Raw genomic sequence first — 111286 nt, forward strand, 5'->3', positions numbered from 1 at the left:
TGCCGCTGCACGAGGTTGGGGGCAATATGATCAATATGGAAATAATATAACTGATAGTTTCGGTGGAGGTTCATCAGGAGGCACTTATGCTGGTGGTTCAGTTGCTTTTGGTCTGGGAGCAAATGGATATTCATCTGGCGGCGGACAAAATGATTCAGGGCGCGGTGGCGCAGTGATAGGGATGGGTGGCTCTTTCACTATTGGGCAAGCTGATAATACGGATGATGCGGTAGTGGCTGCTCAAGAATCAGCTCAACTTTGCTGGAGTGTTTGTGTAAATTCTTTAGGAAATGGACAGGTTACTATTGGTGCGGGTATCATTATCCCTATTGATGGAGTCTCAGGTGGTAAAACCCCAACAGGCGAATAATTTCTATACATCGATATGGATGCTTTTAAATGCTGTCAGTATTTAGTAAATTTAACTTTATTTCATTGATAGCTCTTCTGTTGGTCTCATGCGGCCAACAGAACAAAACTCTTAGGGTTGAAGCCAGAATTGACTCCGAACTATTAAAGTCCATTAAATCTAATTATTATTTAGAGCCTTACGATTTACTTGTTATTTCTAGCTATGGTGGCGACGAACTTGCAGCTATTGAAATTAGAAAATTTTTAAGTGAAAATAAAATTAGAGTTGCTGCGGACAAATACTGTTTATCGAGTTGTGCAATGCATATTTTACTGCCACTTACTAACTCTACTATAAACAATGATACTTTAGTTGCGCTCCACCCTAGCGCGGCATCATTTGATAACGAACACTTTTTGACTAAAATTGAACCCAGTTTTGCAAAAAAAATACGCAAAATATCAAATAGTGTAAATAATTATGATAATTTTGACGCAAGAGGTTTGTATAATTACTCTTTAGGAGCAATGATGCCGACTTGTACAAAAGATGCTAACAATCCAGTTTCTTTTAATTCTAGATATAATTTTTGGATACCTAATGAAGATGTCTTGCGTAAGTATGGTGTCCGGATAAATGGTTACTGGCCTTCCGATTTTGAAACAGCACAGAAATTAGTTTTAAAGTACATGCAGCCAAATTTAGCTTGGGCGTATGGGCTTTCAGAGCTTGAGTTTTTGAGCGATGATAGCGTGTCTAATTATCTTAGCAGGATCCCAAAGTGTTAGTACTACTAGTCTTCTCCGTGGCTTTGAGTGTTTGGTTTTGTATTCGGAATTATAGCTCTAATCGACGCCTACCTACACTATTTCATTGTGTAGCAGTTTCACTTCTATTGTTGAGTTGGATAAAAAAAAATAGCGACTTAAACTATTCGAGCATAACGGAGATAGTAACAATAACTCTTGTTACTAATCTTTTGTTCTTCCAGTGGATCACTAAGATTGAATCTTTTTTAACAAGGATAATGATGAGTATTCTTTATTTGGCAGCAGCATTTCTCATTTTTCGTCAGACGTTACAAGATTCAGGAATCTAAAGCTCTGTGACGTTTTTCCGAAAAGAATCCTTAGAGCATAAACGTCGCAAGCTTCACGGCGAGGTTATTCTCGTGCAGCCTATTGGTTTCTTCGTGATGACAGCTTTGTTTTTTACCGTCACGGCAGCTCTTGTTTTCTTCCTGATGAATGGAGAGTACAAGCGAAAGGAGACTGTTATTGGCTATATAAATCCATCTAATGGACTATCCGTTATCAGAGCGGATCAAGGTGGGCGGTTGACCCAAGTGTTTGTGAATGAAGGCGACTTCATTCAAGCTGGCGCCCCTCTTTTCGAAAGCCGAATAGATGTCGATACGCAAGAGGGGTTTGTCGGAGAACGTCGCCTTGAAAGTACGGATGTTCGTCTTTCTGAGCTGCGGGAGCAAGAAGCTGCTATTCAAGACCGGTATCGCCAAGACGGGGCCCGCTTTCGCGATCAAATCAATAATATAGAACGTGAAATTACCGGATTGAAGAAACGACGCGGTCTTCAACAACAGGCGGTAGATTTGGCGGAATCGCAACTGTTGAAATTTGAACGCCTCTTGAAGGACGACACTGTCTCTCAACTGGAATTCAATCAAACGAAGACGAACGACATTAATCAACGTCTGTCTTTAGAAGCAATTGACCAGCAAATTGTTTCCCGAGAGGGAAGTTTAGTCGAAGCGCGATACACTCTTCGCGGCTTGGGTAATGCGGAAGAGAGGGAACTTTCTCAATTGAGGCAGCAAATCGCGCAATTGGAAGAAAGCCGGACAAGCCTGGAAGCGTCTAGCCGGTATATTGTGCGCAGTCCCATATCCGGCCGAATTTCCGCGTTGCAGGGATCAGTTGGACAAAGCGTTCAACCCAGCGCGCCTATCGTCATGATCATCCCCGACGCTTCCGAGATGATTGCCACGCTTTTAGCCCCTACTCGCGCCGCCGCCTTCTTAGCCGAGGGACAGGATGTCAATCTTTTGATAGATGCATTCCCCTATCAAAAATTCGGGGTTCAATTGGGAGTCATATCAGAAATTTCCCAAACGCCCTTCCGCCCCGGCGAGCTAAATGCCCCAATTGCTTTCGAGCAGTCTGTTTACCGCATCAAAGTCGCTCTCGATAAACAGACCGTCACTGCGTATGGCAAAGAAGTAGAGCTTAAACCCGGCATGACATTGCAGGGAGATCTGATTACAGATAGCCGAACGTTGCTTGAATGGATGCTAGATCCGTTGTTCACGTTAAAACGCGGGTAAACCTAATTTCGTAGCAATGAGGTGGTTCGATTATGGGTGTCTTAATTTCAAATTTCATGCTCACCTAGATATCTAAGTCAGAATGGCTACTTGTTTTTGATTGCAGATTTTACAAACAACAAAAATAAGTGTCTAAGCGGCTTTCGTGAATCGAGCCTTGTACCAAGTCTCGACCAGTCGGCATCAATCCCTGACGCAAAGACTTAGGGGCGCTGCCCCATCACCGCACTTCAAGTAAAATAGACACGGACCGAGGCTCGGCTTAGCCTGCGCCCGCACCATCACGCGCGATTTTCCTTTTCCGTTTGCACACCCCGCCTTCGCCAGTGGGCAAGGGTTCATGACGAACCCAAACTCAAAAAAGGTGAAGAGAATGAAAAAGGAAATAACTGAAATTAGAATCTATGTGGCGTGTATAGCCTCATACAATAACGGAATACTACATGGGCGTTGGATAGATGCGACCTGTGGCGCAGACCATATCTTCCTAGAGATAGCTGACATGCTAAAAAACTCGCCAGCCTATATGGCAGAGGAATTTTCTATTCATGATTATGAGGGGTTTAAAGATATTCGCCTATCAGAATATGAATGTATCAACCAAGTTTGCGACTATGCAGAATTTATAGAGGAGCATGGCGAACTAGGCGCAAAACTCTTTGAGCATTTAGGTGATTTAGATGATGCAAAAAGCTACCTCGAAAACAACTATTTTGGTGAATATAAATCCGTTGCTGATTATGCGCAAATCCTAACCGAAGAGACAACAGAAATCCCTGAGAGCTTGCGCTATTACATCGACTATAAAGCAATGGCGCACGACATGGAAATCAATGACGTTCTCGCTATCGAGCTTCGTTATGATGAAGTCCATATCTTTGGGAGGTTTTAAAATGACCTACCAAACTCACAGACTGATATGGCAGGGCATCGAAATCGAAGCCAGATACGACCCGCAATATTGTGAAAGCATTGTTGCCCACCTTGAAATACAAGCCATCAAACCAGAGAGAACACGCCTACCCGTAACAGAGACAGGCTACCGCTCGCATTTTCACAATATTGGTATGATAGAGCGCGATTATGGGGGCGATGTGATAGCGTGTGTCGAAGATTGGCTGGATGAAGCTTCAAAAGATAAATCTTGGCAGGATTATGTTGAAGCGTCCCGACAAGGGAGCTTGTTTTAACTATCTAAAAATCAGGCGGGCGTGAGCCCGTCTTTGATTTTCAGAGCAGTTTTTACGGATTTAATTTGAGTCGCGACGTGTGTGTCGCGACGGTCAAATCGCAAAAGCGATTTATAACGGCGTAAAAGAGTTTGAAGTTCAGATTTTGTAAGTCTCGATAATGAAGCGATGTTGAAATGCTCGTGCATAATTGCCTCCCTTTTTTTAGAAGGCTGCGCCAGTCGCAACCTTTTCATGGGGAAAGAGGCAGGAGGGCATTTTTCAGAGACGCATCACCTACGCAAAGCAACAGGTCGCAACGCTCCGAAGGGGGAGAGAAGAAGCGTTTACGCTTGAGGCTAGTCACTTAAAAGTGACAGATATGACTTTTGAAAAGGTTTGAGATTTGACGCGCTAAATAGCGGAGGGCAATGAAAGCATTTAGACTGCGCGATAGATCGTTCTTACCGTAACCCCAAACCGCTTGGCGATAATGTTCTTGTGAATGCCATCCGTATTTAGACGGCGCACCGTAACAATCTGTTTTGGATTAAGGGCGCGGGGTCGCCCAAGTTTAACGCCTCGTTCCTTTGCAGCTTGCAAACCCGCTTTTGTGCGCTCAGAAATCAAATTCTTCTCTAGCTCCGCAAACGCGTTTTGGATTTGATAGAAGCATCTGCCCATAGGCGTGCTCGTATCAATCCCTTCCATAATCACCACAAAGTCGATTTTGTGTTTCTCGAAATGGTCAAGAATATCCATAGCATGACGTAGAGAGCGAAAGGCGCGATCAAGTCGCCATAGAACAAGAGAGTCGTGAGGGCGCAGAGCCTCTAATACCTGTTCAAAGCCTGGTCGGGATTTAGCCGTGGCGGAAATGCCTTTATCTGTGAATATTTTATCGCAACGTGCCGAATTAAGTGCGTTCAGTTGTAAATCAAGCGTTTGCTCGCATGTTGAGATTCGCGCATATCCCAAGCGTCTTGGCGTAGTGTCCATAATGAAAAAAATGTAGGTTTTCTGTTGGTTTGAACGTCAGATGTCTTTGACAAAAAGGATCGTTTTTGTCGAAAGCCTTTTTAGTCCTATATCTGCCGCGTTTTTGACTGATCTTTTCAGCACTACACGTTGCGTATCATACTCAAATCGCTTCATTTTTTCAAGCTTTATCGACTCTGGGCTTAAATTCGATACGCGACTGCCAAAACACATTGACCCAAACCATCCTTTTTGTCCGCAACAAAAAAGAGATGAACATGAGCATTCTAAGAGACAAATTTGTAGGACTAGCTGCGCCGGTCATGGCTGCAACACTCGCTTTTTCATCTCCGGCTTGGGCAGAGGACAATCCTGCCAACAGCAACGTGCCTGTTACGAATGCAAGTGTTTCGACATCGATTCCGGTTAAAATGACCAAGCCCCAATATGTCGGGGCAGCTAACGAAACAGCTAATGACGCTCGAATACTAGCAGCAGCAGCTTCGCGAGACAAAGTTGCAATCGTTGTTTGGGGTGGCACTAAAGGTTTACAGTTTGAAGCCTACAAAGCGGCTCAAGACCTTATTAACGAGGGTATTCCCGTAGCCTTTGTCTCGGCACCTGACACGAATTCTTTAGAGGGCGACGCAATCTTTCAGATTTATGCTAAAAGCGCCCCACAAGGAAAAGATGGTCACTTTGGGAACGATCACGCAGATAAAGTTCGTGCGAATATGTATGAAACGGCGAAAGCAACGTATCAAAGAGTTTTTCCTCAAAAAATTGCCAGCCTGGATATCCAATAATTTAAATTGAGGCTTCAAGTGTTGGTGTTTTGCTAACTTGATTAAGGTCATGCGTAATTTCAGCTAGTTGAACATTGCCCTCTGCCATAGAGTTAAATTCACCAGATGCCGCCATCGTATCTGCAAATGGGTCGGGCTCACCAACATCCACCTGAGATTCAGCGGCTTTTGCTTTGGCTACTACGTTATGATTATCAACGAGTTCGGTTCTGCCTTGGGTTCGGACAGCCTGATTTGAATCTAGTGAAACTGACTTCAATTCACTTTGAGAGCTGTTTAATTCTCTTTTGTGAGTAGCGTTGGCTTCGTCTTTTGCAGCATTAGCAGCCGCTTTAACTGCGGATTTCATGCGAGGATCATTTTCTACGTCATTTGCTTTGGCAACATCTTGTGGCGCTGGTTCAAGACCGTTGGCTTTCGCGTGAGCTATACGAGTCATCGCTTCCAAAGCCACAAGAGCTTGAGCTGCTTCTTGCTCTGAATAGCCCTGTGCCATTATTCTTTCCATGACGGCATCGCGGCCTTCTGGGTCTTTCAAGACTTCTGCAATGTCTTCCCATTCTCCGACTGTGAATGTAAAACTTCCAACACTAACAGGTGTCTGCAATCTTTGGATTTCAGCTCGTTGTGCATCCGACATTCCCGCGATTGCATGTTCAACATTTTCTTTTCTCTGCTCTTCTTGCTCTTGAAGCTCTGCATTAAGTCGAATTTCCGTGGCTATATCGGACACAGCCGATCCAAGCTCCATGGTATCATTTCCACGATTGGCATCAAAAGCATTTGACCCGCGAAAATCATTCATATTGATAACATCTGTAGGAATCATTGATGGACTTATAGCCAAATGCGCCGCAATCCCTGATTCTAATAAAGCTTGTTCTGTTACTTTCGTTAAAGACATATCCCCAATTCCATTAATTTAATTATTATTCTTTTAGGATAGAGAAGAAATCTTAAGACCGATTATATTTACCATAAAATTTGAGACTAATTTATTTCAAATTTTATGTAGTTTGCTATAGGGCTGATATAGCTAGAAAATAGATTTAAGTCGGGTATGAAATTCTGCAAAAGACCTTATCAGATATTCAAGTTTATGAGATTTTTGGGTTCTTTAATGCTAAAATAGTTTTCACTTCGTCTGTAGGGTAAGACCAAAGATAATTGAAAAAATCACGTTCAATATATTGATTTGCCGTTGGAGGCGGACCGGGGTTGTGAGCCGTTACGCCATTATCAGTTACATCAAAAACCAATATGGAATGATCACCCGGAGTATCGAGTCCAATAAGTTGATTCTGATCTATATGACATATCGATAAGTATCCGTCGCTATGCAGTTGCTTTAAGTTTGAATAATCAGGCACAACTATGTTTAGCTTCACATCAGATTCGAGTAAATTTTTAGTGTCTTTTACTGCACCCTCAACATCACTCTTTTCGTAATAGAGTTTAGTCAAATCTTCACCAAACGCTTCTGTCATGTATTCTTTGGGGGAGGTGGCAAACCGCTCAAAATCCATTGGATCGTAAACAACGACATCCAACCCTAATTTTGAGAGCTCAAGGTAAGACTTCATCGGCCACGTCATTTTTGACGGTTGAAAGCCGACCAGTTTCTCAACGCGCTCGCCACTCCATTTTTCTTCTGGTAGTAAGTGGGATACTGCTGACCGAACACATGCAGGCATACATCTAACGTTATCCGTACCATTTTCAAAAAAGGGTATTTTGTCGGATTTTAACCTTCCCATTTTAATACAACTCCGTGACCAGGCATAAGCCAATCGTTTATCCAGTAATTGACTTTTCCTTTTTTATTATCATCTTTAGCAATATTTTCGTTCCATAAACATTCTATTGTTCGCACATTTTTTATTTCCGAGGATAAAGCAGTGTAGTCTATCATAATATCCCGCACAAAGGCAGGGCGGTCAGGCGTCCAATAACAATATCCATCAGAAATAGTTTCAATGGAATTGAACTCAAAAATGACTCTATTTTTTTCTTTATCTTTTGAAAGCGCCACTTTCATTATCCGAAACTCTGAATAGTCGGCGCATTTTACACCAATATCGGAAAGATAATTTTTGGATTGAGCTTCTGATAAAAGTGATACTTCAAAATCACTGACGACACCATCTCCAGACCTTAGATTAACGATGTCGGTTGCTGCCTTGTCGTCGTAAATACTGACTTGATTAGGCAACACATAAATTTTATCTATATCCAAGCTATAATTCGATACGGCTTGAATCGAATGGATGTTGTTTAATAAAACGATAATAACTTCATCCCATGTAGTCGGGATTATACAATCTTCTCTTATCGACAATGCGTATTGACCTTGCGACACAGGTCTAAAGGACAACGTTACTCTGGATTCCCAAATAAGTCTGTCGGATGACAAAGTTCGATTGAAAATTTTGAGTAGTGAAGAGGCGCTTTCCTCACTACCACACCTCGAATTTAATGAAGAGCCTAGCATTTTTGCGGCCAATTCAGCATCTAGAGTTGAAGAAATTACATGCTTCACTGTTGCGGCAGGGAGGCTGGATGCGATACTTTCAATCTTTTTCTCAAGAGCTTCAGTTCTCTTATTAACAAGTAGATCGACAATTATACCGAATACCGCCGACACGATAATTGCGGCGATAAGATTGTCGATAAATCCGGAACCTGTCTGTGATATTCTGTCCCAATCAGCGTAAATCAGTAAGAAAATTATTACAAGGGCACCGATGAATACCGCTAAACGTCTCCACATTCTTTTCAAGCTCCGTATCTGAAAATGCTTCATAAAAGCATTCGGTTACTTTATACGAAATTGAGGCATTAGAAATAGTGTCCCATGTACCATGCGGGTTAATATCTATTATTCCGTACGTACCAGAATCTACGAGGACATCTACAGCCGCATAAAGCAATCCAACATCGTTCAAAAAACAACGAATTTGATCCGATAGCTTTTGATGTTCTTGCGTTACTTCTAACGTATCAAGACACTCTTGTGAAAAACGTATGTCAATAATTTCGCCTACTTTCTCATATTCCGTGACTATGGTGCGGTGAGGAAAAGAGTAAATCCTTAGTTCCTTAGCCGTTTTAATATAAGGTTGAATAATTATTGGGACTTCACTTAGTGTTTCATCTAAATCATCCTTCTCGACGACTGACGTTGGGATGAATTCTCCTGACGATACTTCATTATGATAGCCTGCCGATTTGATAATTAGCTTGTCACCAAAGGATTTCGGAATATTCTTGGCTGTATTTGTGCAAATCCAAGGCACAACTTCCAACCCATGAGCCACTGCCAAACGTAAGGATATCAGATTATTTGACATGGCTTTTGCACACTTCGGACAATTAAAGGTAGGCCCATTTGCTAAAATTTCAGATAAGTAGTCGTTTATTGGCTCCCATGATGCATGGATATAACTTTCATCTCTTGCAGTCGAATATAGACCACACCAAGACGAAGAATAGTTTCTTGGGAAATACAAAATAAGGTCGAAGGAAGAGATTGTATGGGTGTTTATGGATATATCTTTTCGTAAGAAATGTGTCTTAATTTCATTTCGATTACTTGATGTGTCAATCCAGCTGACCGCGCAGTCTAGTCGTTTACCTATCTTTTCAAAATATTGCTCACCTTTTAAGAAGGTTGGGCCGATGATCGCTATTTTGTTAAGCATCACCGACCCACACTAGTTCAAGCTGTAGGGCCGCCTGAGCTGAACTTAGCTTTTGCTTCTACTTTTGTAGAAAGAATCAATCCACTCATAGTTCTTCTCCTCTTCGAATAGTGACCAAATTGACAACAACAGCCAATTCCTTATATGTGGGAACTAATTTCGGATTTTCAAGCTAATTTTTTATAATAATGAACTATTCTAAATCGAACGATATATTTCGATAACAGAATTTCAATGCTCTTTTTTCGCAGATTTTGCCGTTCCGAATTCTCAAGATTGTATAATGTTTTTTGGTCAATCCATCTCGCAAGGGCTTGGGCATGTGACGCATGATGTTAATTGTGCCAAGTCCCGTGCGTTCTTTTTCGGACTTGAGATGCTGACGCATACTTTCTGCGATCGAAATACGATCCGATTTTGATTTAATCTTGGTGTTGGGTTGATAGTCTTGGTACCGCTCCAGCACCCAATTTAAATGCACAGGAGAAGCCGTAGATATCTCGCCAGACATCCACCCCTCAATCATGCTGACCGTGATTCCTTCTGGTCGTTCTTTTCGTGTCCCGCGTAAAAGCTTTAATACGCCAACCTTTGTGCGCTCCTTTTCAGATATGAGTTTGTCAAGTTGATTTCTTGTAAGCGCCACGCGCTTAGAATTATTCATAATTTATTTTGTCATAACCGATGGTTAAAACTCAAAGATGCGTCGGATTTTTCTCCTTATATGTTATCGCCCACGATCTTTGTTATCACGGTCATTATTCTTTATCTGCTGGCGTAAATATTTTAACTTTTCTTCCTTTTTATCTTTGGACTTTGAAAGGATCCGTTCTGATATTGCACCTTCAATTACGGCACCCATTTCACGATGTGCGCCCATGACAGGCTGTTTATATGAATCGATTGAAGCTTCTATCCAGGAAGATTTTCTGAGTTTGTTATAATTCAGCGAGAAATCTGAGCGTTCTGCTAAATTTTGCAAGAATAACCGTTGAATCCGTCCATTACCCTCAGGAAAAGGATGGATAAAATTCAGATCGGCTAGGTAAACAGAGGCGCGGTGTGCAAACTGTTTTTTATCCTTCGTTTTGAAGCCGTCAGTCGATTTGAGGTCGTGACTAAGTTCGCCGCATAAACGCTCCATAGAGGTTTTGACAAAAACACCTTTCTCAAAATGAATGCGTTTATCGCCCTCGATATGTTTCGCCATATCCACATTTCGAAAGTCGCCCGCCCAGGGATAGACGCCTCCAAAAATTTGCCCGTGGAGCTTTTTGAACCCTTCTGGGCTAAATTTCATTTTGTTTGTTGGGGTTTCAAATGCCGCTTGTTCAGTTATGGCAGTCTCAATTTGAGCTAAGACCATAGAGTCTTTTATCCCAAAGTGATTGATGAAAGTGTTTGTACCCGGATAGAAATACCGCTCGTTATATGACGTCATTCTGCAACTAGGCTGGAGCTTTCATCATAATCGTTTGGGATCAGACCCTTCTTCTGAAAATATTCAATCAGAAGTCTTATAGACTCGCCTTTGCGCAAATCGCGGTTTTGTAAGTCATCCAAGAAGGCGCGGTCATCTGGATGGGTAATAAGGCCCTCGATGGCATTATTTGCAACCATATCTTTTGCTCGTTGGAGAGCTTGTTGTTTTTCGGCATTCGTCCGTTTCATAGAAATATTATATCATATTTGAATGTGGTTTGGCGAATGGTTTATGCCATCGTTTCTCACCTGTTTCCTGCCGATTGCGTAGTAATTTAGCATAGTCTCAAGTCAGCCTATCCTTTCAATTTATGAAAGGACAAGAAAATGAATTTGCCAAAAAATACTCAAATGTTTGGCTTTCCAAGAGGCGAAGCTAGAAACAAGGAGATAGACAATCGCAATAAGCTACTCGCGACCGCTTCATGGCAGATATTTCCTAAGCCCTTTAAAAAAGGCGACATCTGGCTTGGACGTGATGCGCAAGGAACGCCCATCGGCGTCAATGATGATCGCCATGTCTTTACATCAGCCTCAAACCGTGGCGGTAAAGGCTCCGGTCTTATTATTCCAAATCTCTGTCTTTGGGAGGGAAGCACGGTCGTCATTGACCCCAAAGGTGAGAACGCGGCAATAACTGCACGACACCGCGCCAAACGGCGCGGGCATAAAGTCGTTGCCATTGACCCCTATAATGAAGCCAAATTGCCACAAGAGCTTTTAGGCTTCTTCAACCCGCTAGACCTCATCGACATCACATCTGATGAGGCGATTGATATTGCGGGCATGATTGCAGACGCGCTTATCGTCAAAGCCAATGCCAAAGACGCGCATTGGGACGAAAGTGCACGGGATATAATTTCAGGGTTAATCCTCCATGTCTGCGATACCGAACCCCCTGAAACAAGCAATCTAGGGCGCGTGCACCAGCTTTTAATTAAGGGCGACCCAGACTTCCGGCACATCATGGAAATCACCGCTGAAGAAGAGGACGAGTCAGATGAATAATTTCGATGCACTTTGGGCTCACATGGCATCATGTGAAACAGAAAACGAAAATGTGCGTGATGTCATTGCGGGCGCGGCTTACTCCATCATGGCGACAGGCCAAAATGAGAGAGGCGGAATATTAAGTACCGCAAGGCGCAACACGCGCTTTTTATCAACTCCTCGAATTCGAGACGCGCTCGCCAAAACCAACTTTGATATAGACGCACTCAAAACCTCAAAAGGCGGCTTATCCATATATCTTTGTTTACCGGCGCGGATGTTTCCAACACATGCACGGTTCTTGCGCCTGATCATCAGTTTGCTTCTATTTCGCATGGGTGAGATCGGACTTGATAAACCAAAATTCGGCCACCCCGTTCTTTTTATCTTGGACGAGTTTGCCAGCCTTGGTCATATGGACATGCTCGAGAAGGCAGCGGGTCTCATGGCAGGGTATGGGGTTAAGCTCTGGACAATCACCCAAGATTTAACGCAAATTAAACACAACTATAAAGAGAGCTGGGAAACTTTCGTCGCGAATGCAGGCGTTAGCATCTTTTTTGCCAATTATGATCTGACCACTCTTGATTGGCTCTCACGGCGTATGGGCGAAACAGAGATTATCCGAGAGACATCAGGACGTTCAAACTCTAAATCAAAAGGAGGGTCAAGGACAGAAGGAATCAGTCAAAGCGAAGGGCAAAGCCAATCCAGCAGTCAGTCTCAATCGGAATCTGATATGGCTCCGCTGTCTAAAGCGGCCACTATTCAGGGCGGGCAATCCATCATGGACGTGTTCTCGCGCCGCTTTAAAAGCCCGTTAGCGCATAGTCGATCAGCGTCGTGCACGAATGGTGGCTCGACGCAGAGCACGACATCAAATTCAGACACGACAAATTCATCTGAAAGCGAAACGGAATCACGCACAGAGCAAATCCTTAAAACCCGTCTTATGAATCCAGATGAGGTCGCGTCATTCTTTGATCGCGAGACGGGCATGTCAGTTGCCTTTATTGGGGGTGTTGGGCCATTTGCAATAAAGCGCACGCCTTACTTTGAAGACCCAATGTTTAAGGGGCTCTATAAAGATATATAAGACGTTTCTAACGACCTTTTGAAAGGTCGTTAGTCTTTGTGGGATTAAAATCTTTTGAGGCGGTGCGGTTTATCTTCACCGCCTTTTTTGCTTTTTGTAATCGCGCTAAATGCGCGTTCCAATTTACCCCGTGCTCACCCATGCCTTTGGGTTGAAGCTTGGGTTCAGGGCGCAATGACGCTTGAGGGGTAATTGCAGCATTGGCCCGTTTAGCTTTACTCTGCATAGCCTTTGAAACACCTTTCCGAAAATCAGGACGAGCCGACTGAGGTGATTTAGCTTGCTTTGGGGCAGCGCGTTTTGCGTTTGGCTTTTTATCGAGCGTGTTGGCGTAAGTGATTGGAGGTCGTGATTTGCGAGAGGACATTTTAGCTTCCATTAAACAAAAGACCCCGCAACTGGTAGGTCGCGGGGCAAGAGAAAGAATTAATCTTTTAGTTTAGTTTCCGTTTGGCATGAGGCGAGAGCGCAGTTGAGCCGGGTCTTGAATGCCTTGCAGATAATCGCGCGACACTTCCCCAGAGCGATAACGGCTGATATCGACTAAATCATTTGCGATTTTTTGCCGTCCCTCTTGGGCAAGACGGCATGCCTCTGGTGAAGAAAGAGCACAGCCAACATCACCAAGCATCGTCATGAGGTTCCACCCGCCATGCGTTTTTGTCATGGCTTCCTGTTTCACATTCATAAGCGAGGCTTCCATTTGGTAAGCGACCTGCTGGATCATATTTGTGCGCTGATAAAGCATGTCATAAGCTTTGAGCGAGTCTTGGAGATTGGCCTGCACGATGGCGATATTTCTTTGAAACTCAAATTCAATGTCTTTTAGACCTTTTTGATATCGAAGCTCTACATCTTTCAAATCTGTTTGAAACAGGATTTCAGCATTGCGCTGCCCTTCGGCTCTGGCTTCCTCAATCATGAGTTCAGCTTCAGCTTTTGGGATGACCGTTTCACGGATCATGATTTTTTCAAAGTTTGAAGCGGCAAGCGCTCCGATACTGGATGGGTGATAATCTTGCGGAGCTGCGACTTCGGCGAGTAAGACTCCTGCTGTAATGACAGCGCTTGAAACGGACGCCGTGGCAATGACGCGAAGCCAGAGTGCAGGCTTTGCTCTTTGGCTTGAGACCGCAAGTTGAGGGTCACGCGCTGTAGATTGTAGAGGTGGGGTTTGGGATTGTTGTGTCATGTCCAAGTCTCCTTTTGTTGAGGACGCTTAGATAGTGATTGAAAGCGGCAGACCGCTTCCAATCCTTATGTAAGTAATCAGTGCGCAAACTTATGTTTGTTCATCTGCATTTGTTCTGCGCTGATATTCGACAATCGCTAGATAGGCGATAATCGGATAAAGTTTTGCAAGGGTAGTACGCCGCCCAGACACAAAGTTTTGAAGGTCGCGAGCTGTGACACCACCTCCGTAGATCAGTTTCCCGTCTTCCATCAAAACTCGGCCACGGTAAATGCTAAGTTTTCTCGCTATGAAAAACTGCAATTTATACATGCCAACATCAAGCTCTGCTTTTCTTCGTAGTAAAGCATCGCGGGCTTGCTCCCGCTGCTCAATCGTTATTTCGTAATCAATCAAAGAAATAATTATTTTATCAGGCATTTTTTTCTCCAAATTGGAGAACATCGATGTTCAGTTACATCGGTTAGCTAATCCGATGACATCCCGCAAAATGCGTTATGCCAGACAAAATTCACTGATGAGGGCAAGGTGGGTAAAGGTTGGAAAATAAAAAATGTATAAAATACATATAAATAGAGGGTGTGCAGAGGTGGTTTCTTACAATGATTGGTTTGAACGGTAGACCTCAATAACTTTACCACGAACGTAAAAAATTTGTAATTATGTCCAATAATGTGATATTATAACTTTTTTAATTAAAAAGACGCGTAGCGCACATCGAGGACAGAATGAATGAAAAGAGCTTTTTAGGAATTGATACTATTGAAAATGGATTCCATCGAGATTGGGGCGTTGATATGTCTGATTGGGAGACACCACGCTTACAACGCAAAACATGGTTTAACGAGAAGGGACAAGTCCATTGCAAAGATGGACCTGCAAGGCAATATTTTGACCATTCCTTTGAAACAAAGCCACTAATTATGGAAGAATGGTATATTGAAGGTAGGCGTCACCGGTTGGATGGACCAGCTACAACATTTTACCACGGAGAGCAGATAGGCTTTGAGGAGTGGTGGGTGAATGGAGCACTGCACAGAGACGGAGCTCCTGCAATACTAGAATACGATTCAGATAAGAATGTTGATCAGGAGTGGTGGTATCAAAATGGTTTGTTGCACAGAGAATATGGACCAGCAGAAACATCATATGACGGAGAAACTGGGTTTCCTCTTGTTGAACAGTGGTACTTTGAAGGCAGTTTACACAGGGTAAATAACCCAGCTGTTATAGAAAGAGATGACCGAAATGGAGCGGTTACCAGAGTAGAATACTGGACTCACGGAAGGAAAATTGACGCGCCTCAATCCCAATTCGGACCTAGTGTTCCATAGGAGCTAATACTTTTATCTTTGACACTCATGCCGGTGGGTTGCAAGAAAAAGCTATGAACTATGAAGACTATGTTTCTGATAAAGAATTTCTTTATGATCGCGTAAAGAATAACTACAAAAGCTACCCTCTTTTAAAGGAATTGGTCGCGCTTATACGAAACTGTCGAAAAGGTGATAACAGGGATCTTTATCGTGATGTATTTCCATTTGTCCAAGAATGGTCGTCGTTGAATGGAAAAAATAATCCACTTCCAAATTCTGTAGAGGTGGGTTTTAACAAACTCAAAAATTCTTTGACGCAAGTCCAAAATGGTGCGGCGCCTGGTTATATTCCTCCCCTGCTGGCGTGGCTTTGGTATCGACATGAGCAACATGCCAAAAGGTTTTACGATAAACATAAAATCCAACACCATCCTTACATTGGTCACCCTGACTTATCGGAGTGTCCGTTAGAAATTGCGGATAATTTTGAATATCGTAGCGGTTCACCGTCCGTTGAAACTTCTTCTACACAGATGCTCGACAAGCCAGCAACAACAGACGCTGAGAAAGAGGGCATCAAAAATATAACCATAAGCGAAGGTGAGAAAGAATCTAAGCGATCTTGGCAGAAATATATCCTTTTGGTGAGTATTGTTATCGCCACCATTATTTTCATTCTTTTGTTAAGAGGATTTGAAAGCTTTCAGTCTCATCAAGTTGTAGAGCGATCAGAATCTAAAGGAGCCAGTAGTCCCGTCGCTTCTGCATGGGGCGAAATTTCTAAAACTGATTGGTCGAACAAACATCTGAAGTATTTTTACAAATACATCCAATCTTCTGACCAAAGCGCCCTGCTTTCTGCGGCAGAAAACGGAAACTCCAATGCGATGACTTTATATGCAATTGGAAAGCACTCAGGACTAATTCTGCCCAGAGACCACGGGGTTGAACTCTCACAATTTTTGCGCCCTGCTTGTGAAGATGGGCATGGCAGAGCATGTTCTTTAATTGGCGTTCATTATCGAAGAGGATGGGGTGTAAAAAAGAGTGATGAACAAGCTGTTACTTATTTCGATAAAAGCTGCACTCTCGGAAATGGACTTGGATGTAATTATTTAGGTTCAAGGTACTTAATGGGAGAGGGCGTGCCTCAAGATATTGAAAAGGCATTGGCAATTTTCAAAGAGCAATGCGGTTTAGACACAAGCTCTTCTTGCTCCAACTTAGCATGGTTTTTTTATAAAAGTGGTCTGGTATCTCGTGACCTTGAAAAGGCTCAACATTATTATAACCGCTATTGTGACATTATACTTCCAGAAAGATGCAATTCTATCGAAACTGCATTTAGGGATCAGTGACACGTTTTGACCCTCTGTAACACCTCAGAGAAATTCGTAATTAGTAAATAAGGCAGAACGCAAGATGTAGTTAGTATTACAAAATAAATGTAATTTTATAACACTAACATCTTGAGAAGGGAGACGCTGCGCTCTCCCGTTCTATCCCTCTCGCCCATGGCGCAATTCAAACCCTGTTACAGAACTGGCGTTGCCAGATGAGCAGGGTGTTCTTGTGCCAATCAAACCGTATCGCCGTTTTACCACTCGCATTTCATGCAGAGCAAAGAGAGCCTTCGCGCTCCCTTATGCAATCCCATCGACAATTTCATTGAGACGCATCAGCGGGACATAAGGGCGTTCCTGCCCCTAAGAACCCAGACCATGTTCATGGAGACGCTTTCAGCGCGACAATGCTATTGAAGCCAACCGTACGCCGATTGTATGCCGCCAATGCTTTCGCCACTGGACACGATAAAGACAAGCAATCTATGAACCTCTTTCTTTTTACGGGGCTAATTTTTAGGGAGCGGCTTCCAAATCGCCTGATAAACGCCCTAATCCCTTACCCACCAATGCCGCGATTTCGCTAGGTCGATATGAGGCAGCTAATAAACAGTTTTCTTCGTCATTTAGGCCGTTCTCATAACCATCCCAACCTTCCGCTTTGACAATCTCAACCAAGTGATTAAGGCCATCAGTTAGGCGAGCATCAAGTTCATTACCGCCTTTTATCTGCGGGAACCATTCCGCAAAATCTGGACGCAAGGCCCGAATTACATCAAGTGTTGCACCGCCAAACCCCCCAGCAAGGTAAAGTGGTTGGCGGTTCTCAATCGAGAAAAGTACTTCTTCAACTATACCCGGCATTGCTCCTTGAAAGCCTGTTTTTTTCCCGCCAATGACAATTCTAGCTTCGGTATTGCTAGTCATATAAGTTCTCAATCCAGAAAGCGAGGCGGCGTGTTCTTCTTCGGAAAATTTTGGTTTAACCGGTTCATTGGGGTGCCTATCTAGAAGCAGTCCATCGGGGTCGAGAAAATGAATTTCGCCAAAGAGTCCTAAGTATTCCTTTTGTTCTTTGATTTCATCGGCACTCATTGAGCGATGAACTGTCCATGCTAAACATACTTTGAGTGGTCTATCTCGACGCCCATAGCGTTGAAGCTCTTCAATAAGAAAGTTTGTAATACCATTAGATTGAAGGTGCCCCCCGTAATAAATGCTTCCCTCCGCTATCACTACAGTGCGTGTTATTTCGCCTAACGTCATTCTAAAATGTGTGTCGAGTAAACCTAGTCTGGCTAAATCAGGGCTGTCCGATGCTGATATACCAAGACGCATCCCTCTTAGGGAGTCAGCTGGAAGAAGTTCCATGCGATCCTTACCATCATCCATCATCATCCTCCCCTAGTTGCTAGTTGCCGTGGCGTCATTATATCAATTTCGGATGTTAACTCCGTACTTCTTGCATAATTAATAAGAACCTCTCTTTCTTCTGGGCCGAGTGGTGGGTCTGGGTGTAATATTCTGATGCCTTCATTGGGCATAGGATTGCTCAGTAAGTAATCTTTGATCCAAATAAAAAGAGTGAGCAGCTCTGGCGCGTGAGGCGCCCACCATGCAACATCTAATTCGGGCCTATCCTGAGCGAGTTCCTTTTGTCGCATCCAAAGCGCTCTTTTTAAACATTCATCTACAAGAAGGTTTAGTGCTCTATACACGTCCTTTTCCTGCCACTGATTTTCTATCTTCCGCACAGCAACTCGAGGTACGTGATCCATTAAAAATGAGCCTCGTTCTTCTCCAGAACCAATCGCATCAACCATTATCAAAGGCATTCCGCTAACCTTAGCAATTGCTACTTCTCGTTGGCACCATTCACGGCTGGAATATAAATCGGTTCTTAGCGCTAGCATCGCACTTGTTCCAGACCTGGCTCTAAGTTCTGCCTCCCAATCAGAACCTGGCTGCAGGTCACTAGCATCGAAAAATTCATTCAGGCGAGTATTCCCAATAACTCTTCGTACCAATTCTATAAGTTCATCAACATCATCATTTTCATCAACTGAATGGTGTTTGGTATGACTGATGAAGGCTGTGAGCCTATCCATCTCGTCTGGAGAAACTAATTGAGCGATCCCTTGTGTAAGATCACGACACAACATACTCGAATTACTTTCCACTGTAGCATCATGGTTTCCCGAAGCTATATATTGATATTCTCGAAAGATTTGTCCTAGCGTGGTTTTGTTATTTGCACCTTTTGAGAATAAGTATGGAAAGATTCCATAAGTCTCAGGTGTTTGTGTCTGGACTTGTTGAACCGATGTTAAAAATCTATGCCAAGCAGAATTAGTATCTTCGACAGCTGCGGCCATTTCGGTTCCAATTAGCGGAACAATTGCAACAAATTGTGCTGGGCGAAGTCCGTTGGGAGCGTCAGTTTGTGTGGAGTAGATTGGTCGTGGGGCATCGTTATCAACTCCCCAGCCAGAGCTACGCAAGGATACTTGAATGCCTCCCCCGATCACTCCTGAAAAAGTTGGTCCGTGCATGAAATGATCAAAAATGATTTTTGCTAATTCATCACCGGACGCATCATCAGGATGCCAAACTATAAAAATTTCGAGTATTGGAGGAAGCATTAGCCAACTTTCAAAAGAAAACCTCTAAACCTAGTATTGAGTGAAACGTGGTTTAGTAATACTGTATAACATGATCAGGTTGTTATTTGGAAGTAGGTTGTAGGTGAGTAGCGAAACAAAAAATGTTTTTATTAGTCATGTTCACAAGGATGATGAGAAATTAGCCGTACTCAAAAGATTTCTCAAAATCAAAGGTATGGATATAAGAGATGCATCTATAACGTCTGACAAACCAAACAATGCCAAATCGCCTGAGTACATTAAATCTGCAATACTCACACCACAAATTAAATGGGCGAGCACGATGATTGTTTACATCTCTCCAGAAACGAAGGATAGCGATTGGGTGAATTGGGAAATCAAAAAGGCTCATGAATTAGGAAAAACTATAGTCGGGGTTTGGGAAAAAGGTGCGCACGGATGTGAGGTGCCTGCGGCGCTAGATGAGTACGGAAATGCTCTCGTTGCTTGGAACGCAGATAAAATAATTGGCGCTATAAATGGTGACTATGAAAAGTTTGAGCGTCAGGATGGTACCCCTTGCCAACCTCGACCGATTCACCGTCATCCGTGCGGGTAAATTGATGATGCCAACACTTCATAGTTACATAGTTGCTTATGACAGTGGGTTTGCTCCAAATCCTTTTCATGGATTTTGCACCTTAGCGACATGTAAGCCTGAAATTAGAAAGCATGCAGCCATTGGTGACTGGATTATTGGAACAGGAAGCAACCGAGTAGGAATTCGAAGAGGTGGATTTTTAGTTCATGCTATGCGGGTGACTGAAGCCATAACTTTCTCAGAATACTGGAATGACCCTCGGTTTGAAAAGAAAAAGCCAAACCTTTGTGCAAGCTATCGTATGGCATGTGGGGACAATATTTACTGTCCGAATGAAGTTGGTGGGTGGTCTCAAAAAAACTCTTACCATAGTAGCAGCGACGGCGAACCTGTGAAAAAGCACATAGATCGAGACACATCTGTAAATCGTGTTCTTATAAGTGACGATTTCATTTATTATGGGGCGGAAGGTCCTGAGTTTCCAAATAATTTGAAAGCCGCGGGTCTTGTCTTGGCGGGTAGAGGGCGAAAGAAAATTACAGCAGAACCTGTGATTAGGTGCTTCGAAAAATGGTTGTCTGAACTCAACGATATTGGATATCAAGGACGACCTTTTGATATGCTAGAAGAAGCAAGGAACAGAAAATGACTGTGTCGGACAACTCCATGAACATTCTTCTTTCCGATTATGAGATCGCTGTCGCTCCAACTGATCGATTTAAAAAATCAGATATCACGCCAATTTTATTCGGTTTATTTGGCGAAGTTGGCAGCGTTATGAGCGCGTCTAAGAAGCGACAGCGTGAAGAGAGCGCTTTTGCAGGCTACATGCGCGATGTCGAAGAAGAGTTCGGCGACACACTCTGGTATGTCTCGGCTTTATGTAGGCGGTTCGAAATTGACCTTTCAAAACTTTTCTTAGAAGCGATAAATGGCAGCGGATACACACTAAGCGTCATAGCTAATGACGATCCCGGCAGTCCTGTTGCTAAGGCTGTAACTAAGGCCGACCTAGCACCACTAGACATCCTACTTCTTCGCCTTGGCAAGCAGTCAGCTAATCTTTTGAGTCTTGGAGACAATCCAACAAACGCAAAATCCCATTTGCTCGATTTTGTGAAGCTTTACATTGATGCGGTGCAAGCTTCAAAAGTGTCTTTTGCGGCAATAGTTAGAGGGAACATTGTTAAGGTACGCGGTAGATTTCTTAAACCATCTATTGAGAGTCTCCCAGATTTCGATTTGAATTTCTCAGAGGAAGAGCAATTGCCTCGAAAATTTAGAATTGAGATTACCCAAAGAGCTAATAGTAGAAGTTACTTAAGATGGAAAGGCGTGTTTATTGGCGACCCATTATCTGATAATATTGGCGATCCGGATGGTTACCGTTTTCATGATGTGTTCCACTTTGCTAATGCTGCAGTTCTTCACTGGTCACCAACGTTCCGTGCATTAATCAAGCACAAGCGCAAGAGCGATAAGGATGTAGATGAGGCTCAGGATAGTGGTCGAGCTATTGTAATTGAAGAGGGACTAACTGCCTATATATTCTCTTATGCTAAGACCCTAAATTTGTTTGAGGGGCAGACTTCAGTCTCATTCGATTTGCTAAAAGCCGTTGAAAACTTTGTGCGAGGATATGAGGTGGAGGATTGCCCCCTTCATCTCTGGGAAAGTGCGATACTGCAGGGATACGATGTGTTCCGTAAGGTTCATGAACACAATGGGGGGGTTATTATTGGGGATAGAGAAAAGCGAACTCTTTCTTTTGAGCCAGTGGAGGCAAAAGAAGTATGAATGCTTTAGATATTCTAGAATCCATCCAACGCATGGAGTTCAAAAATACCTTTAATCCATATTTTGATCGGTGTCCTGTTCATGACTCTGACGAAGCTCCTGAATTGAGAAGATGGTATCTTTCAGAAATGTTGGATCGTGCGTCCGAATTAGAGGTGGACGCAATATGGGTAGGACGGGACCTAGGTTATCGCGGAGGCAGAAGGACGGGGCTAGCCCTAACGGATGATGTTCATTTTTCAGATCATCTTAGCCGCTGGGGGCTCGAGCCTAAACAGCTAACATGCGGCGCACCCGTTAAAGAACGAACAGCGACTGTAATCTGGGAAGTTCTTCAGAAAGTAAGTTCTCCTATTTTTCTTTGGAATGTCTTTCCTCTTCATCCTTTTGAAGGGGGGAAACCATTTTCAAATAGAGCACACAATGCAAAAGAAAGGGATGCTGGAGTTGATATATTAATGAGCATTATTGAGCTTGTGAAGCCAACTCAGGTGATTGCGATAGGTAATGATGCATTTAACGCACTTAGCAGTAAAGTTCCTGAAGAGAAATTACATAAAGTAAGGCACCCGAGTTATGGCGGTCAAACTGATTTTTTATTAAAAATGAAGGAAATATACGGCGAAACAATAAATGAATATACTTTAGATTTATTCTCAGAAAGTTGACCTTCTCTAAGGCGACTCAATAAAATTTGGACATGTGAGCTACCTTGACGTTATCGACGGCGTACTTGCGACCAACTTCCCTGAATTCAGTTGTAAATTTTGTATTGTCCATCTCTCTAAAGATTTTTGTTGATATGTGGCTTTTCCCTAACTCCGTTAAACCATTTGAGCTTAAATCAGGGTTATAACGAATGTAGCTAAACCGTTTACCAGTATCTGTATCTTCAGAAATTGGAATGCCGTCTTGATCTCGCGGAATCATATCTCCCAACTCACGGTCAACGGAAGCGCCATACAGACATCGACCTAAGAAGCGGCAGTTTATATCTTGTTCGGCCGACAACGTAGAAATCATCTCTGTTGGTATCATAGCCGCATTCTTAAAAAACAGTCTACCTCGTCGCGAGATAGATGAATCGCCTCGAGGAACATTCCCTGTTCCTATCGACACAAGAAGTAGGTTTTGTTCACCCTCTCGCCATGAGAGATTTTCTTTGTGCATTGATACCGTTCTGTAAAGAGCTAGAGCGGGATTGTTGTGTGCCGATACTCCGCCGTCCACAAAATAGAAACTTGCATTATCTCTATTTTGAGCATTCACGTTGATCTCTTCAGGTGAAAAGAAACTAGGAGCTGCTGTACTTGCTCTAACGAGTTGCCACAGCGGTAGATTCAAGTTGCAGAATTTATGAGCCTTTTCATTGTATTTTGAATGGGGATTGTTGCTAATAAGCCATGTAGAGTTGGTTGACGCATTCTGTAGAACGACCAGTAATAAGCAAGTAAGTTCGTCACTTCCAAGGAGTTTGTTTTCTGTGACGTCTTGTAAAATCTTCTGTAAATTCTTTTCGTTATATTTCGATCTGAACCGTTTGAACCAAACATTTTTACTGAACATTTCGTCGCCAAAATCAATATAAAACTCGATAATTTCATCAACGGTCATGCCCAAGGCGAGCCCTGTCGCAATTATTGACCCAGTGCTATTGCCAGCGATGAAATCAAAAAACATTCCTAATCGAAATTTTGCGCCTTTCCCCGTAGCAAGAGAAAGTTCTGTCTCTAGTTTTTTCAATATTTCAAGGGTGATCAAGCCAAGCATGCCCCCACCATCTAAAGAGAGTAGTCTTCTGCTTTGTTTTTTATCATGATGTATCATGGGGTGAATCTTTTCTTTTTAATGGCATGGCTTCGCTCAACCAACATAGCTTTGTTGCTTTGGAAAGAACAGAGTTGACTTGGCTTGTCCGAGCGCGATTTCGTAAACCGAGCCTGTAGTTTTAACAAGGAGGCTTTAATCCTTGACGTTTTAGGAGCAATCTCCCTTTAAGCGCATTTCAAGTAAAATTGGCATGGTTGAGGCTCGCGTTGTTGCAGCAGCACCAAAACCAAGCCAATTTTAAAATCTATTTGAACACCCCGTTCTCGCCAAAGGGCAAGAAAGACTTTCGAGTACTTGACATTGGAACAAGTAAAGAACATTTTTATTTGGGCTGCATATTTTCTGAATCAAAAATTTGAGATTAAAATGTCACTTTCAACAGCGCGATCAAATATTGCTCGAACACAAAAGTCTATTGCTGATTTGCGTGCGAAAGATGCCGCAGAGTCAAAAAAAGAAGCTGATTTAAACAGTAAAATTAACCGAGCTTCTGAATCCGCATCGCGGTCCAGTAGTAGTTCAATCATACAATCTAAATTTAAAGAAATTGAACGTTATCAAAAAGCCCTAGCGGCATGCGCTAAGAAACGTGCCGAGTACGCTAAGCAAATGGCATCCAAAACTAATGAGCTTAATAGAAATAATACATCTCTGGAGCGCGAGGAAAAAAGCCAGAGAGACAACCAGGCTAAGCAAGCTAAGAAAGTTCAAGATGATTTAGAAAGACGGCAGAAATCTTTTGAACGCGGGTTATCAAGACGATTAAGTATTGCCGCTCAGATTACAGAAACACCTATTTCAAACATAGAGGAAACGTTTGATGTTTTCATCAGCCATGCATCTGAAGATAAAGAATCGTTTGTAAAAGGGTTAGCTGACGCCCTTGCAGAAGCGGGAATCAAAGTTTGGTATGACGAATTTTCTCTAACTTGGGGTGATAGCCTCAGGAAAGAAATTGATAGAGGATTGTCTAACTCAAGGTTTGGAATTGTTGTTTTGTCAGAGAGTTTTTTCTCAAAGTCTTGGCCTCAAACAGAGTTGGACGGATTGGTGTCTTTGGAGATGTCAGGTGCATCGAGAATACTACCGATATGGCATAAAATCACTAAGGATGAACTGACTCAGCATAGCCCAACCTTAGCAGGTCGTTTAGCTTTGAATTCTTCAATACATTCAGTCGAAGAGATCGTGGAGAAATTAAAAAAATTATGCGGAAGCGACTAAATTTTTTAGATGTAAATACCTCAAGGTCTCAATCTGCTATATTTCCTTTAATTTACGAGTGTTATAAAAAACACAATGTTTTGTATTTGAACGATACATACGCGCCGTACAGCAAGCCTTGAAAAACATCTATATCGGAGTTTGTTAGCTAGAAACATTTTCTGTCGAAAAAATTACCGTTCTAGACCATTTCTTACGATTTTATTTAATCTTTTGATTTCTGCTCCTAAAGCCTTGTATGATTGATTTGGCGTTTTCAATTGCTTTGACATACGCTCAGTCAGTTCGCGTTTCTGTCTAAGGTGTTTAAAAATTAAGGTGTCGCGTTGCTTTTGATCGCGCAGAACACCCTGATATGCTTGAAATTCATTTTCACGTTTGGTTTTACTGTAAGCGCCAATGATACGGTCAAACAATCCTCTAAGTCCTTTATTGAACCGTTCTTGTCTTGTCTTACTTTCAGCAATCGAGCGTTTCTCTTGCATAAATTTTTGTTCAGAGCGTTGCTTTTTATGCATACGCGTGAGTTGCGATCGCATCCGCAAATAGGAGCTATCTAGTTTTTCGATCTTGTCTGATTGTTCGTTATAAAGTTTTTTGAGATTTGGGATTATCTCTGTCGCTAGTTGCGCTTGAGCCTGTTCAACGGACGGTAGCTCTTTTCTATCTCCAAGCTTTTGCTTTAGGTTTATGGTTTTGACGTTTGCATATCGGCTTAGGGAGTACACTTCCCCGTTCATATCGGTTGCCACATAGCCGCGACTATCTCCACGCGCCAGTCTATAGCCGTATCCATTAAGCGAATTCTCAAAGGCGGGCTTTGAATCAGACTGTTTCCAACATGATTGGAGAATAGCTTTAATCTCACGGGGGTCTTTGCCCTGTCTCTTGGCTTGTTGCCATTCTTCGAGCGTAAAGTTCTTAGGATCGCGCAAGTGCGGACTGAGAAAGCCTTTAGGCAGTTCCCATCCTTTTTCGAGAAAGATGTCCTTTGCCAAGGCGTTAAGTTTTCTTTTTGGAAATGAGAGCGCGATAGCTTTCATTTTTTCGGTGTCAACACGGCTCCAAACAACATGACAGTGGCGTCTATCTTCTTTCTCATGAAAGACGATGGCGCGAGGTTGTCCTGCAAGTCCAAGCGTTTCTTCGACGCGAGCAATAGTGATTTCAAAATCTTTCGTTTCCACATTCTCCTTTGCAGGAGGGTTGAGGCTTAGCGAGTAAAGGTATTTCTGGCACTTGGTACCGCGGGAGAAGGCTTCCGCTTCCTTAAAAGCACCATGTAGATCATCACAGGCAAAACCTGATACGTCATGCACTGTAACATGTTCATTTTCTGAGCTAAGGAGGTGCCGGGCTAGGTTTTGACCGTTGCCCCTAGAATGACCGATCATAATCATGTGTCATCCTCCTTGAGGCCAAGAGCCTTAATCAAGGTCAGGCGGATGTAAGCGATATTGTAAGCGGCTTCCAAGATTGCAGCTTCTGTAACTGCGGGAAGGGCAAGCGTACCTGTATTGATAGCTTTCGCGATTTGGTTGACATTGTTGGGAAGTTTCGATTTCCCTAGTGCGCCCAAGACTTTACAAAGCGCTTCGTAATCTTTCACTGGGCGTTTGCCACGAGTGCGGTGGCGTTCAGCAGTTTTACCCACGCAACGGGAGCGCACATAAGCACTTAGTGTCAAATCTCCTGCCTTACGTTCCAGTTCAGCACGTTCATTATCCGTGAAGCGCACACAGATTGGCTTTGGGTAAACCTTTTTGGGTTTTCTTGCAGATGCTGTTTTAAAGTCTTTTTGAGCTACACCCGTCATGGCTTTTGCTCAATTGGTTTGGTGATATCAGAATGCTTGAGTTGGGTGTTCCAGTCCTCTAAAGTCTCAAAAAGCGCGTTCGAAGTTTCCCCTTCGAGGTGCGCCATTTCTTTTCTATTCTGAGCAATGTGATGAATTGATTTGCGTAAGTTAATGCTCCGGGAGTCCTATAAAGGCCGCGCGCGATACACTCCGTCTAATGTCTCAAAGATAGAGCGGGACCACGCCAGTGATCCGAATTTCGCGTCTTGTTTCAGACAGAATATTTAAGAGCTCCACCTCCGCAGACAGCTCAGCGGACGTGTTCCTTATGAGGAGGCCTTGTGGAGCCGTTGATTTGTTGAGGAGACTTTCTGAGTTAAACACCAGAATGCCTCCTCAAAACTATTTAGGCTCTTCCCTGTGAATTTTTTTGAAGACGCGTTTTTTGAAAACCCATTTGCCGTCTATTTTTACGCATTCATCTTCATAGTAACCGCGATCTCTCGTTGTGCGCCCATCCGCATCGTCAAATACTTCCGAGGTGTAGCAGCGAACTTCAGCGGTATTACCGTTAACGACGATATGGCCTGGCGTTGAAACGAATATCACCCCGGGATACTGGGCCATTGCACCGACCCACATATCGACGATCGCTTTGCGGCCGATTACATCGGGAAATTCAGGGTAGTCGGGCAAACTCCAGCTGGAGTCTTCGGCCCAACAAGCGCTCCATTCCTCGGCATTGTTTCGGCAGACGGCATCAGAATAAACGTCCAATAATTCGCGAATGGCTAGTCTATCTTCAAAAGGTCCTGAAAAGCTCATCGTCTCTCTCCTATAAATTTAAAACCCTGACGCAGAGGCGATTTCTGCGACATAGGCTTCGTCGGGAATCTCCACTTCGACCCAACCGTCTTCAATCCTGGAGTTGAAGGTTTTTACCGGAGGGTATTGGCCACCGATATTCTCTCCGTTCTCAAGTTTGAACCGGGCGCCGTGGAGCGGGCACATTATCGTGCCGCGTCTTATTCTGCCGCCTTCCAATTCAGAATTTTGGTGGCTGCACATATTCATCAGGGCAAATACTTTTTCGTTGGAGTAGATCAGCAACACTGGCCAATCATTGAGCTTCATGCAGGCGGATTTACGATCTACTAGATCGTCAAACGCGACCGCTTTAATAAATGATTGGCCCATATCCCCTGACTGTTTTTAAGTTCTTGTAGAGTGTCTTTCGTCACATAATTGGGCGCGCCCCATATGTGTAGCTATTAGATTGATTAGCTCGTTCGGGCCGCGCGGTTCCGTATAGTAAATTAAAGGCGATGCCAGAAGCGCCTGAAATCAACGTAGATCATAGGGGATGCCAGTGAGCGGTCGCTTAGCAGGTAAAACAGCCATCATAATCGGAGCGTCTAACCCCGATAGTATGGGCGCGGTAACCGCAATGCGTTTTGCACAGGAAGGCGCAAATCTGATTCTTGCAGCGCGGCGTGAGGCAGACCTTAAAACTGTTGCGGAAAGTAACTCAGCGCTTGCGATGACCGCCGATGTCACTGATGAAGAGAGCTTGGCGGCCCTCGCGGATCGGGCAATTGCTGAATTCGGGAGCGTTGATATAGCGGTAAACTATGCCGGGACAGAGGTTAGCGGTCCGATTAGCGAAATCACGCCGGAGGATTTGCGACGGTCTTCAGATGTACATTTCATGGGGCCAATCCTGTTTTTTAAACAGATGGCAGAGCGCATGTCTTCTGGAGAAACGCCTGGCGGCTCTCTGATTACGGCCTCTAGCATGACGGCGATCCTGGCTCCGCCCGGTTACGCGGGTTACGCTGGTGCGAAAAGCGGCGCGGATCATGCCGTGAAGATCGCCGCCGTTGAATATGGTCCAAAAAACATCCGGGTGAATGCGATCGCGCCCGGCTTCACCAAAACGACAATGACGGAGCAAGCTTTTGAAATGGAGAGCCTCGCACAGGCTTTTCTGAACGAAACGCCGCTTGGCCGCGCCCCCACCACACAAGACATTGCGAACGCCGCCCTGTGGCTTGCTTCGGACGAGGCATTCGTCACGGGTCAAATCATTGACGTTACGGGGGGGCAAACACTGCGGCGCATACCAACGCCGCAAGAGATGGGATTTTAAAGAGAAAGACGTTATGAAGAATATAGATTCATTTCCCGGAGGATATCACCCGGACTACGATCCCCCTGTCCGCGGCGATAACATCACCGCAGAGCGATATTTTTCCAAAGAATGGATGCAAAAAGAATGGGATCACCTCTGGACCAAGATTTGGCATGTTGGAGGACATATCTCCGACGTTGAAGAGCCGGGCGATTGGGTTCGTCACAATATCATGAACGAGTCGGTGATTATGATCCGCCAAGAGGATGGTAGCATCAAAGCCTTTTATAATGCCTGTCAGCATCGCGGAAACCGACTGGTGTTTTCTGATATTGGAGGCGGAGAAACAATCACTTGCTCTTACCACGGTTGGAAGTGGGGCAAAGACGGCGTCCTGAAACAAGCACAAAATGCTGAAGATGTCGTCGGAGGCAATCCATGCGGGAAACTTAAACTCGTGGAACTTCAATGCGAAATCTGGGCCGGCTTTATATGGTATAATATGGACCCAGAGGCTAAGCCTCTTCTCGAATGGCTAGATCCCTTGCCGGAAATGTTGGCAGGATATCAGATGGAGACTCAAACCCGGACACTTTACCTGACGACTGAGGCCCCGTGTAACTGGAAAGTAATAAGAGATAACTTTAACGAATCCTATCATTTGCCGACTTTGCATCCTGAACTCGCGACATTTGTTGAGGATGACTATAAAAACACCCATTTCCAGAGCTATCAGAGCGGACACAATGTCATGGTCATGAAGGGTCATCAGCCCTCCACGAGGGAGATACCGCAGGAATTTTGTGAGCCTCCGCTGGATGTTGTTCTTGAATATTGGGGGCTGGACCCAAAAGACTTTGAGAAAAGACCTGCTGATGCGCGTATCGCAATTCAAAAAGCCAAGAGAGAGACAGGAGCTGAAAAAGGCTATACTTTTTTCGAAACGCTCAATGACGCTCAATTGACAGATTATTATCACTGTACTCTCTGGCCGAATTTTACTTTGACCCTAAGTGCCGACGGATTCCAGGTGCTGCGAAGCGAGCCCCACCCGACAGATCCTGAAAAATGTATTTTTGACCATTGGTTCTTCAATCCAGAAGTTGAAGGCCGCGATGTGGTTGAGACACCTTGTGGACCGAAGCCCTTTGAAGACGCCGAACATGAGACTATTGTCTATGGTGAAAAGTCATTGGGTTTTGTCGCGGATCAAGACTTATCTGTGGGCTCTAGTCAGCAGCAAGGATTACACTCCAGAGGCTATACAGGTGGCGTTCTTACTGGCCAGGAAAAACGAATTCAACGTTTTCATGAACTCCTAAATGATGCTGTCGGCGTTGGACCCACATAGCTATGGCCTTGAACGAAAATAAAATGGTTCGTCTGGTGAAGCGGCCGGACGGAGCGCCTGACTCGAGCTGTTTTGAAGTCATAAGCGGTTCGGTCCCAGAGCCGGGCGAGGGCGAATTCCTGCTCGAAAATTTGATTTTTTCCATGGATGCCGGTGTTCGAGGCTTCATGGACGAAGCTGCAACGTTTGAGGGGTATATGCCTCAAATTCCGCTAGGCGAAACCGTATTCGGCATGACCCTCGGAAAGGTTCTTAAATCCAATAACCCGTCCGTCAAAGTCGGTGATTATATGAGAGGAATGGCAAAGTGGGAGAATTACTCCATTTTGAATGATGCTATTGGACTCGAAAAAGTAGAACCAAAGCAAGGTGTACCGCTGCAACATTATATGGGAGCGCTAGGCCCTGTGGGACTTACTGCGTGGGTCGGAATGTGCAAAATCGGCGGGGTAAAAAAAGGCGACACTGTAGTGGTTAATGCTGCGGCGGGAGCGACGGGCGGATTAGCGGGGCAAATCGCCAAACTTCGCGGAGCGCGCGTTATTGGCTTGACGAGCACTAAAGCGAAAATCGAGCGCCTTTATGAACTAGGATATGATGAGGCAATTAATTACAAAACGGTCAATGACCTAGGCTCTGCAATTGCCGAAAAATGCCCTGACGGTGTGAATGTGTTTTTCGATAATGTCGGCGGCGAAATGCTTGAAAGCATTTTACCCGTAATGGCGGAAAATGGCTGCGTTGTATGTTGCGGTATGATTGCGGATTATAACAATAGTGACGCTCCTTATGGGGTTAAGAGCCTCTGGAATATTGTTCTGAAACGTTTAAAATTGCAGGGCTTTCTACTTTTTGATCATTTCGACGTCATACCTAAAGCTCAGTCGGAGTTGAACGACTGGGCCGCATCTGGAGAGCTAAAGATATTTGATAATATTTACGACGGCGTAGCAGAAATACCGACCGCCTTTATTGATCTCATGACCGGGAAGACTATGGGAAAAACCTTGGTGAAAGCGTAATTATGGCAGATTCAACAATCTTAATCACGGGCGGCGCGTCAGGTATCGGCGCGGCCATTGTGCGGACGGCATTTGCAGAGTTTGAGAACGTATTTTTCTCAGATATTCAGGACGATTTGGGAGAAAAGCTCGCAGTAGAAACAGGAGCCACATATTTAAATCAGGATGTTTCGAACGAAAAACGCTGGAAAGAGGTCATGGCGGAAATTGTTAGCGCAACCGGCCGTCTTGATGCCTTAATAAACAATGCCGGTATTTTCCTGGGCGGATGTATCGAAGATACAGAAATGGATCTTTGGATGAAGATGATCGCCGTAAACCAAACGGGGACTATGCTTGGATGCCGTGAAGCTATTTCCGTGATGAAAGAAAATCCCGGTGGCCCCAAAGGATCCATCGTAAATATGTCGTCGATTACAGGTTTTATCGGCCTGGCGAATGGCGCGGCTTACGGAGCAACCAAAGGTGCGGTTCGGTTACTATCCAAATCAATCGCGGTCCACTGCGCGAAAGAATATAAGGACATTCGGTGCAATTCAGTTCACCCCGGTGCGATTGATACCCCAATGAATCAAGCAGCCTTTGAGGCCTCAGGGGATGCCGCCGGCACAAGAGCATTCTTTGAAACATTACAACCAATTGGCCGTATGGGCACATCGGAAGAAATTGCCAATGGGGTTATGTTTCTAGCCTCTGATAAATCCAGTTTTGTGACTGGTACAGAATTGTTAATTGATGGCGGTTGGCTAGCGGCCTCCGGCCCTCTTTAGGGGCTTCTGAAATAATATGACCGGACGTCTCACGGGAAAAATAGCACTAATATCTGGCGGGGCGAGTGGTATCGGCGCCGCGACCGCTAGGTTATTCGTGGAAGAAGGCGCACGATTGGTCGTGGGTGATATTAATATCGAAAAAGGGCGGAGTGTGGTTAACAAGCTCGGGGACGCAGCGAGTTTTGTTGAGCTTGACGTAACCTCCCCAGATAGTTGGGAAGAGGCCGTAAAGGCAACCAAAAACACATTTGGCGGTATTACCACGTTGATAAACTCAGCCGGGGTCAGCATTCCGGGAAGTATCGAAGACATATCTTTAGACGACTTTAGAAAAACGATCTCCATCAACTTGGAGGGGACTTTTTTAGGCACGCAGGCGGGTGTTAGGGCGCTTAAAACTGTGAAGGGGGCCGCCATCGTGAATGTCGCCTCTACTTTAGGGCACCGCGGCGGCGCCTTCATTCCCGCCTATTGCGCCTCCAAGGGGGGCGTGCGGATGTTCACACGTTCCGTAGCTCTGCACTGCGCAGAGAATCAATATGATATTCGCGTCAACACGGTCTCCCCGGGGGCAATACATACAGAAATGGTTGAGGCTTATATTGACGCCGGGGTTAAAGCAGGCTCCACAGCCGAAGACGTTATAAAGGGTTTCGCGGACGGCCATCCCATGAAGCGGCTTGGTAGCCCGGACGAACCTGCCAATGCGATTGTTTTCTTGGCATCGGACGAAGCCAGTTATTCGACTGGAATTGATATTCCTGTAGACGGAGGTTACCTCGCCTAATGGCCCGAATTGCTTTTGATATGGACGATGTCATCACCGACACTTACGCCGCTCAGAGAAAATGGCTGGAAACGACCTATCCGGAGACGACCAAGTTCGCAGACGGACGGAAATTTGAAACTTTTCTATCAGATGTACAGCACAATCACTTTTGGGAGATGCTTGGCGAAGGAGAATTTTTCGGCGAGATCCAACCCATGGAGGGCGCTGTCGAAACACTCAGGGAGCTCAATCGCCGACATGAGCTTTTTATTGTCACAGCTGCCACATTATTCCCCAAGTCATGTATTCACAAATATAACTGGGTCCAGCGGCATCTACCGTTTTTCAATGCGGACAATATTGTTTTTTGTGCAAATAAAAGCGTCGTAAATGTTGATTATTTGATTGATGATCATGCGGAAAACTTTGTGGGCCTGGAAGGGCAGGGGCTGTTGTTTGACGCCGTTCACAATAGAGATTCCCCCTATCCTGATAGGATAGAAAGCTGGGCAGCTGTTAGGAATTATAAATTTTAAATTTTAAACTAATTAACGCCGCGATTCATTTCGCCCCAATGCGTCGCCCGCAATTCCCGCTTTAAAATCTTGCCGGAGGCATTGCGCGGTAGGGCTGTCAGAAACTCAACCCTTTTTGGGCATTTGAACTTAGCGATTTTGGATCGGCAATTTTCGATTATTTGCTCTGATGTTGTCGACGCATTATCCTTGAGGACAATGTAAGCCATGACAGCTTCGCCCCATTTTTCGTCCGGCACGCCGATAACGGCAACCTGCTGAACCAATGGGTCCTCAAGCAGGGCGATTTCGACCTCGGCCGAATAGATATTTTCGCCGCCGGAAACAATCATGTCTTTAATCCGGTCCTGTATATAGAGATAGCCTTCGTCGTCTAAGAAACCCGCATCGCCCGAGCGTAACCAGCCCCCTTCAAAGAAGGTTTGCTTCGTTGCTTCTTCATTCTTCCAATATCCGCTCATATTGCTTGCGGATCGGATCACGATTTCCCCGGTTTCACCAACCGCGCAGTCCTGCCCTTCGGGATCGGTAATTCGAAGCTCAACGCCATTTAGAGGTTTGCCGACAGACTTCATTTTCGGGTTTTCTGGAATAGTGTGGTCTTCGGGCGAAAGCGCGACGCAAGTCCCGCATGTTTCTGTCATCCCATATTTCTGAACGAATTCACATCCAAACACGTCTATACATGCTTTCATCAATTCCAACGGAATAGGCGATGCGCCATATTGGATATAATTGAGCTTGGAAAAATCAGTATCGTTTACGCGGGGGTCATCAAGAATGATTTGGAGTGCGGAAGGCACAATAAATTGTTTCGAGATATCGTATTTTACCATGATATCCAATTGTGCGCCGGCATCAAAAGTAGGCATTATCACCCCCGTTGCTCCGGCGTAAAGAATTGTCAGGCCGAAGCTGGTGCCGCCAATATGGAAACAGGGCATGGATACCAAGCCGACGTCGTTACTTGTCCAGCGGTTCCAAGCCGGGCTTTCAGGATCTAAATCACGGCGTCTGTTACTGAGCATGGCCGCATTGGACATCCTCACACCTTTTGGTCGTCCTGTCGTTCCGGAGGTATAAAGCTGCAGCACATCGTCTTGATCTAAGCGGTCTGTGTTCACTTCCTTGCTGGGGTATTGATCCCGCCACTCGTCATAAGAATCCAGCGCTATTATCGTCAAATCCGAATGGGCCTTCGCTATTCGATTGGCCTTCTCGATATATTCTGGACCCACAAACAAAATTCGTGTTTCAGAGTTCGATAAGATATAGGCAATTTCAGCTTCGGATAAGCGCCAGTTGATAGGGCATGTTACCCCTCCGGCTTTTGATGTACCTATCAATAGTTCATAATAAGCGACGGTGTTTTTACCGAGGTAACACACACGTTCATCGGGTTTCAGATCTAAGGCGAGCAAGCCATTCGCTAATTGATTAGTGTGGGCATTAAATGCCTCAAAACTTAGAGGGTGATCCTCGTAAATGTAGAGTGTTTTTTCAGGATTTATCTGGGCTTGAATCCGAGCTAAATCCCCTAGCGTCACCGCGCTTTCAACAGTCCTCATGGGAGCCAATCTTCCATAAATGTCAGGGTTTCTTTCAGAGTGCTTTTACCCATCTCTTTTTTCATCTCAGGATACTTTTTGTGAGCTTTTAGAAAAGCAATCCCTTCATCGGGAGAAACGCCAACATCCCAAACATTCGTGAGCTGCAATGGGTTGTCGCGGTTCAGCATGGAGACGACGAGCGTCCAGCCGGCTTCCTTCATAATCGGGATGTAATACTGGGATATCACGCGAGAGAGACGGTCACGCTCTCCCTCGCGAATATCGATTTCGGCTTTTATATACATTGAACGGGTTTAGAATTGGACCCGTTTCGTATAGCCACCATCAATGATAATATTGGTGCCTGTCGTATAGCTGGATGCAGAACTTGCCAGGAAGACCACAGTCTTTGCGATTTCGTCCGGCGACCCAAAACGCCCCAAAGCCATAATTTCAGCCTGGCTGTCATAGAATTCTGGTTTCGCTTCTTTCACTTTTGACCAGTTTCCGCCGGGATAAGAAATGGGCCCTGGTGAAACCATATTCACGCGAATGCCCTTTGGTCCCAAGGATTGGGACAATTGCTTACCGTAAGTGATAAGGGCCGCTTTCAGAGCGTTGAAAGCCTGAGGTCGAATAAAGGTCTCAACTGCCGCCGTTGAGGACATGAAAATGACGGAGCCTTCTCCTGATTTTTCTAGGAAAGGGGTGAGCGTTTCGATGGAGGTGACAGCGCCTTTAATATCAAGGTTGTAAGTCATATCCCAATCACCGGACCCCCCGGCACCTGAGGATGACATGTTGTGAACAAAAATATCACAGCCGCCCAGCTCGTCGGCTGCTTTAGTGAGCCAAGCGCTGTAGGCGTCCATGTCGCTAACTTCGAAAGCTTCCGCGAACACTTTTCCGCCGTGGACTTTCAACTCATTCTCAGCGGCTTTAACTTGTTCCTCATTCCGAGAGAAAAAAGCGACATCTGCTCCTTCCTTGGCGAAATGCTCCAACGCGGCGCGACCGAGACCTCGGCTGCCACCGGTTAAGATTACCTTCTTGCCTTTTAAGCCCAAATCCATGTCGCTCTCCTGAAATTTATTCTCTATAAATTGAAAGACATTATATGCCATTTATAAGGGTTTAGGAAAACCTATCTATAAAGGTGGGCTTGGTTCAGCGTGAATTTGGAATATGTTTAAGTACGTTGAAAAGAAATATTACAGTTTGATCTGAGACCGGATAAAATGGATAAAAGTAAGCTAAGTACGCGGCCGGACCTTACCTATGAGGATATCATTTCGGCAGATAAATCTGGCGCGCCGGAATTTTTGCGGCATGCGGCGAAGATAGAGGCGGAACTAGAGCCTGTTTCAGTCGAGCGTTACTGGTCCCGTGATTATTTCGAGAAAGAAAACAAGTATCTTTGGACGCGCACGTGGCAGATGGCATGTATGCTCCAAGACATTCCCAAAGTTGGCGATTGTTTCCTTTATGAAATTTCGGATAAATCTCTAATCATCACTCAAACTGAAAATGGCGTGAAAGCGTTTTTTAATTCCTGTCTCCATCGCGGGCGCAAATTAATTACGGGCCATTGCAATAAAACAAAATTTGTCTGTCCGTTTCACGCAATCGCATGGAGCAATACTGGCGAATTGGTAAATAACCCAATTGCTTGGGATATGCCGCAATGGAACTCAGAGAACTCACAACTGCCGCAAGCAAAAGTTGCTGTTTGGGGCGGGTTTGTTTTTATTAATATGGATCAAGACGCGCCGGAATTTGAAGACTGGGCGGCGCCAATGATTGCTCATTTCGAGCCTTATGATTGGGATAATCGCTATTGCGAGTTCTGGTTTGAAAAACATGTTCGTGCAAATTGGAAGACCACGGCTGAACCCTTTATGGAAAGCCACCATTCTCAAACGACGCACCCGCAACTATTGCCTTCGATCGCAGATATTAATTCCCAGTATGACTCGTTAAATAATTATATTTCTAGACATATTTCTGCCGGAGCCACCGCGTCTCCCTCGCTAGATCCGCCCTTGACTGATGTAGAGCAACTCGCGCTTATGCAGAAACGCGGAGACTCGCGCACGGACGGAGTGGACATTGATGCTTTGCCTGCTGATTTTCGTACGCGAAGCTTATTGGCAGACAATACGAGAGCGCGCTTATCGGCTGAAACAGGCTATGATCATAGCGGGGCCAAGGACGCAGAAGTCCTAGATTACCTCCTTTACGGTATTTTTCCGAACATGGCGTTCTGGGCGGGGTATGGACCGAAACTGGTATATAGATGGCGTCCCGAACCCGGAAATCCCGAAGGCTCTATAATGGACGTGATGTGGATGGTGCCTCTTCCGAAAGGTGCTGAGAGACCTCCGCGAACTCAAAAAACTGTGTTGGGTTATGATGACCGTTTCTCGGACCAAGAGCCTGGGTCTTCGTCTTTAAAGATGGTTTTTGACCAAGATTTCGGAAATATTCCACATGTCCAAACAGGCATGAAATCTTCAGCGGACGGCGTCGTTCATTTCAGTGATTATACAGAGGCAAGAATCCGGTATATGCACCAGATGATTGATAAGTTTATCGCCACTGGAGAGCGCGGCGAAGCTATTCCAAAGCCTTAATTTTGAGGAGCTGTTTCCCCAAGTTTTTGCCGGAAAACAGTCTCATAAAGGTCGACGGTATATTGTCGAAGCCTTCTTGGATGTCCTCGAAATACCGAAATTTGTCTTCGGCAATCCATGATTTTATCTGGGCGCGGGCTTCGGGAAAGCGCTCTTTATAGTCCGGAGATAAGATGCCGCGCATATTGGCGCGCTTATGGACAAGTTGAAAATAATTTTTCGGACCAGGCGGCGGGTTGTCCGTCTCATAACGCGATATAGCTCCGCATATCACAACCCGTGCTCCGACAGCCATGTTCGCAAGAGCCGCGTCCAGGAAAGGACCGCCGACATTATCGAAAATAACATCAAATCCGTTTGGGGCGTGTCGTTTCATTGCTGTTTTTAGCTCTTCGGATTTATAGTCAATCGCGCCGTCTAGTTTTAAGCCGTTGATGAGATGCTCACACTTTTGAGGGCCGCCAGCGACTCCCACCACTTTACAACCGGAAATCTTTGCCATTTGCCCAACCATGGATCCTACAGCTCCGGCGGCGCCTGAAATCAAGACATTATCGCCAGACTTTGGCTTTCCAGCGTCGAAAAAGCCAAAGTAAGCTGCCATTCCGGTTGAGCCTAATGGGCCAAGATGAAGCCTGGTGAAACCATCATCAGGGAGAATGGTGAGGTCCCGACTGTCCATCACCGAATGGGTCTGCCATCCCAGATAGCCATGGACTGTCATTCCAGTCTTAAAGCTAGAGCTACAACTCTCTATCACGCGTCCTATTCCGCGGCCCCGCATGACCTGCCCCTTTTCAGTCTTGGCGGCATAAGCCAGACGATTTTCCATTTGTCCTTTTAAGGAGGGGGTGAATTCCAGATATTCGACTTCTACCATAACCTGACCATCTGTGAGATCTGGGAGAGGAGCAGATACCATTTTAAAATCCGACTTCGCCACTTTCCGGCCGGCAGGATTTCCATCTATCAGCCATTGTTTATTTTCCGCGTTGGTCATGGAATCTCTCTATCGGCTCAACTTATTCTATACCCAACCTCAACCATAAAATGGGTACTGAAATACACTGACCTTTTGGGGGGGAGATACAGCCGCGGATAAATGGTAATTCTGGCCGCATGACAGATATCATCCCTCCCAATTCTAGCTCTGGAAAACACATATCGCCTGACCTCTTTACGGATCAACCAAGCTTGATTGGATCACGTTGCAGCAATTGCGGAGAAATATATTTTCCTATCCGGTCGAGCTGTAGCCAATGTTCTAGCGAGAATTTAGAGCGCAAAAATCTCGGCAAACAGGGCGTTTTATGGTCTTGGACCATACAACATTACATGCCCAAACCGCCCTATAACTCCGGGGAGACCAAGGACACTTTTACCCCATACGGAATTGGTTTGGTTGAAATGCCCAGCGGCGTTAAAGTAAAGGCTCGCCTCAATGTGAATCAGTCGAAGGCACTCAATATTGGTGACACCTATGTTTTGGCGCTTAAACCTTTCCGTACCGATGAGAACGGTAACCCAATTCTTACATTTGTTTTCGAGCGGGAGATTAGTTCATGAGCCGCGTCGCAATTGTAGGGATGGGGCTCCACCCATTCGGTAAGTTTCCTGAAAAATCAGCTCTGGACATGGGCGTAGAGGCTACCCGCCTTGCATTGAAAGATGCGGGACTGGACTGGCGGGATATTAATATCGGGTTTGGAGGTTCTCGCGATGGGGGCTACGCTATGGCGGCAGTTAACGAACTCGGGTTAACGGGACTGCCATTTGTCAATCTTTACACCGGCTGCGCAACGGGAGGTAGTTCTTTATTCGCTGCTGCAAATGCGGTGCGCGCTGGAACTGCAAAATATGCCTTAGCGCTTGGGTTTGACAAACATGAACGCGGAGCCTTCTCCCCCAACGCAAGGAATAACGGAGTTCCTTCTTGGTTTTCCGAAACGGGCTTGATGGTGACCACGCAATTTTTCGCGCTGAAAATCCAAAGGTACATGCATGAGCACGGCATTAGCAAACAGACTTTGGCCCAAGTTGCCGAAAAAGCGTTCTATAATGGTTCGTTGAACTCGAATGCCTGGCGGAGGGATCCGGTCTCAGCAGATTATATTGCACAATCAACTATGGTCAGTGATCCGCTTACCAAATTTATGTTTTGTAGTCCGTCTCAGGGCGGCGCCGCAATCATTCTGACGAGTGAAGAAGAAGCGAAGCGAATGGGGGCGAAACCCGTGTTTCTAGACGCAATGGAAATGCGAACACGGCAATATGGTAGTTTCGAAGTTTACGAAACATCTCTCGCCAAAAACCTAGGCCCTGCAGTCACGACTGACGCTGCCAAAGCCGCGTTCGAAGCGGCCTCAATTGGTCCGGATGAGATTGATGTTCTTCAATTGCAGGATACAGAAACAGGCGCCGAGATAATGCATATGGCGGAAAACGGATTCTGCGATCATGGGGAGCAAGAAAAGCTTATCCGGGACGGGGCTACCGCAATAGGTGGCTCCATGCCGGTCAACACGGACGGCGGATGTCTAGCGAACGGAGAGCCGATCGGGGCGTCTGGTCTCAGGCAGGTTTACGAAATATGTTTGCAATTGAGAGGCGCGGCAGGAAAGCGGCAAGTGCCCAACTCGCCGAAAACCGGATACACACACGTCTATGGCGCACCCGGTATAAGCGCGGTGAATATTCTTTCAATTTAACTTGAGCACGTTAGAGCACGGCAAAAAAATTAGGCGCTTTCTAATCGGGAAAACGCCTAGTTTTTTGTAACAAATTATAATTTGCTACCTTCGCATTAAATTGTTGGCATAGGACCTTTGCGGTCATTCATGTAGTAAGCAAGACACTCATGAAAAAACTGGTTCCCGCGTTCGTTTTTGCCCAAGATAATAGATTCGTGAGCTCCGGACTCCAATCCTTTTTGAATTTGGTCGCCGGTCGCATAATCTTCATCACGAACAACATTGTGAAGAAAGTCCATCATCCCTTCTAGCGCCGCTTTATCTTCATCATCCTTAGGTGGGTCTGGTCGGAAGAATGTCAAAACGGTGCGGTTTTTGTCCGGCGTTTCGCCGGGGAAGAGCTGAGCCACCTGGGTTATTTCGGGCGCCAGGAAAACAGATACATTAGGGAAAAGAATTCGAACGAAGTCATACCCTGTGTTTTCCATCTCACCCCATTTCTCCTTAGGTGCAGCGTCGAATTTTTCTTTTATGTCCGTCTGAGCAAAACCTATGCGCATATGCGGGCCAAAAGATTCGTAATGTGTCAGGTTTGAAAGCGTACGCGGGTGAATGGTCTCCGGATGAAGCTGCGCAAAATGATACCCCTCAAGATATCCGTCAAACGCAATTTTCCAGTTTGCTCCGGTCAATTCCCGTTGACCAAGATAAGCCCAGTCTTTGAAATTCGCGTTTTCGAGATCATCCAGCATTCCGTCCAAGAAATTGTCCAGATTCATCTCTTTGCCCGGCGTGAGGATTACAAATATAAGACCGCCTTTTTCTTCACACGGAAGCTCACGTAATCCCAAAGTAGACTTGTCGACATCGCCAAAGGTATTTCCCTCTGCAACTCCCATCAAGCGTCCGTCTGCGCTATACGTCCATCCGTGATACTTACAGGCGAAACGTTTCTTGATACCGCACCCATTCTCTGCAACCGCGGCCGCGCGGTGGGAGCATACGTTCAAAAATGCCCGAACGACACCATCTTTTCCGCGGGTCATGAGGACCGGAAGGCCCGCAGCGTCCATGGCTTTATAAGAATGGGGTTCTCTAAGTTCCGCAGTCGTAGCGAGAGCCAAAGGCAACTCTTTAAATATTTTCGAAACTTCTGCTTCCCAGATGTCCTGATCTAAATAGGCAGAGGAGGGAATGGTGACAATTTTATCTGTCTGGTATGTTGTTTTATTTTCGGCGTAATCATAGATGATTTCTGCCGTTTTCTGTAGTCCTGTATCTTTGGTCATTCTATTCCCCGCTAATGTCTAAAATGAGTTTTCCTTTATTGCCCCCGCTGAACAAAAGCATAAATGCGTCGAAAGTGTTCTCGATGCCATGCTCGACGTGCTCATCAAATTTTATTTTATTGTCGGCTATCCAGCCTGCCATTACAGCTGCGCCTTCGGCAAATTTAGGCACGTAATCGCGGATAAGGAAACCTTTCATCGATGCCTGCTTAACAATAATTTGCCAGATATTCCGCGCGCCTCTCGGATCTGAATTATATTCGGAAATAAGCCCGCAAAGCACCACTCTGGCGTGTTCATTCAGAGCCATAATACCGGCATCCAATATTTCGCCGCCAACATTTTCAAATATCACGTCCACGCCGTCAGGCGCAGCGTCTTTGATAGCTTTCTCTAACTGTTCAGGTGATTTTTCTCTGTAATCAATCGCCGCGTCAAAGCCATAGTACTCCACTAGGCGTTTACACTTTTCTGGTCCACCGGCAATTCCGACGGCTCTGCAGTCTTTCAACTTAGCAATTTGTCCCACGGCCGATCCTACGGCACCGGCGGCGCCGGAGACCAAGACAGTGTTCCCAGCCTTGGGCTGTCCAGCATCCAACAAACCAAAATAAGCCGTCATTCCTACGGCCCCTAAAATCGATAGATAATTTGTCGGTGAAGCAACAATGCTGGTGTCGATTGGGGATGTAAATCCGCCTTCTTGGACTAAGGAATATTCTTCAATACCATTGAGACCCAAGACCCATTGGCCTTCCTGAAAATTCGGGTTTTTGCTCTCTTCAACGCGTCCGACCGTGGTCGCGCGAATGCTGGCTCCGATTTCGATAGGAGGCATATAAGAAGGCTGATCATCCATCCAACCACGTTGAGCGGGGTCGAGAGAGATGAAGTGATTTCGAACAAGAAATTCGCCGGAAGAGATCTTTGGTATAGGCTCTTTCACCAATTCAAAATCCCCCTCCGTTGGGGAGCCGTCGGGCCGTCGTTTCAGGATGAATTTGCGATTCATTTTAGTGGTCATAAATATCCCGATTAAAAAAAGCGGTGTTGTTCAATAATCATATGAAAACTAGGGTTTAAATCCTTATGGCTTCAACTCACTTTTTTGGGGGGTATTTTGCTGTTTTACTTGAAGTAAGGTTTCGTCGATTAAGGAGAGTTTTATGTCTGGACGTATTGACGGAAAAGTGGCGCTGGTAACCGGAGGAGCGTCCTGCCCTGGCCTGGGGTATTCGATTGCCGAACGTTTTGCACGGGAAGGGGCAACCGTCTACATATCGGATATTGATGAAAAAGGGGCAAAAGAGGCTTCGGAGAAGCTAAACGAAGCGGGTGGCACTACCTATGCCTTAAATCATGATGTGACATCTGAAGCTGATTGGGACAAAGTCTTCAACACAATTTCCAAACAGTCCGGACAGCTTGATATTCTTGTGAACAATGCGGGCGTCGCGCTCTTGGGGCCTATCGAGGCGCAAACCACCCCTAATTTCAATAAGCAAATGGATATCAATTCTAACAGCGTTTATTACGGTATGCAGCGCGCCGTGGAAGCCATGCGAAAAAGCGGAGCCGGCGGATCTATCGTCAATATTTCATCGGTATGCGGACAAATTGGCGTGCCTGGCTGCTTAGCCTATGCGGCAGCAAAGGGGGCGGTCAAAATGATGACCAAGGTGGTAGCGCTAGAAACAGCACGGCAGAATATTCGGGTAAACAGTGTTCACCCCGGTTTTATTGCGACTAATATTCAAGCTGACGCTGTTCGCGACAACCCCGATTTTTACGATGAAATTGCCGCCTCAATTCCCAATGGCCGGTATGGAGAGCCGGAAGACGTGGCGAACCTCGTCTTATTCCTAGCGTCTGATGAAGCGAGCTATATTACGGGGTCAGAACTCACAATAGACGGCGGAATGACGGCTCAATAAGGCAGAGTTGATCCCGGCAACCCAACCATTCTAGAAGTGAAGGCGGGCTTCTGCCCGCAACCTTATTTCGCAATAATAGGAAGTGATTTCAGCCCGCGTAACATGATGTTAGGCGAGTAGATTAGCTCCGATTTTGGTATAGCCAGTTCCAGAGTTTCAAAGGATTGAGACAAGTGTTCTAGAGCAACCATTATCTCCTTTCGGGCCAACATGTTGCCTAGGCAGGTGTGAATTCCCCGTCCGAACGCAAAATGGGCCTTCGCGTTTGGTCGCTCAATATCGAACTTGTCGGGGTTTTCGAAAATTTCAGGGTCGCGACTGGCGGCCGCGAAACGAACCATGACTTTAGCCCCGGCGGGAACAACGTGCCCATTCAACACAGTGTCTTGCGTGACAATTCGCCAGATGCCGGCCACAGGGCTTGCCAGCCGCAAGATCTCTTCTGTTGCATTTTTGATGAGCTCGGGCTGCTCGCGTAGCAGCTTCCACTGGTCAGGGTTCTCAATGAACAGCTTTATTCCTTCTGCCATCGTATTTGTACTGGTCTCGTTTCCTGCGACTGTAAGCTGCTGAATGACGGAGAGAATTTCTGCGTCTGACAGAGGCTCGTCTCCTTCGCTTGCCGCGCTGACCAAATCGCCGAGGAGATCGTCATAAGAACGGCTGCGACGTTCATCGATTTTCGTTTTCATGGCGTGTTGGAAATCAACTACGATCTCGGCGCATTCAACTGAGCGTTCTTCGTCAATCATTCCGCCCAAACGATCAGTGAACGCTTCGGTCCATTTCCGGACTTTTTCCGCTTCCGACGATGTAAAACCAAGCTGATTGGCAATCATCGTCACAGGGAGGGGGACGGCGTAATCGCGGATGAAATCCCAAAGACTGCCCAAAGGTTGTTTTCTTAAAAGGTTTAGAGAGATGTCGCGGATCGTATCTTCGATCGCGTTGACCCGAGGCGCTGAAAAAGCAAGGCCAACCAGTCGTCGGTAACGCGAGTGACTGGGGGGATCCGACATTAAAAGAACCTGAAGTTGCGGCCATCCTTTATCAAGAATCGACTTTACCTTCGGGCTGTCAGCGTGGGTTCCTGCGAGCAAGACAGAGATATCGCTAGAATAGATTTCAGGCTGTCTGCAAATATCATTCACATATTCGCTACCGGTGACGAGCCAAGTGTCCATACCCGGAAGGTATAAAACCGGATCACTTGAGAGTGCTTTCTGGTAGAAACCGAATGGATCTGCCCCGAATTCAGGAGCAAAGATATTCGTTTCGTTCAGGGCGGCGGACATTAAAAGTCCCGCACATAGTCTCCGTCATAAATTTTGAGGGAGTGAGATTTTAAATGTGACATATATTTTTCATTGAAAGCCTGCACCCAAGGTTGTTTTAGGTGAACATTCAGGGCGTCTTCATCTGACCAGATCTCGGTAACGCTGATCAGACCCGCCTCTTCATCTTGAACAGTCAGGGAGTAATATTCACAACCGTCCTCTTTCACTACGTCATTGATTAGAGATTGCACGTCTTCTGCATAACTGCCCATCGCTTCTTTCGCCATGGTCATTTGGCCGATAATCATAAACATAAGGGTCTCCCGGTTTTCTTCAGCTTAGTGAAGAGAGAAGGGATGCTGTAAGCTAATGTATTAATTAGGTTGCTGACGAGCCGTCGATATATAGCCTAGCTGAGTTGCCTTATAGACCGCCTGACTTCTGTTCACGGCATCAAGTTTTCTTGTTGCGTTTTGAAAGTGGAAACGAACCGTCGCTCTGCTTCTATCAATAATGATACCAATTTCGTGATCGGTTTTCCCCAGCGCCGCCCAACGCAAACACTCTACTTCGCGCTTACTTAACTTCGAGCGCAGCGGCAGAATGGGTGTTCTGTCTGACACGTTGACATAGCTTCGGATGAAGGCACGGGCATAGATTGCAAGCACGTCACCATGTTGTTCGAAGATTTCTGACAAATCAACTTTGTCCTTAGAAAGCGGATTGTAGCTTACGGCGCCAATCTGCCCGAAAGGCATGTGAACAGGCACAACAATAGCCGCATGCGTAAAAGCTCTATGCTCAAAGCGGGCCAAGTCCATTTCTTGTAAAAATTGGTTCGGTTGCCGCGTGTGTATGCCGTTCGCATTCAGCCAAAAAGGCTCGCTTTCATAACGACATGCGATCGTAATTGGGGATTTAAGAGCCATGCTCTCAGTATTCCACCATTTATTACTGTCTTCGTTCCAACCGAAAACAGTTGTTGCAAGCAACTCGCCATCAATATCCCTTAGGGTCGCATTCTTTGCGATGTTTTGACAGGCAGCGATGCGAAGATCACATAGCTCACTTACCAGGTCTCGGAAGTGAATAGCGGAAGTTTTCAATTCCTCCCGAGAGTTTACACGAATTTTTTCTAAATTTTTCGTACTAATCATGCGGCTATCTAAGCCAGCTGATTTAAAATGGCAAGCTAATCAAAAAGGGGATTGAAGCCACTTAATTCCCCGTTTTAGCAGGGTTTCAAATTCTGGAATTTCCCAGCTCCCGCGGTCAAGTTCGGGTAGAAAGTCCTTATACGGTCTTAAATCAAAATGACCTCGACAGTGACCGAGCGTGAGGTAAAGTATAGCGCCTTTCTGGTGAGACTTTTTATAGAAAACGGGGTGGCGGCCCAGGGCCTCATCCCCTTCTGCAAATCCACGCCCTTTTATCGAGCACTCGGCTTCTAAAAAGACCTCGAGCTCACCATGCAATTCCATATGGTACAATTCATCTGTGACTTCGAAATTCTGGATGTCTTTCACGAGTGGATGGGAGGGCTGCACATTTTCAACAGTATAGGGCTCAATGGGCGGATGTGATAGAAACTGCGATCCCAACAAATCCATAAAGACAGGGGCATCTCTTGGGGTGTGCCACAACCCGTCGTCCATCATTCTCAAGATAGAATTTGTTCCGTGCAAGCCAAGCCAGCGCCCTCCGGCCTCTAGCCAATCTTTTAACTGATTTTGGATGTCCTCCGACGGCAGAATATCGCAAGTATATGAAATCAGGATATCTGCCCAATCCAGCGCTTCCGAGCACTCGTAATTTTCCATGACGCGAGTGACTATACGGTTCTGAGAGCCCAACAACTTGAGAATTTCTACGCGCGCATAGTCAATATCATGATATTTTCCGCCAGCGATCAAAAGGCAGTTAATTGGCTCAAAACTCATAAATCTACTCGGCTCAACCTTGTCTTTTGTATAGCTATACAAGTCACGACGAGCATTTAAAGCTAACATAAAAATGAGTGAGGGGAAGCTATATGCGTCTTGAAAACAAAGTGGCCTTTATAACAGGCGGAACGTCAGGTATCGGAAAAGCAACTGTCTTTCGGCTGATTGATGAAGGGGCCAAAGTTGTCTTCACAGGACGAAAAGAAGAGGCTGGCAAAGCGATTGCAGAAAAATGCGGCGCAACATTTATCAAACACGAGGTTCAAGACGCCCCTGGCTATGACGCTATCGCAAAAGAAATTGAAACAAAATTTGGCCGATTAGATATTGCCTTTGCAAATGCTGGTACAGAAGCTGGCGATACAAATGTCGAAGATATATCATTGGAGACCTGGAATTCTCTGATCGCTATAAACCTCACAGGGGCAATGCTTACGGCCCAAATGGCTATGCGTCTTATGCGGAAAAACCCGGGAGGGTCCTCCGGTTCAATCATTCTCAACAGCTCAATGAACGCCCATATACCGATGGGTAACTTCGTAACATATTCGACGACCAAAGGCGCGCATATCGCTCTGGCAAAATCTGTGGCGATGCATTCTGCCAATCAAAGCCTCAACGTTCGCTGCAACGCGATACATCCCGGCGTGGTTGAGACTGAAATGATTAAAGGAGTCATCGACAGGGCCGAGGATTCAGTTGCCGCCAGAGCCCAATTCGAGGGGATGGCACCGTTGCAAAGAATGGCATCCGTCGAAGAAATTGCAGGGTTAGTGGTCTATCTTTCAAGCGATGAAGCCTCCTTTATATCGGGAGCCTCCTATAATATTGATGGAGCGACAACCGCGGGAATGATGGGCGTATGAGACTCCAAGGCAAAACCGCCCTGGTGACGGGTGGTCTGCGAGGAATTGGTCGAGCAACAGCCGATCGTTTCGCCGAAGAAGGCGCAAAGGTTTTTATAACGGACATTGATACCCCTGAATCAGCCAAAGCTCTTTTGGACGGTCAGACGCATCAATATATCCAGGCTAATGTAGCCGAGGAAGCCGAATGGGAAAGCGTTGCGGAAATAATCTCCGCAGCCGGTGTTTTGAACTGCTTGGTAAACAACGCTGGTGTGGACTGTGTCGGCCCGGTCCAAGGTACCAGCTTAGCAGACTGGCGGAGAATCATGTCGATCAACGTTGACGGGGCTTTTCTGGCCGTAAAACACTGCCATGATTTGCTTTCAAAAGGCGGGCAAGACACTAAAGTCGAATCTTCCGTAATTAATGTTTCCTCTATTATGGGGAAGGTCGGATATACTGATACCTCTGGATATAACACTTCCAAAGGGGCGATAAAGCTCTTTACAAAAGCAACCGCGATTGAGTTTGCGACGAAGAAAACGCCTATTCGCGTGAATTCGATACATCCCGGTTTCGTGTCAACGCCGCTCTTAAATGCAGGCATGGAGCGATTGGAGGAAAATGGGGCAGGGTTTAAAAGTGACTTGATGCAAATGTTGGGAGACATGACCCCAATGGGACGTGTCGCCGAACCAGCTGAAATCGCAAATGCAATTTTGTTTCTGGCATCCGACGAAAGCGCCTACATGACCGGGTCCGAAGTGATGGTCGACGGCGGTTGGACCGCGCAATGACAATATCACTCGATAATAAAATCATCCTCGTGACTGGCGCAGACGGAGGTATTGGTGGTGAAGTTTGCAAGGCGCTAAAACACGCAAATGCAACTGTAATTGCAACTGATCTCATCGAACCAGCTGAGGCAATGTCTGACTTATCCCTAGCACATGATGTGACGTCCAAAGGGGACTGGGCAAAGGTCGTTTCAGAAATAGAAAGCCGATATGGTCGTTTAGATGGACTGGTGAATAACGCCGGGTTTTCTTTCGTCGATTCAATAGAGAACACAGACGTGGAGCGTTGGCGTTCGATAATGTCGGTAAATGTCGAATCTATTTTACACAGCTATCATAGCTGTTTGAAGCTCCTAAAAATTGGCGGCAAAAAAAGCCCGAGTGGCGCGTCCGTCGTAAATATCTCTTCTGTTGGCGGACAACGCGGCGCCGCATTTAATGCCGCCTATTGTGCGACAAAGGCAGCCGTTTTGAATTTTTCAAAAAGTGCTGCTGTTGAATTTGGAATGTTGGGCTATAACATTCGAGTGAATAGTGTGCACCCGGGCGGGGTTGATACTCCGATGCTTCAGAGCATTATTCAGTCCTATGTCGATCTAGGAGCAGCGCCGAGCTATGATGAGGCACAGGCGGCAGTTGTTTCAAATCATCCGATAGGCCGTATCGCGTCCCCGTCGGAAATGGCAGGCGGCGTTGTTTATCTCTGTTCAGATGCTGCAAGCTTTATGACGGGGTCAGAGTTGGTAATTGACGGCGGATTTACGGCGAAGTGAAAATTGTTGGGTGGCCTTTTGCAACGAGCTATCTGAAAAGCTCACTATGTGACTTTAAAGCCACAAATCACTCGAAAATAATTTACCTGTCTAAAAGTGCAGTTTTTTTTCGTAGTGCTTTAGGACAATCCTATAATTAATTAAATCCCGGGCGGAAAGCTTAGGGAGCAATGAATTATAGGGGATAAATGTGTCAAAACTTATTCATCGATTGAGCCTGTCCACAGGAATCGCAACACTAATCTGTGGCGTGGTTATTTCACCTGCATACGCTCAGGATAGTCGCCAGGTCACCAGTCAAGTTGATGAAATTATTACGACGGCTCAGAAGCGGACTGAAAATGCCCAAGACGTGCCGGTCGCAGTCTCAGCGATAAACAGTGCACAACTTGAAAAAACTTTCGCTCGGGATATCCGTGATGTCGAGAGTATTTCTCCGAACCTAATTATTGATTCCGTTTTGGGGAATGGTACTGCCGCTATCTCTATACGAGGTATGCAGTTCTCCGACGTAGAGAAGTCATTTGATCCAGCGGTCGCTGTCTATACAGATGGCGTTTATCTCGCCAACAGTACCGGCGCTTTGGTCGGGATTTGGGACGCTGAATCTGTCGAAGTGTTGCGCGGTCCACAGGGCACTTTGTTTGGACGAAATACCATTGGAGGCCTAATTCATGTTAAGCGTAAGAAGCCTAGCGGTGTCGCTGGAGGTCGCGCTTCAATCACATATGGCAGCTATGACCGATTAGACCTTAATGCAGCCATCGACCTTCCTGCTTTCGCTAATGATACAGTTAAATTACGGGGCATGGTCAATCATAAATCTGGTGGCGGTTATTTCGAAGGCGGCCCTAATTCAGGAGATGCAGATTTTCTTGGATTTGACCTTTCGGCCCTTGTGGAGCCAACAGATTCCCTATCTATCCTGACAAGAGTAGAGATTATTGATGACAATGCGGACACGCCGCCTCTTTCAAACGTGGCTATTGGGGATCCTGGTGATTTTGAATATCACCGAACAAACCGTTCTCCGATCGACCAGAAAGCGTCAAGAAATGTATTTGCCGTAACGGTTACACCTACTTGGCAAATTAATGAGAACCACAGTTTGGAAGCAATTATTGCTCTTAGAGAGGGTGAAGAAACAGCAATTCAGGACTTTTTCGGTGTAGATGGCGAGACGGCCTTCGGCGTCCCAGCATTTGCGGGGCAGGGAGTATTTGTGGCGTCCCGTCCTCAAGAAGAGAGCCAGTTCAGTACAGAAGTCAGGCTCCATTCTAACTTTGGTGACCGTCTTGAAACTGTACTTGGCGGATATTACTGGAACAGCGAATACGAAATGGCTCAATCCACGGGTGGGTTGGCAATTACTTTGGCCGCTCCTTTTGTAACTCAAGAGCCTCGTCATTTTCACGAAACAGAATCATGGGCCATTTTTGGCCAATTGGATATGGACGTAACAGATCGGTTGGGTCTGTCCCTAGGAGGACGGTACCTTGAAGAGACTAAGGCCTATTGCGGTTCAAACGGCGCGGATTTCACGGGTAATGGTACGCGGACTGGTCTTTCCTTGTTCGGCCAACCAGGCCTTGGGATTTGTGATACCTCGGATCCTCTTTACAATAACAATTTCATTGACCCGGTTACAGGTAATCCAGCAGTATTTGTTCCCGAAACGACATGGACGAAGTTCACGCCGAGAGTGGGGCTGACATATGATCTTGACCAAGCAATGTTGTATGCAACCTATTCTGAAGGCTTTCGGTCCGGAGGATATAATGGTCGGGCCTACGACCCTCAAAATGCTGGGCCTTATGAGCCTGAAAGTGTTGAAAATTTCGAGTTTGGTGTGAAGTCTGATTTGATGGACAATCGACTCCGTCTCAATTTAGGAGCGTTTTTCACCAAATATGATAATAAGCAAGAGGACGTGGCCTTTGATGACCCTAACCTCGCGGGGACAACTGTTACGGTTGTTCAGAATGCGGCTAGTGCGACTATTAACGGGTTTGAAGCTGAAGCGATTTTCAAACCAATTGACGCTCTAACCTTGAACGGCTCTCTCGGAATTTTGGATGCAAGCTATGACGAGTATTTTGCTATAGACACGAACGGGAATACTGTAGATCTGTCTAGTAGCGAGCTACGTCGAGCGCCAGACCTGACGTTCTCGATGGGGGCGACCTACGAGCATCAATTAGAAAACGGTCACTTCATCATTCCAACTGTAAATTATTCTTATAGGGGTGACCATTGGGTCAGTGCTTATAGTGCAGCGAGGAGTGTCACGCCCCCACGTACAGGCATCATCGGGTTTAACGAAGCCTATGGTCTTCTGAGCGCCTCAATCAATTATGAGACAGATAACTGGCGTCTGTCCTTATTCGGCGACAACCTTCTGGATGAGGGTTACTTCAATCACGGTTTCGAGGTGGCCACCTACGAAGCGACAAGCGCTACGGATGCCTCCCCCGTATTTGTTCCGGGTTCTTTGGCCTTCGGATTGGTGAATGCGCCTGTAACTTGGGGTGTCGAATTGGACGTGAAATTCTAGCTCCTACGCAACTCAAATTATCACAACTAACCCTGCGTTGCGACGCAGGGTTTTTTTATGTGACGAACTTTCGCGGAGAAGTGGCTGCCGACTTGGTTCGAAAAGCTGTCGAAGTAGAGCCCTGTCCAGTATTTAACATACGACATACCAGTCTTTAGACTTTTCGGGCAAACCGATAGAAGCGCGTATTATTTAAATAGACATAAAAAAGCCCCCGTTGAACACAGGGGCTAAGTCGGGGAAAATATTACCTAAGGACGTTTAGGATTTGGCTGATAGGGTTTTCTTTTTAATTTTTTTAGCCAGGGACCATTTGTGGACTTCAGTCGGGCCGTCATAAATCCGAAAAGCACGAATTTCCCGGAAGAAGTGCTCAACCATGGAATCTTGCGTGACGCCCATGCCGCCCATTACTTGAATGCATTTATCAGCGACCCGGAAAAGAGCCTCTGAGACAGCGACTTTCGCCATAGAGCTTTCGACATTCGCGGTCTCGCCGCGATCCAAAGCATCTGCGACCCAGTCGATCATTAATTCACATTGCTGAAGATCGATCTGATTCTCGGCCAACATAAAACCGACCCCTTCGTGGTCGACAAGCAGTTTTCCAAATCCTTCTCTGGAGCAGGCATATTCAGTTGCGATTTCCTGAGCTCTGATTCCCATCCCCGTCCAGCGCATACAATGGGACAATCGTGCGGGCGCTAATCTGACTTGTGCAAGGCGAAATCCGTCCCCGGGATTACCGAGCATTTGATCGGCCGGCACACGAAGATTATCAATTAAGACTTGGGAATGGCCGCCGGGCATAGAGCTATCAATCGTGTCCAGAACACGTTCAATTTTAACGTCAGGATGAGGGAGTTCGGTCAGGAAGAGGCAGGCGCCTTCTTCCGCTTTCGCCATGATGATCCCGACTTCGGCGCCTTGGGCTCCCGTAATAAATGTCTTGCGGCCATTAATGACCCAATGATTTCCATCTCGAACCGCTGTTGTTTTCATCATTGAGGGATCGGACCCGGCGCCGCCCTCGCTCGACGGTTCTGTCATGAAAAAGGCCGACCGGGCATGGCCAGTTACAAGTCTTTCTAAATAGCGCGACTTTTGTTCCTCATTAGCGGCTTTACCCAAGAGGAACATATTTCCTTCATCGGGAGAGGCCGTGTTGCAGGCGATTGAGCCAAGGGCGGAAAGCCCTGTCTTTTTCAAGAGGCTGGCCGTATCGCGCTGGCTTACATGTTCTCCGCTTTTCAAAATGTGCGGGGTCATTACGCCTGCTTTTCGGGCGAGATCGCGAAGTTCGACTACTAGGTCTTCCGTGGGGCCATGATCCTCATTCCTTGGGTCGCTCTCATATGGAACAACCACGTCGCGGACAAAGGTTTCAATTTTGGAGCTTAAATCATCTATATTGGTCAAATCAGTATCCTGCTAAACGAGCGGCGTTATTGGCGTGAAAATTGTAGTCCCCAAAAATTTGTTCGGAAACAGCGACACGCTTTAAATAGAGTCCGATGTCATATTCATCTGTCATGCCGATGCCGCCATGCATCTGGATAGACTCGTTGGCTATAGCCTGAGCCGTCTTGCCGGCTTTTGCTTTGGCGAGACTTGCAAATCTTAAAAACTGTGGATCGGCCTCATCAAACATTTTTGCTGTCTTTGCAACGAGGGCTTCGGCTTGAGATAGATCTATAAATAATAAAGACGTTCGGTGTTGTAGGGCTTGAAAACTCCCAATCACTTGACCGAATTGCTTTCGTTCTTTTAAGTAAGCCAAGGTCATTTCAAAAGCGGCGCGTGCCATACCGACGAGCTCGGCGGCATAGACAAGAGCGCCGAAAGCAAGAAGTTGGTGTTTAACGTCTTCTGCGAGTGGTTTCTCGCCGAAAATGTCATCAGTTGCGACCTTCACTTCGCTGAATTTGACTTTCGCAATGTCTCGTCCGTCGATTGAGGTCAACGCGGTCCTTTCTATCCCGTCATCAGATAGGGGAATGCGGCATAAAAACTCATCGCCATTTTTTGAGGCAAGAGCCAAAATATGATCTGAAGACATACCGTCGACGAGATGCTTTATCGTCCCGGATACGCTGTAGCCTTCGGACGCTTCTGTCAGGGTCAAGGTAGACGCCTCAAGGGATGTCGCTGTCCGAGTATCTCCTTGCGCCAAAAGAGGCAGCCAGGCAGATTTTTGCTTTTCCGTAGCGGTGATCGCTATAATTTTTGGAGCGATTACCGACGATGAAAGAAAAGGGATGCTACTCAGGCTTTGGCCCACAATTTTGACAATTGTGCACGCTGCAAGCGTGCTCATATTCGAGCCGCCAAATTCTTCATCAATGATTATTCCAGGCCATCCCATCTCTGAAATACCCTGCCACATTTCCGCGGAGAAGGTTTCTTGATTGTCTCTTAATTTTCGAAATGCTGGCAGACCATAATCCTCGGTCAAGAAGCCGATAGCGGCTTCTTCCAACATCAACTCTTCTTCTGACGTAGCAAAACTCATTTAAGTCGGTAACCCTAACAGTCTTTTGGATATAATATTTAATTGAATTTCAGAGGTCCCGCCCAAAATTGTATAGGCTCTTGAATAAAGCCAGTTCTGAGCCAGGGTTGTATCGTTCAGGTCTTGATTTCCGTTTTGGACAGTGCCGCTCAAACCGGCAATTTCCATTCGAAGTTCATAGCCTTTTTTAATTGTTTGTGTTGACGAGTACTTCACCAAGGAAGACTTCGCGCCGATTTCCATTCCGTCATTGATTTGTGTGTTGAGGTGTTCAGCCAGAGCTGTGCAAGCGGCTTCATCAATTTGCGCGCTTGCGAGTTTTTCTCTGAGTATGGGGTTGTCCACTTGACCTTCGGAATTTCTCCCAAATTCTTCGATCGCCATGTCAATTAAGGATAGGGGCTCGTGACCTCGTCCATCCAGCGTATACGCGCCTAGGCTGCCCCGCTCATGCGAAAGCAAGTACATCCCAATGCGCCAGCCATTATTTATTTCGCCGACAATTGAGGAATTATCCGGACCGTAAAATTTCGGAACTTCTACATCGGTAAAGAAGGTTTCGCAGAAAGGGGACTTGCCAGAAATCAAGTCGATGGGACGCACGTGAATGCCCGGCGTATTAATATCAACCAATATAAATGAAATTCCCATTTGCTTCTTCTCGTGGGAATTGTCTGTTCGAACCATTGCGAAAATCCAGTCGCTTTTATCGGCTGTTGAGGTCCAAATCTTTTGTCCGTTTAGCAACCAGTGATCGCCCTTATCCTCACATTTCATTGAGAGGGAGGCCAGGTCAGATCCTGCATTCGGTTCTGAGTAGCCTTGGCACCAGCGAATTTCGCCCTTGGCGATAGCGGGCAAATGCATGGCTTTCTGAGCCGGAGTCCCGTATTTAAGAAGCGTGGGGCCTAACATTGTAAGGCCGTAACTATATAATGGACGGGGAATGTTTAGATGGTCCATTTCAGACTTGATAATAGCGGACTGTTCAGCGCTCAGGCCTGCGCCGCCATATTCCTTCGGCCAAGACGGTGCGGTCCAGCCCTTTTCAATGCAGCGCTCTAACCATTTCTCTTGTTCGGCGGAGTCGAAAGTCCATTGCTTTCCGCCCCAACAACGCGCTTCGCTACCATTGCGTAAATCGCGCAGTTTTTGAGGGCAATTTTCGACAAGCCATGCGCGAACTTCTTCACGAAAGTTATCTGTTTGCGAGGCATCGGGCATGTCTGAAGTCGTATTCATAATCTCTCATAAGTTAAACCTGAGGGCGTAATAACTAACCTTCCTGTGAGGTAGAGAAGTTAGCAGGCTCGAGAGACAAAATTACCCCTGTCATTTAATAGGGGTGAAAAAGGCCCGCTGCTGAAATATGACTATAGAAAAAGTGGAACCTCATATGAAAAAGCAAAAGCTGTCCAATGACGTGCTCGTCGATATCTATCGACGCACCCAAAAGATTTACCAGACCGATGTCAAATTTCGTTCAATGATTTCATCGGGAGATCTAGCGATCGTATATTACTCTGCGCGGGGCCAGGAAGTCGTGTCTGCTGCGATGATGGCGGCATTAGAAAAAAGTGATTACCTCGTTACTATTTACCGGGGAATTCACGATCAAATTGCAAAGGGAGTTCCCCTAAAACCTCTCATGGCGGAATATGCCGGAAAAGTTACCGGGACCTGCCGCGGTAAGGGCGGCCCCATGCACATTACGCATCCCGAAAGCGGCGTGATGGTTACCACAGGGATTGTTGGGTCCGGTATTCCGATCGCTAGTGGTCTTGGACTAGCGAGCCAGCTTTCAGGAGACGGCCGGGTTACAGTGACCTGCTTTGGCGATGGCGCGACAAATATCGGCGCTTTCCATGAGGGCGTAAATATGGCGTCGCTTTGGAATTTGCCCGTAATATTTCTGTGCCAGAATAATCTTTATGGAGAGCACACAAAGTTTGAATATACGTCTAATACCGAGACGGTTGCCGAACGCGGAGCCGCTTATGGAATTAGGTCGGTCCGCGTCAATGGCAATGATCCCGTTGAGATGTATCAGGCCGCGAAAGAAGCTGCGGATCATGCGCGAGCCGGAAAGGGGCCAACCCTTATTGAAGCCATGACATTCCGATTTAATGGACATGTGTTTGGAGATCCCGGCGGCTATATACCGAAAGAGGAGATGGCGGCCGCCAAAAAGGCCGACCCGGTACCACTTCTAAGGCAGCATCTGCTGGGTAGCGGTGTTGAGGAATCAATGCTCGACGAGATTGACGCCGAAATCGAAGTGGAGGTCGAAGAGGCTGCGAAGTTTGCTCTTGAGAGCGGAGACCCGGATATACGGGAAAATCAAATCGACGTGTATGATTACGAGGTATCGGCATGAGTGAACAGTTGAATTTTGGCCAAGCCCACAACCTCGCCCTTACTGAAGCCATGGAGGCGGATGAGAAGGTAATTGTGCTAGGTGAAGATGTAGGTGACGAACAAGGCGGCGGCGTCTTTAAAACAATGTACGGATTGTCCGGAAAATTCGGAACAGACCGGGTTCGTTCTACGGCGATTGCCGAGCAATCCATCATGGGGGCAGCAGTGGGCGCTGCAATTGCGGGTTACCGGCCCGTTGCGGATATCATGTTCATGAACTTTTTGACTGTGGCCATGGACCAATTGGTCAATCATGCCGCTAAGCTTCGATTTATGTCAGGCGGACAAACTGGCGTGCCGCTTCATGTTATGACGACAACCGGGACTGGCCGCCAATTTGGAGGCCAACACTCAGACTGGCTTGAATCCTGGTTTGCGCATGTCCCGGGCTTAACCATCGTCACGGCCTCGAACCCGGCCGATGCAAAGGGGCTTATCCTGTCCTGCATCGAAAGTGATAACCCCACCATCTTCATCCAGCATCTTGCCATGATGAGAGTAAAAGGCCCAATGCCTGAGCCAGGGTACCGGGTTCCACTTGGGAAAGCTGCGGTTTTAACAGAAGGGACAGATCTGACAATCGTAAGCTATGGCAGACAGGTGCTAGACTGTCTGGCTGTTGCCGATCGGCTCAAAGACGATGTCTCTATTGAAGTTATCGATCTGCGCACGATTTCGCCTTTTGATAAGGAAACAGTTTTGAATTCCGTGTCTAAAACAAAACGAGCCATCGTAATGCACGAAGCCGTAAAAGAGTTTGGCGTGGGCGCGGAGATTTCCTCCGTTATTCATGAGTCTTTATTCGATAGTTTGAAAGCTCCGGTAGAACGTGTCGGCTCTAAATTTTCACCTGTGCCGTTTAACCCGTCTCTGGAAAAAGACTGGACCGCCGGTGAGGCCGAATTAGAAATCGCTATTAAAAATGTCATGGGTAGGAGCTAACAATGGCAAAAGTAAAACTAAAACTCCCGAAGTTAGGGATGTCGATGGACGAGGCAACGATTGCTGAGTGGCACGTGAAAACGGGCGATAAAGTGACTGTCGGCCAAGAAATCTACGCCGTTGAAACAGACAAATCTACGCAAGACGTAGAGTGTCCTTTCGAAGGTACTTTGACTGTGGTTGCTGAGGTAGGACAAACCTGCCAAATCGGCGAGATTGTGGCTGAGATTGAATTAGGCGCTTAATTTGAAAGTGTATATTTCTCCGAACTTGAGAGTTTATTCCAGGCTATACTCACCCTTCGAGGGTCTCTCGCTCTCATTTTGGTAAACTTAAACTATGATGGCGATAAACATCATAGTTTTTTTGTGGCTGAAAATAGGAAAATTTTGTGCCTATGTTTGAGGGGGTAACCCGAAGACTAACCCCGCCCTGCTGCCTCAAATCCGCCGCCGATAATTTTTAATTCATTACCTAATCTCTGTTCAAGTAAACCAAGTAGTTTTTGGGACAGATCAGGCCCGGACGAATCGCCAATATCGGACATAGCAGAGAGGGTTTCGCTCGCCGCCTGATAGAGCGAATGATCATCTGATGCTTGAGATAGATTTTCAATGGCGTCTTCTAGGTCCGGAGTTGCTTTTCCTTCGGTTTGATATTCTTCGGCCAAGGCAGAAATTGCGTCTGCTTCTTCTTTGATAAAAGTGGATTGGTAATCAGCTCGCATGGCGCAGCTACCCAGCACGCCAATAATTGTATCAATTTGCCCCTTCTTCACGGGGTCCGCTAAGCCTTCTTTTAGATTTGTGTTCATTTCGTGGATAACGCCCCGCAGGACTTGAGAAATAGAAGGTGAAATAATCATTTGGCATCCTCTACGACTTTAATGGCGTTCATCCAATTCATGTGTTGATAGGTTGTGATGTTCATATAGTAGGCGGCCAGAACGGATTGTGATTGTTCAGCGCTTTCGGCCAATGCATCAGATGATTTCATCATCCCCATATGGGTTTGAATGGACGAGATTATCAAGAAGTAGGCTGTCGTCGCCGGATTTATTACGTCACGGCTTAGGCCTGTTTTGGCTCTATATTCTTCATAGAAGCCTTCGACATCCGCTTCTAATATATTGGGCGGTATAGCGCCGCAGACCATTGTAAACCACCCGAGGTCCTCTCGTGGGTCGCCGATGTGGGATAGCTCCCAATCGACAAGCACGGAATCTATCGTGTTCTTGGCTTGTATCATATTGCTGACCTGGAAGTCGCCATGGACAAGGCTCAGCGGGGCTGGCGGCGGCCGGTTGTCATCAAGCCATTGCGCCATATAACGAAGAAACGGACGGGACGTTAAAGATTCAGATTCGGTGCGCCGAAAAAAATCGATTTGCTTATCTATATATTCATCCCAGCTCGCAGGTCGGGGAAGAGATGCCGGGAGGTCTTCGATATCTTGAGAGTGCACTGCAGCGCCTGCTCGAGCTACGACTTTGTTGAGCTTGCTATAGTCTTCTTGTTTGGCTTGCCGGCAGACCTCAATAAATGTTTGTCCTTTTTCAGCTTCAAAAATGAATGTGGCGCTATCGAAAAAGGCTTCATCGACGTCACTTGCCAACATCTTAGGGGTATCGATTCCTTTTTGTTGCGACAAGAATTTCAAAACATCATTCTCGACCTTTCGATCGACCCGGACCAGCCCGGTCGCCCCTTTAGGCAAGTATTGAAGGATCAGGTCAGTAGAATTGTCGCCATAGCCAAGATTAACCCTATAGGTCAGGCGACTGTACCCGCCAGAAATCGGAGTTAAGCTTCGTACTTTCGCATCGGAATATTTAGGATCATGCGCCTTCAAACATTTGAGTGTGGCCGTTTCTAGGGACTTTGAGTCCATCATGATAGTTTCCTCCCGATATACATTTTTTATTTTATAAGTTAAAAACCCATCCCCTTGCCCTAGCTATGTTACCAGTAAACCAGACACAGCGAGACGGATTTTTTATCTTTCCGCCATCACACTTACCGGCGGATGGAAACAGCTATTAATTTTGATGGCTTTCCAGTCTCATCTGAGTGTGGGTAAGAAATAAATGACGATTAGTCATTCAGAATTTCATGTCTAGGGCATTAGAGTTTCAAGACAACTTTACCGATGTTGCCGCCAGTAAATAATTTTTTATAAGCCGAAAGCATGTTTTCTAAGCCTTGCGTCTCGTCAAACGGAATGAATATGTCGCCTGCGTCTAAAGAAGATCGAAGCTCTCTCGATAAACGGGGGCCCTGATCCATAAAGTCAGGGGAGAAAAATCCAGTCACCGTGAGGCGTTTCATTAAAATCTGATCAAATTGCTGAGGGCCTTTTGGGCCATCGGCGGTGTACTCTGCGATGAGGCCGCAAAGAGCGATACGCCCATAAAGAGCCATGTTCGGGAAGACGCTGTCCAATATCGGCCCGCCGACATTATCGAAGTAAACATTTATTCCGCCTTCAATTTCTTTAAATGCTTCCTCGAGATTTTCCGTCTTATAATTGAACGCTTTCTCAATACCTATTTCGGTTTCCAGAAAACGGCATTTCTCGTCGCTTCCGGCGAGCCCATAAACGCGGCACCCTGCATTTCTTGCGATTTGGCAAGCAAGAATTCCGGTCGAGCCAGCGGCTGCTGAAATGAGAACAGCGTCTCCAGCTTTTACCTTTGCGGTCTCGTGCAACCCCCAATAGGCCGTCCAGCCATTCATTCCCAAAACACCGAAATGTTGTCTGATGTCATCCACATTGGTATCAATCTGAACAAGACCCGTTATCTCCGGCTCCACGCAGGAATAGTCTGCCCACTGCCCGAAGGCTCTCACCATATCCCCGGTTTTGAAATCCGGATGTCGGGATTCTACAACTTTGCCTATGCACAAACCGACCATCATGGAGCCAAGCGGAAGAGGGGGTTGATAGCCGTCGGTGCGGGGCGTCATCCACATGCGGGTCCCCGCATCGAGAGAGAGGTAATCATTTTTAATCAAAACCTCTCCGTCCTTTGGCTTTGGTATTTCTGACGTTTCCAAAGAAAGCGCGGACTCGAAATCATTGCCGTTGGGATGGCTATTTAATTGCCAGAATCTGTTTTCGGTCACGATGAGGCCTTTTCATTAGAATCGAGATAGCACTAGCTAATATTAGAGGTGATAACGGGGTGAACACGCGTTAGAAACTGGTCAAAAGGATAAGGGGAACAGGATGGCAGATTTAAGCGCAATAGTTGATGAATTATATGAAGCCTCTGCAGTAGGCGATTTCGAAAAAGTGGAGGGACACCTCACCGATGACTTTTTTGTAGAAGAGGCGTCGTCTCTACCCTTCGCCGGCAAATATACTGGAAAATCAGCCCTCAGGGAGTTATTTCCGGTGATGATTGAAACTCTTGGCGTGACTGGCCTGAACCGAGAATGTGTTATGGTCGGCGAGCGCTCAGTGTCGGCCGTTGTTACTCTCAGTGTGGGGGAAGAAGAACCGATTGAGATGTTGGAGGTCTTTCATTTTAAAGGCGATAAAGTGTGTGAAATTCGTCCCTATTATTTTGATGTAAATAAGGTCAACGCGGCTGTGAAGGCGGCAAAGGGCTAAATCTATTAAATAATAATTAGCCCGACGCCAATACAAATCACCCCCCTTTTGCCTGGTGTTCTCAACGGGTAACAGGTTGGCCGCTAACTTAGTAAACGCTAAGTGATAGAGCCATCCTCGCTACGCGAATGTCTCCTCAAAATCTATAAAATTTGTCGGTCCGTGCGGTAAGTTATTATCTAATTTGTAATCTTAGAAACCCCAGAGCGAATATCACTAGCCATAAGATTAGTATCCAATTGTTCCTCGATTTGTAAAATCCAAATATAAATAATTTTACAGGGGAATATCTATGTCAGTCAAATTTGGAGCAAGTTCAGCCGTGCTCTGCGCACTAGTTTTTGGTGTAACAGATTTTGCTTACGCGCAAACAACAGCGGGCGGAGGGGTGGACGAGATTGTCGTCACCGCCCGGAAGAAAAAAGAAAACTTACAGACCACCCCTGTTGCGGTTACAGCATTGACCGAAGGTGTCCTCGAACGGAATCAGGCCCAGGAGCTTACTCAGGTTGAAAACTTTATCCCGAACGTGGAGTTAGAAAGCGTAAACTTTTCAGGTAACGCCTTAGGAGCTTCTATCCGGGGGTTGAGCTTCTCCGATTTAGAAAAGTCATTTGACCCTACAGTAGGTGTTTCCATCGACGGCGTTTTCTTGGCGTGGAACACTGGCGCGTTGTTTGATCTAGATGATGTCGAGTCAGTTGAAGTTCTTCGTGGCCCACAAGGGACACTTTACGGACGGAACACAATCGGCGGTACAATCAACGTCCGGCGGAAGCGTCCAACAGGCGAAACCAATCTCCGGACGAGCACATTGTTCGGTTCCCACAATCAATTCGACTTTAAAGCTTTCGGTGAAGCCCCTATCGTAGAGGACGTCCTGGCGGCCAAAGTGTATTATATTCATAACGAATCTGATAGCTTTACCGACAGTTTCGTCACAGGTGAAAATGATCCGGGCAAAGACTCGGACACATTCGGTGCCTCATTCCTATTCACCCCTACTGAAAATTTCGACGCCTATTTGGCCTTGGACTATCAAGACGACAATTCTTTTTATCCGCCGATCCTTAACTTAACAGAGCAAGGCGAAGGGATCTGCGCCGCGTTGGGAGGTCTGGAGCCTTCCGCTTGTCGTGAAGGATCGTTCGACATTGCAGAAGATAGCGGATTTGAAACGTCTTTCGGCGCTATCCCTTATACGGCTCCAATTGAAACATTTGCGGCAACGTTGGAAATGAATTGGGATGTCGGAAACGGTACAATCACATCTGTTACCGGGTTTCGAGATTCAGAAGAGACACTTCAGGAGGAAAACACCGGGACCCTTCCCATAGATGTTGGAGCTGGTCCTGTGCCTCTTATAGCCGCTTACCGTCCGCAAAATTCTGATCAATTTAGTCAAGAAATTAGGTACTCATCCGACTATGATGGGCCGTTCAATTTCGTGGTTGGGGCCTACTATCTTGATACTCATTATGATATTTTTCCATTCGACAATCCCTTTGGGCGCGACGATGCGGGACAAATTTTTTCACTTGGGGATGCGGTCCAAAGTTTTTACGCGGAACAAGATACACGCGTCGCTTCTGTTTTCGGAGAAGGTACCTATAATTTAACAGACACTCTACGCCTAACGGGTGGGTTGCGTTATTCATCTGAAAAGAAAGAATTCTTGCTCAATTTCTTGGATCCATCTGACCTTTCAGTCACAGCTTCGGCGCAGGACGAAGAAACTTTCAATGATCCAACTTGGCGGGTAATTATCGACAACCAATTCACGGACAATCTGTTTGGGTATGCAAGCTACTCACGAGGTATCCGCAGTGGAGGGTTTAATGGTCGAGCAGCAACCCCTGATGCGTTGGGGCCGTATCAACCAGAAACTCTTGATAGTTTCGAAATTGGTTTCCGCGCCCAGACATCTGACAATAGGCTGCGTTTCAACCCAACTTTATTTTACTCGAAATATAATGATAAGCAGGAAGAACTACTGTTCGGATTGGGCAATAACACCACTGCGACTATCGTATTCAATGCCGCATCTGCCGAAACTTACGGCGCTGAACTTGAGGGGGTCTATGTCCCGAATGAAAATCTGAATTTCAGATTTGCGGTTGGTCTATTGGATTGGAAATATAATAATTTCACAGCACTGGATACGCGCGTTGGTTCGTCCACGGAAGGCCAGGTAATTGATATCTCAGATACGGCTCAACTACGCCGTGCCCCTAAATTCACATTCGCTTTAGGCGGAGACTATATTCTCCCTATTGGTAATACTGATCTTACATTCACCGCTAACTACAAACATACAGATAGTTTCGTGGCTGGGGCTGCTCTGTTTGAACTTGATCCGCGAGCTATTAAGCCCTCCACAGATGTCGTGGATGTTTCTGTGACACTTGATACTTACAAAGAAGATACGGGCCTCCCGATTGACTTATCGGTAACAGCATTTGGTAAAGATGTGCTGGCTGATGGCGTGGGCCGAAACGGACGGCCGTTTAACGCGCTACCGGATTTTTACTTCACCAATCCCGAGATTGCGCGTCGTTGGGGTGTTGAGTTCAAGACGAGCTTTTAAATGAAGCGAGCACTCAAAATGGCAGTCAGTATGTCTTAGTAAACAATGCGGGCGTCGTGGATTTTACGTCCGTTGAAGATAGCACTCTCGAAAAATTTAGGTTCATTAATTCGGTCATGGTCGAAGGAACATTTCTGGGGTGTAAATATGCCATTCCGGAAATGGAAAAGTCCGGAGGCGGTTCCATCGTGAATGTTTCCTCAATCGCCGCCAAAAAAGGCATGGGCCCAACTGTATCTTATTCTGCCGCAAAAGGCGCTATTCTGTCTATAACACGAAGTATTGCGGCACATTGTTTAGAAGTGAAAAACAAATGTGCGATGTAATGTGATTCTTCCCGGGACACATGACACGGATATGGTGAAGTCGGCGGTGGCGGGTCTGACGGATGATCAATTGGCTGAGCCCGCAAAAGCAAATGCAATGGGAAAACCAGAGGACGTGGGAAATTTGCTGCTTTATTTGTCTTCAGATGAATCCCGTTTTCTAAACAGCTCGGACACCCTCATCGACAATGGCGAGTCAATATAAGCGATTCCAGTGTTGAGAGAAACAACCTGTTTATTATTACTAGTCGGTACATCTGGCTCTAGCATCTTAGTTGATGAATTATATTTGCCATTTCGACGTCACGATCCTGGACGGATCACTTTCGTCTGTTTGACCTAAGGCATCCTGAGGGCCGTCTATCAAGCCGCCATCATTCAGCTCTGTATCCTGTCTCCAGTCAAACACCCCATTCCTGCTCTTGAGCCACCAATCATCATTTAGCTTTTCGAACCGATCAATATACCGCGCGCCCACAGTGACAACATATCGACGTCCAATACCCGGAAAAGGCATATCGACCGGATAATCAGCAGGTAAAATGTGGGTCGCTGTGAGGTAGCTTTCGCAATGTGCAACGTCGCCGTCAAAATTAAAGAGTGTATTGCCAAGTTGGTGGTGGGTAGAAATCATTGGATCTATTATGGCTTTCGCTTGTTCAATAAATCCTCGCCAATCCCCTTCAACTTCTCCAAATAAAAAAATAGCTTTATCATGAAAAATTTTAGGCATGAGGTCCCACCGTCGCCGATCGATCGCGTGGGTGTAAAGGTGAAGTTTATCAGCAATTTTTAGCCTATCTTCGACACGTATCATAACATTCCCCTTAATTTTTTAACCTATAGTGGCGGTTCAGCTGCGAGGATTAAAGCCTCATCTATAGTATAGGTTTTCGCCAAATCCCGACTACTATCATTGTAAGGAGTTTTCTGCCGCTTTGAACTGCGTATGAAGGAAAGCGAGCAAGTCTCGTCCTAACATTGTCGTTTAAATTCTAATCTATCGAGGGGGTGGAAGTGACTGCAAATCAAACCAAGTCACTTATAAGGAAAGACCTTGATCACGTCGACGAAGAATTGCGACCGGCCTTGGATCATTTCCCTGAATTTAAATTAAATTTGGAGGGGCTCTCTGTGTTAAGAGCATTCCCACCATCCGATCCATTGCGGGATCCGCCGTACAAAGAAACCATAATTCATCACCCCGAACGCGGGGACGGTCTTCGAATGCTCATAATCGATCCGGGTACCACCGGGAAGCCGCGGCCCGCTCTGCTCTATCTACATGGCGGTGGTTTTGTCTTTGGTTCCCCCGAACAAATTCTCCCAACCATGCAGAAACTCGCGGCGGATGTAGGTTGCGTCATTTGTTTGCCGGCTTACCGCCTTGCTCCGGAAAATACATTCCCCGCCCCATTAGAAGATAACTATCTGGCTCTAAGCTGGATGTTTGAAAATGCGAAAGCTTTGGGAATTGATACCGACCGGATAGCCGTGGGGGGTGACAGCGCTGGCGGCGGGCATGCGGCTAACTTGGCAATTGCAGCGCGTGATAGGCAGTTTTACCCGATATCGTTTCAATTGCTCCTTTATCCTATGTTAGACGACCGCACAGGAAGTTCGCGACCGGTCCCTGACAAGGTTGGAGAGTTTATTTGGACCGTCGAGAGTAACAAGTTCGGATGGAGCTCTTATCTCGGCTGCCCGGCAGGAGGGCCGAATGTTCCTTCGCAAGCTGTACCTGCCCGAAGGCAGGATCTAACTAAACTTCCACCAACTCTCATCGCGACCGGGAGCCTAGATTTGTTTTGCGAAGAAAACAGTCGGTTTGCCGACCGACTTGATCAGAATGGCGTCGACGTGGATTTACAGATATTTTCCGGTGCCTATCACGGCTTTAATGTAATGGTTCCGGAAGCGAAAATCTCCAAGCGGTTTCATCAATGTTGCGTGGAAGGCCTGAAAGAGGGGCTCAAAGCCAAGCAAAATTGAGTCAAAATTAAAATACTAATTTAGCGAATGTCGGTGCTTTACTGGAAATTGGAACAAAGCTGAAAATGAAAGAACTACGAGCCTTTGTAACGATTTAAGTTTTTTAATTGATTGATAGTTTCCTGCGAAAGTCATCACTTTCCCGAATTATTCCGACAAATCCCGGACGGACGACCGATTAAAGAGTTTGTGATCCAGGATTTTTGTGATCGGTGTGGCATTGGGATTCACGATGGCTTTCAAAAGGTTTTTGGCGGCCCATTCCCCGTAAACTTGAAGGGGTTGCTGGATGGTTGTAAAGGGCGGCACGAACATCTTCGAAAGATCTGCGCCGTCAAACCCGGCGACGGATAAATCTTCTGGAACATTCAAACCCATATCTCTGGCGCAGGAAATGACGCCCGCTGCCATATAGTCATTTCCAGCGAAAATGGCTGTCGGCGGCGTGTCATTTTCTAACAATACTTTTCCGCCCTCATAGCCCGACTCAAAAGATGATTGGCCGCGCGCATACAGGAAATTCTCCTTCGGAAGACCCGCAGCTTTCATCGCCGTTTTCAATCCTTCGCCGCGTTGATTGGCCATATTATGCTGTTCCCTCAAACTGACATAGCCAATGCGTTTGTGGCCCAGGCGAAGAAGGTGTTCTCCCATTTCCACTCCGGCGGCGAAGTCGTCGATTCCGACTTTACTAACAGATAGGTTTTGGTCTTGTGTTTCTAATGCGGATTCTACCAATACGACTTTCAATCCGGCTTTCAGAACGGAGCGGATGAGATCCCTGTCTTCGGAAAGCGGAGGCAGTAAAATAAAACCATCAATTAGGCGGCGTTCGATAACCATATTAATATGTTCACGGGATTCAGATGCCGCCAGAGGCTCCAATAATAGAGTGTAGGAGTTCTCCCGACAAACGGGCAAAATACCTTCTAAAATACCGGTCAGAAACTCTGAGGAGGGCGGTTCATAGACTAGTGCCAGGCTATAGCTCCTCTGTCCGCGAAGTTGACGCGCCGCCATATTGGGTCGAAATTTTAATTCTGTAATTGCCGCTTGAACTTTGTCGCTGGTCCGGGCGGAGACATTAGGTTCTTTATTTACGACACGGGAAACAGTTTTTATCGAGACACCTGCAAGTTCGGCAACTGTTTCTAGTGTGACTGTTTTGGGGGGCATGAAATTAATCCGAACAGTTTACGGCGATGGTCTTTGCCGTCTCAATAGACGTTTAATAAACCGTACCTCTCCATCTGTAATACATTACCCAGAGGTTTCGTCAAATCGGTGGAGCGGAACTTTTCTTGATTCGGGAATCCTTAAAAGCACTTGGTATTTTACGAATAGGGTTTACGACGTATTTCCATCAGGGGAGCTTTCATTAATATAACTTCGTGTCTATCAGGGCTGAACTTGCTCATTCTCAGGACGAGCTTGAAAGCAAAGTGATTAAAGTATGCCTCGTGACGAATAACTTGACCCTTTTAGACGGAATAATCCTTCTTGGGCTGATTTCAGCATTTTTGGGAATCGGCATTTTCGGGTCATCTAAAACCGAAACGACCGAGGATTACTTTCTCGCGGGTCGAAAACTGAAATGGCATCAAATCGGCTTCTCGCTTTTCGCAACAAATTTTTCTGCTTCGGCCCTTATTGGCATTACGGGGGCTGCCTACGTCATTGGTATCGCCATTTATAATTATGAATGGGTCGGAATTTTGGCTCTGGCGTTCTTCGCCCTTGTCATGGTTGGGGTTGTACGCGGCAGCAAGGTTTACACAATCGCGGAGTATTTGACCGAGCGATTTGATTCCCGTGTGAAAGTTATTTATTCGGTTTTTATTATATTGATGTTGGTATTCCTTGATATGGCTGGCTCGCTATATGCGGGCGGGCTGCTGCTCAACCAATTCATCCCGGGGCTTTCAACCCACGTCGTGATCGTGCTGGTCATGTTAATCGCAGGATTATATTCAGTTGTTGGCGGGATGACGGCTATTTCCCGAACGGACCTTTACCAATCAATTATTCTGATTTTAGGCGCGTTTATGATCGCGTATTTTTCCTTTTCGGCCGTCGGCGGTTGGGCGGGCTTTATGGAAAGCGCTCCAAAAGGAAGTTTGAATTTAATCAGGGGGTTTGATGACCGGGCGGTGCCTTGGACAGGACTGATTGTCGGCGTTCCGATTATCGGCGCATATTATTGGCTCGTGAACCAAAATATGGTGCAGTGGGTGCTGAGCGCAGAGAGCCAAACGGATGCAAGAAGAGGACTCCTCTTGGCGGGTGCCCTGAAGACATTAGGATTGTTTGTGATTGTCTTGCCAGGGATCGCCGCTATCTCTCTTATTCCGGGTTTGACTGAGCCGGACCGAATTTACCCCGCAATGCTGGCTGAGCTACTCCCCGCGGGTATATTGGGACTTGTCTTAGCAGGGTTTGTCTCGGCGCTCTTGTCAAATACGGATTCTACGCTTCACGCTGCCTCAACCTTAGTAACGATGGATTTCGTCAAACGGCGTCACCCGGAAATTTCCTCGCACCATCTGGTACGGATTGGGCGTATATCCACATTTGTGATTATAGGGGTCAGCGCCATATGGGCGCCTTTCATTGGAAATTTTGGCACCTTATTTGAATACGTCCAGGGGGTCTTATCTTATGCAGTCGCGCCTTTTGTCGTCGTTTATCTGGGGGGAATGTTTTGGCCGCGGGCCACCTCAAATGGCGCAATTGCGGCTTTAACCACGGGGTTGGTAACGGCCGCTCTGATTGGCTTGTTCGGCGATGGATTGGGGTTATTTGACATACATTATTTGCATGTCCCATTGCCTGTCACGCTCGTCAGCCTTGTGACGCTGAATGTCGTCAGCCGGATGTCGGAGGCTCCGGACGTCGATCCAAGACTGCTCTGGTCCGCGACGCGTACATTGGAAGCCACCCAAATCAACCTTGCGCGCGACCGATGGATCGCGCTCGGGCTCGTTGCAATCACCGCTGCGTCAGTAATTATTTTTTGGTGACAGACCCTATTGAATTTAGCATAGGCCTTGGGCGCGGGTTCGGAAAGCTACTTTGAAATCTGCAGAAGACTATTTTCCTTCTGATATGTAACTTCCAATCAGGCCATTTTTATATAAGTCGATGTGTAAATATGCCTAACAAAATAGCAACTCTCAGAGCGTTCAGGCATTATCTTTTTGGGATCCCTATTGGGATTGCATTTTGGATTTGAAGGACTTCGATTATTTTTCAGCGAAATTTCATGTCACGCTCGGCTGTCGCGTTATGGCTTGGTCTAAGCTGGACCTTTGTCTCCGCGAATATGGCCTGGGCGGATGAACCGCTGGCGCGCGTTCAAGGGGATATCCCGAAGGAGTTGCGAGAGCAATTAATTCTGGCCATCGGGCAAGTTGATGAAGCCCCCCGGTCGACGGCACAGGCACGGCGCCGAGCAGGAAAAGTCGTTGAGAAAGCCGAGGCTATCCTCCGGTCTCAAGGCTATTATGAAAGCGTGATTGATGTTCAAATCGGAACTCTCTCGGAAGACGGTTTTGTTGACAATGACTTTGAAGAGGAGTCTCGGGAAGCTCTGACGCCCGTTCTATTGATCGAACCAGGCCCCAGGTTTTTGTTCGACACTTTTGCGATTGATTTTGAGGACAGTCTTCCTGAGAGCGGTGACGCTCTGAAGACGATGGTCTCCGAAAATGAGGGGACGCCAGCCGTATCCGCTCAGGTCGTGGCGTCGGAGCTCCGTGTAGTGAACAAACTGAAAGGGCAGGGTTATCCCGATGCGAAGGCCTTGCCGCGTAAAGCGGTTGTAGATCACGCGACAGACACCATGGCGGTGGATTATATTATTTCAACTGGACGGAAAACCCGATTTGGCGAGATTAAGCAAACTGGGACGGCTTATGTTAACGAAAGCTGGCCGAATATGATTTCCCCTTTTGAACCGGGCGAAATCTATGAGCAAAGTAAAATAAATAAACTGTCGTCGCGCGCCCTCGGGTCAGGTGTTTTTGAGAGCGCTACAGCCAGCCTAGAGGACGGCGGAACAGAAAATCCTGATGGTACGATTACCCGGAATGTTTTGTTAAATATTGATCAGGGCGATAAAAATACAATTTCCGGGGAGGTAGGTTATTCTACTTCAGACGGAAGCGGTATCTCCGCCAGCTATGAACGCCGTAATTTTATCGGCTATGCGCAAACACTTACCTTAACAGCGATTGCGAAAACAAACCTCCAAAGCTTCGGTGTTGATTACAACATTCCTTATGCGTGGCGAGTGGATAGAGAACTAGACCTGGCCGCAGAAGTCGCTCGAGAAAACTCGGAATTCTTTCGGGGCGAACGCGTAAGCGCGGATGCTCTCCTCACCCAGAAAATCTCATCAAGGTTTAAAGTCAGCGCCGGTATCGGGATAGAGGCATCTCAGTTTAAACTTGAAGAAGACGACGCCACGAAAACGCGGTCTTACCTAGTTCAGGCTAAAGGCGGGGCCGTCTATGACAGCCGCGACAATATATTTGACCCCTCTCAAGGTTTTTTCGTCGAGGTAAATGCGCTTCCGACTTATAACTTTGGGGATGATAAGGGAGCGTATGTCATAGGAGAGCTGGGCGGCAGTACCTATAAAAAGGTGAGTGATAAGTTTATTGCGGCTGTCCGCGCGAAATACGGGTCTATATTTGGGGCTGATATTGGGGCGGTACCGTTGAATCAACGCTTTTACGGCGGCGGCGGAGGTTCCGTGCGCGGCTATAGCTATCAATCTATTTCGCCGAGAGACGCACAAGGGGAGACCATCGGCGGGCGGAGCATTTTAGAAGGAAGTGCAGAGCTCCGATATCGAGGGCACGATAGTCTCTTTGACGGTAATCTCGGCTTTGTCGGGTTTGTCGATGCGGCCACTGTTGGCAATGAAGAGTTTCCGGATTTCGACACGACCCAATATGGCGCGGGGTTTGGTGTGCGGTATTTCACAAGCTTCGCGCCAATTCGGGCCGATATTGCTTTCCCAATAAATAAACGTCCCGGCGACGATGCTTTCCAAATTTACATTTCTATCGGGCAGGCCTTTTAATGTCTGAAACAGTTCGAAAATCAAATTGGAAGAAATGGACTGTTGGCGGCGGGATTGCGCTCATCGCTTTAATTATTCTATTGGTGTTTGCCTTGCGCATTTATATCACCACCGCCTCCGGAGCGAAGTTTATAGAAAACCAAATTAATTCCCGGAGCTTTGGTCCTGTTGAAGGCGTTAAAGTTTCCGGTCTTTCGGGCGATCCGCTCAAGGCTTTGACGATAGAGACTGTGGAAATACGCGATAAAGACGGCGTATGGGCGCGCGCAGAGAACATTGAGTTCAAATGGCAGCCTCTGAAGTTCCTGGATAAGCACCTCTATATCCAAAACCTTAATATTGCGGATATCGACATCCGCCGGAAGCCTGTCTTGAATGAAACTCCGGCATCGGACCCATCTGGCAACCCATTAACGGTTACACTCGAAAACTTCGTGACACCCTCGCTTAATTTGCAAGAGCCGGTTATCGGTCAGCCGGTATCAGCGCGTCTACAAGCGCAATACGCACTGGCCGGAGACGGCTCGATGAAAGCGCTATTGGATGCTGTCAGGACAGATATCGAAGGCGATGTAGTTAAGCTGGACTTTACGCGCTCGCCCAAGGGAGAAATGGAGGGTGATTTTAAACTAACAGGACTTCCGGGCGGGACGATTGCCACTTTAATCCAAGCTCCGGACGGAGAGACTGTGACGGGAGACGGGAAAATAACTGGAGAAATAGAGTCGGGTGAAGGAAATGTCTCATTGGCTTTTGACGGCGTCCCCATAATGGATGTGACCTCAAAGTGGACCGAAGACAAGCTTTCCGTCTCCGCGGCGGCAGAAACCGAAAACTGGCCGCTTTTAGCGCCCGCACGCGATATTGATAGCCGCATAATCGGTAATTTATCCCTGTTAAGAGAAGGTGATGAAAAGCCTTTTGATCTTTCCGTTCAGGCCGGCGGAGCGTCGATTGTTGCCTTAGGGAATTTGCCGGATGAGGGCTTTTTGCCCCAAAATGCTCAAGTTTCAGCCGATATTCCTAATTTTTCCCGGTTCTACAAACTTCCAGACGGGTATCAGCTCGGCGGTGTAAGATTGAATGGAGACGTGACAAGCGCGCCGCAAACGACATTTCAGGGAAATCTAACAGTAAAATCACTTGTTACCCCTCAAGGCAGCGCGTCTTCATTCGAGGGACCCGTTCAACTTTCGCTGAGTGAAGACCGCCAAATTGCGGATTTTGACTCAAACATAACAGCGGCAGGCGTTGATCTTGTGGCGGATATGCCATTGGCGTTAAAATCGTCTCTGAAACTTTCGGCAAAAGGACAATATGACTTAGAGAGAAAATCATTACGTCTTGCCTCTTCGAAATTGACCAGTGGAAAGGATGTGGCAACGGCATCTGGACGTGTGGCGATGGAACCTTTGACTTACTCCGTCTCTGGGCGCGCCAATTTTGCGTTAAATGCCATAGGAGCGGTTCCGCGAGGACAACTGACAGCCGATTATAAAGCCGTCCAAACAGCCGACAGCGCGCCCGCCATTACAGCAGATGGACGGTTCGTTCCCTTCACAGATATGGAAGAAACGTTAGGCGCCCTCATCGGGTCTATGGTGGTCTTTGATATTGCCGCTAGTCCTATCGAAGGCGGTGTTAATTTTACGCGAGGTCTTGTGAATGGGGACGGCGTGACAGCTGCTTTTTCCGGGCAAATAAAAGATGAATTGAATCTAGATTTAGAGGCCTCTCTCAAACAAGCTGTGACATACAAGCCGGTCACTCTTGCAGAGGGCACAGATGTGAGCGGGACGGTAACGGGCCGTAGGGCGTCTCCGAATGTGCGTCTGGATGCCACGACGCCTCAAATAACTGCTTATGACAGAATTTTTTCTGAGGCGCGTTTGCGCACAGAAATTCAGGATGTTTTAGAGGCTCCAAAAGGCCCGATACAATTTGATGCGAGATCAGAATATGGAGACGTCACCGTCTCCGCCCAGTTTTCTTCGACCCAATCGGTTCTTCGCCTGGCCGACCTTCAGGCGTCAGTGGGTCAGTTGACGGCAAACGGCGAGTTGGCCTTGCCTGAGAACGGTGTCGCAGAAGGTCAAATCTCTCTCGACTTACCCGAAGAAGAGGGACGCTATGCGCGCCTGGATCTGAAGCTCAATAATTTGAATGGCGAGCAAGGCGTCACCCTTGAAGCTGATGCCAAAAACGTCGCGTATAAACAATTAGAGATCGACAATTTAGCTGCGTCATTGGAAGGAACTTTATCGGATTTAACTGGCAACATGCAGACGGTGGGGCAAGTTGTCGGCGAAGTTGTGGACACGCCTATTAAACTTGAAACTCCAATTGCTGTGACCCGGGATACAAACAATAACTTCGTTATTTCACTAGTTCCTGAGGCGGCTTACGGTCGTGTCCCGATAAGCGCAATAGAACCGCTTCGAGTAGAGTATGGAGACGGCCAAGCTCTCTTAACGGCGGCCCTCAATGTCTCTGATGGGAAAGTTGATATGACTTACCAAAGAGGTGAACAGGAACGTTTGGTGGCCATAGTTGAGGATCTACCTATCAGCACACTTCCAGTTGGGAACATCCTAGCGGATACGAAAGGACGTTTGGGCATGAGCCTCGACCTTAGTGTCCCTAATAATAGACCCGAAGGAAAAATTGATATCACCATGACGGACTGGCGCGGATTTGAACGCAAAAAAGGAAAAGGCCTTTCGATCACATTTGACAGCGATTTGCGCGGAACTAATCTGGATTGGACTTTGACGGGATTATCAGAAGATGAATTTAATTTGGATGGGAATGGTACAGTTGCCCTTCAAAGCGAGAATAGTCTCACGTCTATTCGGCCAAATATGACCGCCCCTCTACAGGGAACCCTCTCTGCGAATGGCGCTGCAAGTGCGGTGTTGGGGTTAGTGGCGCCTAAAGATGCCGGCCTCTCGGGACAGTTAAATGCTAATCTGGATGTGAGCGGAACGCTGGGGTCCCCCTTGGTGTCGGGTGAGGTAAGCGGAGAGGCGATAAAACTCGAGATGATTGAACTCGGCACACAAATTAGGCAGGGTAAGTTTTTATTCCGCTTCTCAAACGATAACGTATCTCTGGAGAGCCTGTCCTTGACAGACGGACGTGATGGCCGTTTTTCTGGATCAGGAAATTTCAAACTGGGTGAATTTGGTGTTCCCATCGGGCAGGCCAATTTCAAAGCCCAAAGCTTCCGGGCTTTGGATCGCCGGGATTTGTCAGGTCGCGTTTCTGGCGACGTTTCTTTTGAAACTGAAAAAGAGAAGGGGACACTCTCAGGAGATGTCACGATTGAGCGGGCAGAAGTAAAGCAATTTGTCGCTGGTGGCCCGGGTGTCGTGACAATTGAGGTAGAGGAGATAAATCTGCCGCCTGAAGCCAATGCTCCGAAACCAAAAGCCGAGCCTTATCCGGTCGCCTTAGATCTCAACGTTTCGGCGCCCCGTCGTATCTTCATTCGAAGCCAAGGTCTTGATGTCGAAATGTCTATTGACGCAGAGATTAAAGGCACAGGGTTAGAACCTGAAATTTACGGCGAGGCCCGCGTAATACGAGGAGGCTATAAACTCGCCGGAAAAGAGTTGGAGTTTGAGTCCGGCGTAATTGAATTTGACGGGCCCGTCAGCACGGCGAAAATTGATTTTGTTGCCAATACTGAAACGCAAAACCTAGACGCAGGGGTCAAAATTACGGGCACGGTTGAGCAGCCAGAAATTGAACTTTCTTCTACCCCTGAACGCCCTGACGATGAAATTTTATCGGCATTGTTATTTGGTCGGTCAGCAACAGAGCTTTCAGCGATTGAAGCCGCGCAGCTTGCTGGCGCTTTGGCACAGTTTTCCGGCAATGGCGGAGGATTTGATTTGCTCGGGGGCTTGAGAGACGCTCTTGGCGTTGGACAATTAAGCGTCGGATTCAATGATGATGGGTCTGCCCAAATCACAGGTGGTCGCTATCTAGCTAAAGATGTGTATTTACAAGTCTTTTCAGGCGGAGGAGATAATGCGTCCGGAGCAATTATAGATTGGGAAGTTCGGCGGAATCTGTCTCTGCGGTCTCGGATCCAATCCGATAATGAGCAGGCGCTCTCATTGAAGTGGAAGCGAGACTTTTAGAACGAGCTGAAGTTATCAGTAAGGGCTGACTTTTAGTCGAAATGAGCCAGAATTTCTGTATAGTGAACTGGCTTGGTCAGGACGGGTGCAGAAGGAAGATCATTTTCCCGCTTAATCTCTGCCATACGACCAGTTACAAAAACAAAAGGAACGTTGGAATTATATAAAATGTCGGCAATCGGAACGCTGGTTTCTTTGCCTAAATTATAATCCAAGGTTGCGCAATCAGGCTGATTGTCTTTTAGCAAATTTAGAGCGTCCGCCACGTTGAAAGCCGGGCCTAATATGTCATAGTTTTTAGACTCGAAAAAGTCTTCCATATCCATAGCGATCAAAGGATCGTCTTCGACTATGAGAACCGACTTTGACATAAAAATTAAAAGCCCTTTTAATATCGCGAGCGGAACGGTCTAAGTAATCAGTTTGTTCCGTTTCATTACAGTGTAAAAACACGAGGTAAATATAACGTCAATGGCTATCGAATATGTCCAATAGTTTCAACACCCTGAGTGAAGAAGAATGGTATGAAATTGCGCCTCAAGCTGCTGGCATTGGGCGTTGGATGTGGAATATCACACGAAATGAATGCTCTTTAGATAATGTGGCGCGGTCGATTACGGGGCTTTGGGAAAAAAGAGAGGTTTTTCCAGCTCAGGAATATTTCGACACGATCCATCCAGATGATCAGTCTCAGGTTAGAGGCTTAATCGAATCGGCGAGGAAAGAGCGTAAACTTTATGAAGCCCAATACCGAATTCGAAACGACAAAGGCGAAATAATCTGGCTGGATGGCCGAGGGAAATTTATTAAATCCGACGAGGGCGAGGATATATTGGTCGGTGTTCTTTTGGACGTTTCAGACCTTATGGCGGCCAAAGAACATAATGAACTTCTAGCTCATGAGATGGCCCACCGCGTCAAAAATAACTTATCCTTAATTAGCGGAATGTTCCGGATGGCGGCGCGTTCAGCGAGCACGATTGAAGAGTTGGAACACGCCTTCTTGGGACGGGTCCAAGCTCTTGGCTCCCTAAACGATTTAACCCTTCGATCCGAGACCCGTAGCGCGTCAGCTCAGGAAATCGCAAAAAAAATTCTGGAATCACTAGACAACGACCCTCGGGTGAAAAGTAATATTGACCCTTTCGTTTTAAATGGGGCTGCCGCTCAAACTTTATGCCTTTGCTTAAACGAGCTTATGACGAATGCAGTGAAACATGGCTCGCTTTCCGATCATCACGACGTAGGGAAGGGCGGGGTCTTAAAAATTCTAATGAAAACAGATCTAGACCGGAACGAGTTCAAACTCCTATGGGATGAGACATCTTCGCAAGATGTCGCCGCTCCCTCCAAAACAACGGGCTTTGGAATGCGGGTTTTGATGAAAATGACCCGTTCAACCTTCAAAGGAAATCCCTCTCTAAAATGGAAAGACAATGGGATGACTTTTGAATGTGTCTGGAAGGCTTCCGATATGGGGCTTTAAAGTTATGCCTTTAGCCTGGCTTAACGACCTTTAACGCAACAAATCAGATACTATCACGTATCTTCGTTAAGACGCCGAATTCGGCATCGCGCCAATAATAGTCACATTCCCCCGATGTGCCCGCGGTTTCTTACGAAACATGGAGATACAAATGACTAAGATCGAAAACGCTAAAGTACTGGTCATTGCGACCAACGGATTTCAGGAGGACGAATTGTTCTCCCCAAAAGAAGCTTTGGAAAAGGAAGGCGCAACTGTTGAGTTGGCCTCTTTAGAAATGGATGAAATATCGGCAGGTGAAGGTGATAGCCGATCGATTAAACCGGACATGCTCACTAAAGACGTTAAGTCAGAGGGTTATGACGCTCTCGTTTTACCTGGCGGATTAGCTAACCCAGACAGTCTCCGGACAGAAGAAACAGTAAAGGCTTTAGTCCAAAGTTTTGCAAAAGAGGGTAAAGTCATAGCGGCGATCTGCCATGCTCCATGGATACTTATTAGCGCAGATCTCGTTAAGGGTCGCGAGATGACTTCATATCCTTCTATTCAGGACGATTTGCGTAATGCGGGCGCGAATTGGGTCGATAGAGCGGTAGCAGTTAGTAATGGCATTATCACTAGCCGCTCTCCGGATGATTTAGAGGCCTTCAACGCCAAAATCGTCGAAGAGATTCGGGAAGGGCGACACGATCGTTCTATCGGAAGTGCGGCGTAAAAAGTCCAATGTACTCCTGCCGATTTATAGGTGGCGAGGGGTGCTATGACCTCTCATGCAATAAAAAAACGGCTCAAATTTTGAGCCGTTTTTCATTTCATGCCGTCAGCTTACCTTAAATTATAACACAAAGACAAATAAAACGACGATCATAATTATTACAATAGCGGTAATAGATAACCCAAGGACACTTGTCATGCCTTTAACCCGGGTTCCTGTTTTAGCGTCGACCTCTTCGACATGTTCCGGTTCTTTACTCATTAGTTTAATCCTCAAAAAACTCTTTAGATAGTAACATACCTAAAGTCACGGCGGCAGATGTTGCCATAATGGGGTTGTGGGAAATTTGAGAAACTAGATTTTTGATCGTTTCGTTCTCTTTTATCACATCAGGCAGTAGAGCACTCAAGGGATCATCCTCTAACCCTATCGGGGTTTCGGACTCCGGTTTAGCTAACTTCCTCTTCGCCGTGAAGTAAACAGTGAAGGCAACAGTCAAAAATAAAGCACCTAATGCTGCGAAAGCGATTTCCGTGGAATATAGGCTTTGTATGAAAACAAAAGCCGCGCAGGTTAGGAATATTGCTCCGATGCCCATTAGAAAATAAGAAAAAGTAATCCCGAACCGTGATTTGTTCGAGACTACTTTTCTAGATTTCAATAGCAATGAAATCAGATAATATGCTTTTCTAAGCATTCGGGCCTACCGGCGTGACAATGCGCCAAGAACCATGCCCGCGCCCACAGCAATTGCAATGGATGTGAGTGGATTGTCTTTAATAGACGCTTCAGCTTTTGTAGTGAGTTCATCGTAACGTGCTTTAGCGATTTCTGTTTTCTCTGCTGTCACATCTTTTACAGCCCGAGTTTTTTGAGACGCACTTGTTTTCGCTTGTATCTTTACAGTCTCTGCCAGTTTAGCAATGTCGCCACGAAGTGTCTCGAGCTGGTCAGCAATTTTTTCATCCTTACCAGAAAGAGCGACAACGTTTTTCTTTGAGGGACTTTTTGTAGTAGCCATGATTATTCTCCTTGTTAATCGTCTTCTCGCGCAGGGTTGCGCTTCTATATAAATCTAACGATAGGCAAGGCCTTTAAGTTCCAAGAAAACCTCTTTAAAACGGAACAAAGAGAGCAGATACTCATATAAGTCCAAAGAGGAAATATTTATGAAACAAGATTACGAAAAATACGACAATCCAGATGCGGTAGTTGCAGATGATAGTCTAAGCGAGGCTAAGAAAAAAGAGATACTGAAGCAATGGATCGAAGACGAGGAGGCTCTGGTTCGTGGATCTGCCGAGGGCATTCAAGGCGGCGAAGAGAACCATTTGCAAAGCGCACAAACCGCCTTGATGAAATTAAAAGGCGAAGCGTAACATGTTCGAAAGAGGCCTAGTCTGAGGCCTCTTCTTTAAAAGGAAATTGAAGGGTCACGCCGTGGCCCTTTTTTCGTTTCTGAATATTGAACTCGCCGCCGAGTTGTCGAGCAAAGCCGCGCATTAATTTATAACCGACACCAGTTACGGGCGCTGCCCCCACTCCTTGGCCATTATCAACAACCGAGACGATAATTTCTTCGTTTTCACATATCAAACTAATTGAAACCGTGCCGCCTTTTGCCAATCCGTGTTTGACAGAGTTCGCTAGGGCTTCGACAATGAAAAGAGCGACTGGAATAACGACATCTGGCTCCATTGCGTCGCATGTCACTTCAAGATCCACGTCAATGCCAGCTTCGTCGGCGTCTAATCCGGTTTCGAGTTCAGTGATAAGCCGTTTTAAGAAGATATCCATCCGGATGACTCGCAAGTCATCTCCTTCGTAGAGTCCTCTATGAACAAGTGCGATGGCATTGATACGGCTGCGGGTTTCCTGGATTGCTTCAAGGCCTGCGACATCAGTCAGCTTTCGTTCCTGCATGTTCAAAAGTGAAATAATGATTTGAAGATTGTTTTTTACCCGGTGGTGAATTTCCCGCAGCAGTGTTTCCTTTTCAATGAGGTTATCGAGTAATTTAGCTTCGCGCTCACTAATATGATCAGCCATTTGGTTGAACGTCATTCCCAGAGAAGAAATTCGTTCGGGAACCCTGTTTAAGTCAGCGACGCGGGCTTTGAAGTCTCCTTTAGTGAAACGCATAGAAGCCAGGCGTATTTTTCGTAGTGGGGAGAGTATAAGTTTGTCTGTTGAGAACCAGATAGCTGTGTAGGCAAAACACCAAGCCAGAACGCATATCGTGACATAAAGCGCGCTTCCGGTTTGCAATGAAAGTATCACTGAAAAAATCAAAATCGGAAGCAAGCAGAGGCCCAAGATCGCGCCGAAGCGGACTCTCAAATCCGTCATTGAAAATTTCGATTCTTTTTTTTCCAAGATTTAGCCTTCCCCGCCACTGTCTCGCATTTCTTATATTAACGACCGGCGATGGTATCCGCTTCATTCAAAATGGAGCTAATCGCGTCCATTGCTCCGACCGTATCGGCTTCAGTGTTAAAAACTCCAGAGTCCATAACGGCTTCAAGCGCTTTTCGTGCCCGGCTCACGCGACTTTTTATAGTTCCAACAGCGCAGTCGCAGATTTCAGCCGCTTCTTCATAGGACAGACCAGAGGCCCCCACGAGAATTAGGGCTTCTCGCTGATCTTCTTTTAGGCTGTCCAGACCGCGGCGCAGCTCGTTTAGTTGAATTGACTTTTCCTGATCTGCCGTCGCCACAATAGTTTGCTCGGCAACTTCCTGATCAAGCGAGGTTGCCCGCCAAGATCGGCGTTTGATAGAATAAAATTGGTTACGAAGGATGGTAAAGGTCCAAGCTTTCAAGTTTGAGCCCGGTTTAAATTTGTCGCGGGATTTCCAAGCTTTGAGCATCGCGTCTTGGGCGACATCATCCGCGAGGGTTGCATTCCCGCATAGCGATCGGGAAAAGGCCCGGAGATGGGGGATAAGCTCAGTTAGCTCCTTGCGAAATAGCTCCTCGTCGAGCGGCGCCCACGGGGCTGTGTCGTTAGGATCATAGGGAGTAGAGCCCGAAGCGAGCTTTTCCTTGTTTGCGTCGATGTTTTTAGCCACTTTACTTGCCCTTATCTGCTTGTTCTAAGAGCGAAAGGAAGTCGTCTGGTACGGGCTCATTGACGACGCTATCGTAAAGTTGGCGCAGATTGGTCCCTATCTTATCTTTCAATGGGTCTTTCGCAAATTCTTCGCCGGATTTGGCGCGTTTTTCATCTGATTTCTTCGCGTTTTGCGTCATTCGTGGAGGACCCTTCTTATACCCGTTAATTTTTAGCTACGCCTTGGAACTTACTTGGTTCCAATTGCGTATGTGCAATAAGTGTAATCAACTTATTAATCATTTAAGCTTTAAACGAAGTAAAGTTTGAAGGACATTCTGAAGGGAAAATTATGAGTCTGGTCGAAAAATACGCGCCTCAATTACCATATTTGCGGCGGTTCGCCCGCGCTTTGACGGGGACACAAACCGGGGGGGACGCCTATGTCCGTACAGCGCTTCAGGCTCTCGTGGCGGGCGATGTCGATATGGATGACTCCCTAAGTCCCAAAATTGCTCTTTTTCAAATGTTCCTAGGTATATGGAACACGACGGGCGCGCAATTGGAAACAGATGATGTGCCAGGCGGGGATGCTCAGTCCGTGAGAATTCACAAATTAACACCGACCTCTCGTCAGGCGTTTTTGCTCAATGCCCTAGAAGGTATGTCGGTTGAAGAGATCGCTGTCATTATGGGGGTTTCGCCTGATGAGGCTAAAACCCTCCTAGATCAGGCTGAGGCCGATATTGAAAAAGAATTACGGACCAATGTTCTCATCATTGAGGATGAGCCGATCATCGCTGCTGATATTGAAGGTCTCGTCGAGGAATTGGGCCATACAGTTGATGCTATCGCTGCCACTCATACAGAAGCTGTTAAAGCAGTCGAAAAAAAGAAACCCGGTATTGTTTTGGCAGATGTTCAATTGGCCGACGGAAGTTCGGGCATTGATGCTGTCACAGATATTTTAGAGACATACGACGTTCCCGTTATTTTCATTACAGCATTCCCGGAACGCCTATTGACAGGAGATAAGCCGGAGCCTGCTTATTTGATTAGTAAGCCTTTCCGTCCCGAAAACGTGAAAGCCGCTATCAGTCAAGCGCTGTTTTTCCATCACGGATAACAAATAAAACTGAAATTATAAAAGCCCCGTTTAAGACGGGGCTTTTTTTTGATCTAAAATTTTTAAAAGGTGAGCTTTTCCAGATGCAAGTACTGACTGTCAAAATTGGATATTTTTTCTAATCTTGGCCGGTCTAGAATTTGGATGCCGTTATGATCCGTACTTATGAGCTGATCTGCTTTCAGCTTTGTCAGCGTTCGGGAAATATGCACGACGGATAGGCCTAATGCGTCTGCGAGCAGGGATTGCGGCACAGGAAGGTACAGGAAGTTTTCCAATTTTCCGGTCGTCGCGGCCATGCGCCGATTTAATTCAAGTATGAGGTGTCCGACCCGCTCTTTGGCAGAGCGCCGGCCAACCCTAATAATTTGTTCTCGAAGGATGGATTCCTCCTGCACGGCAACCCACCAAAAGGCTGTGGCAAGGGCGGGCTCTTGTTTAATGGCTGTTAAAAAGTCCGAGGCCTTAAGTCGGCGAAGCGTTAAATCCGTCGCGGCAGACACGTTGTGATCTGATTTGGCGTTGGTTAATGACATCATGTCAAAACAATCACCGGGTAACATGAAGTTTAATATCTGACGTCGCCCGTCATCCAAAAGGTCAAAACGGATTGCCCAACCTGATTGTATAATGAAAACAAAATCAACAACATCGCCTTCAGATACAATTTCCTGACCGGCTTTTCGGACTTCAATCTTGTGAGGTAAATTTATCAAACCTTCAAAATGTTTCGGGCCAACGTCAGCATAATGTGCAACGCGCTTGATAAGTGGGTTCATAAGAATTGACTTAGTAATCTAGCTGGTTGCGACCAGATCTGTTTTTTGGTTAAGCTCTATTTCTATAACCGCCCGGCGGCCATTTAGCCAGAGGGAATCCCGATCGCCTTGTTCAATTTTGGCATAGATAGGACCGCGAAGACCTGTCGCTTGAATATATGATTTGATCTCAGCCTCGCGCTCTTTCATCATCTCCAGTGTTTCATCATTATTGTAAACAACGACATTCAACGCTTCAATTTCACAATTATTCGTTACGTCTGAGGCTGTGTTAATTAGTTCCGCCGAATGCTGGGTAATAAACTGATCGTGAAAATAGACGGGAATCTCACCTGATTGACAGTTGCTCATTTCCTCAATTGTCAGCTCGATGGAGGTATTGTAACTCAGGCTCTCTTTTCTTAGAGAACTCCCGTTGCTTTCCGCTTGCACATTTAAGGACAGAAAGATCACAGGGATCAAAGCGGAGCTGGCAAAAAAGAGTTTTAACATGGTTCAATATCTGGTTGGTTGTAAGTAGTCGTCTTCTCATAGTAACTGGTTTGGCTCGCTTCGGTTCCCTCATTCCAGCACGAAAATTTAATTTTTATGACCAGAAATTGAGGAACTGGCAAAACCGATAGGCGTAAGCTTCGTAAATATTAGAACCTACGCAGACTATAGGAGACATGATGACGACTTATAAAGAAGGTGCAAAGGTCCAGTGGGACTGGGCAAGCGGCACGGCTACAGGAAAAGTTGAGACTGTTTACACGGAAGACGTTACCCGAAAAATTAAGGGGACCGAGGTCAAACGCAAAGCAAGTAAAGACGAACCAGCCTATTATATTAAACAGGATGACGGCGACGGCGTACTCAAGTCCCATTCAGAAGTAAAAAAAGCCTAATGTGTTCCTGAAAGCTCAGGTCCTGACACCAAAACCTTTGGAGGTGTGGGGTCAAGTTTGTTCACACGAAGAGAAGCCCCGAATATGAGCGCACGACTAATAAAAATGTGGCAGGATTTGCAAGGTAGCTATTACTTCATTCCGGGCCTTATGGCCTTTGGGGCAATCTTTCTCGCATATGTGACAATTTCCTTGGACGAGATTTACGGACTTAAGGTTTCGGACGATTCAATATTTTTCCTATCGAATAAAGCTACTGGCGCTCGAACAATTCTGGCCACAATTGCCGGATCCATGATTGGCGTGGCCGCCACCACCTTTTCTATTACAATGGTAGCTGTGACTAGCGCGGCAGGGCAATATGGCCCTCGACTTATTGGTAATTTTATGCGCGACCGGGGCAATCAGGTAACGCTGGGCACATTTACCTCTACTTTTATTTATTGCCTGCTGATCCTGCGCGTCGCCCGAACCGGAGACGGAACGGATGCGCAAGATGCCATCGCCGAATTCGTACCGAATATATCTCTTCTCGTCGCAATGGGGTTAACCCTTATGAGCGTAGGTGTGCTGATTTATTTCATTCACCATATCCCGGAAATACTTAACGTCGGAAATATTACTAGCCGGGTCGGCCGGCGCCTATCAAGAGATATAGAGAATCGTTACCCAAAGAACATCGGTCGTTCAAAACGTGACAGCGAAATCAATCTGAAAGATTATAAATTAAGTGATGCGCAAACTATTCGATCCAAATTTGAAGGGTTTGTTCAAACCCTGAACGAAAAGGCGCTTCTGGACCTTTGTGTGAAGCTGGATGTTGTTGCAAAAATTGAATACCGCCCCGGAGATTTCGTGACTAAAGGCGATATACTTGTCCGCATTTGGGGTGAGGATAGCTTGTCGGAAGAACAAGAGCTTAAGTTTTTAGACGGGTTTGCGACCGGAAATTCACGTTCGGCGCATCAGAATATCCTATTTCTAGCGGATGAACTGGTCGAGATTTTGGCGAGGGCATTGTCTCCGGGGGTCAACGATCCTTTTACCGCGATAAATTGTATTAACTGGTTTCACAGTTCAATGAAAAGCTTTGCTGCCGGAGATATCCCAAGTCCATGTCGGTATGATGAAACGGGTAAATTACGGCTGATTGCTTATCCGGTTACATTTGAAAGTTTCGTACAAACAATCTGTAATCAATCCAGAGCTTATATTGCGACTGATAGAAATACGACAATTAAGATGATGACGATACTCACAGAAATGACGGCCATTGTAGAAAGGGATGAACATAAAGCTTGTATCATGAAACAATTGGAGGACTTAAAATTTGCCGCCGAAGAGCTTTTACCGTCAGAGGTAGATAAGGCAGAGGTTCGTAAACATTACAATGTGTCTAAAAAAATGATAGCCGATCCGGCTTATTTTTTAGAGCAAGAGCACGGTCAGCATTGGGTTGCTGGGCGTGGATAATTGCTCAGTCAAATTTACTAACCTTATAAAATAAAAGCGTTTTAAATATCATAGGTTAATGCGGTTTCATTCTATGAACATATAGCTTTGCTAGCTGCGTTTTATTGCGCGGCGGCCTTGGTGCGACTCGGTGTTAACGGCCTTCCCCGCCATCCGGTGTTCGCATCAAGGTTTTAAGCTTAGCTTCCGAACGCGCTTTAGTTTAACCAAATGCTATTCCAGAACCCGGCTCGGACCGTGAATTGGAAGACGGGGTGGCTTTATCTATCGTGCGACTAATAAGTTTCAGTAGCTTAGAAGGAACGTAAGGTTTACCGACTATAAGTCGTTCGGGCACATCATGTGTTTCAATGACACGGCTCATCTGGCCCGATAAGAAAATATAAGGAACGCCGATGCTCGCCAAGGCGTTAGCGATTGGAACGCTATTTTCACGTCCTAGGTTGTAGTCGAGGGTAGCAATATCCGGCCGGTGTTCTTCTATTAAAGATAAGCCAGATTCGACGTCAGCGACGGGACCGATTACCGAGAACCCGGCGCCTATAAACGTATCTTCCAGATCCATTGCAATGAAGGGGTCATCTTCGACGATTAGTATCGATTTATGGGCAGTTTCATGTTTCATAACTCACAAAATCTACGCCCGTTTTTTAGTTGTGTTCCAATGCATATGAGTCTGAGCCGTTAATTACCCAAACAAATCATAACGTTAATGTGATGTCTTCCACTCGTAAATCTAGTCGCATTTCAGGAACGCCTGAGGCGGAGCCGCGTAGAATTTTGAGATATATTGAGGACTTATGCCCAGAATAAAAAAGACTAAAATTGACGCCCCCCTGGAAGAGAACAAAGAGAAGGCCTATAATTGGTCTGAGGTCATGGACCGAATAGAATCTCGAAATAAAGGAGAAGACGAATTTCTCCAAGCCGTAAGAGAGATTGGGGAAACACTTACAGATGTGATCGAATGCGACAAACGCCTGCAAGACGCGCGCATCTTCGAACGGCTGACAGTTCCCGATAGGATAATAACTTTTCGGGTGTGCTGGGAGGATGACGACGGCAAAGTTCAAATTAATCAGGGTTGGCGTGTCCAAAATTGCGGCGCAATTGGTCCTTATAAAGGCGGGCTTCGCTTTCACCCTTCTGTAAATATTTCAGTCCTTAAATTTTTAGCCTTTGAACAAACCTTTAAAAACGCCCTGACGGGCCTGCCCATGGGCGGCGGCAAAGGGGGGGCAGATTTCGACCCGTCAGGGCGTTCAAATAAAGAGATTATGAGATTTTGTCAGGCATTTATGGATGAGCTTCATCGCCATATTGGGCCGCGAACGGATGTCCCGGCCGGGGACATAAATGTTGGGTCACGTGAAATTGGTTACTTATATGGCAGATATCAAAGACTGACCAATAGCTTCTCCGGAACCTTAACGGGGAAAGGGTTATCTTATGGAGGTTCGCCTGTACGCGTCGAGGCTACGGGGTATGGATTGATCTATTTTCTTTCAGATATGTTGGACGCGCATTTGGATAAAATAGGCGGTAAAACGATTCTGATTTCCGGGGCAGGGAATGTGGCTCTTCATGCGGCAGAAAAGGCCATTCAGTTGAATGCGAAAGTTCTTACCTTATCGGATAGTAAGGGCACACTCCATATATCTACCGGTTTCAGCGCGGATCAAATTGACTTCGTCAAAGAATTAAAGTTGAGGTCAGGAACGAGTTTGGAAGCTTGCGTGGAAAAATTTGAAGGCGCTAAGTTTTCCGCTGGGAAAGCGCCTTGGCATATCAAAGCCGACATAGCTCTACCTTGCGCCACGCAAAATGAGCTTCACGAGGACCACGCCAAAAGTCTTAAGCAAAATGGGGTCATTGCGGTCGCCGAAGGAGCGAATATGCCTTGCACGGCCCAAGCCACCAAACTTATCAGAGAGAGCAAAATATTATATGCGCCGGGTAAGGCTTCCAATGCCGGCGGGGTTGCCTTGAGCGGATTGGAAATGAGCCAAAACGCGGCGTTTGGAAAAGGTGACTTCGAAGCGCTGGACGAAAAGCTCAAGCAGATAATGGGTAGAATACATGACGACTGTAAAACCCATGGGAAAAATGGCAAACATATTGACTATGTAAAGGGAGCCAATCAGGCCGCCTTCAGTAAATTGGCTGACGCCTTGCTCGCTTTCGGAATTTGATTTGGGGCTATCTGTTAGTGCTTAGTCGTAAGCTTACGACAGCCTCTCCGTGCCAAGAACGTTTTTGTAAACTTCAGGGCTAAGCTCTTTGTCTTGATGATGTATGACAGACACATCGCCCGTAGTTTCCGCAACCACAATTTGGATGCTCTCCAGGTTCCCGACATTTGCTTCCCTGAGCTTAGCCATCAGGTCACCCTCACTCATTTTCGCTTTCCGAAGGTGATCATATTGGATGTCTTTGCCAATCATGATGAGGCGCGGCTTGTTATCCGCGAGTTTCGGGACCCAATCTAGTTTCACCCTCATGGTAGCAAATCCGATCTGGCAGGCATATAAAATGGCCAGAACCACGACGCCTTGGACGAGTGAAACAGATTTGCCCATTACAATGGACGCAAAGATAGAGCCGATTGCGACTGTAATGGCAAAATCGAAACCGCTCATTTTGGAAAAGCTGCGAATGCCGGCGATGCGAGTAAATATCACTAGCGCCGCATAGGCTCCGATAATAGATAAAAAAATCAAGAGGGCATTACTTGGCGCCATGCCCATCCAGTCGGTAAATTTAGAGTAAGAGATCTTAGTTCACTTTATTTGTTGGATTGGAGGAAGATGTCGTCGAAGCAGATGTCTGCGCATCACGGGTTAACGCCTCCTTGACAATAATCGAGATGGCCGCAGCGGCTATCGTTCTTAATATAAAACGCATGTGGATACTCCTTGGTAATTTGTTCTCTCAAATGGCTTGCTAAATAAGCGCCCGGAAGCCGGATTAGTTCCGCTAAGCTAGCAATTATTGTAACTTTCCGACTTAGGATTTCAGAAAGGCGAGACATTGCGATTCATATTTTCGCAGGCCGCGCTTGCTCACCCCTCGAAGAACCGCGATCCTCTCTGTTCTTTCTTCAAAACTTGCGGTCGCTAAATCGATAACTTTTGGGTGAATGTAACTGGTTCTGCAAATTGCAGGCGTATTATGAAGTTCTTTCGCGGCAGCCTCGCTCATCTCTTTAATTTTAGGGTTTTCCACTTTGGCCGCTACTTCAAAGGCCGCGACAGTGCCGCGCCAAGTTCGAAAGGTTTTAGCTGAAAACTCTTCGCCGATATATTGATTTACGTCTGAGCTATCCAGAACACATTTATCTCCGCCGGAGGAGATGTATTGAAACACTCTATGACCGGGTAGATTGTCGATTTTCTCCAAGGTTTTGTGAAGGAGTTTGTCGTTCATCCGAACATTTACTTTTTTGCCACCTTTCGCCTTGTAGTTAAACACGAGTTCCCCCTTCTCAAATTCCAAATGTTTGCGACGAAGGGTCGTTGCGCCGTAACTTCCGTTTTCATCAGCATAGGTCTGATTGCCAACTCGCATGGAGGTTTTATCGATGAGCCGGGCCAAGGCGGCGCTCGCGTATTTTTTAGAGGGCGCGCTTCCCTTGAGGTCGCGCCTGACCCTCCGGCGAAGAGAGGGGAGGTACTCTCCGAACTCTACAAGCTTATCAAACTTCTGAGTGGCTCGGAACTCCGCCCAATGGTTATGATAGCGATATTGTTTCCGGCCTTTTTCGTCGCGGCCAGTGGCTTGCAGATGGCCAAACTCATCAATGCAAATCCAAACATCCGTATAGGCAGGCGGCAATCCCAACGCATTTATACGTTGCAGAGCATCATCTTTCTGAAGCGCGTCGCCATTTGGAAGTTTGTAATAAAAGGTTTTGCCACGCTTATGACGGGAAATTCCAGGTTCGCTGTCTTCGCTATATCGCAGAAGTTTTGGCACGGGCAGCATTCGAATATCCAAAGTGAAAAGAGGCGTGGGTGACAGATACGTTCTGCGTTGGCGAACCGTTCCTTTTTATATTGTTTTAAAAAACCGGGAACTATTTCGGGATGTCAAGGTTGTTAACATATACCGCGGCAATCGAGCCGCAGATATAATGGAGAACAAATATGCTCGAAGGATTACTAGGTCTAATTCACTTGGTTCTGATTATCTGGGCGGTCATCAACATTCTTGGGTCTGGTGCATCTACATTGGCCAAGGTCCTATGGACATTGTTTGTCGTGATCTTCCCACTTGTCGGATTTATCGTCTGGTTCTTTGTCGGACCTAAAAACTAACTAACAAAAACACCGCTAACCTAAAAAAAGAAAGAGAGAAATTATGAGTAATGAATATAACCAAAAATCATCCGGTGGTAAAATCGCTGGTATCGCAATTGGCGCAGTCGTCATCATCGGTGTGGCGGTCGCAGCTCTTTACTTGGTCGATGTAGATCAAACTGAAGAAGCGCGCCTACCCGACGTTGATGTCGCCGTTGAAGACGGCAATATGCCTGAGTTCGACGCGGATGTCGCAGACGTCGATGTTGGCACTACAGAAACAGAAGTTGACGTTCCCACAGTTGATGTTGAATCCGAGACTGTTGAAGTCGAAGTGCCGACAGTTGAAACGGGAACCGAGGAAACTACCGTTGACCTCCCAACGATTGATGTCGATAAGCCGGACGAAGATAGTCCTGATGGCGACGAAGACCCTCGGTAAGTCGATAAAATTAGTAAAATAAAAAACCGCCTTTGGGCGGTTTTTTTTGTGGCTAACAGTGATGGCTGAACGGCTTAGATTGGGTTCTGAGGATCAGATGGAGACACATTTATTGGCTTCGACCGTTTTCTCTTGTCGTGAAACTCCCGCATCATCTTTGCGTTTCGATTATTTGCTTTCCAGCCCACGTCGAAAATGTCCCCGATGATAGGGATAAGACCGATGAGCCAGTCCAGAAATATATTAAACCCCATTCGAAACATCTTTCGTTTGGGCGGATTTAGCCGGGCAGCCTGCATGAAGATATAACCCGAAACGCCCAAACTGGCGGTGTCGCCGACCCCGGGGATTAATCCGACAATCGAGTCCAGACCTAAATTTATGCTCGTCCCGGGCAGTTTGAACTGACTATCCATCAACGCCGCCAAGCTTTCAATATGCTGAACAATTTTCTCTTGCTCATCCAATGCGGTATGATCCATTTCAGGATAGTTTGTCATGACCTAAATCTCTTTCTTTTTGCGGTTTGAGGGGACGACGACTATGCAAAGAGTCGATGCGCTTTGAAAATGTTTCAGTTGATAAAAACTTGCCCTCCGTAAATTCGACGGCGCTGACTTTAATCATTTTTTGATCCACGGAGATGTGGTTAAAACTCGCCGGTTTATTTCTTCGGCGTCGAGACAGCGTGCCGGCCCCAATAGACATAATTTCTGTCTCATTGGGTTGTCGCTCAATAGCAAAAGGCACGTGAACATGGCCCGTCAAAACGACATCGACATTGCGGTGGCTTAAATATTTTAGAGTTTCCGAGCCATTTTTCGTTAGCTTTTGTAGGGGCGAGAGCTCCGGATAGATCATGGGGTGGTGCGCCATTATCATCTCGACACCGCCTTGGCTCAATTTTTTAATTTTGTCCGTTAATTCCGCCAAGTCTTTTAAATTTACGGCCCCTAGCGACCAGTCAAATCCAAATTGCCAACCCCGCGCGGAATTATATGGCAAAATAGTCACATCCTCATTGGTGAAATGGGCAACGCTGAGGGGCTCAATCCATTTTTTATACTTTGCAAAAGGTCGCGTGAAACGCTCTATCAACCCATACATAGGGGTATCATGATTTCCGGGGGTTATGAGTTTGGGCCCGTTCAAAGTCTGTATCCAGTCACGCGCCGCCTTAAATTCTTCGTCCGATCCGTTTTGGGTAATATCCCCGCAAATAACGATAATATCCGGTTCAAGCTTTTCGATAGTGGCCTTTACGCAGCTCATGGCTTCCTTGTCCTCGACCCCGAAATGAATATCTGCAAATTGAATAATAGACGTCATGTCGTCCTGAGGATTAAGTTTTTGGGTTTGGAGCCATTACCTTCACGCCTCTTTTTTCCAGCGTAACGGTTAGGGGGCAGGATACGATCTCTGCCTCTCCGTCTAAAAGGGTTTCAAATCGGCCTTGCCCCTTAATTTCCAGCGAACGAATTCTTTTCGACTCTATATTTTCTGACTCGCGCCAGTCCATTAAGAGGCTTTGAGCGCCTACTTTCAACAACTCACCGACGCTCAGCGGCATGACAGAGGCCATATCGAGTTCCGGCGCCGCGTCTGCGTATTCAGACTGCGGAGGGAACGATAGCAGTATGGCATTAGCTTCTAAATCGGTGGGATCTCCGTCCACATGGTAAGAGAAAGTTTCTCCCTCTGTTACAGACTCGACAACTTTAGGAATGGCCGTCACGGCTTCGGAAATATGTCCGTCCCGTACGCTTTCGCGGATATTTGCCATACGCGTCGGCGCGCCAATGATTGCCCCGCAGTAAAACGGCGAGCCATTGAGTAACCCGGCCGTATGCCACCTTGGGTCAGTCTGATTTAAAGCTATGGTCAGCGCTTCTTCCCAATCGACCGTTTTGTAAAGTTCTCTGGGGAGAATATTCATTGTCCCGCCAGGAAGAGCGATTAAAGGCACATCAGAGTGTCTGGCGATTTCCGCCGCTGAACGACATGTCCCATCACCGCCAAAAACAATTATTAAATCTGGTTTGTATGTCTTGAGCGCTTGGAACTGTTTTTCAATCCCGTCACCTTTGGAAATAAATTTTTCAGGCGCGGCGTGCCCTTTATCCACGAGCTTTGCTGTGATCTCCTCCGAGACGTCGGAGGAGCTTCCGGAAGACAGATTGATAAGTAAAGCCGGTTTTTTAAATATTATTGGCATGAGTGGCACCCCTTTAACTCATCCAATTTAGTGCATTTTCTGAGTATAGAGCTTACGTTCGAAAAGTGTAATTGTTCCAGTGAACGGCGCGAAATTGTTACCCATTTAGAGTGAGTGTCGTCCGGACCGGTCGGTGGTCGGATAACATGGAATCCACCACATCCGCCTTCGCCGGGCCGAGCCTCTCATCCGCCAGAATATGGTCATAATCTTTCCGGGGTTTCCAGCTTGGATAGCTTTTATCGTGTGGTTCGGTCAGAATATTCAGTTTCCGACTCTGAGAGAGGGATTTCATGGGTGTGGAGTTAGAGCCACAGTTCATATCTCCGGCGATAACTACGGTTCCATCAGTCGGAACACTTTCAGAGATAAAATGGGTTTGCAGATTTTGATCAGCTAACCCTAGGCTTAGATGAGTATTTGCAAAATAAATCGGATTGGGTAAATCTATCCGGGTTATCAAAACTCCACGGCCCGATCGGCTGCCCGGTAGCTTAAGATCTGCTGCTTCCAAAATCGGATATCTAGAAAAGATTGCGTTCCCATGACGGGAAACTCGCCCGACGACCCTATTCTCCTGTGACACCGCATGCGGGAATTTGGCATAGGATTGAAGCAATTCAACTTGGTTTTGAAAATTTGATCTGCGCCCCCCTAGATCGACTTCTTGCAGCGCCACTAAGTCGTAATCTTGCAAAACCTTTGCAATTTTCTTGAGCGTCCGCCTTTTGGCAGGGGTGTGTAAAACCTGCCTATAGGCCTGGGACGCATATTGATGAGTCGCCTGAGTGCCGATGCCGGCTTGAATATTCCATGTAAGGACTTTTAGTTGCATAGGGGTTTTACGGCTGAAGGAACAAATTGTTCTCGAAAGGGTAACTCAATCGGGATAATTAAATATTACGAATTAACAAGGGGGCTATATGTTCGGCGCACCGATAACACTGCTCCTGCACATTATTATTGTAGTTGTATTTTCTTTTAGGGTGATAAGCCGTCGTCTCGCCGTCCACACGACTTTGGCATGGATTATGGTGATAGCTGCTCTTCCTGTCATCGGCCTTCTTATCTACTTTCTTTTCGGCGATCATCGACTTGGACGTAAGCGTCTAAAACTTGGCCCAAAAATTAGACAACACTTTCAAGATGCCTATGAAATTGACGAAGCTGTAACGACAAGTGAGGAACTAGAAGTCTCAGAATACTTTAGACACATGTCTAAAGTTATTTCGAAAGAGACCGGGTTTCATCCGTCCATCGGAAATAAAATCAAATTGTACTCTGATGCTCACGCTCTTTTTGATGTGCTCATAAAAGACATCGATGAGGCTAAAGAACACCTCTTCTTAGAATTCTATATCATCGATCCGCAAGGCAGGGTGAATGAAGTCTTGGAGGCTATTATCAGAGCCGCGAAACGCGGAGTCGACTGCCGTGTGCTGGTAGATGATTTCGGCAGTAAGACCTTTTTGAAAAGCCACTGGCCACGAAGTATGATGCAGGTCGGCGTTAGGGTGGAGGCGTCACTTTCCGTGGGTATCTTAAAGTCAGTTTCCAAGCGGACAGATTTAAGAAACCATCGAAAAATTATCGTTATAGATCAGTCTATTGGCTATACGGGAAGTCTCAATTTGGCAGATCCGGAATATTTCAAACGAGACGCCAATGTCGGGGCTTGGGTCGATATTATGATTCGCCTCGAAGGCCATATTGTCTCGTCTCTGGCTGTCGTTTTTAATACAGACTTTATATTCGATCATGTTGGGACGGACTTTGATAAATCAGACATCATGAAATTGCCGCAGCATACGCCGAATGAGAATTTTGCGCGGGATGCTGTGTTGCAACTTATCCCCTCCGGTCCAGAATCTTATTCAAGTTTGATTTATGAGGTAATCGTTTCGGCTATTTTTGGAGCGCAGAAACAAATTACGATCACCACGCCCTATTTTGTTCCAGACGAGGCGATTGTTTTGGCACTTTGCAACGCGGCCAAGCGCGGCTTGGAGGTGAGAGTTATACTCCCTCACAAAGTCGACTCCCTTATGGCGCGCTTCGCCGGGCAGTCCGTCTTTTCCGAAATGCTCCGGGCCGGCGTACAGATTTATCGCTATCAGGGCGGAATGCTCCATACCAAATCAATCTTGATTGATGACGATATTTGTTTTGTCGGTACAGTGAATGTCGATATGCGAAGTTTCTACCTGAACCTTGAAATTACGATGGCCGTCTATGACCGCTTTTTTCACAAGGCCTTGTCCCGGGTTGTTGAGGACTACATTGAAAACTCCCATCTCATTGAGCGCGAGCTCTGGAAACAACGAAGTTTCTCTATTCGCTTGAAGGAAAATTTACTCCGTCTTGCAGGCCCCCTTTTATAACCACACCAAAAAGTTGCAATAAATATATTGACAACCAGAAAGCTTATGACCTAATCATCACACCATAAAGTTGTGAGGTGAGTAGTGTCGGCTGTGACAGTCCATATAAAGGAGGCGGCGAAAGGGGGTCTTCCTTCTGTAGCTTTTCCTGTACGCCAAGCGGACGTTCACAAACAATTTGGCAATAACGTTTTTATATCGTCCATTACGCCAAAAACGGATGAGATCGGACAGGTCATATATATGGCCAAAGTCAGAATAATTCCGGATCATCCGTATTTCTTCGAACATGTCAGAGATCACCTTCCAGGCCTGTATATTATCGAAGCTGGAAGGCAGGTAGGACTGGCTATACCGCATCTTTTCTATGATGTGGGCTATGATTACGGCTTTGTGCTGGAAGCTTGCGACATGCGTTTTTCCGGCTTTATCAACCTGTCGGATGATCTCTTTATTGAGTGCCGCATTTTCAATCCGGCCTATCGGCGAGGGAAGCTGCAATCCTTGTCCTTTGACGGAATATTCCTACAAAACGGTCAAGCCTGCGTTCACTATCAAAGCCATATAAAGCTCATTCACCGAAAACTCCTGGCCCGCTATGAAAGACATTCAGGGTGAGCGAAAAACTACACCACAAAGTTGCAGTTATTGGCGGCGGTGTGTCCGGCATGGCCGCGGCTTATTATCTTGCGCGGCAAGGACATCAGGTTGATCTCTACGAATCATCGGACCGGCTTGGCGGTCGTATGGCTCTCTCTCACCTGCAGGGCCGGGAAATCTGTCTTGGCGGCAAAAATATTGGGTTTCACTATAAAGAATTCAGGCAGTTCCTCGCCCATTATGGAAAGCCGAGATACGAATATTTTGGCTTGAACTCTGCCCGTCTTTCGAATGGAAAAGTCCTACCCTTTAATTCCAAAGAGAAGAGAGAGCAGTTTCTTACCCTGCTTCGCTCAGCAACAATTCCCGATTTGTGGAAATTAAGGCGCGCGTGGAGAGCTGTGCAGGCGGACAGAACCAATGGGGATTTGTCAGGTCCTTATTTCAAAGCGCTAGAGAGGGAGGGGGCAGAAACTCTGACAGATTACTTCTCCGGCAAATTCTCAAATTCCATAGCCAGAGCCTTGACGGTTCGCATGAACGGCGCCGAACCGGATGAGATGGCGATAGAAAATTTCGGGACTCATCTTCAAATGTTGAAAGATGAATATGAGCAAATTGCCTCGCCACTGGAAAATGTGTTTTCGGATTTCCAGGCGGATCCGGATATTCGAACCAAATTACGGACATCAGTAAAAGCGCTGCGAAAGACAAATGGCTTCTATGCTTTAGCAGGTGATGGCTTCATGGAGCTATATTCAAAGGTGATTATCGCGTTGCCAGCCTACGGCGCCGCTATCCTCACAAAGTCTGATTTTCCAGGAATATCACGCGCTTTGAGGCAACCGAGATATTTCCCTGTCACGGTCATTGTCGCGAAGTATGAGAGACCTGTCTTCGAAACAGAGCTACGGGCGCTGACTTTCCCGCCGAATTCCGCTCTCAGCAATATCGGGGCTTACGGCATAAATGATCTCAACTGGGTGCGTTACACCTTTAGCGGCGCAGCAGCCCAAGCCCTGAACTCGCACGAAATGCTCGATGATCAACTCTTATCCATCGCCGAGAAGCAATCGGCACCATACTTCAATTTGAAACGAAATTCTTGTCTAGTCTTCAAACGAAAATCATGGGCGCAAGGGCTCTGTGGCTACACCCTGAATGAATCCAAATTCAGATCAGATCTGCGGGACGCCCAATCTGAATATCCAGGCCTTCATTTTACCGGGGATTATATCAAAGGCGCCTCGATTGAAAATTGCTTCCGCGCGGCAAAAGAGACTGTCGAGAGCTGTCTCTCCTCTGCGCCAAGATCCCCGAAATCACTAGAATTTCATCTCGACTTAAAAAGAGGCTCCTTATGTCCAAAATAGATTTCACACCTTATTATTACGGACCAAACCCGCCTCAGCCGACGCCCTTTGACCGTCTTTATGCGATCACCCATTTCATCATGCCGAATTTCGGAACGATGGATTGGGATTGGCAGACACGCGACCAAGTCAATGAAAATTTGCTCAAATTAAAAGAGGAGGGCGGTCATTTAAATGACGACATCATGATGTATATTCATGTGCCTTACTGCAAATCCTTCTGCCATTACTGCAATTTCAACAAGAACCATTATCCGCGTCAGTCAAAGGACAGGCTCGACCTCTATGTTGACTATCTGATCAAGGAAATCGACTGGTATATGGCGCAGCCCTATGTCCAGGCCCGAAACTTCACGGCGATTTACATTGGCGGCGGGACGCCCTCGACGCTCTCTCATAAGGGGATGGAACGACTTTTCACCCATTTGAAAAAGGTCGTCCCGAATTACGACGTGATCGAAAAAACCTTCACGGGCGAGCCGCGATCTTTCAAAGATATTGAAAAGCTGAAACTCGTCAAAGATTTCGGCTTTGACCGCGTAACCTTTGGGATCGAGACTTTTGATCCCGTGCTTCGCAAGCAAATCGGCCGGGTAGATAGCCGTGAAGATATTGATGAGCTTTTTACCAATCTGGAGAAGATTAATTACAAGGGCGACCGGTGCGTTGACCTGATGTATGATCTTCCGGGGCAGACTTTTGACGGATTTGTCGAGGACCTCGACACGCTGGTCAACCAGTACAAACCCGAAGAAGCCGATTTGTTCGGAACAGTCTATCTCCCTTATCGGCCCATGCACAAGCTCATCATAAAAGAGCGGTTGGAACAGCCGGGGACAATGTGGCAGCTCTTGGCGATGCGTGAATTCGGCTATGATTTCATGACCAAACACGGTTATCACAATACCATCGCGGAGACTTTCTCCAAAAGAAACCACCCCTCGCAATATCAAACCGCGCATTGCGGGCGGCAGGATATCATCGGGGTGGGCTGCGCGGCACGCGGCAATGTAAAGGACATGGTCTCTATCAACCCCGACAAGATAGAGGACTATATCGCCAATATTGATGCATACGGCGTTTCCTCGACAACGATGCAGCCCATTGGACTGGACGGCGTACTCGATCGCCTCATGGTCATGTTCCCGAGATTTAAGGAAATAGATAAATCCCTCCTCGAGCCATTTAAAGATTGCCGTCGTTACGCCCCAGCAATGAATGTTCTGAACGCGCATATAAAAGCAGGGTGCGTCGAAGAAGAGGCGGACCGCTATACGGTCAACAAGATGGGCGTCGTCTGGCACGGAAACCTTCAGACAGATTATATGGCGCACACTCTAAATACGCAGGGGAAAATGCTTCTGAAATGTATCAGTGATAAAAAGAAACACTTCGCCCGCGATACAAGGTTCGGGACAAATTTCGTTACCAAATTTATTCTCGGCAATCCGGAACTGTTTCCTCTCTTGATGAAATAGGCGGGATCAGAAAGAAGGGAGAGTATGAAAATGCAAACCCTTTCTATCCTGACTAACGATGGAGCGAGAAGCGAGGCAGCGTTATACGAGCCTGACCAGAACGCCTCAGACATTCTGTTTCTTTGTCTTCCGGCGATGGGAGTGAAAGCCGCCTATTACCGGCCTCTTGCAGACGCGCTGACGGGGGAGGGTCATTCAGTCATGCTCTGTGAGTTGAGGGGGCAGGGAACAAGTCAAAGCAGGGCCCCAGCCGCGAAATTTGGATATCGCGAAATGGTCAAACAGGATATTCCCGCCTATATCAAAGCGGCGAAAGAAAACTGTCCTGAGAAGGACATTGTTTTATTGGGGCATAGTCTCGGCGGTCATCTAAGTCTGCTTTATACCGCCGCTCATCCGGAAAAGGTCAAAGGCATCGCATTAATTGCCAGCGGTTCCGTTTATTTTCGCGCCTATCCTTTCCCGCAAAATCTGAAAATCTGGTTTGCCACCCAGAGCGCTATGTTGATTTCCGGCTTATTCGGGTATTTCCCGGGCCACAAAATCGGGTTTGGGGGGCGACAGCCCAAAACCGTCATGAGCGCCTGGGCGCGGCAGGGACGTACGGGTAGGTTTGCGCTCAAAGGATCCAATTTTGATTATGAGTCCGCTATGACGAAAATTACCTGTCCTGTATTCGCTTTGTCGATTGCAGGGGATGATTTTGCGCCTCACAGCGCAACGGATCATTTGGTTGGAAAATTGAAATCTGCCCGTTTGACGCGGATAGAATACCAACCTTCAGACGCGATCAAACCAAAAATAAATCATTTCCGCTGGGTCAAACATAGCGAAGAAATCATTGGCTCTCTTAGTGATTGGGTTGAACGCTTATAGTTTCCAAACGCGTTTGTGAAAATTCCAAGCCGTCTCAATGATGTTTTGGATATCTGAATATTGCGGTTCAAACCCTAAGACCTCTTTCGCATGGCTTGCATCTGCGGGTGTTTTACCCGAATTTTCATTTGCGAATAGTTGGCGCGCATTCTACGTCTTGAGTGTAGTCATAAGGGATTATGTATGCCTTCAGCCACCGCGTTAAACGCCAGAATACCTGTCTATGATTTGCTTGTCATTGGCGGAGGTATTAACGGCACGGCCGTCGCACGTGACGCAGCCGGGCGGGGGCTTTCAGTTGTGCTCTGCGAAAAAGATGATCTGGCAAGCCATACGTCCTCGGCAAGTACAAAGCTCATTCATGGCGGGCTTCGATATCTTGAACATTATGATTTTAAATTAGTTCGTGAATCTCTCAAAGAGCGAGAAATTCTCCTGCGCGCGGCGCCGCATATTATCTGGCCCTTGCGGTTTATATTGCCTTATGATGAAGGCTTACGCCCAAAATGGCTCTTGCGCATGGGATTATTTCTTTATGACAACCTTGGCGGACGAGAGCTTCTCCCTGGAACGAAAACCCGCAAACGACGAAAGGGCTCGCGTTTTGACGTCCTTAAAGACAGGTTGGAAACAGGCTTTGAATATTCGGATTGCTGGGTCGAGGATTCGCGTCTGGTAGCCCTCAACGCCGTGGACGCGGCCCAGCAAGGCGCCGATATTTTTACCCGGACCGAAGTGCGCTCTATTAAAGGCGAAGGCGGACTATATCGGGCCGAACTCCAAAACCGAGACACGTCTAAAACAATTAAAGTCAGAGGCATCGTGAACGCCGCCGGCCCTTGGGTGGATAGTCTCCTCTCAACCATTGAGCAAAGCGATGTAAAAGACGAAACAACCCTTCGCCTGGTCAAGGGCAGCCATATTGTCGTGCCCAAACTTTATGACGGCGACCACGCTTTTATTTTTCAAAATTCCGATGAGAGAGTCATTTTTGCGATTCCCTATGAGCAGAACTTTACCCTGATCGGCACAACGGATGTGCCGCATGAAAGGCCGGAGAATCTGCCGCAAGCCTCGGCCGAGGAAATTCAATATCTCTGTGACTGCGTGAATGAGTATTTTGAAACTCAAACGACTCCCGCTGATGTCGTCTGGACTTATTCAGGTGTTCGCCCGCTTTATGATGACAAGGCCGCCGATGCGTCGGATGTAACGCGTGATTATGTTCTGGATTTGAAAAAATATGAAACGGACGCACCTTTTGTTTCTGTTTATGGCGGGAAGATTACGACGTCTCGAAAACTCGCCGACCATGTCATGGAAAAAATCAAACATTATTATCCGGACATGGGCAAGCCCTGGACCAAAAACGCGTATTTTCCAGGCGGGAATATCCCGGAAGCGGATTTTGAGGAATTTTATAAGTCGCAGTTGGAGCATTACCCAGATTTAGACCCTAAACTGGTGCGACTAATTTGTCGTCGATACGGTACGCGCATTACAAGGGTTTTGAGAAACGGTGTGGGGCAGTATTTTGGCGGAAATTTGACCGAAGCGGATGCGCGTTATCTTGTGGAATTCGAGTGGGCAGAAGAACCGGAAGATATTCTCTGGCGGCGGACAAAATGCGGACTTCATATGAGCGAGGCCGAGCAATCGGCATTTAAGGAATGGTTCAAATTCGCAAATTTAGTTTAAAGTTTAAGACTGCAAAGTCAGACCGCTTTTAATTGTGTTTATCGTTTCCTCGATAGAATGGTCTGCATCAACCTCTAGGCAATCCTCTGGCGGCTCCAGCGTAGAGAGTTGGCTGTCGAGCATGGCTCTTTTCATGAAGTGGTTTTCACGCTCTTCTATACGGCGGATGAGTTCCTCGCGCGGAACTTTCAAATAAACCCATGATACGGCGCGGTCGCATCCGTCTTGCAATCGGTTTCGGACAAATGCGTTCAAGGCGGAGCAGGATAAGATGATGGGGTCACTTTTATTTTCAACCACCGCAAGAGCCATCGCGTCAATCCACGCCTCTCGATCTTTATTCGTCAACGGCGTTCCGCCCGCCATTTTTTCGACATTTGCTTCAGGATGAAACTCGTCGCCCTCTAAATATTTCCAACCCTCAGCTTCCGATAGCCTGGACGCTATCGTGGATTTACCGGACGCGGCGACTCCCATAATGACAATTAAGCGCTTCACCTGATAATCTGAGCAAGTTCGTTGCAAAACTTATCAATCTCGTCCTGAGTATTGTAATAGTGAATAGACGCTCTAACCGCGTCTGGCCGCTCTGTGACCTGATGCGGCGAGATGTAACTGACCGCAATTCGCTTCTCCCAAAGCGCGTCTATGATGTCTTTGGCAGATTTTCTTTCAGATCTAAATGTTACGATCCCGCTCAACGCTTCGCCTTTATCCAGAACGCTGACAGGAAGATCTGTTAAGGTCTCCCGTAGCGATTTTGCAAGGCTTTGGACTCGGTCTTCAATACGAGGAAGTCCCAAATCAATTGCATATTTTGCTGCTTCCGACAGGCCGATCTGTCCGGCCACGTGCCGCTCATAGGTTTCGAACCGTTTGGCCCCGTCGGCCCACTCAAACTCAGTGTCAGTGGTTTGAGCGGCGGATATATTATCAATTAGCGGGGGAGATAATTTTTCAAGCGCGCTTTGCCGGACATATAAAAATCCGGTTCCCCGCGGGCCGCGCAGCCATTTGCGCCCGGTTCCGGCGAGCAGATCACACCCAATCGCCTGAACGTCAATCTCGGCCTGCCCGACAGACTGACAGGCATCGACAATATATAAGAGGTTATGGTCATTCGCAATTTTGCCAAGGGCTGCGGCGGGCTGAATGCTCCCGTCAAATGTCGGCATATGGGTCAGCGCAATAGCTTTCGTTCGGTTTGTTATCAGGGGCGCAACACGCTCCAGGTCAATGACGCCGCTTTCAATGGACGGAATTCGATCCAGAACAATGCCTCTGGTTTTGACCAGATGTAGAAAGGCGAGATAATTGGAGGTATAAGTGCTGTCATGGATGAGAAGCCTATCCCCTTCTCGCCAATCCATCGCGCGGAATCCCATTTCCCAGGCGCGGGTATGGTTGGCGGCAAACGCAATTTCGGAAGGCTTTGCGTTTAGGAGTTTTGCCAGCGCGGGATAAAAGCCCGAAATTTTCTCTGCCGCCAGGCTTTCCGCCGCGTAGCCGCCATAGTCCCGCTCCAGCTCCAGATGGGTCTGCATCCCATCAAATACCGGGTTGGGCATAAGCGCAGCCCCGGCATTGTTAAAATGAATTTGGGCGGCGCAGGCGGGCGTGTCGGCACGAATATCCGCAATCTCTTTATCTGAAAAACTCATAACTGAGCTTAGGACAGAAATCGGCTTTGCCAAAGTCCGAAAAGACGATACCGTCCAGCCATGTTATCCGTTTTAGACATTTTTCGCGTGGGGATTGGCCCGTCAAGTTCTCACACCGTTGGGCCTATGCGCATTACCGAACGCTTTGTGGCGAGGCTCAGACAAAAAGAGCTGTTTGGCAAAACGGCGCGCGTGCAGGTGGACTTGCGCGGCTCACTTGCTTTCACCGGAGAAGGCCATGGCTCGCCCCGCGCGGCGCTGTTGGGTTTGGCAGGTCTGAAACCTGAAACTTTTGATCCCAAAAAAGCGGACGAGATCTGCGCTAGGGCCGAAGACGATAACCGTCTACTGTTAGGCGGAGAGCAGGATATCGACTTTGCCTATAAAGAAGACATCCGTCTGGATTACGACACCGCCGCCGACCTCCACCCCAATGAAATGTATGTTCAGGCTTTTGACAAGGATGGTGAAGTCATTGCCAGCCGGACCTATTATTCAACGGGCGGCGGGTTTATTGCGTCGAGATCCCAGCTCAAAAAGCCGACCAAAAATGACCGCGTCGAAACGGGCGAAGAGAAGGGGCCTTATCAGTTCACCTCTGCCGCAGAGCTGCTCAGTATTTGCAACCGCGAAAATCTGTCCATTCAACATGTTATTCTGGCGAATGAAGACACAAAACGCCCGCGCAAGAAAACCGAAACAAAACTCGACGCCATTGGCGAGACCATGATGGCCTGTATCGATCAGGGTCTGGCGACGCATGGCATCCTTCCCGGCGGGCTGAAAGTCACCCGGCGCGCGCCCAAGCTTTGGGACAAGCTGCAAAACGCGCCGCAGTCCAATGAACGCGAACAGCTTTTTGACTGGCTCAATGTCTATGCCATGGCGGTCAACGAAGAAAATGCGGCGGGTGGCAAAGTCGTCACTGCGCCGACCAATGGCGCGGCCGGGATTATCCCGGCGGTTATCCGTCATTACTGCGTGGAAAAGGGCGAAGACGCGATCCGCACTTTCCTTCTGGCGGCGGGCGGTATTGGACTGCTTTATAAACAGCGGGCGTCAATTTCCGGCGCCGAAATGGGATGCCAGGGCGAAGTCGGCGTGGCCTGTTCCATGGCGGCGGGCGGATTGGCCGCCGTGTGGGGCGCAAGCCCTGAGCAAGTGTGCAGCGCCGCGGAGATCGGCATGGAGCATAATCTCGGTCTGACTTGCGACCCGGTGGGCGGTCTTGTCCAGATTCCGTGTATTGAACGCAACGCCATCGGCGCGGTGAAAGCCGTCAACGCGGCCAGGCTCGCCCTCCACAGCAGTGAAGCGTCAAAAGTCAGTCTCGATCAGGTCATCGAAACCATGCGCCAAACCGGCCTCGACATGAGCACAAAATATAAAGAAACGAGCCAAGGCGGATTGGCGGTAAATGTGGTGGAGTGTTGAGAGCCGCGAGGTGATAATAACGCGGGCAATTGCCCGTGGAATATCATGGCTGTCTTTTACATTTTAGATTTGCCGATTAATTTCAAAGCGAAAACCGCCAAAATAATTAGCGAAACAGAATAGATTGAGGCGTCAAGAAAAGACCCTAATGCCATTGCTATACTTTCGTAATCGGCAAAGCTGAGAATTAATTTCCCAATCAGATCTATCGAATTCCACGCAATAACCAGCTAAAGTAGAACTTTCATAGTATCCCCTAAAATTTACTCCCGCGCCTCCGCGCTCGCGTCTCTAAATGCCTTAAACTCAGACGTTGATTTCAGCTCGGGCCAGTCATCCGAATTACCCATTTGGCGGGTCATATCCAGAAAGAGCTCGACGTCCTGCGCCGCGCCGCGAAGGTCCCAGTCAGGATTCCACGCATCGTTCTGATTGTGATAGCGGTTATCTATATAGCCTTGCACCCAAGCGTCTCCGGCTTCGCGGCCGCCGTCTTTCAAATCTGGTCCGCCTGCGATGCCCATAATCAACATGACGGGAACACCGCGCCGGGCGAGGGAGAAATGATCCGCGCGGTAAAATAATCCATTTTCAGGCAGGCCTTCGGGGGAGACTGTCCGGCCTTGCGTCGCAGCGGTCGCGGCCATCATCTCTTCCAATTCACTTTGCCCTTCGCCGACTTGAATAACGTCATTGGCTGGCCCTGCTGTCTGCAAAATATCAAGCGTTAAATTGGCGACAGTCTTTTCGAGCGGATAGATAGGATCTTGGGCGTAAGCTTCCGAACCCAGCAATCCGCTTTCTTCCGCTGTCCAGGCCGCAAAAACAACAGAGCGTTCCAGCGCCGGTCCGGCTTTCAGGTTCCGGGCGATTTCCATCATCCCCGCCAGTCCTAGAGCGTCATCATTTGCGCCGGGACGGACCGTCCGTCCTTGCGCGTCAGGCTCGCCCACGCCGTAGCCGTCCCAATGGCCGGAGAGCATAATGACTTCGTCCGGACGGGTGGTTCCTGTGATTTTACCCAAAACGTTCTGGCTCTCGACTATCTCGACGGAGAGCGCCAAATCCGTGTTGAAACGCAGGTCGTCCAGTGGGAATGCCGTGAAATCTTTTTGACGGGCTTTGACCCGTAAATCGTCAAGATCATATCCGGCGGACTCTACCCACTGCTCGGCCATGTCTTCATGTAGCCATCCTTGCAGATCGACGGAAAGCTTCGCGCCGTCTCCGGCAACAGCGTAGTTTTCACCCGGTGAAGACGCGGCGACATTCCATCCATATCCGGCCGCTTTCGGCTCGTGAATAACCAAAGCAGCGACCGCGCCGCGGCGGGCCGCTTCTTCGAATTTATAGGCCCAGCGGCCATAATAGGTCATACGTCGACCGCCAAACAGGCCGCTGACGGGATGGTCATCGGACACGCCGAAATCCGGATCATTCACGAGGAACAGCGCAACCTTGCCCTCCAAGTCTATATCGCCGAAATCATCCCAGTCCCGCTCCGGCGCGCTGGCCCCAAAGCCGACAAAGACAACAGGCGCATTTTCGACTTTGATAGTGTCGCGGGGGTTGGTGGAGCTTATTTCAATGTCCTGACCCTGTTTTATCTCGATAACGTTTCCGCCTTGATCGACATTCAATGCCCGTACATCTGTGACAATGGATTTGTTGAGCGTAACCGGATCTGTCCACTTACCATTGCGACCGCCCGGCTCTAGCCCCAGTTCCGTAAAACGCTCAATCAGATAATTGACGGTTTTGGTCTCACCCTCGGTTCCCGGGGCACGGCCCATAAAGTCATCGGACGCCATGATTTTGACGTCCTCTGACATATTGGCCGTATTGATAGGAAAGGACGGGTTATCGACAGTCGCGGTTTGCGCGCACCCCATTAAAATGACGCTCGCGCTCACGGTAACCCATATCTCTTTGATCATCTCTTTAACCCTAATTCTGAAATTCTCCCGACCATTGGTTTAGAAAGAGACGATGTCAACCACTGCAGGCGGCTTTGAACCTTGAAGGGGTCAGTCGTCAGCTACGGAGACGAAGATTGCGACGATGCCAATCATGCCCGCATAACGAAAAGCCGATTGCCCTGCCAAATCGCGGAAGACATCAGACCGCCAAAGTTCGAACCAGCCTTCGCCAATGACAATAAAGCCCAAAAACAACATGAAAATGGCCACGCCGCAGCCCGAGAGGGCAAGGGTTTTGGCATGATTAAATGTGGCCGGGTCAGCCTTTCGCGCGCTCCACATGCGGCCCCCGCCGATTAAACATAAAATCCCTGCGGTCACTTTCGACAGGATAATAAAGAGTGCACCGGCCAAGATAAGAACGGGATTGGTGGTTGCCCGCCAACTTTCTGCGCCGCCTTCAAAGGTGGACATAGACGCGACCGCTTCGACCGCCCCGATTGTCCCGTTCCAATCCGTTAGATTTCCGAACGCCCCGAATATGCCCCATAAAAAGACGCTCAATACGAGTAATATTTTTATGATACGTAACATGATTGCCCCCGACGTGAGGCAAATTTAAGCGCACATACTGTTTAAAACAAGTTAAATCAAATGAGAGCGCATGGAGCGATACTTTATCGTTACTGATTTTGCGCCTGTCACGTCAGTGATAAGAATTATCTTGGCCCCGCGCGAGGCGACTACGTCAGATTGGAAATCGTACTTTCGAAGAAGTTATCATAAGGTGCGAGGACGATAGAGGGTGCAGCGTTTCTATCATGAAACAGTATGGTATTTCTTAAACCAAATCAGGGTCATTTTCCGATTATTTCAGGGCATAAAAAAAGCTGCCCCAGAAAGGGAGCAGCTCTTGAGGGTTATATTTAAATTATGCCGCGAGTGCAGCTTTATTAATTTCACTTTCCGCAAGACCAGAAAGATAGACGTCGCCTTCTTTCGTAGCTTCAAGGCAGGTCTTGATTTTCTTAGCATCTTCATCAAGGCCTAGGCGGCGGGCAAAGGTGTGCAAGCAGCCATATCCGGCAATCGCGTAATGTTCCATCCGCTGATATTGTGTGACAATCATGGCGTCTTTTACATCAGTGTCGCCAAAGCTTTCTTCTGTAACGTGATGTTTGGCTTCTTTAATCAAACCTTCCATTCCTTTGCAGAATTCGCCGGAGGGTTTATGGCCATGTTTATCAAGAATTGATTCCATGGCTTTCATGCCGTCATCAACGCCCTCTACGCCGCGCTCCAAGGCTTTGACCAAATCCGCATCCGTGGCCTCTTTCGCCAACATTTTTGTCGTGGATTTGGATTGTTTATTCGCGCTGTAGATGTCTTTGAGTTCAGCGATATATAGGTCTTTTAAGTTATTGAGAGGCATAGAGATAAATCTCCTGTGTAAAAATGAATTTAAGGCCGGGAGCCCTATATCTTATCTACGGGGCGCTGGGGTGAGAGTTCCAAATAAAATGACTTAACGCATTGTTTTTACAGTGTTTATGCTTTCTCACTCAAAATAATCTGGCTCACATTAATTGTGCCAAGTTTAAAGCCGGCTTCGCAATAGGACAGATAATAATCCCACATTTTTTCGAACCGTTCGTCAAAACCCTGTTTACGGACGGTTTCAATCGTTTCAAAAAATTTCTCCCGCCAAATGGCCAAAGTCCGGGCATAACTTTCTCCAAACCGGGTCTGCTCCAGAAGGTTGAACCCGACAGTCTGGGCCAGTTTTTCGAAAACGGGTTCGCTCGGTAACATTCCGCCGGGAAACACATATTTTTGAATGAAGTCCACATGGGTGCGGTAGTGCTCAAATGTGCCGTGATCGATCGTGATGGTTTGGATGCCGACCCGTCCGCCGGGTTTGAGACATCGCTTCAGGCTGTCAAAATAGGTTGGCCAATAGGCTTCCCCAACGGCTTCGAACATTTCGATGGAGACAATATGATCAAATTGATCTTCGCAGTCGCGGTAATCCTGCAGGCGTAGATCAGACTGCTCGCTGAGCCCGGCCTCTGACAGTCGCTTCTGAGCATAAACCAATTGTTCCCGCGAAAGGGTCAAACCCGTGACGTGGGCGCCGAATTCGGAAATGGCAACTTCCGCGAACCCGCCCCAGCCACAGCCAATTTCCAAGACTTTGTCGCCTTTTTTGATGCCGACGTGACGGCAAAGGCGGCGATATTTTTCAAGTTGAGCCTCTTCCAGTGATTGGTCCTGCCGCGTGAAGACAGCCGAGGAATAAGTCAGGCTGGGATCGAGCCATAATTTGTAGAACGCGTTCCCCAAGTCATAGTGAAAGGCAATATTTTTACGGCTTCCCGCACGACTGTTTTTTCGAAAAGCATGAGCCAAGCGGTCCACCCAATCCATTTTGAAAAACCGGGGTATGAGCGCTTCGAGGCGAAGCATGTTCCGCCCCAATATCTGTAGCAGGTAAGGGAGATTGTCTGTTTCCCATTCCCCCGCCATATAGCCTTCGCTTAAACCCAAAGCTCCGTTGGTGAGAATGCGGGAGATTGCTCGATTGGAGGATATGCTCAAGCGCGCTGGCTCCCCATCGCTCGGCCCGAAACTTCGTATCGCCCCATTCGGAAAGTGAACGTAAAGATGGCCAAAATCCATCTTGGCGAAGGCGAGGGCCAATAGTCGGCCGCGCAGGTTTAGCGTATGATCATTCGGCTTCGGAGGATCGTAAAGGGTCAAACTATTTGTCATATTTTTTTATTTATATCGGTGGGGATTTAGAGCTGACGGCCTGTTTCGGCGGCGCGGGTTTGGAGGTCAGGGGCACTTTTTTAAACCAGAGTCTGAGCGCCTGAAAATGAATGGCGGCTGTTACTCTCAGGGTCAGAAGCGGGTAGAGGAAGAAGACTTTCAAAAGGGTCTTATTGGTCAATGGCGATCGTTTTGCAGATAGGGCGGCGGAGAAAACGGTTTTGTCTTCGACAGAATATTGGATGCCAAGTTTCAGCTTTTGCCCGGGGACAATTTGGGTGAATCGATATCCCCCTTCGACATGAAAAAACGGGGATACATAAAGAGACTTTTCAATTGAATGATGAGTGAGATCATCCGAAATCGCAAAGGCATAGCTATGGCGTTCATCAAATGTGTTGTGAACTTCATAAACAACCCCCGTGACATCGCCATCGGCGTCCAGAGCATAGAAAATAGAAATAGGATTAAACGTATATCCGAATAGGCGCGGCATTGTGAGTAATATGATTTTGTGGGGCGTCTTAACACCGACATCGGAAAAAACGGAGCGGATGTAATCCTTCAATCCTTCAGGCGTTTGGTCCCCGTAATCTTTTTGTCTGAGACTAAAGAGGTTGAAACTATCCAGACTGAGTAAAGACGGCAGGTCACCGCCTGTTTCAAAACTGTCCAAATCTATGGCGGCATAGAAAACCGGATAGTCAAAACTATGTTTGACCGGCATTTTCCGCGTATGACTGACCGTCCCGCGGTAAAGGGCATTTTGAACAAAACTCATGCCACCATTTTGTCGGTTTTATGAACGAATTCATCAAGCCGCAATCGGGCTGTCTGCCCGGGCTTGTCCCAGGGCCGCTTTAGTCCGCTTATCTGCTCGGCGGCAAAAAGCCCCGCCTGAATGCCGTCTTCGTGAAAGCCATCCCCTAGATAGGCCCCGGCAAACCAATATCCGTTTTGACCTTGCACGGCCCAAATATCTGATTTGGCCTCTTCCGCCGCCATGTCGAAAACCGGGTGATCGTAACTGAATTTCGCCCAGATTTTTGACGGATTGATATGCCGATCCGGATTCAGGGTAACGATGACGGGCGTCTGTGTCGGGACATGTTGCAGCCTATTCATCCAATAGGACACAGCGGGCGGTCCTTGCGCGTTGTCTCTGGAGAGATAATTCCAGCTCGCCCAGGCTTTTTTACGTTTTGGCATCAAGTTTTCATCGTGATGCAAAACCACCTCATTGGGGCGGTAACGCATCGCTGATAAAATGCGCCCTTGCTCATTTTCAGGGTTTTGCAGGATTTTCAGGGCCTGATCAGAATGACACGCGAACAGGATGTGATCATATGTCTGCTCGTCCGATTTCGTAATGATTGTACGGCCCTTAACGGATTGAACAGGGGCGTTTAATCTAATCCGATCGGTAAATCCGCCGCATAGCTTCTCTACATATTCCCGACTTCCGCCCTTAACGGTTCGCCAGACCGGGGCGTCATTTAAACGATCTAGACCATGATTATTGAAAAAGCGCATGAAGCTTTGTGCCGGGAAATCCAGAATTTCTAGTGAGTCAGATGACCAGATAGCCGCCCCCATGGGCGCGAGGTGATCCTCGACAAAAGCGACTGAATAGTTTTCCTTTTGCAAAAGGGCCCGAAGCGGAAGAGACGCAAATTCCGGCTCCAGACGATAGCGATCCGCGTTTTTATAGAACCGTATGAGCTCGCTTAGCATCGACCAGTATCGCGGGCGAATAAGATTGCCCTTTTGAGCAAACAGCCCGCCTTTCGTTCCTCCGGCATATTCCAAGGCGCCGTCATTTAGGGAGGCTCCGAAAGACATGTCCGTTTCCCAAGTCGGAACGTCCAGTGTTTCAAAAAGCGCGCTGAGATTAGGATAATTCCGATTATTATAAACGATAAATCCCGTATCGACAGGAAGTGTATTCCCTCCCGTCTCTATATCGACGGTATGACTGTGCCCGCCAATATAATCATTGGCTTCATAGACGGTGATATCATGATGAGGATGGAGCAACCAGGCGGCGGAGAGCCCGGAGATACCGCTGCCGATAATAGCGATGCGCTGGCGGGATATTGGGGCCGCGCTAGAGTGTATCAGAGGTTTCATCCCCCTAGTTACGTCAGGAGGGGGAAAAACGTTTCATCTAACTGTATTAAGTTTGAAATACCCGAGCCATTCTATTGGTTGGAGTATAAATCGGGGAGGAACGGAAAGAATTCTCTGTGATAAATTCATTGTAACGTGCCTCTTTTTGCGCAACTTCTATATTGAGGCGATTATTAAAGGGCCGACTATGACATCGACAAAATTCCCCATAATAAAGATTTCACGGAAAAATCTATCGAAATCTTGCGTGCAAGCTATATTCGGCATGAGCGTTGCGGTATTGTTTTCGGCTTGTGCCTCTAATTCCGGGGCGGAGAGAAGCTTCACGACTCCACAGGACAATTTAAGAAGTGGTGGATCCATAGTAGCTGTGCGACCAATCGGATTGGTTTTTGCGTCGATGGATACGGACGGTCAGGCTGGATTGACAAAAACCGAATTAGAAGCGGGAATCGAGAAAGAATGGAAAGGTCTCAATTCTGGAGCAAAGGTTAGCGCGATTGACTACGGGAATTGGGCTCTCTCTGTGATGGGATCCAGCGAAGTTATGCCAAACTTCCTAAGTTTTGATTCTAATTTTAACGGGGGGATGACAAAAACGGAATTTCGAAACGGTCTTAGAAACGAGTTCGCCCGCGCCGACGAAAATGAGGACGGCATCGTGTCCCGTGAAGAGTTGACCTACTCAATTACAATGCCGCGCCGAGGCAATGACAGGCGCGATGAAGCAACGGATGAGAGGACCCCTGACGGGGTCGAAAGGATCCCGCGGCGTTAACTCAGCGAACTAATTCAAGCCCTATTTTCCGTTAGAGCTTTGTGCTTCGTTCTGCGGCCAGTGACGCGTTTACGCCACATCCTGAAACTACTGGGCTTCATAGAGCCCCGCATAACTTTTATCACTTCATCCTCTGATAGGCCTGTTTGCAATTCGATATTATCAAACGAGGTCTCATCTTCCCATGCCATGCTGATAATTTCTGACTCCGTCAGCTCACCTTTATCCGGGCTAGGTTTGGCTGGAATGAAATCATCAGGAAAAGTGCGGTCGGTCATGTGACTACTTACGCCCGGGGACGTAGCATCGTTTCATTTGGACACACCTGACCTGGTCTCTCTCGAAAAGCTCATTCGCGAGGCCGAGGACACACATAACAGGGGCACCGCTCCCATTCGGTGAAGCGCGAAGTGATTTGTGAAATTTCGCCGCAAGGCGATGGAAGATTATTCGTAAGGCTGGAAAATGGGGCAAGACTGCCTTTCGGTCAAAAATATAAAGCGAATTTGGCCACCCATGACGTGTTTTAACTTCCCATTAACCATGTTTCGTACAGGATTCACATAGCCGTCATGGCTGTGTCACATGCGCGGAG

At 46.9% G+C, this 111286-nt stretch carries 118 protein-coding genes and 2 pseudogenes (1 of these 120 only partly in view); 58 read left to right on the top strand and 62 right to left on the bottom strand.

The annotated features are described in order from the left end of the window. The 5 genes from ACNA05_RS05755 to ACNA05_RS05775 all read left to right on the top strand — a co-directional run. Window positions 1-370: the 3' portion of a hypothetical protein gene (locus tag ACNA05_RS05755; RefSeq protein ID WP_415810454.1), read on the top strand. It extends 98 nt beyond the left edge of the window; 370 of the gene's 468 nt are visible here — the last part of the coding sequence; its start codon lies off the left edge, out of view; its stop codon occupies window positions 368-370. A gap of 29 nt (window positions 371-399) precedes the next feature. Beyond that, complete coding sequence (locus tag ACNA05_RS05760) at window positions 400-1140, top strand: hypothetical protein (RefSeq protein WP_415810455.1); 741 nt, start codon at window positions 400-402, stop codon at window positions 1138-1140. A 317-nt stretch (window positions 1141-1457) separates the two neighbouring features. Continuing rightward, window positions 1458-2693, top strand: coding sequence for an HlyD family secretion protein (locus tag ACNA05_RS05765; protein WP_415810456.1), 1236 nt, complete (start codon window positions 1458-1460; stop codon window positions 2691-2693). Window positions 2694-3066: 373 nt separating this feature from the next. Then, window positions 3067-3585: an antirestriction protein ArdA gene (locus tag ACNA05_RS05770; protein ID WP_415810457.1), complete on the top strand. Its 519-nt coding sequence runs from the start codon at window positions 3067-3069 to the stop codon at window positions 3583-3585. Between the two features lies 1 nt (window position 3586). After that, the gene (locus ACNA05_RS05775) at window positions 3587-3883 is read left to right on the top strand and encodes a hypothetical protein (protein WP_415810458.1); all 297 of its coding nucleotides are present in this window, start codon (window positions 3587-3589) and stop codon (window positions 3881-3883) included. Window positions 3884-3894: 11 nt separating this feature from the next. Here the strand turns inward: ACNA05_RS05775 and ACNA05_RS05780 are convergent, their stop codons facing one another. Then, complete coding sequence (locus tag ACNA05_RS05780; protein WP_415810459.1) at window positions 3895-4071, bottom strand: hypothetical protein; 177 nt, start codon at window positions 4069-4071, stop codon at window positions 3895-3897. A gap of 232 nt (window positions 4072-4303) precedes the next feature. Then, window positions 4304-4861, bottom strand: coding sequence for a recombinase family protein (locus tag ACNA05_RS05785; protein WP_415810460.1), 558 nt, complete (start codon window positions 4859-4861; stop codon window positions 4304-4306). A 257-nt stretch (window positions 4862-5118) separates the two neighbouring features. Here ACNA05_RS05785 and ACNA05_RS05790 point away from each other — a divergent pair, with 257 nt between their 5' ends. Beyond that, a complete protein-coding gene (locus ACNA05_RS05790) occupies window positions 5119-5646 on the top strand; it encodes a hypothetical protein (protein WP_415810461.1) in 528 nt (175 codons plus the stop codon). A gap of 1 nt (window position 5647) precedes the next feature. Here the strand turns inward: ACNA05_RS05790 and ACNA05_RS05795 are convergent, their stop codons facing one another. The 7 genes from ACNA05_RS05795 to ACNA05_RS05825 form a co-directional block, all read right to left on the bottom strand. Further along, the gene (locus tag ACNA05_RS05795; RefSeq protein WP_415810462.1) at window positions 5648-6550 is read right to left on the bottom strand and encodes a hypothetical protein; all 903 of its coding nucleotides are present in this window, start codon (window positions 6548-6550) and stop codon (window positions 5648-5650) included. Between the two features lie 193 nt (window positions 6551-6743). Continuing rightward, window positions 6744-7403 carry a hypothetical protein gene (locus ACNA05_RS05800; RefSeq protein WP_415810463.1) on the bottom strand — a complete coding sequence of 220 codons (660 nt, stop codon included), beginning with the start codon at window positions 7401-7403 and terminating at the stop codon, window positions 6744-6746. Then, window positions 7391-8416 (bottom strand): hypothetical protein, encoded by a 1026-nt coding sequence (locus ACNA05_RS05805; protein WP_415810464.1) that lies wholly within the window; start codon window positions 8414-8416, stop codon window positions 7391-7393. The genes ACNA05_RS05800 and ACNA05_RS05805 overlap by 13 nt, the downstream gene beginning before the upstream one ends. After that, a complete protein-coding gene (locus ACNA05_RS05810; protein ID WP_415810465.1) occupies window positions 8352-9347 on the bottom strand; it encodes a hypothetical protein in 996 nt (331 codons plus the stop codon). The genes ACNA05_RS05805 and ACNA05_RS05810 overlap by 65 nt, the downstream gene beginning before the upstream one ends. Before the next feature lie 193 nt (window positions 9348-9540). Then, window positions 9541-10011, bottom strand: a complete 471-nt coding sequence (locus ACNA05_RS05815) for a hypothetical protein (RefSeq protein WP_415810466.1) — start codon at window positions 10009-10011, stop codon at window positions 9541-9543. A gap of 63 nt (window positions 10012-10074) precedes the next feature. After that, window positions 10075-10713: a Fic/DOC family protein gene (locus ACNA05_RS05820; RefSeq protein WP_415810467.1), complete on the bottom strand. Its 639-nt coding sequence runs from the start codon at window positions 10711-10713 to the stop codon at window positions 10075-10077. A gap of 71 nt (window positions 10714-10784) precedes the next feature. Then, complete coding sequence (locus ACNA05_RS05825; protein WP_415810468.1) at window positions 10785-11018, bottom strand: hypothetical protein; 234 nt, start codon at window positions 11016-11018, stop codon at window positions 10785-10787. 138 nt (window positions 11019-11156) lie between these two features. On the opposite strand from ACNA05_RS05825, the gene ACNA05_RS05830 reads away from it, so the two are divergent. Both ACNA05_RS05830 and ACNA05_RS05835 read left to right on the top strand, forming a co-directional pair. Further along, window positions 11157-11837, top strand: coding sequence for a type IV secretory system conjugative DNA transfer family protein (locus ACNA05_RS05830; protein WP_415810469.1), 681 nt, complete (start codon window positions 11157-11159; stop codon window positions 11835-11837). After that, the gene (locus ACNA05_RS05835) at window positions 11830-12915 is read left to right on the top strand and encodes a type IV secretory system conjugative DNA transfer family protein (protein ID WP_415810470.1); all 1086 of its coding nucleotides are present in this window, start codon (window positions 11830-11832) and stop codon (window positions 12913-12915) included. Before ACNA05_RS05830 ends, ACNA05_RS05835 begins: the two co-directional genes overlap by 8 nt. A gap of 7 nt (window positions 12916-12922) precedes the next feature. Here ACNA05_RS05835 and ACNA05_RS05840 read toward each other — a convergent pair whose 3' ends face one another. The 3 genes from ACNA05_RS05840 to ACNA05_RS05850 form a co-directional block, all read right to left on the bottom strand. Then, window positions 12923-13282: a hypothetical protein gene (locus tag ACNA05_RS05840; RefSeq protein WP_415810471.1), complete on the bottom strand. Its 360-nt coding sequence runs from the start codon at window positions 13280-13282 to the stop codon at window positions 12923-12925. A 72-nt stretch (window positions 13283-13354) separates the two neighbouring features. After that, window positions 13355-14107 carry a hypothetical protein gene (locus tag ACNA05_RS05845; protein WP_415810472.1) on the bottom strand — a complete coding sequence of 251 codons (753 nt, stop codon included), beginning with the start codon at window positions 14105-14107 and terminating at the stop codon, window positions 13355-13357. Window positions 14108-14197: 90 nt separating this feature from the next. Then, window positions 14198-14527 carry a hypothetical protein gene (locus ACNA05_RS05850; RefSeq protein ID WP_415810473.1) on the bottom strand — a complete coding sequence of 110 codons (330 nt, stop codon included), beginning with the start codon at window positions 14525-14527 and terminating at the stop codon, window positions 14198-14200. Between the two features lie 308 nt (window positions 14528-14835). Here ACNA05_RS05850 and ACNA05_RS05855 point away from each other — a divergent pair, with 308 nt between their 5' ends. After that, on the top strand, window positions 14836-15441 hold the full coding sequence (locus tag ACNA05_RS05855) for a hypothetical protein (protein ID WP_415810474.1): 606 nt from the start codon (window positions 14836-14838) through the stop codon (window positions 15439-15441). A 53-nt stretch (window positions 15442-15494) separates the two neighbouring features. Further along, window positions 15495-16781, top strand: a complete 1287-nt coding sequence (locus ACNA05_RS05860; protein ID WP_415810475.1) for a tetratricopeptide repeat protein — start codon at window positions 15495-15497, stop codon at window positions 16779-16781. 501 nt (window positions 16782-17282) lie between these two features. Here the strand turns inward: ACNA05_RS05860 and ACNA05_RS05865 are convergent. Together ACNA05_RS05865 and ACNA05_RS05870 are read right to left on the bottom strand one after the other, a co-directional pair. Beyond that, window positions 17283-18161 (bottom strand): hypothetical protein, encoded by an 879-nt coding sequence (locus tag ACNA05_RS05865; RefSeq protein ID WP_415810476.1) that lies wholly within the window; start codon window positions 18159-18161, stop codon window positions 17283-17285. Further along, a complete protein-coding gene (locus tag ACNA05_RS05870; RefSeq protein ID WP_415810477.1) occupies window positions 18161-19408 on the bottom strand; it encodes a TIR domain-containing protein in 1248 nt (415 codons plus the stop codon). The genes ACNA05_RS05865 and ACNA05_RS05870 overlap by 1 nt, the downstream gene beginning before the upstream one ends. A 103-nt stretch (window positions 19409-19511) precedes the next feature. On the opposite strand from ACNA05_RS05870, the gene ACNA05_RS05875 reads away from it, so the two are divergent. Genes ACNA05_RS05875 through ACNA05_RS05890 form a run of 4 tightly spaced genes read left to right on the top strand, consistent with a single transcriptional unit; the run spans window position 19512 to window position 22435 of the window. Continuing rightward, window positions 19512-19988 carry a TIR domain-containing protein gene (locus tag ACNA05_RS05875; RefSeq protein WP_415810478.1) on the top strand — a complete coding sequence of 159 codons (477 nt, stop codon included), beginning with the start codon at window positions 19512-19514 and terminating at the stop codon, window positions 19986-19988. A gap of 4 nt (window positions 19989-19992) precedes the next feature. Beyond that, window positions 19993-20619: an Nmad2 family putative nucleotide modification protein gene (locus ACNA05_RS05880; RefSeq protein ID WP_415810480.1), complete on the top strand. Its 627-nt coding sequence runs from the start codon at window positions 19993-19995 to the stop codon at window positions 20617-20619. Window positions 20620-20636: 17 nt separating this feature from the next. Further along, window positions 20637-21767 carry a nucleoside triphosphate pyrophosphohydrolase family protein gene (locus ACNA05_RS05885; protein ID WP_415810481.1) on the top strand — a complete coding sequence of 377 codons (1131 nt, stop codon included), beginning with the start codon at window positions 20637-20639 and terminating at the stop codon, window positions 21765-21767. Then, window positions 21764-22435 (top strand): uracil-DNA glycosylase, encoded by a 672-nt coding sequence (locus tag ACNA05_RS05890; RefSeq protein WP_415810482.1) that lies wholly within the window; start codon window positions 21764-21766, stop codon window positions 22433-22435. Before ACNA05_RS05885 ends, ACNA05_RS05890 begins: the two co-directional genes overlap by 4 nt. Window positions 22436-22451: 16 nt before the next feature. On the opposite strand, the gene ACNA05_RS05895 is transcribed toward ACNA05_RS05890, so the two are convergent. Continuing rightward, the gene (locus ACNA05_RS05895; RefSeq protein WP_415810483.1) at window positions 22452-23594 is read right to left on the bottom strand and encodes a patatin-like phospholipase family protein; all 1143 of its coding nucleotides are present in this window, start codon (window positions 23592-23594) and stop codon (window positions 22452-22454) included. 369 nt (window positions 23595-23963) lie between these two features. Here ACNA05_RS05895 and ACNA05_RS05900 point away from each other — a divergent pair, with 369 nt between their 5' ends. After that, on the top strand, window positions 23964-24821 hold the full coding sequence (locus tag ACNA05_RS05900) for a TIR domain-containing protein (protein WP_415810484.1): 858 nt from the start codon (window positions 23964-23966) through the stop codon (window positions 24819-24821). Between the two features lie 173 nt (window positions 24822-24994). On the opposite strand, the gene ACNA05_RS05905 is transcribed toward ACNA05_RS05900, so the two are convergent. The 4 genes from ACNA05_RS05905 to ACNA05_RS05920 all read right to left on the bottom strand — a co-directional run bounded on the left by ACNA05_RS05905 (window position 24995) and on the right by ACNA05_RS05920 (window position 27816). After that, window positions 24995-26221 carry a relaxase/mobilization nuclease domain-containing protein gene (locus tag ACNA05_RS05905; protein ID WP_415810485.1) on the bottom strand — a complete coding sequence of 409 codons (1227 nt, stop codon included), beginning with the start codon at window positions 26219-26221 and terminating at the stop codon, window positions 24995-24997. Further along, on the bottom strand, window positions 26218-26637 hold the full coding sequence (locus ACNA05_RS05910; RefSeq protein WP_415810486.1) for a plasmid mobilization protein: 420 nt from the start codon (window positions 26635-26637) through the stop codon (window positions 26218-26220). Before ACNA05_RS05910 ends, ACNA05_RS05905 begins: the two co-directional genes overlap by 4 nt. 384 nt (window positions 26638-27021) lie before the next feature. After that, window positions 27022-27444, bottom strand: a complete 423-nt coding sequence (locus ACNA05_RS05915; RefSeq protein WP_415810487.1) for a nuclear transport factor 2 family protein — start codon at window positions 27442-27444, stop codon at window positions 27022-27024. Between the two features lie 18 nt (window positions 27445-27462). Beyond that, a complete protein-coding gene (locus ACNA05_RS05920; RefSeq protein ID WP_415810488.1) occupies window positions 27463-27816 on the bottom strand; it encodes a Rieske (2Fe-2S) protein in 354 nt (117 codons plus the stop codon). Between the two features lie 166 nt (window positions 27817-27982). Between ACNA05_RS05920 and ACNA05_RS05925 the strand changes: the two genes are divergently transcribed. From ACNA05_RS05925 to ACNA05_RS05950, 6 genes are read left to right on the top strand one after another with little or no spacing between them, the layout of a single operon-like run. Further along, window positions 27983-28768, top strand: a complete 786-nt coding sequence (locus tag ACNA05_RS05925; RefSeq protein ID WP_415810490.1) for an SDR family NAD(P)-dependent oxidoreductase — start codon at window positions 27983-27985, stop codon at window positions 28766-28768. Window positions 28769-28781: 13 nt separating this feature from the next. Further along, window positions 28782-30101 (top strand): aromatic ring-hydroxylating oxygenase subunit alpha, encoded by a 1320-nt coding sequence (locus tag ACNA05_RS05930; RefSeq protein WP_415810491.1) that lies wholly within the window; start codon window positions 28782-28784, stop codon window positions 30099-30101. A gap of 2 nt (window positions 30102-30103) precedes the next feature. Beyond that, the gene (locus tag ACNA05_RS05935) at window positions 30104-31123 is read left to right on the top strand and encodes a zinc-binding dehydrogenase (RefSeq protein ID WP_415810492.1); all 1020 of its coding nucleotides are present in this window, start codon (window positions 30104-30106) and stop codon (window positions 31121-31123) included. Between the two features lie 2 nt (window positions 31124-31125). Further along, on the top strand, window positions 31126-31893 hold the full coding sequence (locus ACNA05_RS05940) for an SDR family oxidoreductase (protein ID WP_415810493.1): 768 nt from the start codon (window positions 31126-31128) through the stop codon (window positions 31891-31893). Between the two features lie 16 nt (window positions 31894-31909). Beyond that, window positions 31910-32683 carry an SDR family NAD(P)-dependent oxidoreductase gene (locus tag ACNA05_RS05945; RefSeq protein WP_415810494.1) on the top strand — a complete coding sequence of 258 codons (774 nt, stop codon included), beginning with the start codon at window positions 31910-31912 and terminating at the stop codon, window positions 32681-32683. Next, window positions 32683-33201: a 5' nucleotidase, NT5C type gene (locus tag ACNA05_RS05950; protein ID WP_415810495.1), complete on the top strand. Its 519-nt coding sequence runs from the start codon at window positions 32683-32685 to the stop codon at window positions 33199-33201. Before ACNA05_RS05945 ends, ACNA05_RS05950 begins: the two co-directional genes overlap by 1 nt. An 8-nt stretch (window positions 33202-33209) precedes the next feature. On the opposite strand, the gene ACNA05_RS05955 is transcribed toward ACNA05_RS05950, so the two are convergent. The 3 genes from ACNA05_RS05955 to ACNA05_RS05965 are packed head-to-tail and all read right to left on the bottom strand — an operon-like array spanning window position 33210 to window position 35824. Next, entirely contained in the window at window positions 33210-34769 is a 1560-nt protein-coding gene (locus ACNA05_RS05955; protein WP_415810496.1) for a long-chain-fatty-acid--CoA ligase, read from the bottom strand. Then, window positions 34766-35056: a hypothetical protein gene (locus ACNA05_RS05960; protein WP_415810497.1), complete on the bottom strand. Its 291-nt coding sequence runs from the start codon at window positions 35054-35056 to the stop codon at window positions 34766-34768. The genes ACNA05_RS05955 and ACNA05_RS05960 overlap by 4 nt, the downstream gene beginning before the upstream one ends. Before the next feature lie 9 nt (window positions 35057-35065). Then, window positions 35066-35824, bottom strand: coding sequence for an SDR family NAD(P)-dependent oxidoreductase (locus ACNA05_RS05965; protein ID WP_415810498.1), 759 nt, complete (start codon window positions 35822-35824; stop codon window positions 35066-35068). A gap of 165 nt (window positions 35825-35989) precedes the next feature. On the opposite strand from ACNA05_RS05965, the gene ACNA05_RS05970 reads away from it, so the two are divergent. Further along, window positions 35990-37384 (top strand): aromatic ring-hydroxylating oxygenase subunit alpha, encoded by a 1395-nt coding sequence (locus tag ACNA05_RS05970; protein WP_415810499.1) that lies wholly within the window; start codon window positions 35990-35992, stop codon window positions 37382-37384. Here ACNA05_RS05970 and ACNA05_RS05975 read toward each other — a convergent pair. Continuing rightward, on the bottom strand, window positions 37368-38384 hold the full coding sequence (locus tag ACNA05_RS05975; RefSeq protein ID WP_415810500.1) for an NADP-dependent oxidoreductase: 1017 nt from the start codon (window positions 38382-38384) through the stop codon (window positions 37368-37370). The genes ACNA05_RS05970 and ACNA05_RS05975 overlap by 17 nt on opposite strands. A gap of 119 nt (window positions 38385-38503) precedes the next feature. Between ACNA05_RS05975 and ACNA05_RS05980 the strand changes: the two genes are divergently transcribed. Together ACNA05_RS05980 and ACNA05_RS05985 are read left to right on the top strand one after the other, a co-directional pair. After that, window positions 38504-38950, top strand: coding sequence for a Zn-ribbon domain-containing OB-fold protein (locus ACNA05_RS05980; RefSeq protein WP_415810501.1), 447 nt, complete (start codon window positions 38504-38506; stop codon window positions 38948-38950). Then, window positions 38947-40092 carry a thiolase family protein gene (locus ACNA05_RS05985; protein WP_415810502.1) on the top strand — a complete coding sequence of 382 codons (1146 nt, stop codon included), beginning with the start codon at window positions 38947-38949 and terminating at the stop codon, window positions 40090-40092. Before ACNA05_RS05980 ends, ACNA05_RS05985 begins: the two co-directional genes overlap by 4 nt. Before the next feature lie 95 nt (window positions 40093-40187). Here the strand turns inward: ACNA05_RS05985 and ACNA05_RS05990 are convergent, their stop codons facing one another. Then, window positions 40188-41363: an aromatic ring-hydroxylating oxygenase subunit alpha gene (locus tag ACNA05_RS05990; protein WP_415810503.1), complete on the bottom strand. Its 1176-nt coding sequence runs from the start codon at window positions 41361-41363 to the stop codon at window positions 40188-40190. 1 nt (window position 41364) lies between these two features. After that, window positions 41365-42387 carry an NADP-dependent oxidoreductase gene (locus ACNA05_RS05995; protein ID WP_415810504.1) on the bottom strand — a complete coding sequence of 341 codons (1023 nt, stop codon included), beginning with the start codon at window positions 42385-42387 and terminating at the stop codon, window positions 41365-41367. Between the two features lie 142 nt (window positions 42388-42529). Between ACNA05_RS05995 and ACNA05_RS06000 the strand changes: the two genes are divergently transcribed. Further along, on the top strand, window positions 42530-43297 hold the full coding sequence (locus ACNA05_RS06000; protein ID WP_415810505.1) for an SDR family NAD(P)-dependent oxidoreductase: 768 nt from the start codon (window positions 42530-42532) through the stop codon (window positions 43295-43297). A gap of 62 nt (window positions 43298-43359) precedes the next feature. Here the strand turns inward: ACNA05_RS06000 and ACNA05_RS06005 are convergent, their stop codons facing one another. Genes ACNA05_RS06005 through ACNA05_RS06020 form a run of 4 tightly spaced genes read right to left on the bottom strand, consistent with a single transcriptional unit; the run spans window position 43360 to window position 46514 of the window. Then, window positions 43360-44592, bottom strand: coding sequence for a cytochrome P450 (locus ACNA05_RS06005; RefSeq protein ID WP_415810506.1), 1233 nt, complete (start codon window positions 44590-44592; stop codon window positions 43360-43362). Beyond that, entirely contained in the window at window positions 44592-44888 is a 297-nt protein-coding gene (locus ACNA05_RS06010) for a putative quinol monooxygenase (RefSeq protein ID WP_415810507.1), read from the bottom strand. The genes ACNA05_RS06005 and ACNA05_RS06010 overlap by 1 nt, the downstream gene beginning before the upstream one ends. A gap of 60 nt (window positions 44889-44948) precedes the next feature. Next, window positions 44949-45731, bottom strand: coding sequence for a helix-turn-helix transcriptional regulator (locus tag ACNA05_RS06015; RefSeq protein ID WP_415810508.1), 783 nt, complete (start codon window positions 45729-45731; stop codon window positions 44949-44951). A gap of 39 nt (window positions 45732-45770) precedes the next feature. After that, window positions 45771-46514 carry a ThuA domain-containing protein gene (locus ACNA05_RS06020; protein WP_415810509.1) on the bottom strand — a complete coding sequence of 248 codons (744 nt, stop codon included), beginning with the start codon at window positions 46512-46514 and terminating at the stop codon, window positions 45771-45773. Window positions 46515-46606: 92 nt separating this feature from the next. On the opposite strand from ACNA05_RS06020, the gene ACNA05_RS06025 reads away from it, so the two are divergent. From ACNA05_RS06025 to ACNA05_RS06040, 4 genes are all read left to right on the top strand, one after another. Then, on the top strand, window positions 46607-47383 hold the full coding sequence (locus ACNA05_RS06025; protein ID WP_415810510.1) for an SDR family NAD(P)-dependent oxidoreductase: 777 nt from the start codon (window positions 46607-46609) through the stop codon (window positions 47381-47383). Then, the gene (locus ACNA05_RS06030) at window positions 47380-48162 is read left to right on the top strand and encodes an SDR family NAD(P)-dependent oxidoreductase (protein ID WP_415810511.1); all 783 of its coding nucleotides are present in this window, start codon (window positions 47380-47382) and stop codon (window positions 48160-48162) included. Before ACNA05_RS06025 ends, ACNA05_RS06030 begins: the two co-directional genes overlap by 4 nt. Next, window positions 48159-48935 carry an SDR family NAD(P)-dependent oxidoreductase gene (locus tag ACNA05_RS06035; RefSeq protein WP_415810512.1) on the top strand — a complete coding sequence of 259 codons (777 nt, stop codon included), beginning with the start codon at window positions 48159-48161 and terminating at the stop codon, window positions 48933-48935. The genes ACNA05_RS06030 and ACNA05_RS06035 overlap by 4 nt, the downstream gene beginning before the upstream one ends. 190 nt (window positions 48936-49125) lie before the next feature. After that, window positions 49126-51489, top strand: a complete 2364-nt coding sequence (locus ACNA05_RS06040) for a TonB-dependent receptor (RefSeq protein WP_415810513.1) — start codon at window positions 49126-49128, stop codon at window positions 51487-51489. 261 nt (window positions 51490-51750) lie between these two features. Here the strand turns inward: ACNA05_RS06040 and ACNA05_RS06045 are convergent, their stop codons facing one another. From ACNA05_RS06045 to ACNA05_RS06055, 3 genes are read right to left on the bottom strand one after another with little or no spacing between them, the layout of a single operon-like run. Beyond that, entirely contained in the window at window positions 51751-52908 is a 1158-nt protein-coding gene (locus tag ACNA05_RS06045; RefSeq protein ID WP_415810514.1) for an acyl-CoA dehydrogenase family protein, read from the bottom strand. Between the two features lies 1 nt (window position 52909). After that, complete coding sequence (locus ACNA05_RS06050) at window positions 52910-54001, bottom strand: acyl-CoA dehydrogenase family protein (protein WP_415810515.1); 1092 nt, start codon at window positions 53999-54001, stop codon at window positions 52910-52912. Continuing rightward, window positions 54002-55243: an acyl-CoA dehydrogenase family protein gene (locus ACNA05_RS06055; protein WP_415810516.1), complete on the bottom strand. Its 1242-nt coding sequence runs from the start codon at window positions 55241-55243 to the stop codon at window positions 54002-54004. Between the two features lie 154 nt (window positions 55244-55397). Between ACNA05_RS06055 and ACNA05_RS06060 the strand changes: the two genes are divergently transcribed. The 3 genes from ACNA05_RS06060 to ACNA05_RS06070 are packed head-to-tail and all read left to right on the top strand — an operon-like array spanning window position 55398 to window position 57606. Further along, a complete protein-coding gene (locus tag ACNA05_RS06060) occupies window positions 55398-56378 on the top strand; it encodes a thiamine pyrophosphate-dependent dehydrogenase E1 component subunit alpha (protein WP_415810517.1) in 981 nt (326 codons plus the stop codon). Continuing rightward, window positions 56375-57361: an alpha-ketoacid dehydrogenase subunit beta gene (locus ACNA05_RS06065; protein WP_415810519.1), complete on the top strand. Its 987-nt coding sequence runs from the start codon at window positions 56375-56377 to the stop codon at window positions 57359-57361. Before ACNA05_RS06060 ends, ACNA05_RS06065 begins: the two co-directional genes overlap by 4 nt. A 2-nt stretch (window positions 57362-57363) precedes the next feature. Beyond that, window positions 57364-57606 (top strand): biotin/lipoyl-containing protein, encoded by a 243-nt coding sequence (locus ACNA05_RS06070; RefSeq protein WP_415810520.1) that lies wholly within the window; start codon window positions 57364-57366, stop codon window positions 57604-57606. Window positions 57607-57782: 176 nt separating this feature from the next. Here the strand turns inward: ACNA05_RS06070 and ACNA05_RS06075 are convergent, their stop codons facing one another. From ACNA05_RS06075 to ACNA05_RS06085, 3 genes are all read right to left on the bottom strand, one after another. Beyond that, a complete protein-coding gene (locus ACNA05_RS06075) occupies window positions 57783-58226 on the bottom strand; it encodes a hypothetical protein (protein WP_415810522.1) in 444 nt (147 codons plus the stop codon). Next, window positions 58223-59254 carry a phosphotransferase family protein gene (locus ACNA05_RS06080; RefSeq protein ID WP_415810523.1) on the bottom strand — a complete coding sequence of 344 codons (1032 nt, stop codon included), beginning with the start codon at window positions 59252-59254 and terminating at the stop codon, window positions 58223-58225. The genes ACNA05_RS06075 and ACNA05_RS06080 overlap by 4 nt, the downstream gene beginning before the upstream one ends. Before the next feature lie 230 nt (window positions 59255-59484). Next, entirely contained in the window at window positions 59485-60486 is a 1002-nt protein-coding gene (locus tag ACNA05_RS06085) for an NADP-dependent oxidoreductase (RefSeq protein WP_415810525.1), read from the bottom strand. Between the two features lie 103 nt (window positions 60487-60589). Between ACNA05_RS06085 and ACNA05_RS06090 the strand changes: the two genes are divergently transcribed. From ACNA05_RS06090 to ACNA05_RS06105, 4 genes and pseudogenes are all read left to right on the top strand, one after another. Continuing rightward, window positions 60590-60976: a nuclear transport factor 2 family protein gene (locus ACNA05_RS06090; RefSeq protein ID WP_415810526.1), complete on the top strand. Its 387-nt coding sequence runs from the start codon at window positions 60590-60592 to the stop codon at window positions 60974-60976. Window positions 60977-61268: 292 nt separating this feature from the next. Then, on the top strand, window positions 61269-63563 hold the full coding sequence (locus tag ACNA05_RS06095; protein ID WP_415810528.1) for a TonB-dependent receptor: 2295 nt from the start codon (window positions 61269-61271) through the stop codon (window positions 63561-63563). A gap of 50 nt (window positions 63564-63613) precedes the next feature. Next, window positions 63614-63889 (top strand): annotated as a pseudogene (locus tag ACNA05_RS06100) (SDR family NAD(P)-dependent oxidoreductase); the annotation flags it as partial. Between the two features lie 31 nt (window positions 63890-63920). After that, window positions 63921-64094 (top strand): hypothetical protein, encoded by a 174-nt coding sequence (locus ACNA05_RS06105; protein WP_415810529.1) that lies wholly within the window; start codon window positions 63921-63923, stop codon window positions 64092-64094. Window positions 64095-64172: 78 nt separating this feature from the next. On the opposite strand, the gene ACNA05_RS06110 is transcribed toward ACNA05_RS06105, so the two are convergent. After that, entirely contained in the window at window positions 64173-64706 is a 534-nt protein-coding gene (locus tag ACNA05_RS06110) for a nuclear transport factor 2 family protein (protein ID WP_415810530.1), read from the bottom strand. 200 nt (window positions 64707-64906) lie between these two features. Between ACNA05_RS06110 and ACNA05_RS06115 the strand changes: the two genes are divergently transcribed. After that, complete coding sequence (locus tag ACNA05_RS06115; RefSeq protein ID WP_415810531.1) at window positions 64907-65881, top strand: alpha/beta hydrolase; 975 nt, start codon at window positions 64907-64909, stop codon at window positions 65879-65881. Window positions 65882-66028: 147 nt separating this feature from the next. Here the strand turns inward: ACNA05_RS06115 and ACNA05_RS06120 are convergent, their stop codons facing one another. Next, window positions 66029-67057, bottom strand: coding sequence for a LacI family DNA-binding transcriptional regulator (locus ACNA05_RS06120; protein WP_415810532.1), 1029 nt, complete (start codon window positions 67055-67057; stop codon window positions 66029-66031). Between the two features lie 215 nt (window positions 67058-67272). Here ACNA05_RS06120 and ACNA05_RS06125 point away from each other — a divergent pair, with 215 nt between their 5' ends. From ACNA05_RS06125 to ACNA05_RS06135, 3 genes are all read left to right on the top strand, one after another. Next, the gene (locus tag ACNA05_RS06125; RefSeq protein ID WP_415810533.1) at window positions 67273-68901 is read left to right on the top strand and encodes a sodium:solute symporter family transporter; all 1629 of its coding nucleotides are present in this window, start codon (window positions 67273-67275) and stop codon (window positions 68899-68901) included. Between the two features lie 242 nt (window positions 68902-69143). After that, window positions 69144-70970: an autotransporter assembly complex protein TamA gene (locus tag ACNA05_RS06130; RefSeq protein ID WP_415810534.1), complete on the top strand. Its 1827-nt coding sequence runs from the start codon at window positions 69144-69146 to the stop codon at window positions 70968-70970. After that, window positions 70970-75118, top strand: a complete 4149-nt coding sequence (locus ACNA05_RS06135; RefSeq protein ID WP_415810535.1) for a translocation/assembly module TamB domain-containing protein — start codon at window positions 70970-70972, stop codon at window positions 75116-75118. Before ACNA05_RS06130 ends, ACNA05_RS06135 begins: the two co-directional genes overlap by 1 nt. 32 nt (window positions 75119-75150) lie before the next feature. Here the strand turns inward: ACNA05_RS06135 and ACNA05_RS06140 are convergent, their stop codons facing one another. Beyond that, complete coding sequence (locus ACNA05_RS06140; protein WP_415810536.1) at window positions 75151-75489, bottom strand: response regulator; 339 nt, start codon at window positions 75487-75489, stop codon at window positions 75151-75153. Between the two features lie 113 nt (window positions 75490-75602). On the opposite strand from ACNA05_RS06140, the gene ACNA05_RS06145 reads away from it, so the two are divergent. Continuing rightward, window positions 75603-76604, top strand: coding sequence for a sensor histidine kinase (locus ACNA05_RS06145; protein ID WP_415810537.1), 1002 nt, complete (start codon window positions 75603-75605; stop codon window positions 76602-76604). A gap of 151 nt (window positions 76605-76755) precedes the next feature. Next, window positions 76756-77319 carry a type 1 glutamine amidotransferase domain-containing protein gene (locus ACNA05_RS06150; protein ID WP_415810538.1) on the top strand — a complete coding sequence of 188 codons (564 nt, stop codon included), beginning with the start codon at window positions 76756-76758 and terminating at the stop codon, window positions 77317-77319. A gap of 120 nt (window positions 77320-77439) precedes the next feature. Here ACNA05_RS06150 and ACNA05_RS06155 read toward each other — a convergent pair whose 3' ends face one another. Genes ACNA05_RS06155 through ACNA05_RS06165 form a run of 3 tightly spaced genes read right to left on the bottom strand, consistent with a single transcriptional unit; the run spans window position 77440 to window position 78340 of the window. Beyond that, a complete protein-coding gene (locus ACNA05_RS06155; RefSeq protein WP_415810539.1) occupies window positions 77440-77580 on the bottom strand; it encodes a hypothetical protein in 141 nt (46 codons plus the stop codon). A gap of 4 nt (window positions 77581-77584) precedes the next feature. Continuing rightward, a complete protein-coding gene (locus tag ACNA05_RS06160; RefSeq protein WP_415810540.1) occupies window positions 77585-78016 on the bottom strand; it encodes a hypothetical protein in 432 nt (143 codons plus the stop codon). 6 nt (window positions 78017-78022) lie between these two features. Next, window positions 78023-78340 carry a glycine zipper domain-containing protein gene (locus tag ACNA05_RS06165; RefSeq protein WP_415810541.1) on the bottom strand — a complete coding sequence of 106 codons (318 nt, stop codon included), beginning with the start codon at window positions 78338-78340 and terminating at the stop codon, window positions 78023-78025. Between the two features lie 148 nt (window positions 78341-78488). Between ACNA05_RS06165 and ACNA05_RS06170 the strand changes: the two genes are divergently transcribed. Continuing rightward, window positions 78489-78698, top strand: a complete 210-nt coding sequence (locus ACNA05_RS06170; protein WP_415810542.1) for a hypothetical protein — start codon at window positions 78489-78491, stop codon at window positions 78696-78698. 16 nt (window positions 78699-78714) lie between these two features. Here ACNA05_RS06170 and ACNA05_RS06175 read toward each other — a convergent pair whose 3' ends face one another. From ACNA05_RS06175 to ACNA05_RS06185, 3 genes are all read right to left on the bottom strand, one after another. Further along, on the bottom strand, window positions 78715-79668 hold the full coding sequence (locus ACNA05_RS06175; protein ID WP_415810543.1) for a sensor histidine kinase: 954 nt from the start codon (window positions 79666-79668) through the stop codon (window positions 78715-78717). A 65-nt stretch (window positions 79669-79733) separates the two neighbouring features. Then, entirely contained in the window at window positions 79734-80390 is a 657-nt protein-coding gene (locus ACNA05_RS06180) for a sigma-70 family RNA polymerase sigma factor (RefSeq protein WP_415810544.1), read from the bottom strand. A 1-nt stretch (window position 80391) separates the two neighbouring features. Then, complete coding sequence (locus tag ACNA05_RS06185; protein ID WP_415810545.1) at window positions 80392-80571, bottom strand: NepR family anti-sigma factor; 180 nt, start codon at window positions 80569-80571, stop codon at window positions 80392-80394. A 152-nt stretch (window positions 80572-80723) separates the two neighbouring features. Here ACNA05_RS06185 and ACNA05_RS06190 point away from each other — a divergent pair, with 152 nt between their 5' ends. Then, window positions 80724-81497, top strand: coding sequence for a response regulator (locus ACNA05_RS06190; protein ID WP_415810546.1), 774 nt, complete (start codon window positions 80724-80726; stop codon window positions 81495-81497). 62 nt (window positions 81498-81559) lie between these two features. On the opposite strand, the gene ACNA05_RS06195 is transcribed toward ACNA05_RS06190, so the two are convergent. Both ACNA05_RS06195 and ACNA05_RS06200 read right to left on the bottom strand, forming a co-directional pair. Then, the gene (locus ACNA05_RS06195; protein ID WP_415810547.1) at window positions 81560-82276 is read right to left on the bottom strand and encodes a Crp/Fnr family transcriptional regulator; all 717 of its coding nucleotides are present in this window, start codon (window positions 82274-82276) and stop codon (window positions 81560-81562) included. 18 nt (window positions 82277-82294) lie between these two features. Further along, window positions 82295-82768 (bottom strand): hypothetical protein, encoded by a 474-nt coding sequence (locus tag ACNA05_RS06200; protein ID WP_415810548.1) that lies wholly within the window; start codon window positions 82766-82768, stop codon window positions 82295-82297. Between the two features lie 176 nt (window positions 82769-82944). Between ACNA05_RS06200 and ACNA05_RS06205 the strand changes: the two genes are divergently transcribed. Continuing rightward, window positions 82945-83163, top strand: a complete 219-nt coding sequence (locus ACNA05_RS06205; protein ID WP_415810549.1) for a hypervirulence associated TUDOR domain-containing protein — start codon at window positions 82945-82947, stop codon at window positions 83161-83163. An 84-nt stretch (window positions 83164-83247) separates the two neighbouring features. Then, window positions 83248-84636: a DUF2254 domain-containing protein gene (locus tag ACNA05_RS06210; RefSeq protein ID WP_415810550.1), complete on the top strand. Its 1389-nt coding sequence runs from the start codon at window positions 83248-83250 to the stop codon at window positions 84634-84636. Window positions 84637-84838: 202 nt separating this feature from the next. Here ACNA05_RS06210 and ACNA05_RS06215 read toward each other — a convergent pair whose 3' ends face one another. Further along, window positions 84839-85261, bottom strand: a complete 423-nt coding sequence (locus ACNA05_RS06215; RefSeq protein WP_415810551.1) for a response regulator — start codon at window positions 85259-85261, stop codon at window positions 84839-84841. A 175-nt stretch (window positions 85262-85436) separates the two neighbouring features. On the opposite strand from ACNA05_RS06215, the gene gdhA reads away from it, so the two are divergent. Further along, on the top strand, window positions 85437-86828 hold the full coding sequence (gene gdhA, locus ACNA05_RS06220) for an NADP-specific glutamate dehydrogenase (RefSeq protein ID WP_415810552.1): 1392 nt from the start codon (window positions 85437-85439) through the stop codon (window positions 86826-86828). Between the two features lie 33 nt (window positions 86829-86861). Here the strand turns inward: gdhA and ACNA05_RS06225 are convergent, their stop codons facing one another. Further along, complete coding sequence (locus ACNA05_RS06225; RefSeq protein ID WP_415810553.1) at window positions 86862-87377, bottom strand: DUF421 domain-containing protein; 516 nt, start codon at window positions 87375-87377, stop codon at window positions 86862-86864. Between the two features lie 265 nt (window positions 87378-87642). Further along, window positions 87643-88620, bottom strand: a complete 978-nt coding sequence (locus ACNA05_RS06230; protein WP_415810554.1) for a DNA topoisomerase IB — start codon at window positions 88618-88620, stop codon at window positions 87643-87645. A 161-nt stretch (window positions 88621-88781) separates the two neighbouring features. On the opposite strand from ACNA05_RS06230, the gene ACNA05_RS06235 reads away from it, so the two are divergent. Both ACNA05_RS06235 and ACNA05_RS06240 read left to right on the top strand, forming a co-directional pair. Continuing rightward, window positions 88782-88952 carry a PLD nuclease N-terminal domain-containing protein gene (locus ACNA05_RS06235; RefSeq protein ID WP_415810555.1) on the top strand — a complete coding sequence of 57 codons (171 nt, stop codon included), beginning with the start codon at window positions 88782-88784 and terminating at the stop codon, window positions 88950-88952. Between the two features lie 43 nt (window positions 88953-88995). Further along, window positions 88996-89376, top strand: coding sequence for a hypothetical protein (locus ACNA05_RS06240; protein ID WP_415810556.1), 381 nt, complete (start codon window positions 88996-88998; stop codon window positions 89374-89376). Window positions 89377-89450: 74 nt separating this feature from the next. Here ACNA05_RS06240 and ACNA05_RS06245 read toward each other — a convergent pair whose 3' ends face one another. The 4 genes from ACNA05_RS06245 to ACNA05_RS06260 form a co-directional block, all read right to left on the bottom strand. After that, window positions 89451-89876 (bottom strand): DUF4112 domain-containing protein, encoded by a 426-nt coding sequence (locus tag ACNA05_RS06245; RefSeq protein WP_415810557.1) that lies wholly within the window; start codon window positions 89874-89876, stop codon window positions 89451-89453. Continuing rightward, a complete protein-coding gene (locus ACNA05_RS06250; RefSeq protein WP_415810558.1) occupies window positions 89860-90705 on the bottom strand; it encodes a metallophosphoesterase family protein in 846 nt (281 codons plus the stop codon). The genes ACNA05_RS06245 and ACNA05_RS06250 overlap by 17 nt, the downstream gene beginning before the upstream one ends. A 13-nt stretch (window positions 90706-90718) precedes the next feature. Next, the gene (locus ACNA05_RS06255; RefSeq protein WP_415810559.1) at window positions 90719-91591 is read right to left on the bottom strand and encodes a diacylglycerol/lipid kinase family protein; all 873 of its coding nucleotides are present in this window, start codon (window positions 91589-91591) and stop codon (window positions 90719-90721) included. A 97-nt stretch (window positions 91592-91688) separates the two neighbouring features. Continuing rightward, window positions 91689-92426, bottom strand: coding sequence for an endonuclease/exonuclease/phosphatase family protein (locus ACNA05_RS06260; protein ID WP_415810560.1), 738 nt, complete (start codon window positions 92424-92426; stop codon window positions 91689-91691). An 88-nt stretch (window positions 92427-92514) separates the two neighbouring features. On the opposite strand from ACNA05_RS06260, the gene cls reads away from it, so the two are divergent. The 6 genes from cls to ACNA05_RS06290 all read left to right on the top strand — a co-directional run bounded on the left by cls (window position 92515) and on the right by ACNA05_RS06290 (window position 99997). Beyond that, window positions 92515-93972 (top strand): cardiolipin synthase, encoded by a 1458-nt coding sequence (cls, locus tag ACNA05_RS06265; protein WP_415810561.1) that lies wholly within the window; start codon window positions 92515-92517, stop codon window positions 93970-93972. Between the two features lie 93 nt (window positions 93973-94065). After that, on the top strand, window positions 94066-94590 hold the full coding sequence (locus ACNA05_RS06270) for an AfsA-related hotdog domain-containing protein (protein WP_415810562.1): 525 nt from the start codon (window positions 94066-94068) through the stop codon (window positions 94588-94590). Further along, window positions 94587-95945 (top strand): FAD-dependent oxidoreductase, encoded by a 1359-nt coding sequence (locus ACNA05_RS06275; RefSeq protein ID WP_415810563.1) that lies wholly within the window; start codon window positions 94587-94589, stop codon window positions 95943-95945. The genes ACNA05_RS06270 and ACNA05_RS06275 overlap by 4 nt, the downstream gene beginning before the upstream one ends. After that, window positions 95933-97423: a coproporphyrinogen-III oxidase family protein gene (locus tag ACNA05_RS06280; protein WP_415810564.1), complete on the top strand. Its 1491-nt coding sequence runs from the start codon at window positions 95933-95935 to the stop codon at window positions 97421-97423. Before ACNA05_RS06275 ends, ACNA05_RS06280 begins: the two co-directional genes overlap by 13 nt. 24 nt (window positions 97424-97447) lie before the next feature. Continuing rightward, window positions 97448-98299, top strand: coding sequence for an alpha/beta hydrolase family protein (locus tag ACNA05_RS06285; protein WP_415810565.1), 852 nt, complete (start codon window positions 97448-97450; stop codon window positions 98297-98299). A 183-nt stretch (window positions 98300-98482) separates the two neighbouring features. Continuing rightward, the gene (locus ACNA05_RS06290; protein ID WP_415810566.1) at window positions 98483-99997 is read left to right on the top strand and encodes a glycerol-3-phosphate dehydrogenase; all 1515 of its coding nucleotides are present in this window, start codon (window positions 98483-98485) and stop codon (window positions 99995-99997) included. A gap of 3 nt (window positions 99998-100000) precedes the next feature. Here the strand turns inward: ACNA05_RS06290 and ACNA05_RS06295 are convergent, their stop codons facing one another. Then, the gene (locus ACNA05_RS06295) at window positions 100001-100495 is read right to left on the bottom strand and encodes a gluconokinase (RefSeq protein ID WP_415810567.1); all 495 of its coding nucleotides are present in this window, start codon (window positions 100493-100495) and stop codon (window positions 100001-100003) included. Further along, window positions 100492-101658, bottom strand: a complete 1167-nt coding sequence (locus tag ACNA05_RS06300; RefSeq protein WP_415810569.1) for an aminotransferase class V-fold PLP-dependent enzyme — start codon at window positions 101656-101658, stop codon at window positions 100492-100494. The genes ACNA05_RS06295 and ACNA05_RS06300 overlap by 4 nt, the downstream gene beginning before the upstream one ends. Window positions 101659-101718: 60 nt before the next feature. Between ACNA05_RS06300 and ACNA05_RS06305 the strand changes: the two genes are divergently transcribed. After that, entirely contained in the window at window positions 101719-103092 is a 1374-nt protein-coding gene (locus ACNA05_RS06305) for an L-serine ammonia-lyase (RefSeq protein WP_415810570.1), read from the top strand. 263 nt (window positions 103093-103355) lie between these two features. Here ACNA05_RS06305 and ACNA05_RS06310 read toward each other — a convergent pair whose 3' ends face one another. From ACNA05_RS06310 to ACNA05_RS06335, 6 genes are all read right to left on the bottom strand, one after another. Next, window positions 103356-105029, bottom strand: a complete 1674-nt coding sequence (locus ACNA05_RS06310; protein ID WP_415810571.1) for a M20/M25/M40 family metallo-hydrolase — start codon at window positions 105027-105029, stop codon at window positions 103356-103358. 90 nt (window positions 105030-105119) lie between these two features. Continuing rightward, window positions 105120-105605 carry a DUF2165 domain-containing protein gene (locus tag ACNA05_RS06315; RefSeq protein WP_415810572.1) on the bottom strand — a complete coding sequence of 162 codons (486 nt, stop codon included), beginning with the start codon at window positions 105603-105605 and terminating at the stop codon, window positions 105120-105122. A 337-nt stretch (window positions 105606-105942) separates the two neighbouring features. Next, window positions 105943-106443 carry a YciE/YciF ferroxidase family protein gene (locus ACNA05_RS06320; protein WP_415810573.1) on the bottom strand — a complete coding sequence of 167 codons (501 nt, stop codon included), beginning with the start codon at window positions 106441-106443 and terminating at the stop codon, window positions 105943-105945. A gap of 116 nt (window positions 106444-106559) precedes the next feature. Next, entirely contained in the window at window positions 106560-107783 is a 1224-nt protein-coding gene (locus ACNA05_RS06325) for a class I SAM-dependent methyltransferase (protein WP_415810574.1), read from the bottom strand. 10 nt (window positions 107784-107793) lie between these two features. Continuing rightward, the gene (locus ACNA05_RS06330) at window positions 107794-108564 is read right to left on the bottom strand and encodes a DUF1365 domain-containing protein (RefSeq protein WP_415810575.1); all 771 of its coding nucleotides are present in this window, start codon (window positions 108562-108564) and stop codon (window positions 107794-107796) included. Next, window positions 108561-109913: an NAD(P)/FAD-dependent oxidoreductase gene (locus tag ACNA05_RS06335; protein ID WP_415810576.1), complete on the bottom strand. Its 1353-nt coding sequence runs from the start codon at window positions 109911-109913 to the stop codon at window positions 108561-108563. Before ACNA05_RS06335 ends, ACNA05_RS06330 begins: the two co-directional genes overlap by 4 nt. A gap of 187 nt (window positions 109914-110100) precedes the next feature. Here ACNA05_RS06335 and ACNA05_RS06340 point away from each other — a divergent pair, with 187 nt between their 5' ends. Beyond that, a complete protein-coding gene (locus ACNA05_RS06340; protein ID WP_415810577.1) occupies window positions 110101-110691 on the top strand; it encodes an EF-hand domain-containing protein in 591 nt (196 codons plus the stop codon). Between the two features lie 14 nt (window positions 110692-110705). On the opposite strand, the gene ACNA05_RS06345 is transcribed toward ACNA05_RS06340, so the two are convergent. Further along, window positions 110706-110969 (bottom strand): TIGR03643 family protein, encoded by a 264-nt coding sequence (locus ACNA05_RS06345; protein ID WP_415810578.1) that lies wholly within the window; start codon window positions 110967-110969, stop codon window positions 110706-110708. A gap of 114 nt (window positions 110970-111083) precedes the next feature. On the opposite strand from ACNA05_RS06345, the pseudogene ACNA05_RS06350 reads away from it, so the two are divergent. After that, window positions 111084-111221 (top strand): annotated as a pseudogene (locus ACNA05_RS06350) (hypothetical protein); the annotation flags it as partial. Window positions 111222-111286 lie beyond the last annotated feature (65 nt).

The sequence above is a fragment of the Litorimonas haliclonae genome, from assembly GCF_965138505.1.
GTDB classification, from domain to species: domain Bacteria; phylum Pseudomonadota; class Alphaproteobacteria; order Caulobacterales; family Maricaulaceae; genus Litorimonas; species Litorimonas haliclonae.

Excerpts from the sequence above, each read along its gene's own strand:
- ACNA05_RS05760 (WP_415810455.1), top strand. The coding sequence starts at position 400 with ATGCTGTCAGTATTTAGTAAATTTAACTTTATTTCATTGATAGCTCTT.
- ACNA05_RS05770 (WP_415810457.1), top strand. The coding sequence starts at position 3,067 with ATGAAAAAGGAAATAACTGAAATTAGAATCTATGTGGCGTGTATAGCC.
- ACNA05_RS05775 (WP_415810458.1), top strand. The coding sequence starts at position 3,587 with ATGACCTACCAAACTCACAGACTGATATGGCAGGGCATCGAAATCGAA.
- ACNA05_RS05780 (WP_415810459.1), bottom strand. The coding sequence starts at position 4,071 with ATGCACGAGCATTTCAACATCGCTTCATTATCGAGACTTACAAAATCT.
- ACNA05_RS05785 (WP_415810460.1), bottom strand. The coding sequence starts at position 4,861 with ATGGACACTACGCCAAGACGCTTGGGATATGCGCGAATCTCAACATGC.
- ACNA05_RS05790 (WP_415810461.1), top strand. The coding sequence starts at position 5,119 with ATGAGCATTCTAAGAGACAAATTTGTAGGACTAGCTGCGCCGGTCATG.
- ACNA05_RS05795 (WP_415810462.1), bottom strand. The coding sequence starts at position 6,550 with ATGTCTTTAACGAAAGTAACAGAACAAGCTTTATTAGAATCAGGGATT.
- ACNA05_RS05800 (WP_415810463.1), bottom strand. The coding sequence starts at position 7,403 with ATGGGAAGGTTAAAATCCGACAAAATACCCTTTTTTGAAAATGGTACG.
- ACNA05_RS05805 (WP_415810464.1), bottom strand. The coding sequence starts at position 8,416 with ATGTGGAGACGTTTAGCGGTATTCATCGGTGCCCTTGTAATAATTTTC.
- ACNA05_RS05810 (WP_415810465.1), bottom strand. The coding sequence starts at position 9,347 with ATGCTTAACAAAATAGCGATCATCGGCCCAACCTTCTTAAAAGGTGAG.
- ACNA05_RS05815 (WP_415810466.1), bottom strand. The coding sequence starts at position 10,011 with ATGAATAATTCTAAGCGCGTGGCGCTTACAAGAAATCAACTTGACAAA.
- ACNA05_RS05820 (WP_415810467.1), bottom strand. The coding sequence starts at position 10,713 with ATGGTCTTAGCTCAAATTGAGACTGCCATAACTGAACAAGCGGCATTT.
- ACNA05_RS05825 (WP_415810468.1), bottom strand. The coding sequence starts at position 11,018 with ATGAAACGGACGAATGCCGAAAAACAACAAGCTCTCCAACGAGCAAAA.
- ACNA05_RS05830 (WP_415810469.1), top strand. The coding sequence starts at position 11,157 with ATGAATTTGCCAAAAAATACTCAAATGTTTGGCTTTCCAAGAGGCGAA.
- ACNA05_RS05835 (WP_415810470.1), top strand. The coding sequence starts at position 11,830 with ATGAATAATTTCGATGCACTTTGGGCTCACATGGCATCATGTGAAACA.
- ACNA05_RS05840 (WP_415810471.1), bottom strand. The coding sequence starts at position 13,282 with ATGTCCTCTCGCAAATCACGACCTCCAATCACTTACGCCAACACGCTC.
- ACNA05_RS05845 (WP_415810472.1), bottom strand. The coding sequence starts at position 14,107 with ATGACACAACAATCCCAAACCCCACCTCTACAATCTACAGCGCGTGAC.
- ACNA05_RS05850 (WP_415810473.1), bottom strand. The coding sequence starts at position 14,527 with ATGCCTGATAAAATAATTATTTCTTTGATTGATTACGAAATAACGATT.
- ACNA05_RS05855 (WP_415810474.1), top strand. The coding sequence starts at position 14,836 with ATGAATGAAAAGAGCTTTTTAGGAATTGATACTATTGAAAATGGATTC.
- ACNA05_RS05860 (WP_415810475.1), top strand. The coding sequence starts at position 15,495 with ATGAACTATGAAGACTATGTTTCTGATAAAGAATTTCTTTATGATCGC.
- ACNA05_RS05865 (WP_415810476.1), bottom strand. The coding sequence starts at position 18,161 with ATGATGGATGATGGTAAGGATCGCATGGAACTTCTTCCAGCTGACTCC.
- ACNA05_RS05870 (WP_415810477.1), bottom strand. The coding sequence starts at position 19,408 with ATGCTTCCTCCAATACTCGAAATTTTTATAGTTTGGCATCCTGATGAT.
- ACNA05_RS05880 (WP_415810480.1), top strand. The coding sequence starts at position 19,993 with ATGATGCCAACACTTCATAGTTACATAGTTGCTTATGACAGTGGGTTT.
- ACNA05_RS05885 (WP_415810481.1), top strand. The coding sequence starts at position 20,637 with ATGAACATTCTTCTTTCCGATTATGAGATCGCTGTCGCTCCAACTGAT.
- ACNA05_RS05890 (WP_415810482.1), top strand. The coding sequence starts at position 21,764 with ATGAATGCTTTAGATATTCTAGAATCCATCCAACGCATGGAGTTCAAA.
- ACNA05_RS05895 (WP_415810483.1), bottom strand. The coding sequence starts at position 23,594 with ATGATACATCATGATAAAAAACAAAGCAGAAGACTACTCTCTTTAGAT.
- ACNA05_RS05900 (WP_415810484.1), top strand. The coding sequence starts at position 23,964 with ATGTCACTTTCAACAGCGCGATCAAATATTGCTCGAACACAAAAGTCT.
- ACNA05_RS05905 (WP_415810485.1), bottom strand. The coding sequence starts at position 26,221 with ATGATTATGATCGGTCATTCTAGGGGCAACGGTCAAAACCTAGCCCGG.
- ACNA05_RS05910 (WP_415810486.1), bottom strand. The coding sequence starts at position 26,637 with ATGACGGGTGTAGCTCAAAAAGACTTTAAAACAGCATCTGCAAGAAAA.
- ACNA05_RS05915 (WP_415810487.1), bottom strand. The coding sequence starts at position 27,444 with ATGAGCTTTTCAGGACCTTTTGAAGATAGACTAGCCATTCGCGAATTA.
- ACNA05_RS05920 (WP_415810488.1), bottom strand. The coding sequence starts at position 27,816 with ATGGGCCAATCATTTATTAAAGCGGTCGCGTTTGACGATCTAGTAGAT.
- ACNA05_RS05925 (WP_415810490.1), top strand. The coding sequence starts at position 27,983 with ATGCCAGTGAGCGGTCGCTTAGCAGGTAAAACAGCCATCATAATCGGA.
- ACNA05_RS05930 (WP_415810491.1), top strand. The coding sequence starts at position 28,782 with ATGAAGAATATAGATTCATTTCCCGGAGGATATCACCCGGACTACGAT.
- ACNA05_RS05935 (WP_415810492.1), top strand. The coding sequence starts at position 30,104 with ATGGCCTTGAACGAAAATAAAATGGTTCGTCTGGTGAAGCGGCCGGAC.
- ACNA05_RS05940 (WP_415810493.1), top strand. The coding sequence starts at position 31,126 with ATGGCAGATTCAACAATCTTAATCACGGGCGGCGCGTCAGGTATCGGC.
- ACNA05_RS05945 (WP_415810494.1), top strand. The coding sequence starts at position 31,910 with ATGACCGGACGTCTCACGGGAAAAATAGCACTAATATCTGGCGGGGCG.
- ACNA05_RS05950 (WP_415810495.1), top strand. The coding sequence starts at position 32,683 with ATGGCCCGAATTGCTTTTGATATGGACGATGTCATCACCGACACTTAC.
- ACNA05_RS05955 (WP_415810496.1), bottom strand. The coding sequence starts at position 34,769 with ATGAGGACTGTTGAAAGCGCGGTGACGCTAGGGGATTTAGCTCGGATT.
- ACNA05_RS05960 (WP_415810497.1), bottom strand. The coding sequence starts at position 35,056 with ATGTATATAAAAGCCGAAATCGATATTCGCGAGGGAGAGCGTGACCGT.
- ACNA05_RS05965 (WP_415810498.1), bottom strand. The coding sequence starts at position 35,824 with ATGGATTTGGGCTTAAAAGGCAAGAAGGTAATCTTAACCGGTGGCAGC.
- ACNA05_RS05970 (WP_415810499.1), top strand. The coding sequence starts at position 35,990 with ATGGATAAAAGTAAGCTAAGTACGCGGCCGGACCTTACCTATGAGGAT.
- ACNA05_RS05975 (WP_415810500.1), bottom strand. The coding sequence starts at position 38,384 with ATGACCAACGCGGAAAATAAACAATGGCTGATAGATGGAAATCCTGCC.
- ACNA05_RS05980 (WP_415810501.1), top strand. The coding sequence starts at position 38,504 with ATGACAGATATCATCCCTCCCAATTCTAGCTCTGGAAAACACATATCG.
- ACNA05_RS05985 (WP_415810502.1), top strand. The coding sequence starts at position 38,947 with ATGAGCCGCGTCGCAATTGTAGGGATGGGGCTCCACCCATTCGGTAAG.
- ACNA05_RS05990 (WP_415810503.1), bottom strand. The coding sequence starts at position 41,363 with ATGACCAAAGATACAGGACTACAGAAAACGGCAGAAATCATCTATGAT.
- ACNA05_RS05995 (WP_415810504.1), bottom strand. The coding sequence starts at position 42,387 with ATGACCACTAAAATGAATCGCAAATTCATCCTGAAACGACGGCCCGAC.
- ACNA05_RS06000 (WP_415810505.1), top strand. The coding sequence starts at position 42,530 with ATGTCTGGACGTATTGACGGAAAAGTGGCGCTGGTAACCGGAGGAGCG.
- ACNA05_RS06005 (WP_415810506.1), bottom strand. The coding sequence starts at position 44,592 with ATGTCCGCCGCCCTGAACGAAACGAATATCTTTGCTCCTGAATTCGGG.
- ACNA05_RS06010 (WP_415810507.1), bottom strand. The coding sequence starts at position 44,888 with ATGTTTATGATTATCGGCCAAATGACCATGGCGAAAGAAGCGATGGGC.
- ACNA05_RS06015 (WP_415810508.1), bottom strand. The coding sequence starts at position 45,731 with ATGATTAGTACGAAAAATTTAGAAAAAATTCGTGTAAACTCTCGGGAG.
- ACNA05_RS06020 (WP_415810509.1), bottom strand. The coding sequence starts at position 46,514 with ATGAGTTTTGAGCCAATTAACTGCCTTTTGATCGCTGGCGGAAAATAT.
- ACNA05_RS06025 (WP_415810510.1), top strand. The coding sequence starts at position 46,607 with ATGCGTCTTGAAAACAAAGTGGCCTTTATAACAGGCGGAACGTCAGGT.
- ACNA05_RS06030 (WP_415810511.1), top strand. The coding sequence starts at position 47,380 with ATGAGACTCCAAGGCAAAACCGCCCTGGTGACGGGTGGTCTGCGAGGA.
- ACNA05_RS06035 (WP_415810512.1), top strand. The coding sequence starts at position 48,159 with ATGACAATATCACTCGATAATAAAATCATCCTCGTGACTGGCGCAGAC.
- ACNA05_RS06050 (WP_415810515.1), bottom strand. The coding sequence starts at position 54,001 with ATGAGTTTTGCTACGTCAGAAGAAGAGTTGATGTTGGAAGAAGCCGCT.
- ACNA05_RS06055 (WP_415810516.1), bottom strand. The coding sequence starts at position 55,243 with ATGAATACGACTTCAGACATGCCCGATGCCTCGCAAACAGATAACTTT.
- ACNA05_RS06060 (WP_415810517.1), top strand. The coding sequence starts at position 55,398 with ATGAAAAAGCAAAAGCTGTCCAATGACGTGCTCGTCGATATCTATCGA.
- ACNA05_RS06065 (WP_415810519.1), top strand. The coding sequence starts at position 56,375 with ATGAGTGAACAGTTGAATTTTGGCCAAGCCCACAACCTCGCCCTTACT.
- ACNA05_RS06070 (WP_415810520.1), top strand. The coding sequence starts at position 57,364 with ATGGCAAAAGTAAAACTAAAACTCCCGAAGTTAGGGATGTCGATGGAC.
- ACNA05_RS06075 (WP_415810522.1), bottom strand. The coding sequence starts at position 58,226 with ATGATTATTTCACCTTCTATTTCTCAAGTCCTGCGGGGCGTTATCCAC.
- ACNA05_RS06080 (WP_415810523.1), bottom strand. The coding sequence starts at position 59,254 with ATGATGGACTCAAAGTCCCTAGAAACGGCCACACTCAAATGTTTGAAG.
- ACNA05_RS06090 (WP_415810526.1), top strand. The coding sequence starts at position 60,590 with ATGGCAGATTTAAGCGCAATAGTTGATGAATTATATGAAGCCTCTGCA.
- ACNA05_RS06095 (WP_415810528.1), top strand. The coding sequence starts at position 61,269 with ATGTCAGTCAAATTTGGAGCAAGTTCAGCCGTGCTCTGCGCACTAGTT.
- ACNA05_RS06105 (WP_415810529.1), top strand. The coding sequence starts at position 63,921 with ATGGTGAAGTCGGCGGTGGCGGGTCTGACGGATGATCAATTGGCTGAG.
- ACNA05_RS06110 (WP_415810530.1), bottom strand. The coding sequence starts at position 64,706 with ATGATACGTGTCGAAGATAGGCTAAAAATTGCTGATAAACTTCACCTT.
- ACNA05_RS06120 (WP_415810532.1), bottom strand. The coding sequence starts at position 67,057 with ATGCCCCCCAAAACAGTCACACTAGAAACAGTTGCCGAACTTGCAGGT.
- ACNA05_RS06130 (WP_415810534.1), top strand. The coding sequence starts at position 69,144 with ATGTCACGCTCGGCTGTCGCGTTATGGCTTGGTCTAAGCTGGACCTTT.
- ACNA05_RS06135 (WP_415810535.1), top strand. The coding sequence starts at position 70,970 with ATGTCTGAAACAGTTCGAAAATCAAATTGGAAGAAATGGACTGTTGGC.
- ACNA05_RS06140 (WP_415810536.1), bottom strand. The coding sequence starts at position 75,489 with ATGTCAAAGTCGGTTCTCATAGTCGAAGACGATCCTTTGATCGCTATG.
- ACNA05_RS06145 (WP_415810537.1), top strand. The coding sequence starts at position 75,603 with ATGTCCAATAGTTTCAACACCCTGAGTGAAGAAGAATGGTATGAAATT.
- ACNA05_RS06150 (WP_415810538.1), top strand. The coding sequence starts at position 76,756 with ATGACTAAGATCGAAAACGCTAAAGTACTGGTCATTGCGACCAACGGA.
- ACNA05_RS06155 (WP_415810539.1), bottom strand. The coding sequence starts at position 77,580 with ATGAGTAAAGAACCGGAACATGTCGAAGAGGTCGACGCTAAAACAGGA.
- ACNA05_RS06160 (WP_415810540.1), bottom strand. The coding sequence starts at position 78,016 with ATGCTTAGAAAAGCATATTATCTGATTTCATTGCTATTGAAATCTAGA.
- ACNA05_RS06165 (WP_415810541.1), bottom strand. The coding sequence starts at position 78,340 with ATGGCTACTACAAAAAGTCCCTCAAAGAAAAACGTTGTCGCTCTTTCT.
- ACNA05_RS06170 (WP_415810542.1), top strand. The coding sequence starts at position 78,489 with ATGAAACAAGATTACGAAAAATACGACAATCCAGATGCGGTAGTTGCA.
- ACNA05_RS06175 (WP_415810543.1), bottom strand. The coding sequence starts at position 79,668 with ATGACGGATTTGAGAGTCCGCTTCGGCGCGATCTTGGGCCTCTGCTTG.
- ACNA05_RS06185 (WP_415810545.1), bottom strand. The coding sequence starts at position 80,571 with ATGACGCAAAACGCGAAGAAATCAGATGAAAAACGCGCCAAATCCGGC.
- ACNA05_RS06190 (WP_415810546.1), top strand. The coding sequence starts at position 80,724 with ATGAGTCTGGTCGAAAAATACGCGCCTCAATTACCATATTTGCGGCGG.
- ACNA05_RS06195 (WP_415810547.1), bottom strand. The coding sequence starts at position 82,276 with ATGAACCCACTTATCAAGCGCGTTGCACATTATGCTGACGTTGGCCCG.
- ACNA05_RS06200 (WP_415810548.1), bottom strand. The coding sequence starts at position 82,768 with ATGTTAAAACTCTTTTTTGCCAGCTCCGCTTTGATCCCTGTGATCTTT.
- ACNA05_RS06205 (WP_415810549.1), top strand. The coding sequence starts at position 82,945 with ATGATGACGACTTATAAAGAAGGTGCAAAGGTCCAGTGGGACTGGGCA.
- ACNA05_RS06210 (WP_415810550.1), top strand. The coding sequence starts at position 83,248 with ATGAGCGCACGACTAATAAAAATGTGGCAGGATTTGCAAGGTAGCTAT.
- ACNA05_RS06215 (WP_415810551.1), bottom strand. The coding sequence starts at position 85,261 with ATGAAACATGAAACTGCCCATAAATCGATACTAATCGTCGAAGATGAC.
- gdhA (WP_415810552.1), top strand. The coding sequence starts at position 85,437 with ATGCCCAGAATAAAAAAGACTAAAATTGACGCCCCCCTGGAAGAGAAC.
- ACNA05_RS06225 (WP_415810553.1), bottom strand. The coding sequence starts at position 87,377 with ATGGCGCCAAGTAATGCCCTCTTGATTTTTTTATCTATTATCGGAGCC.
- ACNA05_RS06230 (WP_415810554.1), bottom strand. The coding sequence starts at position 88,620 with ATGCTGCCCGTGCCAAAACTTCTGCGATATAGCGAAGACAGCGAACCT.
- ACNA05_RS06235 (WP_415810555.1), top strand. The coding sequence starts at position 88,782 with ATGCTCGAAGGATTACTAGGTCTAATTCACTTGGTTCTGATTATCTGG.
- ACNA05_RS06240 (WP_415810556.1), top strand. The coding sequence starts at position 88,996 with ATGAGTAATGAATATAACCAAAAATCATCCGGTGGTAAAATCGCTGGT.
- ACNA05_RS06245 (WP_415810557.1), bottom strand. The coding sequence starts at position 89,876 with ATGACAAACTATCCTGAAATGGATCATACCGCATTGGATGAGCAAGAG.
- ACNA05_RS06250 (WP_415810558.1), bottom strand. The coding sequence starts at position 90,705 with ATGACGTCTATTATTCAATTTGCAGATATTCATTTCGGGGTCGAGGAC.
- ACNA05_RS06255 (WP_415810559.1), bottom strand. The coding sequence starts at position 91,591 with ATGCCAATAATATTTAAAAAACCGGCTTTACTTATCAATCTGTCTTCC.
- ACNA05_RS06260 (WP_415810560.1), bottom strand. The coding sequence starts at position 92,426 with ATGCAACTAAAAGTCCTTACATGGAATATTCAAGCCGGCATCGGCACT.
- cls (WP_415810561.1), top strand. The coding sequence starts at position 92,515 with ATGTTCGGCGCACCGATAACACTGCTCCTGCACATTATTATTGTAGTT.
- ACNA05_RS06280 (WP_415810564.1), top strand. The coding sequence starts at position 95,933 with ATGTCCAAAATAGATTTCACACCTTATTATTACGGACCAAACCCGCCT.
- ACNA05_RS06285 (WP_415810565.1), top strand. The coding sequence starts at position 97,448 with ATGAAAATGCAAACCCTTTCTATCCTGACTAACGATGGAGCGAGAAGC.
- ACNA05_RS06290 (WP_415810566.1), top strand. The coding sequence starts at position 98,483 with ATGCCTTCAGCCACCGCGTTAAACGCCAGAATACCTGTCTATGATTTG.
- ACNA05_RS06300 (WP_415810569.1), bottom strand. The coding sequence starts at position 101,658 with ATGAGTTTTTCAGATAAAGAGATTGCGGATATTCGTGCCGACACGCCC.
- ACNA05_RS06305 (WP_415810570.1), top strand. The coding sequence starts at position 101,719 with ATGTTATCCGTTTTAGACATTTTTCGCGTGGGGATTGGCCCGTCAAGT.
- ACNA05_RS06310 (WP_415810571.1), bottom strand. The coding sequence starts at position 105,029 with ATGATCAAAGAGATATGGGTTACCGTGAGCGCGAGCGTCATTTTAATG.
- ACNA05_RS06315 (WP_415810572.1), bottom strand. The coding sequence starts at position 105,605 with ATGTTACGTATCATAAAAATATTACTCGTATTGAGCGTCTTTTTATGG.
- ACNA05_RS06320 (WP_415810573.1), bottom strand. The coding sequence starts at position 106,443 with ATGCCTCTCAATAACTTAAAAGACCTATATATCGCTGAACTCAAAGAC.
- ACNA05_RS06325 (WP_415810574.1), bottom strand. The coding sequence starts at position 107,783 with ATGACAAATAGTTTGACCCTTTACGATCCTCCGAAGCCGAATGATCAT.
- ACNA05_RS06330 (WP_415810575.1), bottom strand. The coding sequence starts at position 108,564 with ATGAGTTTTGTTCAAAATGCCCTTTACCGCGGGACGGTCAGTCATACG.
- ACNA05_RS06335 (WP_415810576.1), bottom strand. The coding sequence starts at position 109,913 with ATGAAACCTCTGATACACTCTAGCGCGGCCCCAATATCCCGCCAGCGC.
- ACNA05_RS06340 (WP_415810577.1), top strand. The coding sequence starts at position 110,101 with ATGACATCGACAAAATTCCCCATAATAAAGATTTCACGGAAAAATCTA.
- ACNA05_RS06345 (WP_415810578.1), bottom strand. The coding sequence starts at position 110,969 with ATGACCGACCGCACTTTTCCTGATGATTTCATTCCAGCCAAACCTAGC.